The organism is Lentzea sp. NPDC036955 (genome assembly GCF_055608005.1).
Window position 1 is genome coordinate 197,332 of record NZ_JBVJRC010000004.1, and the last position, 114,509, is coordinate 311,840.

The window sequence follows — 114,509 nt, forward strand, 5'->3', positions numbered from 1 at the left end:
AGGGCTTCCGCCTTGCACTCCCGTAAATGGGCCACCGAAGGCGAGCCTGGTGAGTCCTGGCGAAGGAACCGCGAAGGCGAGTCCGACCGGGTTCTCGGCGAAGGGCTGAGGGCGGTGCGCGGCTGAGGGTCCGGCGCGAACAACGCGGCGAGTCCGACGGAAGCCAAGGGCAAGTCCGGCCGGGAATCTGGCGACGCCCAACGCGGGTCTGGCCGGGAAATCCGGTCTGGGCTCGGCCTGGGGGTCCGGCGAGGCCGAAGGCCAGCCGGGCCGGGGGTCCGGGGAGGCCGAAGGCCAGCCGGGCCGGGGGTCCGGGGGCGGAGCCGCCCGGCTGGGGTCTGGGGGCTCGGCCCCCAGAAAACACTCGGAACGTAAAAGGCTCGCGCTCTTTGCGAGCACGAGCCGGTGATACGTGGAGACGAGGGGAATCGAACCCCTAACCCCCGCCTTGCAAAGGCGGTGCTCTGCCAATTGAGCTACGTCCCCGAGACCTTGGGGGCGACGCGGCAGGCCGCCCGCGAGATCGAAGCTCAGTCGGTGGGGGCAGTCGCCTCGCGCCACAGGTCCGCGTCGGCCTTGGCGGAACGGCTGCGCTTCACGAAGAACAGGACCGCACCGGCGACCACGACGAGCGCGATGAGCTTCTTAGCCACTCTGAACCCCTCCAACAAGACTGTGATGGCCCCGACGTACCGCACAGCCTACAGGCTTCGCAGATGTCCAGCCGGGGCTCTGGAACTCGAAATCCAGACAGAAACGATGATGATTCGAGAGAAGTTCGAATCGAGTGGGCCTAGGAGGACTTGAACCTCCGACCTCTTCATTATCAGTGAAGCGCTCTAACCGCCTGAGCTATAGGCCCTCGATCAACTGTCACCCTCTCGGGGCGACGAGGAAGACCTTACAGGATCGTCCTCGCCGCTCCCAAATCGGGGGTCACTCTCGCTCGGAGAGCGTCAACTCCAAGCCACCAGCCAGATCCGCGGACACGTTGTAGACGAACGCGCCGACGGTCGCGAGGGCGGTGAACAGCACGATGTTGACCGCGCCGATGATCGCCGAGACGCCGAAGACGCGACCGGCGCTGATCAGCGGTTCCCCCGGCTCGTTGGCCTGGAGGAGGTCGTTCGCGGTGCTGTTGATCTTGTCCCAGACGCCCATGCCGTGCAGCACGCCGTAGAGCACGCCGACGGCCACGAGCCAGACGAAGAACAGCGCAACGCCGAGCACCAGGGCCAGCTTGAGCACCGACCACGGGTCGACGCGCTTGATCTGGAGCGAGGCGCGGCGCGGGCCGCGGCCGGGACGGCGGGCCGACGGGGTGGACGCGGCGGGGCGTGCGCCGCCCGTGCCGAGGTTCACCGACGTGCGGCTGCTGCCCAGGCCGACCGGGACGGCCGAGCCCCCGACCACGGGCTTCTGCACCTTCACGGTGTCCGGGTCGGTGTCGGGGAACGCCGGGGCGGGCTCCGACGCCGACGGCACGGGCGGTGCGGTCGGGGCCACGTAGGCGTCCTGCTGGGTGCCCTCCGTGTCGTTCGTCACGCGCTGCCAGGGCGGCGGCGTGGTGACGGCCGGCTCCTCCGCCGGTGCGGCGGGTTCGGCGGCCGGCGCCGCCACCGCGGCCGTCTTCTCCTCGGCCGGAACGGCCTTGGCCGTGTCGGCGGAGACCGGCTTCGTCTTGTCCTGGGCCGAGGTGTCCTGCCCGTTCCCACCCGAGGAACCGGAGGCCGCGGGCGCGGTCTTCCCGGCGTCGTCGGCCGACTTCGCCGCGGATTGCGGCGTCGGCTTGGTGATCACCGCGGTCTTGTCCGCGTCCCGGCCTTCGCGGTTCTCGGGTGGAGTCACGAGCTTGTCCTTGGCCTCTCGCTGATGCCCGACTACTCAGCCGAGTCGGTCGGGGTTTCTGCCTGGTCGGCGGCAGAGCCCTCCGCGGCAGACGTCTCACCGTTAACGACGTCGCTGGGCTCATCCGCGTTGCGTGCGACCGCGATCAAAGTGGTGCTTTCGCCGAGGTTCATCAGCCGCACGCCCTTCGTCTGCCGGCCTGCCTTGCGCACCTGCTCGGCGCGGGTCCGGATGACCCCGCCGCTCGAGGTGATGGCGTAGAGCTCGTCGTCGACGTCGACGATGAGCGCTCCGACCAGCCTGCCACGTCGGCGGTCGTGCTGAATGGTCAGCACACCCTTGCCGCCCCGACCCTGGACCGGGTAGTCCTCGATCGGAGTTCGCTTCGAGTACCCACCGTCCGTCGCGACCAAAACGAAGAGACCCTCCTGGACGACGCCGACGGAAAGCAGCTCGTCGTCGGCGTTGAACCGCATGCCCTGCACGCCCGAGGTGGCGCGGCCCATGGGGCGCAGCACGTCGTCGGTCGCGTGGAAGCGGATCGACTGGCCGTCCGCGGACACCATGAGCAGGTCGTCATCAGCCGAGCACAGCACGGCTCCGACCAACTCGTCGTCCTCGCGCAGGTTGATGCCGATTAGTCCACCCGATCGGTTGGAATCGAAGTCGGACAACTTGGACTTCTTGACCAAACCCTTGCGCGTCGCGAGCACGAGGTACGGCGACACGTCGTAGTTCTTGATCTGGATGACCTGCGCGATCTCCTCCTCCGGCTGGAACGCGAGGAGGTTCGCGACGTGCTGGCCGCGGGCGTTGCGGTTGGCCTCGGGCAGCTCGTACGCCTTCGCGCGGTACACCCGGCCCTTGTTCGTGAAGAACAGGATCCAGTCGTGGGTGGAGCACACGAAGAAGTGGGCGACGATGTCGTCCTGCTTGAGCTGCGCGCCCTGCACGCCCTTGCCGCCGCGCTTCTGCGCCCGGTAGAGGTCGGTCTTGGTGCGCTTCGCGTAGCCGGTGCGGGTGATCGTGACGACCACGTCCTCGACCGCGATCAGGTCCTCCATGGACACGTCGCCGTCGAACGGGATGATCTTCGTGCGGCGGTCGTCGCCGAACTTGTCCACGATCGCGATGAGCTCGTCGCGGACGATCTTGCGCTGCCGCTCGGGCTTCTCGAGGATGTCGGCGAGGTCCGCGATCTCCAGCTCGATCTCGGCCAGCTGGTCGATGATCTTCTGGCGTTCGAGGGCGGCCAGGCGGCGGAGCTGCATCTCCAGGATCGCGTTGGCCTGGATCTCGTCGACCTCGAGGAGGTCCATCAGGCCCGTGCGCGCGATGTCCGGGGTCTCGGACCGGCGGATCAACGCGATGACGGCGTCGAGCTGGTCGAGCGCCTTCACCAGTCCGCGCAGGATGTGGGCGCGCTCTTCGGCCTTGCGCAGGCGGAACCTGGTCCGCCGCTGGATGACCTCGATCTGGTGCTTCACGTAGTGGCGGATCATCTGGTCGATCCGCAGCGTGCGCGGCACGCCGTCGACCAGCGCCAGCATGTTGACACCGAACGAGTACTGCAGCTGGGTGTGCTTGTAGAGGTTGTTCAGCACGACCTTGGCCACCGCGTCGCGCTTGAGCGTGATCACGATGCGCATGCCGATGCGGCGGTTCGACTCGTCGGCGATGTTCGCGATGCCGGTGAGCTTGCCGTCGCGCACCAGGGCGGCGATGTTCTCGACCAGGTTGTCCGGGTTGACCTGGTACGGCAGCTCGGTGACGACCAGGATCGTGCGGCCCTTGGCGTCCTCGTCCATCTCGACGACGGCGCGCATGCGGACCGAGCCGCGGCCGGTGCGGTAGGCGTCCTCGATGCCGGAGGTGCCGAGGATCTGGCCGTACGTCGGGAAGTCCGGGCCCTTGATCCGGGCGATCATCGCTTCGAGGGTCTCCTCGTCGGAGGCCTCGTGGTTGTCGAGCGCCCACACGACGCCCTCCGCGACCTCGCGGAGGTTGTGCGGCGGGATGTTGGTCGCCATGCCGACCGCGATGCCGGAGCTGCCGTTGATCAGCAGGTTCGGGATGCGCGACGGCAGGACCGTCGGCTCCTGGATGCGGCCGTCGTAGTTGTCGCGGAAGTCGACGGTCTCTTCCTCGATGTCGGCCAGCATGTGCATGGCCAACGGGGAGAGCCGGCACTCCGTGTACCGCATGGCGGCGGCGGGGTCGTTGCCCGGCGAGCCGAAGTTGCCCTGGCCCTGGATCAGCGGGTAGCGCAGCGCCCACGGCTGCGCGAGGCGCACCAGCGCGTCGTAGATCGCCGAGTCGCCGTGCGGGTGGTAGTTGCCCATCACGTCGCCGACGACGCGGGCGCACTTGTTGAAGCCGCGGTCGGGACGGAAGCCGGAGTCGAACATCGAGTACAGAACGCGGACGTGCACGGGCTTCAACCCGTCACGCACGTCCGGCAGCGCACGACCCACGATGACGGACATCGCGTAGTTGATGTACGAGTTCTGCATCTCCTGCTGGATCTCGACCGGCTCGATGCGGTCGTGGTCCGGCGGCAGAGTCGTCTCGGTCACTGTTCTCTTTCCTTCTCGCCAGAAACGCCAGGACGCCTAGGTGCGCAAGCCGGACTCAGATGTCCAGGAACTTGATGCTCTTGGCGTTGCGGGTGATGAACGAACGGCGTGCCTCGACGTCCTCGCCCATGAGCACGCTGAACAGCTCGTCGGCGGTGGCCGCGTCGTCCATGGTGACCTGCCGCAGGATCCGGTTCGCCGGGTCCATCGTGGTCTCCCACAGCTCCTCGGCGTTCATCTCGCCGAGACCCTTGTACCGCTGGATGTTGTCGTCCTTGCCCAGGCGCTTGCCGCCCTCGAGGCCCGCCTTGATCACGGCGTCGCGCTCGCGGTCGGAGTAGACGTACTCCGGCTCCGCGCGCTGCCACTTGATCTTGTAGAGCGGCGGCTGCGCGAGGTAGACGTGGTTGTGCTCGATGAGCGGCTGCATGAAGCGGAACAGCAGCGTGAGCAGCAGCGTGCGGATGTGCTGGCCGTCGACGTCGGCGTCGGCCATCAGCACGATCTTGTGGTAGCGCAGCTTCGACAGGTCGAACTCGTCGTGGATGCCGGTGCCCAGTGCCGTGATCAGCGACTGGACCTCGGTGTTCTTGAGGACGCGGTCGATGCGGGCCTTCTCGACGTTGATGATCTTGCCGCGGATCGGCAGGATCGCCTGGTACATCGAGTCGCGCCCCTCCTTGGCCGAGCCGCCTGCCGAGTCGCCCTCGACGATGTAGAGCTCGCAGCGCTCCGGCTCGGTCGAGCGGCAGTCCTTGAGCTTGCCGGGCAGGCCGCCGATGTCGAGCGCGCCCTTGCGGCGGACCAGCTCGCGGGCCTTGCGGGCGGCGATGCGGGCCTGCGCCGACGACACCGACTTGGTGACGATCGCCCTGGCCTCGTTGGGGTGGCGCTCGAACCAGTCGGCCAGGTGCTCGTTCGTCGACTTCTGCACGAACGACTTGGCCTCGCTGTTGCCCAGCTTGGTCTTCGTCTGGCCCTCGAACTGGGGCTCCTTCAACTTCACCGAGATGATCGCGGCGAGACCCTCGCGGATGTCGTCGCCGGTGAGGTTGGTGTCCTTCTCCTTGAGCAGCTTCTTCTCGCGCGCGTACTCGTTGACGACGCGCGTCAGCGCGGCGCGGAAGCCCTCCTCGTGCGTGCCGCCCTCGTGCGTGTTGATCGTGTTCGCGAAGGTGTAGACCGAGGCCGTGTAGCCGGTGTTCCACTGCATCGCGACCTCGACCTGCAGGTCCTCGCCCTGCGCCTCGAAGCCGATCACCTTCTGGTGCACGGCCTCGCGCGTGTGGTTGATGTGGCGGACGAAGTCCTCCAGACCACCCGGGTAGTGGTAGACGCGTTCCTTCACCGCGGCCTGGTGGCCCTCGGCGTCGGCCTCCTCGTCCTCCTCCGAGACCCGCTCGTCGCGCAGCACGATGGTGATCCCCTTGTTGAGGAACGCCATCTCCTGCAGCCGGCGTGCGATCGTCTCGACGTTGTACTCGGTGGTCTCGAAGATGTTCGGGTCCGCCCAGAACGTGACGGTCGTGCCCGTCTCGTCGGTCGGCTCGCCCTGGCGCAGGTCGTGCGCGGGCTTCGAGTTCTCGTAGCGCTGGCTCCAGACGTAGCCCTGGCGCTTGATCTCGACCTCGACGGCCGTGGACAGCGCGTTCACCACGGAGATGCCGACGCCGTGCAGACCGCCGGACACCGCGTAGGAGTCGCTGTCGAACTTGCCGCCCGCGTGCAGCACGGTGAGCACGACCTCGACGGTCGGCTTGCCCTCGACCGGGTGCACGTCGACGGGGATGCCGCGGCCGTCGTCGATGACCCGGACGCCGCCGTTGGCGAGCAGGGTGACGTCGACCGTCGTCGCGAAGCCGGCCATCGCCTCGTCGACCGAGTTGTCCACAACCTCTTGGACGAGGTGGTGCAGACCGCGCTCACCGGTCGAGCCGATGTACATGCCCGGCCTCTTGCGCACTGCCTCAAGACCCTCGAGGACGGTGATCGAGGACGCGTCGTACTCATTCTTCTTAGCTGACACGGGCCTGGAGTCTCCTCGCTGATGCGGGCGGGGCCCGCACTGTGTTCCCCGACTTCCCGGGTTGTGGTGACGCTCTCCCCTGATTCTACCGGGGCACACCGACAGAACGGGGTCAAGGACACCTTTGATTCGGTCACAGACGCCCTCAAGCGCGCGTGGATGGGTGCGGACGGCCGAAAAGGGGGTTCAAATCCCCAGGTGAACGCTCATTGAGCCACAGAACGGCCGCTGAGCCCTTGACAGCGGCTCACCCGTAGGTGTCACGCGGACCGCGGCCGGGAACGTGCCTGGGCCCGTGACGCCAGTTGGGTGCGTCGGGGCCTTTGATCCTGAGCCGGGTCACGACACCGTTGCCGACCCCGGCCGCGATCCTCTTCAGCAGGTCGCGCTGGAGCAGGCGCAGCTGGGTGGCCCACGCCGTGGACGACGCCTGGACCGTCAGCTCACCATCACTGAGAGTGATCGGTTGCGCGTGCTCGGCGAGCTCCTCCCCCACCAGCTTCGCCCACCGCCCGAACACCTGGCCGCCCTGCAGCTGCTCGACCCAGCCGCGGTCCGCGGCGATCCGCGACGCGATGCGGCCGATCGCCTGGGGGTCGCGGTCGTCCGGTCCCGGCCCCGACCAGCGCCGACGGCTGCGGTTGACCGGTCGGCCCTTCGCCTTGCTGCCGGGCGTGCGGCCGCGGGCCTTCGCACTGGCCTTCGCGGCCTCCAGCGCCGCCCGCGCGAGGTCCGAACCTCGCAGCTGCTCACCCTCAGGTGTGAATGAACCTGTGGACAAGTCCCGATTTGTGACGGAGTTATCCACACCATCCACAGACTTGTCCCCAGATGTGTGGGCGGACACACCCGATCGAGCTACATCTTGGGGGTCCGTACCCCCGGAGTCAGGCCTTCGCTCAGACACGCCGCACCTCCCCGCCGTGCACCTCGAACCGGGCGCCGCTGAGCTCGTCCGGCACGTCCTCCGCCACCGCGGCGGTGATCAGCACCTGCTCCGCGGCGGCAGCGACCTTCGCGAGCTGCCGGCGCCGGCCGCGGTCGAGCTCCGCGAACACATCGTCCAGCACGAGCACCGGTTCGATGCCGTCGACACGCATGAGCTCGTACCCGCCGAGCCGCAGCGCGAGCGCGAACGACCACGACTCTCCGTGACTGGCGTAGCCCTTCGCGGGGAGCTCGCCCAGCGTCAGCTCGAGGTCGTCGCGGTGCGGGCCGACCAGGCACACCCCCCGTTCGATCTCCTGCCTGCGCACCCGGTCCAGCTCGGCGAGCAGCAGGTCCTCGATGCTCTCCCGGTCCTCCGGCAGGTCGCCGACGCTCGACCGGTAGGAGATGAGCGCCGGTCGCGACTCCGGCGCCACCTCCGCGTAGGCCGTGGTCACGTGGTCCGCCATGTCGCGGACCAGCTTCAACCGCGCGGCCAGCAGCTCGGCGCCGTGCTTGGCCAGGTGCCCGTCCCAGACGTCGAGCGTCGACAGGTCGGCCGACCTGCTGTGCTTCACCGTCTTCAACAACGCGCTGCGCTGCTTCAGCACCCGGTCGTAGTCGCTGCGCACGCCCGCGAACCTCGGCGAGCGCAGCACCAGCACCTCGTCGAGGAACCGCCGCCGGTCCCCCGGATCGCCGCGCACGAGGGAGAGGTCCTCCGGCGCGAACAGCACGGTCCGCAGAATGCCGAGCACGTCACGCGGACGCGGGACCGGCCCGCGGTTGATCCTGGCCCGGTTCGCCTTGCCCGCCGTGATCTCGATCTCGACGAGCAGCTCGCGGTCGTCGTTGACCACGGCCGTCCGCACGACGGCGCGCTGGGCGCCGTGCCGGATCAGGGGTGCGTCCGTGGCGACGCGGTGCGAGCCCAGCGTCGCCACGTACCCGAGCGCCTCGACCAGGTTCGTCTTGCCCTGGCCGTTGCGCCCGACGAGCACCGACACACCGGGCTCGAAGGCCAGGTCGGCCCGCTCCCACGAGCGGAAGTCGCTGACCTGGAGGTGTCTGACGTGCACCCGTTAGCCCTGGGTGCTGCCCGAACCGGACGACGGACCGGCGAGGTGCACCGAGTGACCGCCGAACTGGTTGCGCAGAGCGGCGACGGCGCGCATGGCCGGCGAGTCCTCCTGGCGGGAGGTGAACCGGGCGAAGAGCGCGGCGGAGATCACCGGCAGCGGCACCGCGTTGTTGATTCCCTCCTCGACGGTCCACCGGCCCTCGCCGGAGTCCTCGACGTACCCGCGCAGGTCGTCGAGCTCCGGGTCGGACTCGAGCGCGCGCACCAGCAGGTCGAGCAGCCACGAGCGCACGACCGTGCCGCGCTGCCACGCCGTGATGACGCCGGGCACGTTGTCGACGACATCGGTCTTGTCGAGCAGCTCGAAGCCCTCGGCGTACGCCTGCATCAGGCCGTACTCGATGCCGTTGTGCACCATCTTCGAGTAGTGGCCGGCACCGACCTTGCCCGCGTGCGCGAAGCCCTCCTCGCGCGGACCCTCGGGGCGGAGCGCGTCGAAGATCGGCTGCGCCTGCTCGACGTGCTCGGCGGCACCGCCGACCATGAGCGCGTAGCCGTTCTCCAGGCCCCACACGCCGCCGGACACACCGCAGTCGAGGTAGCCGATGCCCTTCTCCGCGAGCAGTTCGGCGTGGACCTGGTCGTCGGTGAACTTCGAGTTGCCGCCGTCGATGACCAGGTCACCCGGCTCCAGCAGCTCCTTGAGCTCCTTGACCGTGTTCCTGGTGATCTCGCCGGCCGGCACCATCACCCACACCGTGCGCGGTGCTTCGAGCTTGGACACCATGTCCGCCAGCGACTCCGAGTCGCTGACCTCCGGGTTGCGGTCGTAGCCGATCACCTCGTGACCGGCACGGCGCACCCGCTCGCGCATGTTGAAACCCATCTTGCCGAGGCCGACGAGTCCGAGCTGCACGGTGTTCTCCCCTAACGTTTCTGGTACCCGGTAAGGGTTTTCTCAGCCGGGAAGGCGGACGGGCATCAGCAGGTACAGGTAGCCCGGCGCCACGTTCCCATCCTCGTCCACCGGCTTCAGCAACGCCGGTCGGCTGGGTGTGGTGAAGGACAAGTGGACCTTCTGCGTGCGGACGGCACCGAGGCCGTCGAGCAGGTAGCCCGGGTTGAACGCGATCGTGACCGGCTCGCCGGTGTACTCGACCGGCAGCTCCTCCTCGGCCGACCCCTCGTCGTCGCCACCGGCGGACAGGCGCAGGCCGCCGTCCACGAACTCGAGGCGGACCTGGGTGCCGCGCTCGGCGACCAGCGACACGCGCTTGATCGCCTGCTGCAGGGCGTCGATGTCGATGATCGCCGCGGCCGAGTGCTCGGAGGGCAGCAGCTGGCGGTACTTCGGGAAGTCGGCGTCGAGCAGGCGGGTCGTCGTGCGCTTGCCGGAACCGGACAGGCCGAGCAGCCCGTCGTTGGCCGCGAGCGACATCTCGACCTTGCTGCCGCCGGAGCCGAGCGTCTTGGCAGCGTCGCCGAGGGTGCGGGCGGGGACCAGGACGGCGACCTCGCCGAGGGACGCGTCGGGCTCCCACGGGAACTCGCGCATCGCCAGGCGGAACCGGTCGGTCGCCACGAGGGTCAGCTTGCCCTCACCGATCTCGACCCGGACGCCGGTGAGCATCGGGAGCGTGTCGTCCTTGCCGGCCGCGACGGCGACCTGGCTGACCGCCTCGCCGAAGACCTCGCCGGGGAGCTCACCGATCAGCTGCGGCATGGACGGCAGCGCGGGGTAGTCCTCGACCGGCATCGTCGGGAGGCTGAACCGGGCACTGCCACAGCTGATCGTCATGCGAGCACCGTCGACCGCGATCTCGACGGGGTGGTTCGGGAGCGCCTTGGTGATGTCGGCGAGCAGACGGCCGGAGACGAGGGCGCGGCCACCGTCGGCGATCGTGGCGGGGACACCGACCTGGGCGGAGACCTCGTAGTCGAACCCGGAGACGGTCAGCGAGTCTTCCGATTCCGCGTCGAGCAGCACGCCGCCCAGCACGGGAACGGGCGGACGGGACGGGAGGCTGCGTGCGACCCAGGCGACGGCGTCGGCCAGGCCGTCGCGCTCGACGCGGATCTTCATGAGGCGTCCTTTCCTCGACAGTCGACAAGCCCGACCACGACAACGTGCCAGTGGGGGTGGGGGAGCCTCGTCCCGGCCTGAGTGTCCTCGATGGCCGAGGGCGGAGCACCACGGTAGAGCGTCCTGGCCCTCCGCGTCACTTCGGGGTTCGGGCACCGATCCCCGGGAGCCGTCCACGCTGTTTTGCTTTTGAAGAACTTCTCTTGAAGAGATCAACAGCAGTAACAGTAGGGGCTGTGGATTGTGTGGACATCCCTTGAACGCCCAGGTCAAGACACCTCACCCCATGTGGACTACAGGGGGATGGCACCCGGGGACAAACCGGCGCACCCGGGGACAGCCAGTTGTACACAGGTCTCGATCCACAGATCGTCCACAGTTGTCCCCGGGTGCGTCCCCGGGTGCGGGGCAGTTGTACCCGGGTGTTCAACAGGCTTTCGTGGCCGGATCGTGGCCCGGGTCTCACACTTTTCCAGTTGTCCCCACCCCTTCGAGTGCGCGGGCAGACGATGTTGCCCGCTCCGCACCCGGTTGGACCTCCTCCACGCCTCCTCCACCTGGGCCCGGCCGCCCCTCTCCACCCGGGTCGCGCGGCGCTCCCCCGTCCCCTCCCTGGGTGTGCGGGGACCTCGCGGCCGCTCCCGCCTGGGTGAGAGCTCACCGCGTGGCGCGGACGCGGCGCGAAGAAGAAGGGGTCCCTCCGCGGTGGAGGAACCCCTTGGCGTCTTACCCGGGTGGGATCAGGGAGCGTGGCGGGCGCGCTGCTTGATCCGGGAGGTGAGCTCCTGGACCTGGTCGTAGATGCGCCGGCGCTCTGCCATCTCCTTGCGGATCTTCTTGTCCGCGTGCATGACGGTCGTGTGGTCGCGGCCGCCGAACGTCTGACCGATCTTGGGCAGCGACAGGTCGGTCAGCTCGCGGCACAGGTACATGGAGATCTGCCGTGCCTGCGCGAGCGCCTTCGTCTTGCCGGGACCGCACAGGTCGTCGATCGAGACGCCGAAGAACTCGGCGGTGACCGCCATGATCGTCGGGGCGGTGATCTCCGGCGCGTGCGAGTCCGGGATGAGGTCGCGCAGCACGATCTCGGCGAGCTGGATGTCGACCGGCTGGCGGTTGAGCGACGCGAACGCCGTGACGCGGATGAGCGCGCCCTCCAGCTCGCGGATGTTCCGCTCCACGCGGGAGGCGATGAACTCCAGCACGTCGGCCGGGGCCGCGAGCCGGTCCTGGGCCGCCTTCTTGCGCAGGATCGCGATCCGGGTCTCCAGCTCGGGCGGCTGGATGTCCGTGATCAGGCCCCACTCGAACCGCGTGCGCAGGCGGTCCTCCAGCGTCTCCAGCCGCTTGGGCGGCCGGTCGCTCGACACCACGATCTGCTTGTTCGTGTTGTGGAGCGTGTTGAACGTGTGGAAGAACTCCTCCTGCGTGCCTTCCTTGCCCTCCAGGAACTGGATGTCGTCCACGAGGAGGACGTCGATGTCCCGGTAGCGGCGCTGGAAGGCGACCTTGCGGTCGTCGCGCAGCGAGTTGATGAAGTCGTTGGTGAACTCCTCGGTCGACACGTACCGCACGCGCATGCCGGGGAACAGGCGCTGGGCGTAGTGCCCGACGGCGTGCAGCAGGTGCGTCTTGCCGAGGCCGCTCTCACCCCAGATGAAGAGCGGGTTGTAGGCGCGGGCCGGTGCTTCGGCCACCGCGACCGCGGCGGCGTGGGCGAACCGGTTCGAGGCGCCGATGACGAACGTGTCGAAGTTGTACTTCTCGTTCAGCCGGGTCTGCGACGGCGACGGGTTCGCGGGCCGGGTGTACGGCATGTTCCCGTTGGGCGGTGCGGCCGTGGCCGAGCTCGCGGAGTTGAACGTCGGCCAGATCTCGGTGACGGCGGCGAGCGCGTCGCCGGCTTCGTCGACCTCGTCCGAGTCGCTGCCCTCCGCGGGCTCCGCACCCTCGTCCACGGGGCCGGGCGTGTCGCCGGTGACGACGACCGGAGGGACCGGCGCGACCGGAACGGGCTGCACCACCTGCGCCGCTTGGACGGCGTGGACCGAGATCGGCGCGGTCGGCGGGCTGACCGGTTCCGGGGAGTCGACCTTCACCGCCAGCGAGACGGAACGGCCGAGCCTGCGGGACAGCGCGTCGGTGATCGGGTCGCGCAGCGCGCGTTCGATCGCCTCTTTCGCGAAGTCGCTCGGTGCGGCGAGCAGGGCGGTCCCGTCCAGCAGACCGATCGGACGGGTGACCCTCATCCACGCGCGCTGCTGAGGGGACAGGTGGCTCGCGGCCAGCTCCTGCACCACCTCGGCCCACACGTGACCAAGGTCGACCTGCTGGTTCGACACCCCGCGCTCCCCTCCCCTCCACCGGAGTCCGTGACTCCACATGTGGACACGGAGAATAGAGGTATCCACAGAGTTATCCACAACTGTGCACTAAAAGGTGCGTTGTGTAGCCGGTGCTGGCGGCTCCCACACCGGCCCGGCACGCGCGAGGGAAGAACGGTAACAAGGGTGCGGGCGCCCGACAAGACGTGGCTTGGCCCACCCCGATTTGGTCGCGGCACCCGGGGGTGCGTACCCTCAGATGAGTCTCCCGCTTGCGACGGGCGCCTTTCGCGCGCCTACGTCTACTGCCGTCGGGGACGACCACAGAGGCTTTGTCAGCAGTGAAGCACCGGGAGAACCGACCGTGAGCAAGGGTAAGCGCACCTTCCAGCCCAACAACCGCCGCCGCGCGAAGACGCACGGCTTCCGGCTGCGCATGCGGACCCGCGCCGGCCGCGCCATTCTGGCCGCGCGCCGCAGCAAGGGCCGTGCCACGCTGTCTGCCTGACAGCTGGTAAGCGCAGCGTCGTCGTGCTTCCAGCGGCCGCCCGGCTCACCCGCAGCCAGGACTTCGGCCTGGTGGTTCGCCGAGGCCGCCGCGCTGGACGGCCCCGGTTGGTCGTCCACGCCTTGACGCCAGACGTGCCCACCTTGGATTCGTCCAAGGTGGGCTTCGTCGTGAGCAAGGCCGTCGGCAACTCCGTCGTTCGCCACCGCGTCTACCGCCGCCTGCGGCACGTGGTGCGCGAACACCTCTCCGGCATGCCCGCCGGAACTCTCGTCGTGGTGCGTGCGTTGCCTTCTGCAGCGGTGGCGTCGAGCGCCGACCTGGCCGCCGACTTCTCCTCCGCTCTGCGGAAGGTGCTGCGATGACCACGTTGCCCGCGAAGGTCGCGCTGTTGCCGGTGCACTTCTACCGGCGTTTCATCTCGCCCCTGCTGCCGCCCACGTGCCGCTTCTACCCGAGCTGCAGTGCGTACGCGGTGGAGGCGTTGACCGTCCACGGGGCGTTCCGCGGAACCTGGCTGACCATCCGCCGGTTGCTGCGCTGCGGACCCTGGCACCCTGGAGGCCTGGACCCGGTACCGCCGAGGCGGCAGGTCCCCGATGTATCCACCGAGGAGTAGCTCGTGCTCAACTTCATCTACTACCCGGTGTCCTTCATCTTGTGGTGTTGGCACTGGGTGTTCGGCAAGGTGTTCGGTGAGTCGAGCGGCTTCGCCTGGGCGCTGTCCGTCATCTTCCTGGTCTTCACCCTGCGCGCCATCCTGTTCAAGCCGTTCGTCGGCCAGGTGCGCTCCATGCGGCGGATGCAGGAGTTCGCCCCGGAGATGCAGAAGATCAAGAAGAAGTACCCGAACGACCGCCAGCGCCAGGCGCAGGAGATGCAGAAGCTGCAGTCCGAGCACGGCGTGAACCCGCTCGGCGGCTGCCTGCCGATGCTGGTGCAGATCCCGGTGTTCATCGGTCTGTTCCACGTGCTGCGGTCGTTCAAGCCCGGCTGGGGCGAGGTCTACTTCTTCGACAAGCAGGGCGTCGACTCGTTCGTCAACGCCAAGCTCTTCGGCACCAACCTGTCGACGTTCATCACGATGCCGGCCGACCAGCTCGCGCAGTTCGGCACCGAGCGCCTGAACGTCATCCTCGTGTCCGTGCCGCTGATGATCGTGGCGTCCATCGCGACCCACTTCACGGCCCGCCACTCGGTCGCCCGCCAGAACCAGGCCGCGCTGGACAACCCGCAGACGGCCATCATGAACAAGCTGACCCTGTACTTGTTCCCGATCGGCGTCCTGGTCGGTGGCTTCTTCTTCCCCGTCGCGATCCTGCTGTACTGGCTCTCCAACAACGCGTGGACGCTCGGCCAGCAGTACGTCGTCTACCGCCGCATCGACGCGGAGGAAGAGGAGAAGAAGGCCACCGCGGTGACCACCCGCCAGGCCCTCGCTCCCAAGCCGGGCGTGAAGCCGGTCAACCCGAAGAAGCCCGCACCCGGCGTCAAGCCGGCCAACGGTGCGAAGCGCATGCCGACCGCGGGCCCCGGCGGCTCGCCGGCCGCGCAGAAGCCGGACTCCCCGGCCGACGTGAACGGCAACTCCAACACCGAGATTCCCGGCCTGACCCCAGGCCGATCCACCAGCAAGAAGCCGGGCAGCAAGAAGCGCCGCTGATTTCGGGCGTTCGCCCCGGAGAGGAGACATCGTGTCGGAGACCTTGCAGGCGACCGACGTGGAGGCGTCGTCGTCGGACGAGGCCGAGCCGCAGTCGGAGACGCAGTCAGAGTCGGAGTCGCAGTCGCCGGGCAAGACCGAGGACCTGCTCGTCCAGGAAGGCGACATCGCGGGTGACTACCTCGAGCGCCTGCTGGACCTGCTGGACTACGACGGTGACATCGACCTGGACGTGGAGGGCGGCCGCGCGGTCGTCAGCATCGACGGCGGCGAGGACCTCTCGAAGCTCGTCGGCCCCCGCGGCAACGTGCTCGAGTCGCTCCAGGAGCTCACCCGCCTCGCCGTCCAGCAGGAGACGGGCGTCCGCTCCCGCCTGATGCTGGACATCGCCCAGTGGCGCGCCGGCCGCCGCGCCGAGCTCGCCGAACTCGGCCGCACCACCGCGGAGAAGGTCGCCGCATCCGGCGAGCGCGCCCGCCTGCACCCCATGACCCCGTTCGAGCGCAAGGTCGTGCACGACGCCGTGGCCGCGGTCGCGGGCGTGCACAGCGAGAGCGAGGGCGAGGAGCCGCAGCGCCGGGTCATCGTCTTCCCGAAGCCGTGATGCTCTGAAGGTTCGGCCCTACGGCCCCTGGTTCCGGTTGGAGCCAGGGGCCGTTCGCTGTCTCCGGGGAGGGAGCCGCGGGGAGGGGACCCTCCTCGCGGACGCTGCGCTCCCCCGCTGTCTTCCCCGCTGTGCTCTTTGGCGCTTGGCGACCGCCGCGCCCGAAGATTCCGCCGCGGCCAGTCACTGCAGCGACCAGCCACCGCAGCGATCGCCGTTCCACGTGAAACTTCCTAACCCGCGCCGCCCGCCACGTCTCCTGCCAGTTCGACTACTCCCCCGTGTCCGGCATCGAGAGCCCGCCTGCCTCTGAGATCAGCCGCCACGCTTCCGTCGGCTCCACGCCGTCCGGTCCTCGATCGGGATGCCGCCGGGTGGGTGCGCCATGGTCGAGATGGTGCCCGGACCGCCCCAGGAGACGGTGTGGATGGGTGGTCTCACGATTTGCCTCAAGTTTCACGTGAAACGGTGCTCAGGATTTGGCGGAGCACACGGTGCATCCGTCATGATGGTGCCCTGGCATTCGCCAGCTTTTCCACCGGCCGCCGGAACGCCGCCGCCGCGTGGTTTCACGTGAAACGTCGGACGGAGAACATGGCCGGGGAGTTGCCCGACAACGCGAAGCTCGTCTTCGGTGAGCACGTCGAGCGTGCCGCCGAGTTCGTCAGGCTCCTGGAGGAGCACGGCGTCGAGCGGGGGCTCATCGGGCCCCGTGAGGTCGACAAGATTTGGGATCGGCACGTGCTCAACTCGGCGGTCATCGAGCAGGTGATCCAGCCGAACGAGCGGGTTGTCGACGTGGGCTCCGGTGCCGGGCTGCCGGGCGTGCCGCTGGCGATTGCTCGACCCGATCTCCGGGTCACGCTCCTGGAGCCGATGGCGCGGCGGATCGCGTGGCTCGAAGAGGTCGTCGAGAAGCTCGGCCTGAGCAACGTGGCGGTGGTCCGCGGGCGGGCCGAGGAGGGTCCGGTCAAGGACCGCCTCAAGAACTGTGACGTGGTGACCGCGCGGGCTGTTGCTCCGCTCGACAAGCTCGCGCGGTGGTGCCTCCCCCTGCTCAAGGGTGGCGGGCGGATGGTGGCGCTCAAGGGCGAGCGCGCGCAGGAGGAGTTGGACCGCGACGGAACAGCTGTGCGGCGTCTTGGGGGCGTCAACGGACATGTCGTCGTCGTGGGAGCGGACGTACTTGAGGTGCCGACGACGGTGCTCATCGTCGAGCGCCAGACGCGAAGGGATCGGTGAGCGTGTACCCGGAGTTCCAAACTGCCGACGTTTCACGTGAAACTGGATCCCAGCCGAAGCCGAAGCCGACCAAAAACGGAGATGACAGCGCCGTGGTGTGGACCCCGATTGCAGAAGAGGCGGCTCGTGCGGCAAACGTGCTGCACCCTGACGAGTCCCTGCTCCCCCGCCCGAGGCACCGGCGGGTCATCACCGTCGCCAACCAGAAGGGTGGCGTCGGCAAGACGACGAGCACGGTGAACCTCGCCGCCGCACTCGCCATCCACGGGCTCAAGACGCTCGTGATCGACCTCGACCCGCAGGGCAACGCGAGCACGGCGCTCTCGGTCGAGCACCGGTCCGGCACGCCGTCTGTCTACGAGGTGCTCATCGGTGAGATCTCCATCGCCGAGGCGGCTCAGGTCAGCCCGACGTCCCCGAACCTCTACTGCGTGCCCGCGACGATCGACCTCGCCGGCGCCGAGATCGAGCTCGTGTCCATGGTGTCCCGCGAGTCGCGCCTCAAGGAGGCGCTGAGCCCGGAGGCACTGGACGAGCTCCAGCCCGACTACGTCTTCATCGACTGCCCGCCGAGCCTCGGCCTGCTGACCGTCAACGCGATGGTGGCCGCCCAGGAGGCGCTCATCCCGATCCAGTGCGAGTACTACGCGCTGGAAGGGCTGAGCCAGCTGCTGCGCAACATCGAGCTCGTGCAGCACCACCTGAACCCGGACCTCGGCATCTCCACGATCCTGCTGACGATGTACGACGGCCGCACCAAGCTCGCCGACCAGGTGACGAGCGAGGTGCGCAGCCACTTCGGCGACACGGTCCTGCGGACGGTGATCCCGCGGAGCGTGAAGGTCAGCGAGGCGCCGGGCTTCGGGCAGACGGTGCTGACGTACGACCCCGGCTCGCGCGGGTCGATGAGCTACCTCGACGCCGCCAAGGAGATCGCGCAGCGCGGGGCCAAGGGAGAGGGCGCATGACGGAACAGCGCAAGGGGGGACTCGGGCGCGGCCTGGCCGCGTTGATCCCGCAGGGTCCGCCACCCGGCGCGCCCAGCGCCATCAAGCCCGTGCTGACGGGCAACGGTGCCAAGGCCCAGCAACAGCACCAGCAGTCCCCCGTCGGCGAAGTGGCGGGCGCTGTCTACCGGGAGATCGCGGTCACCGCGATCAGGACGAACCCGAAGCAGCCGCGCCAGGTGTTCGACCCGGACGCGATCAACGAGCTGTCGTTCTCCATCAAGGAGTTCGGGCTCATGCAGCCGATCGTCGTGCGCGAGCTCGGCGGTGACACCTACGAGCTCGTCATGGGCGAGCGCCGGTGGCGGGCCACCCAGCAGGCCGGGCTCAAGACCATCCCGGCGATCGTGCGGCAGACCGCCGACGACGTGATGCTGCGCGACGCGCTGTTGGAGAACATCCACCGCGTCCAGCTGAACCCGCTCGAAGAGGCGGCGGCCTACCAGCAGCTGCTGGAGGAGTTCGGCGTCACGCACGAGGAGCTCGCCGACCGCATCGGCCGCAGCCGCCCCGTCGTCACGAACACCATCCGCCTCCTCAAGCTCCCCCTCCCCGTTCAGCGCCGGGTCGCGGCGGGCGTGCTCAGCGCCGGCCACGCCCGCGCACTGCTCGGTCTCGACGACGCCGGCGCGCAGGAGGAGCTCGCCGCCCGGATCGTCGCGGAGGGCATGTCGGTCCGCGCGACCGAGGAAGCGGTGACGATCGCCAAGAACGAGAAGCCGGCGAAGGCGAAGCAGGCCCCGCGCAAGCAGTTGCACGCGCCGGGTCTGCAGGAGCTCGCCGAGCGCCTCTCGGACAGCTTCGACACCCGCGTGAAGGTCGAACTGGGGCAGCGGAAGGGCCGGATCGTCGTCGAGTTCGGGTCAGTTGACGATCTTGAGCGGATCGTCGGCCTGATGAACTCGAATCCGACAATTCGGACTTCGGAGTAGGCCCATAGGATCACCCACGGGCCTTGTGTCACGGTGACGATGACGCCCCACATCCGAAAGGATACGGGGCGTCACCTGTTTTCCGTTGTCGACAGAGGGCCTCAGCGAGCGACGGCGCGCTCCACCAACCCCGCGTAGATCTCCCCCAGCGACTGCCCCGCCGCCTCGACGGCCATCGGCAGGAGCGAGGTCTCGGTCAGTCCGGGCGACACGTTCACTTCAAGGAAGTAAACGGTCCCGTCCTCCGCCACCACCGCGTCGGTCCGCGACACGTCCCGCAGCCCGAGCAACCGGTGGGCCGCGACCGCGAGCTCGCCGACCGCCTTCGCCGCCGCCGGGTCCAGCCGGGCCGGCGCGTGGAAGTCGGTCAGCCCGGCGGTGTAGCGGGCGGTGTAGTCGTACACGCCGGTCTCCGGCACGATCTCGACGGCGGGCAGTGCCGTGGGCCCGTCCGGACCGTCGACCACCGAGACCGCCACCTCGACGCCGGCGATGAACTGCTCGGCCAGGACGGTGTCGCCGTAGGCGAGGCAGCCGACCATCGCCGGCGGCAGCTCCGCGGCGTCCCGCACCACCTGGGCGCCCAGCGCCGAGCCGCCCTGGTCCGGCTTGAGCATCAACGGCAGCCCCAGCGTCGACACCATCGCGTCGAGCACCGGCTTGGCACCCAGCTCCCGGAACGTCGCGTGCGGCAGGACCACCCACTCCGGCGTCGCCAGGCCCGCACGGGCCAGCTCAGCCTTCGCAGTCGGCTTGTCCCACGCCCGGCGGCACGCACGCGAGTCCGTGCCGACGTAGGGCACGCCGAGCATCTCCAGGATCGCCTGCACCGAGCCGTTCTCGCCCTCACCGCCGTGCAGGGCGACGACGACGGCGTCCGGGCGGTGCTCGCGCAGCCGCGTCACCAACGAGGCGTCGGCGTCCCACTCCTCCACGGTGACGCCCACCGAGCGCAGCGCGGCGGAGAGCCGGCGGCCCGAGCGGAGCGAGACCTCGCGTTCGTGGGAGAGCCCACCGGACAGCACAGCGACCATGCGGTCAGCCACAGCACAACTCCAAGGATCAGGCGGTGTCGGGCGACGGGGTCTGCGGACCGGACAGCTGCCGGCCCGTCGTCGCCCCGAAGGTCGCGGCCAGCTGCATCTCGTCCTCGATGACGTTCGCCAGGCGGCGGACGCCCTCCCGGATGCGCTCCGGCGTCGGGTAGCAGTACGAGATGCGCAGCTGGCGGGAGCCGAAGCCGTCCGCGTAGAAACCGGTGCCGGACGCGTACGCCACGCGGGCGGTCACGGCACGCGGCAGCATCGCCTTCGTGTCGATGCCCTCCGGCACGGTCACCCAGACGTAGAAGCCGCCATCCGGGATGTTCCACGTGGAACCTTGCGGCATGTGCTGCTCAAGCGCCGAGATCGCCGCGTCCCGCCGTTCGCGGTAGGCCTCGCGGTAGGTCTTGATCTGACCCTTCCAGTCCTGCGTCGACAGGTACCGGGACACGATCATCTGGTTCAGCGTCGGCGGGCACAGGGTGGCCGACTCGGCCGCCAGCACCAGCTTCTCCCGCACCGCGTGCGGGGCCAGCACCCAGCCGACCCGCAGACCGGCGGCGAACGTCTTCGAGAACGACCCGAGGTACACGACGTTGTCCGGGTCCATCGACCGCAGCGCCGGGTACGTCTGCCCGTCGAACCCGAGCAGGCCGTACGGGTTGTCCTCCACGACCAGCACGCCGTAGCTGCGGCAGATCTCCAGGATCTCAGCCCGCCGCGACACCGCCAGCGTCACGCCGGCCGGGTTGTGGAAGTTCGGGATCGTGTAAAGGAACTTCACCCGCTGCCCGGCGCGCTTGCAGGCTTCCAGCGCCTCTCGCAGCAGCGAGGGCACGAGCCCATCGGCGTCCATCGCCACGTGCACGACCTGCGCCTGATAGGCCGTGAACGACCCGAGAGCCCCCACGTACGACGGACCCTCCGCGATCACCACGTCACCGGGGTCGCAGAAGATCCGGGTGACCATGTCCAGGCCCATCTGCGAGCCGACCGTCACCACCACGTCGTCCGGGTGGCCGTTGATGCCCTCCATGGCCATCACGTCGCAGATCTGCTCGCGCAGCAGTGGAACACCGTGCGCCGAGCCGTACTGCAACGCCACGAGACCTTCGGTGGCGACGAGCTGGCCGATCTCCGCGGACAGCGAGTCCAGCGGCAACGCGGCCAGGTGCGGCATGCCGCCCGCCAGCGAGACCACCTCGGGACGTGACGCGACTGCGAAAAGTGCCCGGATCTCCGATGCCGTCATCCCTGCCGTGCGCGCTGCGTAGCGGCGGAGGTGGGGGTCAAGGCTTCTGGGGCCCTGCTTGGCGGGCTGTCCGGGCATCGTCATGAGGGACTCCTGAATGGGAATTGTCCCGAGCGAGTGTAACCGTCGTCCCGTTCAGGGCACGCGCCTTCCCGGTTCCGTCACATTCGCCTACGCTCGTGTGGGTTCACTGTGTGTGTTAACGGGTGGAGGTCGGGGTGTCCCGTCGCGTCGTGGGCGTCACGCTGGACAACCTGGAGCATCTCTCCAAGCACAGCAGAACGTGCGTCTTCTGGGAACTGGCCCCTCACCTGCGCGAACAGGCCGAGGAGTACGGGGACACGGAGTTCGAGAAGGAAGCCTGGGTCTCCAGCGTCCTGCTCGAGTGGGGCTCGTGCGGCCGTCTCATCTACTGCGACGGCATTCCGGCCGGTTCGGCGTTCTACGCACCGCCCGCTGCCGTGCCGCGCAGTGCTGCCTTCCCCACCTCGCCGGTCAGCCCGGACGCGGTCCTGCTGACGTCGCTCGACGTGCTCCCCGAGTTCCGCGGCGGAGGACTCGGCCGCGTGCTCGTGCAGGCCGTGGCGAAGGACCTGACCCGGCGCGGCGTGAAGGCGGTCGAGGCGTTCGGCGACATGCGGCCGGACGACGAGGCGAGCAGTTGCGTCACGCCTGCCGACTTCCTCACGAGCGTCGGCTTCAAGACCGTGCGGCCGCACCCGCGCTGGCCCCGGTTGCGTCTGGAGCTGCGCAGCGCCATCACCTGGAAGGAAGACGTCGAGGCCGCCCTCGAACGCCTCCTCAACAGCGTCACCGTCTCGACCGCGGAACCCAGCTTCCGCCCGGCCTGAGACGTCACGCGGGGGCCCCGCGTTCCCTCCAGGGGAACGCGGGGCCCCCGCGTGACATGTGAAACGGCTAGCTCTTCGACATCTCGTAGCGCAGCAGGTCGTTGAACGTGAACGTGCCCGTCGGCTGGTCGTCCTTGCCGAGCAGGTAGAGGCGCTTCACGGCCACGAGGATGCCCTCGGCGACGATGTCGCGGAAGCCGGGCGTGGCCAGCCGGGCGCGGTCCTCGGCGTTCGTCAGGTAGCCCACCTCGACGCGGACGGCCGTGCAGCGGGTGAGCCGCAGCAGGTCCCACGTCTTCGGGTGCGAACCGCAGTTCACCATCGACGTGCGGGCGGTGACCTCGCGCTGGATGAACCCGGCGAGCGCCTCCCCCACCGTCGACGACGTGCCGTTGCCGGTGCCGTAGTGGAACGTCGACACGCCCTGCGCGTTCGGCGACGAGTTGCCGTCCGCGTGCAGCGACAGGATCAGGTCGGCGCCGGCCTCGTTCGCGAAGCGCGCGCGCTCGGCCTCGTCCGGGCAGTTGGCGGGCCCGCGGGTGAGCAGCGCCTCCATGCCGGTCGCCGCCATCTTGCCCTCGAGGCGACGGGCCAGGTCCAGCATCAGGTCCGACTCGGACACGCCGTCCACGACCACACCGCGGTCCTGGCCGCCGTGACCGGGGTCGATGACGATCCGCTTGCCCGACAGCCGCGAACCGGCCGTGCGGACCTGCTCCTGCTCGCGCAGCAGCACCGGACGCCCGCCGCGGACCTTCGGCTGGAGCTGGCGCAACGCGCGCACCGTGTCCGGACCGCACATGCCGTCCACGATCAGGCCGTAGTCGCGCTGGAAGTTCCTCAGCGCCTGCTCGGTCTGCTGACCGAACACGCCGTTCGCCCGGCCGGCGTCGTAGCCGAGCTCGAGCAGGCGTTCCTGCAACATCAGCACGTCGTCACCGGTCGTCGGCTGCGACATCAGGAACGCGAGCGGCCGGTCCCCCAACCGGAAGGTCGCGTCCCGCAGCGAGCGGTAGGTGGCCGGGCCGACGATGCCATCGATGATCAGCCCCCGCTGCTGCTGGAACGCGCGCACGGCGTGCTCGACCTGCTGGTCGAACTCCGGCGGCGCCTGTGGGTCGGCCGGCGGAAGCAGTCCGAGCCTGGTCAGGGTCGACCGGATCTCGGCAACATCACTTCCGACGTCCCCGCGGCGGAGCAGCTGCATGCACCCTCGCTCGACTAGGGCGCCGATCGCTGTCGGCGCGGTAGGTGGGAAGCCCTCATTGTGCCCTGCTGCTCTTAGTGATCGATGCAGGGCTACTCACAGTCGTACTTGGATCACCTTCGAGAGAGCCGCGAAGCAACGTGGCCCGCCCGTCCTATCGATAGACGGGCGGGCCACGTTGCACGTTGCACGCGAGTGGCTGACTGCGTGATCAGCCAACCACGTCGGTCGTCAGCCGATCACGTCGGCCAGGTCGTTCAGCAGCGCCGCCTTGGGCTTCGCGCCGACGATCTGCTTCACCGGACGGCCGCCCTGGAACAGGATCAGCGTCGGCACGGACATGATCTGGTAGTCGCGGGCGATCGAAGGGTTGGCGTCGATGTCGACCTTGGCGATGGTGAGCTTCTCGCCGTGCTCGGCGGCGATCTCCTCCAGCACCGGCGCAACCATCTTGCACGGGCCGCACCAGGTCGCCCAGAAGTCGACCAGCACGGGCTTCTCGCTGGTCAGCACGTCGTCCGCGAACGACTTGTCGGTCACCGTGACGGTGGCGCCTGCCATGGTTCTCTCCCTAGTTCCGAAGTCAGAAGGTCCGTGCAGAGGAACTTCAGCTGCTCTTGCCGTAGCCGCCGCCGACCGCCTCCGCGGCGATCTCGGCGTGCTCTTCGCCGTGCTCGGCCAGCCACCGCTCCGCGTCGATCGCGGCGCTGCAGCCGGAGCCGGCGGCGGTGATCGCCTGGCGGTACTCGTGGTCGACGAGGTCGCCGGCCGCGAACACGCCGTCCAGGTTCGTGTAGGAGGTCTTGCCCTTGGTCAGGACGTAGCCCTCCTCGTCCAGGTCGACCTGGCCCTTGACCAGCGCCGAGCGCGGGTCGTGGCCGATCGCCAGGAAGAAGCCGGTCACCGGCAGCTCGGACTCGGCGCCGGTCTGCGTGTCCCTGACCTTGATGGACGACACGGTGCCGTCACCCAGCACGTCGGTGACCTGGGTGTTCAGCTGCCACTTGATCTTCTCGTTGGCGCGGGCGCGCTCCAGCATGACCTTGGAGGCGCGGAACTCCTCGCGGCGGTGGATGACCGTCACCGACTTGGCGAAGCGGGTGAGGAAGGTGGCCTCCTCCATCGCCGTGTCACCGCCGCCGACGACCGCGATGTCGTGGTCGCGGAAGAAGAACCCGTCGCAGGTCGCACAGGCCGACACACCGCGGCCGAGCAGCTCCTGTTCGCCGGGGATGTTCAGGTAGCGGGCCGCGGCGCCCATCGCGAGGATGACGGCCTTGGCCTCGTAGGTGACGCCGTTCGCGACGACCTTCTTGACCTCGCCGGTCAGCTCGACCGACTCGACGTCCTCGGCCCGCAGCTCGGCGCCGAAGCGGGTCGCCTGCTCGCGCATCTGCTCCATGAGCTCGGGGCCCATGATGCCGTCGCGGAAGCCGGGGTAGTTTTCGACCTCGGTCGTCGTCATGAGGGCGCCGCCGTACTGCGAGCCCTCGAATACCAGGGGCTCGAGCTGCGCGCGTGCGGCGTAGACCGCCGCGGTGTAGCCCGCAGGCCCCGATCCGATGATGATCACGTTGCGCACGCTCACGGTCCCGGCAACTCCTCGATCTCGTCGTCTGACTGGCTCAACGGATCGTAGGTGCAGCTAATTCCGTGATCTGAGCGACCACCTCCGTGATCGATCCCGTCGCTACCTCTGGCCGATGGTGGTGTTCGCCAGAACGCCCTCCGGCTTGTCCGGTCCGCAGGTGTCGGGGTCCAGCACGACCAGCCGGTACTGGCCCAGCCCTGCGGGCAGGACGGCCATCACCGCGTTCCTGCCGTCGAGCGTGATCGGGCTGATCCCCAGCGGCTTCGCCGAGCTGGCGATGCCACCGCCCTGCAGGCAGCCGGCCAGACGGTCCTGGGTCTCCAGCGGGCCGTAGTTCTGCGCCTTGAGCACGTCACCGACCGCGGCGCCCAGCTCGGACTCCTTCACGGCCAGCGGCGGTTCGGCCGCGGGGTTCGTGGTCGTCGTCGGCTTGGTCTGCTGCGCGGCGGGCGGGTTGTTCGCCTGGTCACCGCCGGGCGACATCGCGAAGACGATGCCGAACGCGGCAGCGGCCGCGACCAGCACCCCGCCGCCCAGGCCCATCCTGCGGTTGCGCCTCTTGCGGGCCTCGTCGAGCGACACGACGGGTGCGACCGGCCTGGCCTCCGCGGCGAGCGCCGCGTCGATCCGCGCCGCCACGTGGTCGGGCATCGGGATCGGGGGCAACGCCTCCAGGTCCGCCAGCGTCGCGTCCAGCGCGTCGAGGATCTCGCGGGCCTCCTGGTCCGCCTCGACGCGCGGGCGCAGCTGTGCGGCGACCTCAGGGGGCAGCACGCCCGCGTGCAGGTCCGCGATGAGGTCAACCGACCACGGCGGACCCATCGGCACGCGCTCCATGCCGGTCATCGGCCCTCCCACTGACGTTGCTCTTGCACATTCACACCGTCAGCTGGGACGTTCGCATCTGCGACTCGGTTCCTGAGGTGCCCGAGAACTTTGGCGAGCTTGGCGCGACCTCGCGCACACCGGCTCTTCACCGTGCCCTCCGCGATGCCGAGCAGCTTCGCCGTCTCCGCGACGGAGTAGCCCTCGACGTCGACCAGCACGATGGGGGCGCGCTGCTCCTCCGGCAGCTCCATCAGCGCTTTCTGCACGATCAGGCTGGTCTCGCGGTCGCTCATCGCGTCACGGGGTGCGACGGGCTCGCCGGGACCGGCCTCGGGCAGCGGCACCGTGGGTCTTGTTTGTCGCCGTCTCATCCGGTCGAGGCACGCGTTCACCACGATCCGGTGCAGCCAGGTGGTGACCTGTGACTCCGCGCGGAACGACGACGCCGCCCGGAAGGCCGAGATGAACGCCTCCTGGAGCGCGTCCGCGGCCTCCTCCGGGTCGCGCAGCGTGCGCAGCGCCACCGCCCACATCCGGTCGCGGTGCCGTTTCACCAACTCCGAGAACGCGTAGGGGTCACCTGCGGCGTGGGCCGAGATGAGGTCGGCGTCCGAGCTGGCTGCGGCGGTCACGGCCCGAGGATAGCGAGGCTGGTCACAGCCGATCTGCCCGGGATCACCGCTGATCGCACGCGGGGACCCTTCGTGCGCCAGGAGAGTACGAAAGCTCCCCGCGTGCACTCACTGAGCGCGGGTGTAGAGGATCTCGCGGATCTCCGACTGGTTCTTGCCGGCGCCGGGGCTGGAGAGCTGAGTGATCCAGATCAGCACGTGCGCGGCAGGTTCGTGCTCGGCCAGCTGGATCTGGGTCTGCCCGTTGGACAGGTCGCCCTCGCCGATGATCTTCGTTTCCTCCAGCGGCGCGTCCTGCGACGACGCCACCCGGATCTGCACGTGGGTCTTCTCGCTCGGCGAGGTGATCGTGATCGACGCCAGCCGCACCGGCTCCGCGAACGACCCCATCAGCCCGATGCCCGGCTTCAGCGCGGGGAACTGCTGGAAGTAGTTGTCCGTCCGCCAGAACGTGCTCGCGTTGTTGTCGACCGCGCGGCTCGCCTGGTTCGCGCTGTCCGGCTGGTTCGTCACGTCGTAGACGCCGATCCGGCCCGGCTGCACCGGTCCCGCGGGTTTCGGCGCCTCGGCGGTCTGGCCGTTCGTGCCCGGCTGGTTGACCACCACCGTCGGGCCGCCGCCCTTGGTCGGCTCGTCGCTGAAGAACCCGACGATCTGCATGCTCAGCCACACGATGACGGCGACCGTCGCGGCCGCGAGCACACCGACGCTGATCCACAGCTTCTTCTTCTGCTGCTTGTCCTGCACCGGGCGCTGGGTCGTCCACACGACCTCGTCGTCCTTCGACGAGGAGGTCGTGCCCACGGCCGGGATCAGCGAGGTCTCGGCCTCCTCCGCCGCGATCTGGTCGAGCACCTGGAGGATCGCCGCGGACGTGCGGATGCCGCCCACCGACGTGTCCTCCAGCGAGCGCACCGCGACCGAGGACAGCTCGTGGGGCAGGTACGGGTGCAGCGCGTTGGGGGCGATCACGGTGCCGTCGGGACCGGTCGGGGCGAGCGGCACGTCGGCCGGCCCGCCCGGCAGCGCCCACCGGCCCGTGAGCAGCAGGTACAGGATCGCGCCGAGGCCCTTGACGTCGTCACGCGCGATGGCGTCCGGTCGCGGGCCGGGGAACGCGAGGCGCAGGCGGCCGTCCGAGGTGACCCGGATGCGCTGCGGGTGGTCGGCGCCCAGCACGAGACCGGCGTGGTGCGCGCCCTCGATGGCGGCGCCCAGCGGTTCCAGCAGCCTGGTCGCGGCGCCCGCGGGCAGCGGGCCCTCCGCGATCAGGTCCATGAGGTCGGTGCCCTGGGTCCACTCGGCCACGACCATGCCGAGGATGCCCTCGTCCGGCCGGATGCCGGTGCCCGGCGTCAGCACGTCGATCACCCGCGACACACCGGGGTGCGTGAACGACGCGGCGTGCATCGCGCGTTCGACCGTCCGGCGGGCACGGGCGGCGGCCTCGTTGTCCGCGAGGTCGCCGAGCAGGATGGTCAGCGCCACGTCCCGGTTGAGCTGACCGTCGCGGCCACGCCACAGCTCCGCGTTGGATCTGGCGTCGGAGCCGGATTGCGCGAGCAGCCGGTACCGGCCGTTGCCGATGACACCGCCGGGGACCAGGGCGGCGTGGACTCCGCTACTCACGGGCACCAGGCTACGGGAAGACGCTCACGGACTGGAGTCATCGGCGCCGCACCAAACGGTTGATCTTGTCGATCGCCGGCTTCATCTCCGGCACCCGGAACGCGGCCAGCAGACCGAACGCGAGCGGCAGGCCGATCACCGTCACCAGGATGGTCTCGACCCATCCGGCGGCAACCGGGTGGATCGACCCGAACGCGCCCAGGACCAGCGCGTTCATGCCCTTGGCCACCGCGAAGGCGATGGCCGATGCGACCACGGTCAGGCAGATCGTCCAGATCGTGAACCCGGTGCGCAGCCGGCCCAGCCGGACCCGCAACCACACCTGACCGGCCACGGCGCCGAAGACGAAGCTGAGCGACATGGCGAGCGACACACCGACGGCGAGCTGCTCCGGCTCGGACACGGCGAGGAAGAAGTAGAGCAACCCGATCCGGACCGCCACGATCAACGCTTGGAGCAACGTCGGCGTGCGCGCGTCCTTCATCGCGTAGAAGACGCGCAGCTGCAGCAACGTCACCGCGTAGGGCACGAGTCCGAACGCCGACAGCGCCAGCGCCAGGCCGATCATCGTGCCGCCGTCGACGCCCGACCTGCCGTGGCCGAACGCGGCGAGGCCGATCGCGACACCGGAGACCGTCATCAGCACGCTGAACGGCATCAGCAGGATCGCCGACATGCGGTTGCCGAACAGCAGGTCCCGCACGATCTGCTCGTTGTCGCCGTGCGCGGCCGCCCGGCTCATCCTCGGCATCAACGCCGTGAGCAGCGAAACGCCGAGCACGCCGTACGGCACCTGCGCGATCAGCCACTGGTAGTTGTAGGCACCCAGCGCACCGTCGCTGTGCGTCGCCACCTTGGTCAGCACGGTCATGCTGGCGAGACCGAGGCCGACGTAGAGCATCACCCAGAACGCCAGGTTGCCGAACTCGGACAGCCGGGCGTCCCAGCCGAACCGCCACTTGAACCGGAAGCCGGTCCTGCGCAGCGCCGGCACCAGCACCAGGGCCTGCACCGCGACGCCGAGGGCGGTGCCCAGGCCGAGCACGAGCAGGTGGACGTCGGTCATGCGCACCGGGTTGAGCGAGAGCTCGCCGGGCAGCATCCAGTAGACGCCCAGCACCCCGATCACGACGACGTTGTTCAGCACCGGCGCCCAGGTGGGCAGGCCGAACACGTGGCGGGCGTTCAGCACCGCGCTGAGCAGCGCGGTCAGCCCGTAGAAGATGATCCCCGGCAGCACCAGGTAGGCGAACGCGGTGACCAGCGCCGGGTTCGCGGTGGGCGAGTCGGCGATGAAGAGCTTGGTCAGCAACGGCGCGCACGCCACCGCGACCACCGTGCCGACGGCGAGGACCGCCATGCCCATGCTGATCAACCACTGGGCGTACGACTCACCGCCGTCGCCGTCCTCCTTCTCGGCCCTGACCAGCAGCGGGATCGCCACGCTGGTCAGGATGCCGCCCAGGAGCAGCTCGTTGATCATGGTCGGCAGCGTGGAGGCCGCCTGGTACGAGTCGTTGAGGGTGGTGACGCCGAGCGCCGACACCAGCAGGACCTTCGACAGCAGGCCGGTGATGCGGCTGACGATCGTGGCGATCGCCATGGAGCCGCTGGCCCTGGCTACCGAGGGTGCCTGCTTCTGCTGCCCTGGCTCGGTGGTCGTGGCTGACTCGCTCACGCGCTCGACTTCTCCGGTGTCACGTTCTCGATGGACGGTGCGTCGTCGCCGTTCTCGCCGTTGCGAGCCCGGACCCGCCTGATGATCCGCCGTCCCGAGAGCAGGACGAGCGCGATCGCGGCCACCACGGTGACGATCACCGTGGTGGTGCCGTAGGCGGACGACGACACCTCCAGCTTGACAGTGTCACCCAGAGCGACGCCGTCGGGAGTGGTCAGCCGGACGTTGACCGGGAACCGGCCGGAGCGCAGCACCTCGACCGGCACCCGCACGACCCGCTCGCCGCGGGCGGGCAGCACCTGGTCAGCGAGCTCCTTGGCGCGGATGCCGGGCGTCTCGGCGAGCACGATCCGCACGGTCACGCGGACGTCGAGCTTGTTCGTGATGGTGACGGGGATGGGGCTGTCACCGGAGCCGAGCAGGATCGAGCTGTTCGGCGGCGTGACGCTCACGAGGCCGGACAGCCGGTTGATCTCGCTGTCGCTGATGTACGCCGCGGTGCGCGCGCCGTTCTCGTCACCGCGCCACGCGCTCGACATCGCCCGCAGCTGGCCCAGGCGCAGCGGGCCGGCCAGGTCGGCGGGAGCGGCGTGCTCGCGGTCCTCCTGCTGCATCGACTTCACCAGACCGGCGAGCGCGAGGTTCTGGCTCGCGACCGAGTCGGCGATCGAGGCGGAGATCTCCCGCGCGCCGGCCTCCGCCGGGTAGGTGAGCTTGGCGCCGGACGCCTCCGGCTTGGCCCTGACCAGCTCCTCCAAGCCGACCTGGGTCGCGTAGCCGGCCGTGACCAGGCGCTGGGCCGCCGACAGGAGCTCGTTCATCTCCGACAGCGGCGCGTTCCACCGGCGCGGCGGCGTGACCAGCACGGTGCGGCCGTCGCCCTGCCACCCGGCCCGGAACGCGAGCGCGGCCAGTGCGTTCTGCACGGACACCGGCTGGCTCTCCACCGGCGTCGTGACCCCGGACAGCGTGCGCGGGCGGGACTCGCCGCCCTGCAGCGCGTCGGACACCATCGAGTCGATCCGCACCGCGGTGACCGGGCGGTCCACGGAGAGCAGCCGGACGGGCGCGGTGCCGGGCGCGTCGGCGACGGCGGACGGCGCGAGCAGCACGGACTTCATGCCGTTGTAGTCGAGGTCCTCGTCAGAGGGGTGGTCCTGCCCGGAGCCCAGCTCGTCGAACGTCGCCTGGTCGAGCAGGCCGTCCTCGGGCCACACCAGCTCGGGCAGCGGCTGGACGGCGAGGATTCGCCTGACCTCGTTCACGCCGCCGCTGAGCGCGAGCGTGCGCATGTCGCCGAGCTTGGCCTTGGTGAGCGCCACGAGGTCGGCGTCGGCGTCCGGCATGGCCACGACGCACCGGCCGGCGACCGCGCGCTTGAGCCGGTCGAGCCACAGCTGGGCCTCCGCCCGGCCCCTGCCCTCGGCGCCACCGCGAATCCGGTAGCCGGTCGTCATCGCCTCGACGGTGCGCAGCAGGTCGGGGTCGACGGCCAGGCACAGCGAGGTGCTCATCGACGACACGGCCTGCTCGTAGGCCTGCAGCAGGCCGTACAGCCGGCCGTTGACCGACAGCGACAGCGCCAGCTCGTCGTCGACCAGCTCGGAGTCGCCCTCGCCGCCCAACCGGGCCAGCCTGGGCTTGTCCGCGATCGGCCACAGCATGGTCAGCTTCGCGGGGTCCCCCGCCTTGGTCTTCGTGCCGCCGCCGGGCACGCCGAGCACCGGCAGCAGCGTCGACAACGCGGCCAGCCGCGCCGTGCCGCCGTAGTCCGGCTTGCCGTTGATGTTGGCGAGGACCGGGTAGATGCCCGGCTCCTCGATGCCGAGCGAGGTGGGCGCGGAACCGCGCAACGGCACCTCGAGCGTGAAGTCGCGCTGCTGGCCCGGCTGGAGCTCGTCGGCGACCTCGGTGAACCTGGGCTGGACGAACTCGGCGGCCGCCGGCTCGCGCAACGCCTTGCGCAGGTCGTCCTCGGTGCCGAGCGGCTCACCGCGCTCCAGGCGCAGCACGATGTCGGACACCTTGCGGTCGCCGACGTTGACGACCCGGCCGCTGATCGTGATCTTGTCCGGCGAGTCGCCGGTGACGAACCGCGGGGTCAGCTGCGCGATGTCCATGCGCACGAACTGCGGCGGCTGCTGCTGGCCCGGCTGCGAGGACAGCGGCCTGGTCGCCCACACCTGGGTGGCGGGCGCCGGCGCGAACGGCAGCGCGTTGACCTGCTCGGGTTCGTCCTGCTGCTCGACCGCGAGCACCGGGGGTGTCGCTGTCAGCAGGAAGGCGCCGACGGCAGCTGTGCAGAGGAGCTTCCTGACGCTCACGCCGACTCGGCCCCTTCACGGGGGCGGCCGGAGAGCAGTTCGGCGGCTCGGCGGACCAGTCGGCGCTCGTCGGCATGCGCGAGTCGCTCGTCCAGTTCGCCGAGTGGCACCCACGCCACCTCGGTGACCTCCACGTCTTCGTCGGAAAGCTCTCCCCCCGTCGCTTCGAGGAGGAAGTGGTGAACGGTCTTGTGCACCCTGCGGTCGTCAGCGACGAACCAGTAGTCGATCGACCCCAGCGGGCGCAGGACCCTGCTATGAATACCGGTCTCCTCGGCGACCTCGCGCACCGCGGTCTGTTCCGCGGTCTCGCCCGCCTCGATGTGACCCTTCGGCAAAGACCACAGCAACCGGCCGCGCCGGTCAAGTCTGCCGATCACCGCCGCCCGCTGCTCGCCGTCGAGCACCAGGCCGCCCGCCGACGTCTCGTCGACGGTCTTGAGCCGCCGGCCCCGGCGCCGCTTCCGGCGCCCCGGCGTGGCACCTCCGGATCGAGCGGCTGACGGGGGCATACGGCCGATCGTACTTACGATCGTTGAGTACGCTGGTTTCTCGTGTCTCGACCGCTCCAGCAGAATGCGGTGGTGGAAGAGCCCACCATCACACCAGTCGTCGCCGAGCTCGCCGAGCGGTTCGCGACCGCCGGCAAGCGCCTCTACCTCGTCGGCGGCAGTGTGCGCGACGCCGTCCTGGGGCGCCGGACGAACGACTTCGACTTCACCACGGACGCGCGCCCCGCCGAGATCCAGAAGATCCTCACCGGCTGGTCCGACGCCCAGTGGGACACCGGGATCGCGTTCGGCACGGTCGGCGCGTCCAAGCAGGGCGAGATCATCGAGATCACGACCTTCCGCGCGGACGTCTACGACGGCGTCACCCGCAACCCCGAGGTCACGTTCGGCGACTCCGTCGACGGCGACCTGGTCCGCCGCGACTTCACGGTCAACGCCATGGCGTTCGACGTGGCCGCCCGTCAGTTCGTCGACCCGACCGGTGGCCTGGCCGCCGCACGCGAGGGGGTGCTGGACACGCCGGCGACCCCGCAGGAGTCGTTCGGCGACGACCCGCTGCGGATGCTGCGCGCGGCGCGGTTCGTCTCCCAGCTGGGCTTCACCGCGGCGCCGCGGGTGGTGGAGGCGATGCGGTCGATGGCAGGCCAGCTCGCCCGCATCACGCCGGAGCGCGTGCAGGTGGAGCTCTCGAAGCTCCTGTGCGGGGCGCACCCCCGCCGCGGCATCGAGCTCATGGTCGAGACCGGCCTGGCGGACATCGTCCTGCCGGAGCTCACGGCCATGAAGCTGGAAATCGACGAACACCATCAGCACAAGGACGTCTTCGACCACTCGCTGGTTGTGCTGGAACAGGCGATCGATCTCGAAGATGTCGATCAGTCACCTGACCTGGTGCTGCGCATCGCGGCGCTGCTGCACGACATCGGCAAGCCGGCCACGCGGAAGTTCGAGTCCGGCGGCGGCGTCTCGTTCCACCACCACGAGGTCGTGGGCGCGAAGATGGTCCGCAAGCGCTTGCGGGCGTTGCGGTACTCGAAGGAGATCACCGAGGACGTCGCGAAGCTCGTCTACCTGCACCTGCGGTTCCACGGCTACGGCAACGGCGAGTGGACCGACTCGGCCGTGCGCCGGTACGTGACGGACGCCGGCGACCTGCTGACGCGGTTGCACAAGCTCGTCCGCGCCGACTGCACGACGCGCAACAAGCGCAAGGCGAACCAGCTGCAGCGGACGTACGACTCCCTCGAAGAACGCATCGCGCGCATTGCGGCCGAGGAGGACCTTGCGCGCGTGCGGCCGGACCTCGACGGCAACGAGATCATGAAGCTGCTCGGCCTGCCGCCGGGGCCGCAGGTCGGTGCCGCGTGGAAGTTCCTCAAGGAGCTGCGCCTGGACCGGGGGCCGCTGGACCGCGACGAGGCCGAGGCCGCGTTGCTCGACTGGGCCCGCGACCAGGGTCTTACGCCACCAAACGGGTGACCCATCGTGAGCGCATGAAATCCCCGCGTTAGCGAACTGACAGCGCGCCACGGCACCATGGGTACTGCTCATGGGGGTGATGCAGATGTTCACTTGGGGACTTTCCGCTGGTCCGGTCGTGCACGACCTGGACGAGCTGACCGACGACCAGCGGGCCGTGCTGCGCTGTCTCGCACGCGGTCACGCCGACCACGAGATCGCGCGCGTGCTCGGTCTCGGGCACCAGCGGGTGGCCGACGAGGTCGCCGACATCCTGCGGCGGCTCGACCTACCCGATCGGGTGGCTGCTGTCGTCTTCGCGCACGAGAGCGGCATGCTGCGCCTGCCGTTTCCGCGCTAGCAGGAGCAGGTAGGCGCCCAGACCGGCCAGGTAGAGACCGGCGGCGGTGACGATGAGAGCGGGCGAGCGCCCGTCCAGGGGGATCACCGTCGCCGTGAGGGACACCGCGGTGACCTGCATGACGTTGAACAGGGTGTCGTAGAGGGCGAACACCCTGCCGCGCACCTCGTCGCCGACGTCGTGCTGCACCGCGGTGTCCACGCACAGCTTGACGACCTGACCGGCGAAGATGAGGAAGAAGCTGGCCGCGAGGATCGACGGCAGCGTCATCGGCAACCCGAGCGCGAGCTGGGCCACCGCGGTCAGCACGAGCGTGCCGCAGATCGTGCGCTTGATGCCGAACCGGCTGACGATCCGGTCGGTGAGGACGCCGGCGAGCAGGATGCCCGCGCCACCGGCGATGGCGACCTCGCCGAGCCCGCCGATGCCGGCCTTGAGGATGCCGACGTCCTCCAGGGCGTAGCGCATCAGCAGCAGCGTGATGATGAGGTTCACGCCGAACGCGGCCCGGTGCGCCAGCAGCGCCGCGAGGCTGGCCGTGACGCTCGGCGTGCGCAGGGTGGCCTTCGCGCCGTCCAGCAGACCGCGGGCGACGGCCTTGACCGCGTTGTGCGGCTCGTCGACCTCGTCGGGCCCGAGGGCGCCCGCCTTGAACCGGCTGGCGATGAACGCGCTGAGCAGCATGCCGGCCGCGGCGATGCTGGTGGTCCACCCCGACCCGCCGTCACCGGCGCCGAGCACCGCGCGGAACGCGATCGCACTGGCCGCGCCGACCACCGACATGACCGCACCCGCGGTCGCGGCCAGCGCGTTCGCCTCGACCAGGTGGTCCGCCGGCACGACGTGCGGCAGCGCCGCGCTGAGCCCCGACCCGACGAACCGGCCGATGCCCATGACGATGAGCGCGAAGACGTACAGCGGTAGCCCGGACAGCCCCATGCCGACCGCGACGGCCGTGAACAGCACGAACGCGGCGCGCAGGAGGTTCGCGACGAGGACGACCCGCCTGCGGTCCCACCGGTCCAGCAGGGCACCGGCGAACGGTCCGATGAACGAGTACGGCAGCAGGAGCACGGCGAACCCGGCGGCGATCTCGGCCGGGTGGGCCTGCCGCTCCGGGTTGAACAGCACAGCTCCGGCGAGGCCCGCCTGGAAGAGCCCGTCACCCCACTGCGAGGCGAGCCGGGTGGCCAGGAGCCTGCGGTACGCCGGGATGCCGAGGAACCGGCGCGAGCCCCAGTGGTGCTTCCGCTCCGCAGCCGTTGTCACGCCTGCACTCTATGCTCGCCTGCCCGGAAACCACGAAAGCCGGACCTCACGGTCCGGCTCCCCTGGATCGGATGCCAGGTCGCCTCACGGCGCGGTGCACTACGCGGCTCCAGCCGTACGGTATTCCGCGAAGGCGGTTGTCTGTTGAGCCCGGGGGACACAAAGACATCCGACAGTTAAGTCTAACGGGGCGCGGCCCTGAGTTGTTCCGGCGATCACGGATGATTTCATGGTGACGTGCGTCCCGATGCCGAGGTCGAAGCTGGCTCCCTGTTGGTTGCCGCCCCGAGCCTGACCGACCCGAACTTCACGCGCACGGTCGTCTACATCATCGACCAGCGCCCAGAGGGAACCCTCGGCGTCGTGCTGAACCGCCCCTCCGAGGTGGCCGTCCTCGACGTCCTGCCGCCGTGGGGCCCGCACGTCACCCGCCCGCAGTGCATCCACATCGGCGGTCCGGTCGAGCAGAAGACGGCGCTGTGCCTGGCGGCGCTGAAGGCCGGTACCGACCCCGAGGAGGTCGAGGGCCTGGTCGGCGTGCAGGGCCCGGTGGCGCTGGTCGACCTCGACGCCGACCCGGAGAGCCTGCTGCCGCTGGTCCGCGGCCTGCGGGTGTTCGCGGGGTACTCGGGCTGGGGCGAGGGCCAGCTGGCCGGCGAGATCGAGCGCGGCGACTGGATGGTCGTCACTGGCCTGGCCGACGACGTGCTGGCCGGGGCGAACGTCGACCTGTGGGGCCGGGTGCTGCGCCGGCAGGGCATGCCGCTCGCGCTCCTGTCGACCTACCCGACCGACGTCCGCCTCAACTGATTCACGTGAAACGTCCGAGCCGCGAACGGCTCGGGTGGCTCAGAGACCGGCGAGCGGCGAGCAGCCGCCACCACCGCAGGCGCAGCCGCCGCAGCCCTTGGGCTTGACCGGCTCCGGCAGCGCCTCGGCCGCGCGGTGCCCCAGCACGCCACCGGCGACGGCGATGCCGAGCGCGCCGACCAGGCCGATGACCCCGGCCGTGACGGCCAGGTCGGGCAGCGCGAACGAGACGGCGCCCGACACGACGGCCACGAGGCCGGCCGCGACGTTCGGCACCCCGGCGACGCGGTTGGCCAGCGCGAACGTCTCCTCGTCCCGCAGCGCCGCCGCCGTGCGCACCCCGACGAAGCGGTTGCGCCGCAGCTTGCCCTGCAGACCGAGCAGACCGACGGCGCCGAGAGCGACGCCGAGCACACCCAGGACGACCGACAGCACGATGTTCACCCCATGAGGGTAGGTGCTGCGCCGCGTTCACCGGAAAGTCACCCCGGCCCGATGTGCCGCACGACACCGCCCGGTTCGGGTCGCTTGCGGTGCGCTGATACCGTTGACGGCATGAGCACGGCCCGCCTGCTCCTTATCTAGCCGCGACGACCTGATCGCAAGACGGTCGGCGCGGCAGCCCTCCATGCCCATCTGGGCTGGGGGGTTTCGTCATGTCAGGGGCAGGATCGATGGTGAGAGGGACGTTGAGATGAGCACGGACGCGGCGGAGATCCCCGCCTACCGCTACACCGCGGAGCTGGCGAACCGGATCGAGGAGCGGTGGCAGCGGTACTGGGAGGAACACGGCACCTACCACGCGCCGAACCCCGTGGGCGCGCTCAAGGGTGACGTCCCGGACGACAAGCTGTTCGTGCAGGACATGTTCCCGTACCCGAGCGGTTCCGGCCTGCACGTCGGCCACCCGCTGGGCTTCATCGGCACGGACGTGTTCGCGCGCTACCACCGCATGAACGGCCGGAACGTGCTGCACACGATGGGCTTCGACGCCTTCGGGCTGCCGGCCGAGCAGTACGCGGTGAAGACCGGGCAGCACCCGCGCAAGACCACCGAAGACAACATGAACACCTACCTGCGGCAGATCCGCAGGCTGGGGCTGGGCCACGACGAGCGCCGCCGCATCGCGACGATCGACCCGGGTTACTACAAGTGGACCCAGTGGATCTTCCTGCAGATCTTCAACTCCTGGTACGACGCCGACGCGGGCAAGGCCCGTCCGATCACCGAGCTGGTCGCCCGGTTCGAGTCCGGCGAGCGTCCCACTCCGGACGGTCGCACGTGGTCTGAGCTGTCTTTTGCCGACCAGCAAAGGATCTTGGGCGATTTCCGGCTGGCGTACTTGTCGGAGGCGCCCGTCAACTGGTGCCCGGGACTGGGTACTGTGCTGGCGAACGAAGAGGTCACCGCGGACGGTCGCAGTGAGCGTGGCAACTTCCCGGTGTTCAGGAAAAACCTGCGCCAGTGGATGATGCGCATCACCGCGTACTCGGACCGGCTGATCGACGACCTGGACCGGCTGGAGTGGCCGGACAAGGTCAAGGCCATGCAGCGCAACTGGATTGGGCGCTCGCACGGTGCCCGAGTCCGATTTGCGGTGGGAAGCGAGAGCATTGAGGTCTTCACGACCCGTCCGGACACGTTGTTCGGCGCGACCTACGTGGTCCTGGCACCGGAACACGAGCTGGTGGACCAGATTGCGGCGCCCGATCGCGTGGCAGACATCGCCGCGTACCGGCGCGCGGCGTCCCTGAAGTCCGAGCTGGACCGCCAGGAGAACAAGGAGAAGACCGGCGTCTTCACCGGGGCGTACGCCACGAACCCGGTGAACGGCGCGGAGCTCCCCGTCTACGTCGCCGACTACGTGCTGATGGGCTACGGCACCGGCGCGATCATGGCCGTGCCCGGTCAGGACCAGCGCGACTGGGACTTCGCGAAGAAGTTCGACCTGCCGATCATCCGCACGGTCCAGCCGTCCGAGGGCTTCGAGGGCGAGGCGTTCACCGGCGAGGGTCCCGCGATCAACTCCGGGTTCCTGGACGGGATGCTGGTCGACGAGGCCAAGAAGACGATCATCGGCTGGCTGGAGGAGCACGGCCACGGCCGCGGCACCGTCCAGTTCAAGCTGCGCGACTGGCTGTTCAGCCGCCAGCGCTACTGGGGCGAGCCGTTCCCGGTGGTCTACGACGAGGACGGCACCGCGATCCCGCTGCCCGAGTCGATGCTGCCGATCGAGCTGCCCGACGTCGACGACTACTCCCCCCGCACGTTCGACCCGGAGGACGCGGACACCGTCCCGTCGCCGCCGCTGTCGCGCGCCGGTGAGTGGACGACGGTCGAGCTGGACCTGGGCGACGGGCTGAAGACCTACCGCCGCGACACGAACACCATGCCGAACTGGGCGGGTTCGTGCTGGTACCAGCTGCGCTACGTCGACCCGGTCGAGACCGAGCGGTTCGTCAACCCGGAGAACGAGCGGTACTGGCTGGGCCCGCGCACCGCCGAGCACGGCGCGAACGACCCCGGCGGCGTCGACCTGTACATCGGCGGTGTCGAGCACGCGGTGCTGCACCTGCTGTACTCGCGCTTCTGGCAGAAGGTCCTGTTCGACCTGGGGCACCTGTCGAGCGACGAGCCGTACCGCCGCCTGTTCAACCAGGGCTACATCCAGGCGTACGCGTGGACCGACGCCCGCGGCACGTACGTGCCCGCGACCCAGGTGGTCGAGGACGGCGGGAAGTTCTTCTACAACGGCGAAGAGGTCTTCCGCGAGTACGGGAAGATGGGCAAGAGCCTGAACAACGTCGTCACGCCGGACGAGATGTGCGAGACGTACGGCGCCGACACGTTCCGGTTCTACGAGATGTCCATGGGTCCGATGGACGTCTCCCGCCCGTGGGCGACCAAGGACGTCGTCGGTGCGCAGCGGTTCCTGCAGCGCCTGTGGCGCAACCTGGTCGACGAGACCGACGGCTCGCTGCGCGTCACCGACGAGGAGCCGTCCGCCGAGGCGCTGCGGCTGCTGCACAAGACGATCGCCGGCGTGCACGACGACTACGCGAACCTGCGCTACAACACGGCGGGCGCGAAGCTGATCGAGCTGAACAACTTCGTCACCAAGCACTACTCGGCGGGCACCCCGCGCGCCCTGGCGGAGCCGATGGTGCTGATGCTGGCACCGCAGGCGCCGCACGTGGCTGAGGAGCTGTGGACGAAGCTGGGCCACGAGGGCTCGCTGGCCCACGGCCCGTTCCCGAAGGCCGACGAGCAGTACCTGGTCGAGGACACGGTCGAGTACCCGATCCAGGTCAACGGCAAGGTCCGCTCGCGGGTCGTCGTGTCCGCCTCCGCCGCGCAGGACGAGATCAAGGCGGCGGCGCTGGCCGAGGAGAAGATCGCCGAGCTGGTCGCCGGTGGCGAGCCGCGCAAGGTGATCGTCGTCCCCGGTCGCCTGGTGAACGTCGTCCTGTAGGACGTCAGTCGACGAGGAGGCCGTTGCTCACTGGGCAGCGGCCTCCTCCTCGTCGAACCCGATGTCCGTGAGCAGCTGGTCGATCATGCTGTCGAACATCGGCTCCGGGTTGCTCACCGCGAACGGGAAGCGCCCGAACACCTCCAGCGCCACGTGCCCGTACAGCCGCACCCACGACTGCACCACGTAGTAGATCTTGCCCAGGCTGAGAACGTCGTCGCCGACGGTCACGCCGTGCTGCCCCACCACGTCGATCAGGACCTGCTGGAACCGCGCCAGGTCCTCGTGCAGCGCCTTCGGCACCGGGTCGTCCACGTGCTTGGCGCCCAGGTTGGACGCGATCAGCCCACCGGCGAGCTGCAGGAACACCGAACCGAACTGGTCGGCGCCGAGCGGGTCGCGGGGTGAGGCGAAGACCAGCGCGAACTCCTGCGGGTGGGCCAGCGCCCAGCGGCGGAAGCTGTGGCACACCGCCCGCACCTGGCAGTCCACCTGGTCGGACGTCTCCGCGGCCAGGTCGGCGTGCAGCGCGGCGCCCATGTCCTGGCAGATGTCGTCGCAGAGCTGGCGCAGCAGCGCGTCGTGCGAGTCGTAGTAGCGGTAGAGCGCCGGTGCGGTGATGCCCAGTTCGCGTGCGATCGCACGCAGGGTCACTGCGTCACGGCCGCGTTCCACCAAAAGGGCGCGGGCCGCCTGCCGAATCTCACGCTCTGTTTCTGCGCGAAGGCGGTCTCGGCGAGTGGCCTGGGTCATATGTCACTCCATCGGGTTGTAGACCCCGTGCACGGCCCCGTACGGTTTCAGTGAACGGTGTTTACAAGGTTCGGGTGTTCACGGTACTACCCAGGAGGCCGTCGTCCATGTTCGCGAAATGGGGCTCGCTCGCACACAGACGGCGTTGGGTGGTGCTGGTCGCGACCGTACTGCTCGCCGTCCTCGGCGGCGTGTGGGGACTGGGCGTGTTCGACAAGCTCAGCCAGGGTGGGTACGAGGCCCCGAGCAGTGAGGCCGCGCGTGCGGACAAGGTCGCTGAAGAGGCGTTCGGGCGCAAGAACGGTGATGTGATCGTCATCTACCGGGGTGACTTCGCGAACCCGCTCGAACTGAAGAAGGTCGCCGACCACGTCGCCGGACTGCCCGAGGAGGACGTCCTGGGCGTCGTCGGGCCCGTGCCGGCGGACGACCAGCAGCAGGCCCTCGTCGTCATCACGCTGAGCAGCAGCGACTCGAACGAGCAGATCAAGCAGTTCGAGGACGTCCAGCCGCGGCTCGCGATCGACGGGTTCAGCCAGCAGGTCGGCGGTCTCGTGCCGACCCAGAAGGCCATCAACGACATGTCGCAGGCGGACCTCACGCGCGCAGAGATGTTCTCGTTGCCGCTGGTCCTGCTCCTGCTGGTGGTCATCTTCGGTGGCCTGGTCGCCGCGTCGCTGCCGGTCGTCGTAGGTGGTCTCTCGATCATGGGCGCGCTCGGCGTGCTGCACGTCGTCGCCATCTACACCGAGGTCAACTCGTTCGCGGTCAACGTCGCCTCACTGCTCGGCCTTGGCATGGCGATCGACTACGGCCTGTTCATGGTCGGCCGGTTCCGCGAGGAGCTCGCGCAGGGGCGCACGACCGAACAGGCCGTCGGCCGCACCGTCGCGAGCGCCGGCCGCACCGTGCTGTTCAGCGCGACGCTGCTGGTCATCGCCCTCGCCGGGTTGCTGATCTTCCCGCACGGCTTCCTGAAGTCACTCGCGTACGGCGGTGTCGCGGCGGTCGCGATCGCCGCGCTCGTCTCCCTCACGCTGCTGCCCGCGTTGCTGGGCGTGCTCGGTCACCGCGTCGACAAGCTCGCCATGCCGTGGCGCAAGAAGGAGCCCAGCGAACGCGGGTGGCGCACGCTCAGCGGCAAGGTCATGAAGCGGCCCGTGCTGGTCGCCGTGCCGATCATCGGTGTGCTCGTCGCGCTCGGCGCGCCGTTCCTCGGCGTGCAGTTCGGCCAGGTCACCGAGAAGGTGCTGCCCGAGGGCAACGCCGTCCGCGTGGCCACCGAGAACATCAACGAGAACTTCTCCGCGCTCTCCAGCACCGGCCTCAAGGTCGTCGTGAAGGGCGGGGACCAGGCCGCCGTCCAGCAGTACCTGGACCGGGTCAAGGACGTCTCCGGCATCGGTGACCTCCAGCCGCTCGGCCAGGGCAACGGCGTCACCGCCGTGTCCGCGGGGCTCGACCGGGACGCGCTGAGCGACGAGTCGAAGCAGGCGCTCAAGGACGTCCGCGCGCTGCCGGCCCCGCAGGGCGCCGAGGTGCTCGTCGGCGGCAACACCGCCATGGTCAGCGACTCGCTCGACGCCATCAAGGACGGGCTGCCGCTGATGGTCGCCCTGCTGGTCGGCGCGACGCTGGTGCTGATGTTCCTCGCGTTCGGCTCGGTCGTGCTGCCGCTCAAGGCCGTGGTCATGAGCGCCCTGTCGCTGTCCGCGACCTTCGGCGTGCTGGTCTGGGTGTTCCAGGAGGGCCACTTCGCCGACCTGCTCGGCGTGACGCCGGGGCCGCTCGAGTCCGGCATCGTCGTGCTGATGGCGGCGATCGTGTTCGGCCTGTCGACCGACTACGAGGTCTTCCTGCTGTCCAGGATGGTCGAGGCGCGCAGCAACGGCGCCACCACCGAGGAGGCGGTCACGACCGGTCTCGCCAAGACCGGCCGGGTGATCACCTCAGCCGCTCTGCTGCTGATCGTCGTCACCGGCGCGTTCGCGTTCTCGCAGGTCGCGATGATGCGGTTCGTCGGCGTCGGCATGATCCTCGCGCTGGCACTCGACGCCACCGTGGTCCGCATGCTGCTCGTGCCCGCCGTGCTGAAGCTGCTCGGCAACGCCGCGTGGTGGGCGCCCGGTCCCCTCAAGCGGATCCAGGAGCGCCTCGCGCTTCACGACGAGCCGGCGGACGACTTCGACGAGGAGGTCAAGGTCCCGGCCGCGGTCGGCTGACCAGGAGCGAAAGCGATCAGGGCCGCGTCGAACTGGCGCGGCCCTGTCGTTTCCACGAACGCGGTGGTGCGCATGGGGTAGGTCGCGAGCACCGCGTTCGAGCTGTCCAGCACGGTCGTCGTCGCCCCGGTCGCGAGGAAGACCCTCCGGTCACCTGGCGCGATGGCGACACCGGGCGCGTTGATCGGCAGGCGTTCCCGCACGGTCATGGTCGCCGCGTCGACCACCGCGACCGAGCCCTCCTTCGGCAGCGCGACGTAGACCGTCGCACCGTCCGGGGTCACCGCGACGCCGCCCGCCCCGGTGCCGATGCCCGCCGAGCCGACGACCCGGTTCGTGGCCGTGTCGATCACCGTCAGCGTGCCCGGCGTCCTCTCCCCCAGCCGCATGCCGCTCACGTAGAGCCGCGTCCCGTCCGGTGACACCGCCAGGTGCTGCGGCAGGCCGCCGACGAAGACGGTCGAGGTCTGGAACGCGACGGCGGTGTCGACCAGGCTGATCGTGCCGTCCTGGGCGTTCGCCACGTAGAGGACCTTGTTGTTCGGGTGGACCGCGAGGCCCTGCGGCTGCCCGCCGACCTTGATCGCGGCCACCAGCCGGAACTCCCGCGGGTCCACCACGGCCACACTGCCGCTCGCGCTCACGTACAGGCGCTGGCCGTCCGGGCGCATCGCCGCCTGGGAGAGCTGGACCTGGGTGAAGAGCCGGTCGCGCACCGCACCGGTGTGCGGGTCGACCTGGGTGATCGCGCCGGACCAGCCGTTGACCACGTAGACGCGCTCGCCGTCCGGTGACACCGCCACGCCCGTCGCGCGGCCCGCCGTGTCGGCCTCGGCCAGAACGGCACCGCTGCCGGTGTCGACGACCTGGACGAGACCGGTTCTGCCGACCACGTACGCGCGTGGCGCCGACGTGCCGGACGAGGTTGGAACGAGGTCGTGCTGCTGCTCGACACCCATCGCCGCGATGACCGCTGAGAGTGCCAGAACCGCGGCCACGAGGCGTGGCTTTGCCATAGCCCGAATCGGACCACTTCGGGGTTATTCGATCTACCTGCGTCACTCCGTCGAGGGGAATCTACGCCTGGTCGTAGTACGAACGCCGCCCGCGACGGCGGCGCGGGCGGCGTTCGTCCCGATCAGCAGGAGCGCGGAGCCACCGGAGTGGGCTCGTGCGGCTCGGGGGTCTTCCGCGACGCCACCAGTTTGGCGTAGCGGGCGCCCGCGGTGAGCAGCACCAGACCGGCACCGAGGAACGCCAGCACCCGCGCGAACCCGTCCAGCGCCGAGAGGTCGAACAGCAGCAGCTTCGCCACCGCCGCCGCGACCAGCACCAGGCCGCAAATCCGCAGCGCCGTCACGTTGATGCCCTTGACCAGCAGGAACAGTGCGGCGACGGTCCAGGACACGGTGACGATCGAGTGCCCGAACAGGAACCCCGTCTCGTTCGGCGACACCAGCAGCGCGCCGCAGATCACCAGGCCCGCCGCGCCGTAGAGCACCACCAGCCCGGACGCGATCCACGGCAGCGGGTTCTCCGCCGGCTCGCGCAGGACCCGCATCTTCCTGGCCGCCCACGGAACGGCCACCGCGAACGCGGCCAGCACCAGCGCCGTTACCATGCCCGCGGCGTAGTCACCGACGCCGGCCGGGCGGTAGCGCGGCTCGTCGAGCAGCCACGGCAGCGGCACCGCCTGCGTGATCGCCAGCAGGAACCCGAGCGCCCCGAACGCGATCGACCCGACCAGCGCGCTCTTCTTGCCCAGGCGGGCGGCGAGGAACGCCAGCAGGATCGCCTCGGCCAGCACGACCGCCGCGCGCACGTTGCCGTCGAGCGCGACCACCGTCGTCTGGAACAGCGCCAGCATGCCGGTCGCACCGGCCGCCGTCGCGAACGCCCGCGGCAGGTCCGGCACCATCCAGATCGCCAGCAGCACCGCGGCCACCGCTCCGACCAGCACCGACCCGGCGGTGCGGTCCAGCAGCGTGGTGGCGAACATCGACGGCAGCGCAGACCCGGCGACCAGTGCGATCGCGACGACGTCCGCCGGTCGCTTCCAGACGGTGATCAGAGCGACCGCGATGCCCACCGCGGTCGTGGCCGCCGCGACGCCGACGACCGTCCACTCGTAGTCCGCGGGGATCGCGCTCGCGGTGGCCAGCATCGACGCGATGATCGGCGGGAAGCCGCCGGCGATCGCGAGACCCGGCCAGTTGCGCTTGATCTGGACCGGCGTGCTGGCCATCTTCAGCACCAGCAGGAAGCCGACCAGCAGCACGGAGAAGCCCTCGGTGATGATCGGCGAACAGACGGCGCACGCTGCGACGACGCACACCGCGAGCGTTTGCGAGTCCCACCGCAGCGCCAGCACGACACCGGCGACGGCGACCACCAGGCCGACGACCAGGCCCGCGAACGGCGGCAGGTACCCGTACAGGCTGGTGGCGGCGATGACGTCGAGGTAGAGGCCCGCGAAGCCGGTCGCCGCGAGCGCGAACGCCCCGGTGCGGCCGGTCGGGTTGCGGTGCAGCCACATGCCGATGCCGATCATCGCGGAGCTGAGCACCGCGCCGCCGATCACGCGCGGCACCGGGCCGAGCCAGCCGCGCTGGATCGCGAGGACCATCAGCATGACCAGGCCGAGCACGGTGATCGCGCCACCGACCCAGGCCAGCAGCTTCGAGCCCGCGCCGTCCTTGCTGAGCTTCTGGAACAGCGTCTCGCGCGGCGGCACCGGCGCCTGCTGCCACTGCGCCTGCCCCTGCTGCGGGAAGGCACGCGGGGGCCCCGCGTGCCCCGCAGGGGAACGCGGGACTCCCGCGTGACCCTGCGGCCACTGGGTGGGGGGCGGGGGGAACTGCGGCTGTGCGGTCTGTGACCAGGGGTTGGGCGAGGGCGGGGGTGCGGCCGGTGCGGGCGCCTGGGGTGGAACGGGGGTGGCTGGCTCGGCGGGCGGCGCGACGGCCTCCGCGACCGGTGCTTCCGCGGCCCGCGCCGGTGCCTCGGCCTCCGCCACGGCGACGGCCGAGTGCTGCTCGCGCATCTCCGCGCTGATCGTGGTCAGCCGCTGCCCGATCGCGGCGAGCTCCAACGCGAGGCGCTGCTCGTACCCGAGGCGATCCTGTCCGTTCATACGACAAGGGTGAGGCAGCACACGCCCGGTGACATCCGTACACCTACTCACCCGGCTTGACTGGACAGGTGTGTAATCGATTAACTACGCCCTCGTGACGACCATGAAGGACGTCGCGCAGCACGCAGGCGTCTCCACGGCCACCGTGTCGCGCGTGCTCAACGGCCACGCCGCGCCGACGCCCGAGACCCGTGAGCGGGTGCTCGCCGCGATCGAGGAGCTCGGCTACCGGCCCAACGCCCTGGCGCGATCCCTCAGGACCACCAGCACCCAGACCCTCGGTCTGGTCATCAGCGACCTGCTGAACCCGTTCTTCGCCGAGATCGCGCGAGCGGTCGAGGACGAAGCCCGGTCACACGGCTACTGCGTCGTGATCGGGAACGCCGACGAGAGCGCCGAGCAGGAGGCCACCTACGTGCGCACCCTGCTCGACCGCCGGGTGGACGGCCTCCTGCTGTGCCCCGCGACCGATGACCCCGCCCTGGTTCGCGAAGTGAGCGCAGGCGGCGTTCCGCTCGTCCTGCTCGACCGGACGGTCAGGGGCGCGACCTGCCCCGTCGTCCGCGCCGACGGCAGCGAGGCATTGACCGCGCTCGCCCGGCGGCTCGTCGGCGCCGGCCACTCCCGCATCGGTGTGATAGCGGGACCACCGGACACCTCCACCGGGAGAGAGCGCAGCACCGTGTTCACCGGTGCACTGGGCGGCCTCGCGCAGGTCGTGCACGGCGACTTCCGGCAGGAGAGCGGCAGCCAGGCCGCCGCCAGGCTCCTCGACGACGGCGCCACCGCTCTGGTCGCGATGGACAACCTGATGGGCCTGGGCGCGCTGGCCCAGATCAGGTCGCGCGGCCTGCGGATTCCGCACGACATCGCGCTCGCGGTGTTCGACGACCAGCCGTGGTTCCCGCTGCTCGACCCGCCGATCTCCGTCATCGCGCAACCGACGGTGGAGATGGGCAGGGCCGCCGCGCGCAGCCTGCTCGCCCTGATCAACGGGCAGCAGCCAGACGACGTCCGCCTCACCGCGAAGCTCGTGCTGCGCGGCTCGCTCGGGGAGGCCGAGCTGTGAAAACCCTCATCACCGCCCGCGGGATCACCAAGCACTTCGGCGCCACCAGGGCGCTGGACGGCGTCGACCTCGACATCAACGCGGGCGAGGTGCACGTCCTGCTCGGCGAGAACGGCGCGGGCAAGTCCACGCTGGTCAAGGTGCTCGCGGGCATCCACGGTCACGACGCGGGCACCATCGAGGGCCGCGCCAGCCTCGCCGTGATCCACCAGGAGCTGGCGCTCGTCCCCGAGCTGAGCGTCGCGGAGAACCTGTTCCTCAACCGGTTGCCGCGCAGGTTCGGGTTCGTCGACCGGGCCGGGATGCGCCGCCGGGCGCCCGAGCTGCTGAACCGCGTGGGCCTCGACGTCGACCCGAACGCCAAGGTCCGCGACCTCGGCATCGCCCAGCAGCAGATGATCGAGATCGCCCGCGCGCTCGACAAGGACGCGGGCGTGCTGATCCTCGACGAGCCGACCGCGGTGCTCACCGACACCGAGACCGACCGGTTGCTGCAGATCATGGACCAGCTGCGGCGCAACGGCGTCGGCCTCGTCTTCATCACGCACCACCTGGACGAGATCCAGCGCATCGCCGACCGCATCACGGTCCTGCGCGACGGCCGGTCCGTCGGCGTACTGGGCCCGCGGGCCACCACGCGGCACATGATCGAGCTGATGGTCGGCCGCCCGATCGACGAGCAGTACCCGCGCGCGGCCGGTCGCCCCGGTCAGCCGTTGCTGCGGATCTCCGGCCTGACCAAGCGCGGTGTCTTCGCCGACGTCGACATCGAGGTGCGCGCGGGCGAGGTCGTCGGCGTCGCCGGACTGGTCGGCGCCGGTCGCACGGAGGTCGCGCGCGCGGCGTTCGGCGTGGACGACTACGACAGCGGCACGGTCGCGGTCGACGGGAAGCCGTTGCCGCGCCACGACGTGCAGGCCGCGATCAAGGCCGGTCTCGGCCTCGTGCCGGAGGACCGCAAGGGCCAGGGCCTGGTCCTCACCGCCACCGTCGGCTCGAACCTCGAACTCGTCACGCTGACCGACCGCGACCGGTCGAGGCTGCACGACATCGCGGGCAAGCTGCGCATCAAGGGCCGCGTCGACCAGCCCGTGAAGGAGCTGTCGGGCGGCAACCAGCAGAAGGTCGTCATCGGCAAGTGGCTGCTGGCCGACCCGAAGGTGCTCATCCTCGACGAGCCCACGCGCGGTGTCGACGTGGGCGCGAAGGTCGAGATCTACGAGCTCATCAACCGGATGACCGCCGCCGGACGGGCCGTGCTGCTCGTGTCCAGCGACCTGCCCGAGGTGATCGGGATGAGCGACCGCGTCGTCGTGATGGCCCACGGCCGGGTGGCCGGTGAGCTGCCGAAGGGCGCGACCCAAGACCAGGTGATGGCACTCGCCGTGCAGGAGATCCCAGCGTGAGCACGATCAGCATTCGCAAGTACGCAAGTGAGAACGGGGCCCTCGCCGGGCTCCTCGTGCTCGCCGTGGTCATCGCGGTCATGCAGCCGGCGTTCCTCAACGCGCAGAACCTGCTCAACGTCGGCGTGCAGGCCGCGGTCATCGCGATCATGGCGTTCGGCATGACGTTCGTGGTGGTCGCGGGCGGCATCGACCTGTCGGTGGGCAGCATCGCCGCGCTGGCCGCGATGGTCGGCGCGCTGACCGCGGGCCCGCTCGGCCTGGTCGTCGGCGCACTGTGCGGTCTCGTCAACGGCGCGCTGGTCAGCTACGGCAAGCTGCCGCCGTTCATCGCGACGCTCGCGATGCTCAGCGTGGCCCGCGGTCTCACGCTGGTGTTCTCCGAGGGCCAGCCGCACGAGACCGACGAGCTGGTGACGTTCCTCGGCTCGAACCTCACACCGTCGCTGCCGTTGCCGCTGCTGCTGATGCTGCTGTTCTTCGGCGTCACCGGTCTCGTCCTGACGCGCACCAACCTCGGCCGCCGCATGTACGCGATCGGTGGCAACGAGGAGGCCGCGAAGCTCAGCGGCATCGACGTGCGCCGCACCAAGCTCTGGATCTACGCGTTGTCCGGCCTGTTCGCCGCCGCCGCGGGTCTCGTGCTCGCGGGACGGCTCGGGTCCGCCGGTCCGCAGGCCGCGGCCGGCTACGAGCTCGACGCCATCGCCGCTGTCGTCATCGGTGGTGCGTCGCTGTCCGGTGGCGTTGGCCGCGCCACCGGGACGTTGGTCGGCGCCCTCGTGCTCGCCGTCCTGCGCAACGGCCTCAACCTGCTCCAGGTCCCGCCGTTCTGGCAGCAGGTCGTCATCGGCGCGGTGATCGCACTCGCCGCGTTGCTCGACTCCCTTCGCCGTCGCTGAGACAACCCGCAACAGGTAAGGAAGACACCAATGAAGGTGACCCGACGGATCGCGCTGACCCTGGGTGCCGCCGCGCTGCTGGCGTCCGGGTGCAGTGGGACCGGTGCGTCCGGAGGCCAGATCACCATCGGCCTCGCCGTGTCCACCCTGAACAACCCGTTCTTCGTGGAGCTGCAGCAGGGCGCGCAGGCGATGGCGGACAAGCTCGGCGCCAAGCTGACCGTGGTCGACGCGCAGAACGACGCGACGAACCAGGTCAACCAGGTGCAGACGCTGGTCACGCAGGGCGTCAAGGCGATCATCCTGAACCCGGTCGACTCCAAGCAGTCCGCCCCCGCGGCGAAGGCCGCCGAGCAGGCGAACATCCCGCTGATCTCGGTCGACCGCGCCGTCGAGGGCAAGGTCGCGGCCGAGGTCGCGTCGAACAACGTGCAGGGCGGCAGCCTCGCGGCCATCGAGCTCGGCCGCGCGGCGTCCGGCGAGGTCGCGCACCTCAGGGGCATCTCCGGCGCGTCCGCGTCGCGTGACCGCGGTCAGGGCTTCGAGCAGGGCCTGAACAGCGGCAACATCAAGGTCGTCGCCACCGCCGTGGCCGACTTCGACCGCGCCAAGGGCCTCAACGAGACCACGAACCTGGTGCAGGGCAACCCGAACATCAAGGGCATCTTCGCCGAGAACGACGAGATGGCGCTCGGCGCGATCAAGGCGCTCGGCGCCCGTGCCGGCAAGGACGTCATGGTCGTCGGCTTCGACGGCACGCCCGACGGCTTGAAGGCGATCCAGGACGGCACGCTCTACGCGACCGTCGCCCAGCAGCCGAAGGTCCTCGGCGAGAAGGCCGTCGAGCAGGCCGTCCACGCCGCGAAGGGCGAGGCCGTCCAGCAGGTCGTGGACGTCGAGGTGAAGGTCATCACCAAGCAGAACGTGGCAGAGTTCCTCAAGTGACGAACACCCTGCTGGTCCTCGGGTCCGCCAACGCCGACCTCGTCGTCGAGGTCGGCCGGCGGCCCGCCGGCGGTGAGACCGTGCTCGGCGGCGACACCGTCGTGCTGCCCGGCGGCAAGGGCGCGAACACCGCCGTCGCCGCCGCTCGCGTCGGTGCGCCGGTCGCGCTCGTCGGTGCGCTGGGCGGCGACGGGTACGGGTCGCTGCTGCGCGACTCGCTGGAGTCGTCCGGTGTGGACACCGCGCTGGTGAAGACGTCCGAGCGGCCCACCGGGATCGCGTACATCACCGTGACGCCGGACGGCGAGAACTCGATCGTGGTCTCGCCCGGCGCGAACCTGGACGTGTCGAAGTCCGAGGTGGACGCGCTGTCGTTCGACGGCGTGCGCGTGCTGGCGTGTTCGCTGGAGGTCCCGCTGGAGACCGTGAGCCACGCGATCGAGGCCGCCGCGGCCGCCGGTGTGCGGACGGTGCTGAACCTGTCGCCGGTCGCGCCGCTGCCCGCCGCCACGCTGGAACGGCTGAGCGTGCTGGTCGTCAACGAGCACGAGGCCGCCGAGCTCGCGCCGACGTGGCAGGGCCTGCTGGAGCTCGGTCCCGAGGCGGCGATCGTGACGCTCGGGTCGCGTGGCGTCGCCGTGGTCGCCGAGGGTGGAACGGTCGAGGTGCCCGCTGTCGAGGTGGCCGAGGTCGTGGACACGACCGGTGCCGGTGACGCGTTCGCCGGTGCGTTGTCGGCCCGGCTCGCCGCGGGCGACACCCTGCCGGACGCCGCGCGCTACGCCGTGAAGGTGGCCGCCCTGTCCGTCACGAAGGCCGGCGCGCAGCCGTCCTACCCGACCGCGGCCGAGGTCAGCGCCCTGCCGGAGTGACCTCTTGCGTTAAGACCACATGACGAGCGTCGCGGCGTTCCGCGCCCCGCGGCTGGATTGGTCACACTGAGCTGTCCTCAGAATCCAGCTGAAGGGTATGGTCTAGACCATGTCGAGCGCGCGGCTGAGCGGTGTCGGTGTGAGCAGCGGCCGGGCTTCCGGTCCCGTGGTGCGGGTCGCGGAGGCCCTGCCGGAACCCCCGACGGGACCGCGACCCGCGGACACCAAGGACGAGGCCTCCCGCATCCGCCCGGCCACCGAGGTCGTCGCGCAGCGCCTGATGGAGCGCGCGAAGACGGTCGAGGGCGACGCCCGCGCCGTGCTGGAGACGACCGCCGCCATGGCCGGCGACCCCTCCCTGATCAAGGCCGCGGAGAAGCTCGTCGTCGACGAGTCGCTGCCCGCTGCCCGCGCGGTGCACCAGGCCGCGCAGAAGTTCGTGACCGCGTTGCAGGCCGCCGGCGGCTACATGGCCGAACGCGCCCGCGACGTGCAGGACGTCCGCGACCGCGTGGTGGCCGAGTTGCTCGGCCTGCCCGCGCCCGGCGTTCCCGACCTGGCCTCGCCGTCCGTGCTGGTGGCCCGCGACCTCGCGCCCGCCGACACCGCGGGCCTCGACCCGTCGAAGGTCCTCGCGCTGGTCACCGAGGAGGGCGGCCCCACCTCGCACACCGCGATCCTCGCCCGTTCCCTGGGCATCCCCGCCGTCGTCGCGTGCCGCGGCGTGCTGGCGCTGGACGTCCCCGCGCTCGACGTCGACGGCGACACCGGCGTGGTGCGCGAGTCCGACGGCAAGGTCCGCGCCGCCGGCACCGGCCAGAAGGCCGTGTGGAACGGCGTCGGCGTGCTGAAGGACGGCCACCGCGTGAAGGTCCTCGGCAACGTCGGCTCCCCCGCCGACGCCGCGGCCGCCGCTGCCGCCGGAGCCGAGGGCGTGGGGCTCTTCCGCACCGAGTTCTGCTTCCTCGACGCCGCGGAGGAACCGTCCGTTGCCGATCAGACCGCTGCTTACGAGGCTGTTCTGGCGCCGTTCCAGGGCAAGCCGGTCGTCGTGCGCACCCTGGACGCGGGTGCCGACAAGCCGCTGGCGTTTCTGAGCCCCGACCCCGAGCCGAACCCGGCCCTCGGCGTCCGCGGCCTGCGCGTGGCGTTCGACCGCCCCGAGGTCCTGGACCGCCAGCTGGAGGCGATCGCGGCCGCAGCGAAGTCCACCGGCGCCGACGTCTCCGTGATGGCACCGATGGTCGCCACCGCCGCCGAGGCAGCCTGGTTCGTCGAACGCGCCCGCGCCGCCGGGATCGCCCGTGCCGGCGTGATGGTCGAGGTCCCGTCCGCCGCGCTCTCGGCCCGCGAGATCCTGCAGGTCGTCGACTTCATCTCCATCGGCACCAACGACCTGGCGCAGTACGTCTTCGCCGCCGACCGCCAGCTCGGCGGCGTCGCCGCGCTGAACGACCCCTGGCAGCCCGCGCTCCTGCGCCTGATCGCCCTGGTCGGCGAGGCCGCCACCGCCGCCGACAAGCCCGTCGGAGTGTGCGGCGAGGCGGCGGCCGACCCGCTGCTGGCGTGCGTGCTGGTCGGCATGGGCGTGACGTCGCTGTCGATGAACCACACCGCACTGGCCGACGTCGGCGCCCGCCTCGCCACCTCCAGCCTCGACATCTGCCAGCTCGCGGCCCGCGGCGCACTGGCCGCCCACGACCCGGCCTCGGCCAAGCTCGCCGCCCGCGCCCCGCACTAGCCCACCGCGGTCACGCGGATCTCCACGCGCATCTTCGGGTGACCGAGGGCGGTGACCCCGCTCTCGGTCCAGATCGGCGCGCGCTCGCCCATCCGCGCGCGGAACTGCTCGACCATGACCCGGTTGTGGTCGTCGAACGTGTCGTCGCCCAGCACGTGGTACGAGTTCACGTGCACCACGTCCGCCCAGCTCGCACCGGCGGTCTGGAGCGTCCGCTCGACGTTCTCGAAGGCCTGCACGATCTCCGCTTCGAGGCTCTCCGGAAACTCGAACCCGTCGTCCCAGCCACCCTGCCCCGAGGTCTCGACCCGGTCGCCGATCCGCACGGCCTGGCTGTAGTGCATGTTCTCGCGCTGCGTCTCGCCGTACCCCGGCGTCGCGAAGAACTCCGGCATGTCCCGCTCCTTTCACTTCACGCTTGAAGTCAACCGTACACGACTTCAAGCGTGAAGTAAGCTGCCGCGCATGGAGTGGCTGAACGCCGACGAGAAGGACGCCTGGACCGGCTTGATCTCCCTGGTCCTGCTGCTCCCCGGCCGCCTGGAGGCCCCGCTGCAGTCCGAGGCCGGCCTGTCCCTCTTCGACTACCTGGTCCTCAGCCACGTCTCCGAGGCCCCGGCCCGCACCATCCGCATGAGCGAGCTCGCCCACCTCGCGAACGGCTCCCTCTCTCGCCTGTCCAACGTCGTCAAGCGCTTCGAACAGCGCGGCTGGGTCACCCGCGCCCCCGACCCCGACGACGGCCGCTACACCCTCGCCACCCTCACCGACACCGGCTACGACGTGGTCGCCGCCGCGGCCCCGGTGCACCTGCGCAGCGTGCGCGAACACGTGCTGGACCCGCTGACGGCGGCGGACCGGGAGGCGTTGACGCGGATCGCGGCGAAGCTGCGGGTGACGATCCCCCCGCCCTAGCGACCACCGGCTCTCTCCGCCGGAGGCGCGGGCACGGCGGAGCTGGGCGCGGGAACGTCGGCGGCACGGCTCGGCCCGCGCAAAGCGGAAGGGCAGAAGGCCGCGCGCAAGGGCGACACCGACGGTGCCTGGCAGCGCATGGGAATGCGACAGCTCAACCGCCGCAACCGCTGCACCTCGCTGGAACGGGTGCTGTTCGCGGTCACCGACGGAGCTGGGAACACGGCGGTCGTCTCGGTCGTGTGGGTGGGTCTCGCGTCCACCGGCGACGCCCGCGCGTTCGAGTCCGTCATGGCCCGGCGCTCGCCGAGGTCGCCGCCCACCTGCCGCCGGTCTAGCGGCCTGCGGCCCGTTGCAGTTCCCGGAGCACCGTCTGCACCAGCGGGTGCTCCTCACTCCCCCGCCGGACCGCCGCCACCACCCGCCGCAACGGCGCCACGCCCGCCACCGGCACACCGGCGATGGCGTTCCGCGGCGCCAGCGCCACCCCGGCACCCGCCGCCACCAGTGCCTCGATGGCGCGGAAGTCGTCGGACGTGTGGCGGATCCGCGGTGCGAAACCGACCTGGGCGCAGGCCATCTCCACGACGTCGCGCAGCGGGTTGCCGGGCAGGGTCACGACCCAGTCCTCGTCGGCCAGCGCCGCCAGGTCGACCGGGCCGGTCAGCGGGTGGCCCGGCGGCAGCACCACGTCGAACGGCTCGGTGTAGAGCGGGAAGCACGTGAAGCGTTCGGTGGTGCGGTGTTCCTCGGTGATGGCCACGTCGATCTCGCCGTCCAGCAGCAGCCGCACGCTCTCGTGGCCCTCGGCGTCGCGCACCGACAGGTCGATGGACCGCTCCCGCAGCGCCGCCAGTGCCGGGGCCACCACCTGCGTGATGGCCGAGGCGAACGACGCCACCGCCAGCCGACCGGCAGAGCCCGAGGCGAGGGCGTCCAAAGTGGCCTGTGCGCGTTCGAGCTCCGCCGCGACGACGTGGGCGTGCGCGACGAGCAGCTCACCGGCCGGGGTCAGCGACACCCGGCGGCCGTAGCGGCGCAGCAGCGGGTGGCCGGCCTCCGACTCCAGGGCCGCCAGCTGCTGTGACACCGCCGACGGCGTGAGGTGCAGTGCGGCGGCAGCGGCGGTCACGGTGCCGTGGTCGGCCAGCGCGCGCAGGACTCGGAGGCGTCGCGGATCGATCACCGCTCAATGATGGGGGATTCCACTCCGCCGTTCACGGGCACGTCCCGCGGCAGGATCGGGTCGATCGACGTGCTGTCCAGCAGGAGGTACTTCTCCTCCGCGATCGGCATGCCCGCGGGGAGGCCGAGCTGCGCCGTGGTGAGCACGTCCCGGCGTTCGACCGGCAGCCCGGTCTCCGGGTTGACCACCAGGCGGGTCTCGACGTCGGAGAACTGGAAGGTCGGCGGCGCGGCGATCGCCACGGCGACGCCCCTGCGGTCGGCGCCCACGGGGACGTCGGTCAGGAAGCGCACCCCGTCGAGGGACTTGAGCAGCTCGAACACCGCCCGCCGCTGGGCGTCGCTCACGTTCGCGGTCATCAGGTCCATCGCGAGCGTCGCGGTCCGGTACGCGTCCTCGGTGCCGACCAGGGACTCCAGCACCTTCCGCAGCTCCACCGGGTCCGTGGGCAGCGAGCTGAACGAGTCGAGCCGCACGGGGCTGTGCAACGACATCTGGAACCCGGACACGGCGGCCTTCTGCACGGCGGGCTTCATCGGTCCGATGCGCACGGAACGGGACCCGCCGATCTGGGGTGCGGTGGCCGGCTTGCCCGCCGCGGTCCACCGCTCCTCGTCCTCGCTCGAGTAGGGCGACACCTCGCCGTCCTTCTGCACGACCGCGACCTCGGTGTCGGCGTTGAGCCACCGGTCCGTCTTCGACTCGAACTCCACGAGGTACGGGTTGGTCGGTTCGCCGACGCGCATCAACGACCAGTGCTGCGTCAGGACGTGCCACCACCGCGGCGGCTCGGCCGGCCGCGCGGGGTCGACGGGCCGCGGCAGCAGCACGACCACCAGCGCGATCACCCCGGCCACGACCAGCGGTGGGGCGAACCGGAGCACGAACTGCCGCTTGGCCGGCCTGTCCCGCGGCAGCGCGGTGATGCGGGCCAGGTCGCGTTCCGCCCGCGCGGGGTCGACCTCCGGCGTCGGCGGCTTGGCCCTGGCCAGGCTCTTCATGAGGTCTTCCATGACTCCCTCGCACGGTCGGAGTTCGGTGCCGAGAGAGCGGCCTGCAACCGCCGTCGGGCTCGGTGCAGGCGCACGAAGAACGTCGCCGTGGTGCACCCGAGCACCTGCGCGGCCTCCGCGGCGCCCAGGCCGTGCCACGCGATGAGCGTGAGCACCTCCTGGTCGGCGTCGGACAGGCCCGCGAGCGCCGCCCGCAGCTCGACCACCGCGAAGGCGTCGTCACCCGGCAGGTCGGCCAGCTCGTAGTGCGTCGTCTGCCGGCGCGCCTCCCTGACCAGGTTGCGGGCGATCCCGATCAGCCACGGCAGCGCGTTCGCCGGCATCCGGTCGAACCTGCGCCAGGCGATCGTGAAGGTCTCGCTGGTGATGTCCTCGGCGAGCCGCGACCCGGCGTGGCTCGCCACGTAGGCGAGCACCCGCGGGTAGCACTCGCGGTAGACGGCGGAGAAGTCCTCCACGATCGCCCCTCCCTCTTCACGAGGTAGTGCGCAGACCGTGCCAATTCTTACTGCGAAGTGACCCGGATCACATCTTCGCGCGAGCGGCGACGAACGCGTCGACGGCGCGGTTCACGTCCTCCGTCGAGTGCGCGGCCGACATCTGCGTGCGGATGCGGGCCTTGCCGTGCGGCACCACCGGGTAGGAGAAGCCGATCACGTAGATGCCCTGCTCCAGCAGCAGGTCGGCCAGGCGGCCGGCCTCCGCGGCGTCGCCGATCATCACCGGGATGATCGGGTGCTCGCCGGGCAGCAGGTCGAAGCCCTCCTCGGTCATCCGGCGGCGGAACAGCTCGGTGTTCGAACGCAGCTGGGTGAGCAGTTCCGAGGACGACGACAACATGTCCAGCGCGGCGATCGCGGCGGCCGTGATCGACGGCGCGAGCGAGTTCGAGAACAGGTACGGCCGCGACCGCTGGCGCAGCAGCTCGACGATCTCCGCGCGACCGGACGTGTACCCGCCGGACGCACCGCCCAGCGCCTTGCCCAGCGTGCCGGTCACGACGTCGACCCGGTCCTGCACGCCGAACAGCTCCGGCGTGCCGCGACCGGTCGGCCCGGTGAAGCCCACCGCGTGCGAGTCGTCGACCATGACCAGCGCGTTGTACCGCTCGGCCAGGTCGCAGATCTCGTCCAGCGGCGCGAGGTAACCGTCCATCGAGAACACGCCGTCGGTCGCGATGAGGCGGTAGCGCGCGTCGGAGGCGTCCTTGAGCTGGCGCTCCAGGTCGTCCATGTCGCGGTTCTTGTAGCGGAACCGGCGGGCCTTCGACAGCCGCACCCCGTCGATGATCGACGCGTGGTTCAGCTCGTCGGAGATGATCGCGTCCTCGGCGCCCAGCAGCGTCTCGAACAGGCCGCCATTCGCGTCGAAGCACGAGCTGTACAGGATCGTGTCCTCGGTGCCGAGGAACGACGAGAGCTTCGCCTCCAGCTCCTTGTGCGGCTCCTGGGTGCCGCAGATGAACCGCACGGAGGCCATGCCGAAGCCCCACTCGTCCAAAGCGGACTTCGCGGCCTCGATGAGCCGCGGGTGGTCGGCGAGTCCCAGGTAGTTGTTGGCGCAGAAGTTCAGCACCTCGTCACCGGAACCGACGCGGACGGCGGCGTTCTGCGGGGTCGCGATCACTCGCTCGGCCTTGTAGAGCCCGGCCTCCCGGATCTCCCCGATCGTCTTGACCAGGTCGTTCTTCAGCTCGCCGTACATCAGGCTCCCGTCCAGTCGAGGATGACCTTGCCGCACTTGCCCTCGCGCGCCGTGGCGAACGCCTCGGCGTGCTGCGTGTGGTCGTACCGGTGCGTGATCACCGGTGCGAGGTCGAGTCCGCGCTGCAGCAGCACGGTCATCGAGTACCAGGTCTCGAACATCTCGCGGCCGTAGATCCCCTTGACGTGCAGCATCTTCAGCACGACGCTGCTCCAGTCGACGGGGAACTCCTCCGCAGGGAGCCCCAGCATCGCGATGCGGCCGCCGTGGGCCATGTTCGCGATCATGTCGCGCAGCGCGACCGGCTTGCCCGACATCTCCATGCCGACGTCGAAGCCCTCGGCCATGCCGAGCTCGGCCTGCGCGTCGGCGATCGACTTCTCGGCCACGTTCACCGCGAGGTCGACGCCGACCTTGCGGGCCAGGTCCAGGCGGTGCTCGGAGATGTCGGTGATCACGACGTTGCGCGCGCCCGCGTGCTTGGCGACGGCGGCGGCCATGATCCCGATCGGACCGGCGCCGGTGATGATCACGTCCTCGCCGATCACCGGGAACGACAGCGCGGTGTGCACGGCGTTGCCGAACGGGTCGAAGATCGCGGCCACGTCCAGGTCGACCTGCGTGCGGTGCACCCACGCGTTCTGCTCGGGCAGCACCACGTACTGCGCGAACGCGCCGTCGGAGTGCACGCCCAGGCCACGCGTGTTGGCGCACAGGTGCCGGCGGCCCGCCTTGCAGTTGCGGCACGTGCCGCACACCAGGTGGCCCTCGCCGCTGACCAGGTCACCGACCTTCACACCGGTCACCGAGCCGCCGACCTCGACGACCTCCCCGACGAACTCGTGCCCGAGGACCAGCGGCGCCTTGATGTTGGCCGCGGCCCAGTCGTCCCACGAGTCGATGTGCAGATCGGTGCCGCAGATGCCGGTGCGCAGGACCCTGACCAGCACGTCCGTCGGACCCGGCGTGGGGTCGGGGACGTCGGTCAGTTCGAGTCCAGGCCCAGCGGCGACCTTGACGAGAGCCTTCATGCGGGAAGTCTCACCCTTTGCTGCTTGTGCAGTCCATCAGGACTTTCTGAAGTTCTTGTGCAGCTCAGCTTCATTGGCGATGTTGCGCACCATGCCGCCGAACACGATGCCGTGGAAGGGGTAGACGGCCCACCAGTAGAGGTGTCCGACCAGCCCCTTGGGCACGAACACGGCACGTTGGCGGTAAGTGGACCCGTGTCCCTCGTTGCCCGCCACTCGAAGCTCCAGCCAGGCCTTCCCCGGCACCTTCATCTCGGCGCGCAGCCGCAGCAGCCGGCCGCGCTCGATCTCCTCGACGCGCCAGAAGTCGAGCGCCTCCCCGACGTGCAGGCGGTGCGGGTCCCGCCGCCCGCGCCGCAGTCCCACCCCGCCGGCCAGCCGGTCCAGCCAGCCGCGCACGGCCCACGCCAGCGGGAACGAGTACCAGCCGCGTTCACCGCCGATGCCCTCCACGACCTCCCACAACCGCTCGGGCGTGGCGTTGGTCCTGGTCTCGCGCTCGTCGGTGTAGACAGAGCCGCCGGACCAGTCGGGGTCGGTCGGCAGCGGCTCGCTCGGCGCACCCGGTGTGGACGCGCCCGACCAGCGGGTCTCCACGTCGGCGTCGCGGATCTTGCTCAGCGCGAGCTCGACGGCCTTGTCGTAGCCGATGTTCTCGCCGGGCAGCACCGCGCGGATGTCGTTCTCCCGGCACACCACCTCGTGCACCAGCGACTCGATCAACGGCTTCGCGATCGACTTCGGCACCGGCGTCACGACGTTGACCCAGTGCGAGGACAGACCGGGCGTCAGCAACGGCACGGGCAGCACGCGCCGCTTCGGCAGCCCGGCGACCTCCGCGTACCGCATCATCATCTGCAGGTACGTCAGCACGTCCGGCCCGCCGACGTCGAACGTCCGGTTCTGGTCCTCCAGAGTCGTCGCCTCGACCAGGTACCGCAGCACGTCCCGCACCGCGATCGGCTGGATCCGGTTGTGCACCCACCTCGGCGTGACCATGACCGGCAGCCGTTCAGTGAGGTAGCGCAGCATCTCGAACGACGCCGAGCCCGACCCGATGATCATCGCGGCCTGCAGCACCACGGCCTGCACCGGCGAGCGCAGGAAGACCTCGCCGACCTCCTTGCGCGAGGCGAGGTGCGGCGACAGCTCCGTGCCCTCCGGGTGCAGCCCGCCCAGGTAGACGATGCGCCGGACGCCCGCGCGCTCCGCGGCCGCCGCCGTGTTCTCCGCGGCCTCGCGGTCGGCGTTCGCGAAGTCCTTCGAGTGCAGCGAGTGCACGAGGTAGTGCACGACCTCGACGTCGCGCATGGCCTCGTCGAGGTCGCCGAGCACGTCACCGCGCACGACCTCGACATCAGCGGCCCACGGGACGTCGCGCAGCTTCTCGGGCGAACGCACGAGGCAGCGGACCTCGTGCCCTTCTGCCAGGAGCCGGGGCACGAGCCGTCCGCCGAGGTACCCGGTCGCACCGGTCACGAGACAACGCATGCCTCGATCCTGCGGGGTACCGGGTGTTCGCGCAGATTCAGCGCTTGGAGCGCTTGATCACCACGGTCCCGCCGCGCACCGCGCCCCTGAGCCGGAAGCGCGGGCTGCCCGCGGTGCTGCGGACCTTGTCCTTCACCTCGCCCGCGGTGACCTCGACGGCGTCGGCGTCGACCGCGGCCCCGGCGGGCAGCAGCAGCTTCACCGTGCCGAGCGACACGTCCAGGTCGACGGTGACGACCGGCGGCACCTCGGCTGCGGTGAAGTCGAGGTTCGTGGTGCCGAGGGTGTTGCGGATGACGAGCTCGTTCGGCACGACCCAGTGGCCCTTGCGGGTCGTGGTGCTCATCGTGCTCTTCAGCTCGGTGCGCTCACGGGCCACCTCGGTGTTGACCATGCCCGGCAGGTCGACCAGCACCACGTTCAGGTCGGCCCTGGTCACGGCCGCCAGCGCGGTGTCGGTGCGGGTGGTGAACTCGTCGAGCGTGATCATGCCGCGGCCGACTGCCTTGTTCAGCAGGCCGACGACGTGCTCGCGCTCGGCGTCGGACACGCGCAAAGCTCTGGGGTCTGTCATCTCTCTGCCTCCGGTTCGCTGTCGAGACCGTGCTCGATGGCATAACGCGCCAGCTCCACCCGGTTGTGCAGTTGGAGTTTCCGCAAAGTCGACTGGACGTGGTTCTCGACCGTGCGGTGGGAGATCACCAGGCGGTTGGCGATCTGGCGCGCGGTCAGCCCCTTGGCCACCAGCCGCAGCACCTCGGTCTCCCGTTCGGTCAGCTGCGGCTTCTCCTCCGCGTCGTCGGGCGCGGCGGCCATCCGCCGGTACTCGCCCAGCACCAGGCCCGCGAGACCGGCGGTGAACACGGCGTCGCCGGCCGCGGTCCGGCTCACGGCCTCGACCAGCTCCTCCGCGGACGCGGACTTCACCAGGTAGCCCGACGCGCCCGCCTTCACCGCCTGCAGCACGTCGTCGTGCTCGCCGCTCGCGGACAGCACCAGCACCCGCGTCTCCGGCAGCTCACCGGTGATCATGAGGGTGGCGTCGACACCGGACAGCTCACCCAGGTTGAGGTCCATCAGCACGACGTTGGGCCGCACGGTCTTCGCGATGCGCACGGCGGAGGCCGCGTCACCCGCGGTCGCCACGACCGAGAAGCCGCGCTCCTGCAGATCGCGTGCCACGCCCTCGCGCCACATCGGGTGGTCGTCGACCACCATCACCGAGACCGTCACCGCACCGCCTTCTTCCTGAACACGCGAACCTCCCACTCCGTGCCCTCCCCCGGCCCGGTCTGGAGCTCCAGGGTGCCGCCCAGCGACGCCACCCGGCCCCTGATCGACTTCGCGATGCCCATCCGGCCCTCCGCCTCCGCGGAGGCGATCCGGCCCTCCGGGATCCCTGGTCCATCGTCCCTGACGCTCAGCACCACCTCGTCCCCGAGGTCTTCCAGCAGCACCCACGCCCTGGCGTCACCGCCGGCGTGCTTGTCCACGTTGGACAGCGCCTCGCGGACCAGCGACGTGAGCTCGCCCGCGGCCGCCGCGTCGAACATGACCTGCGTCGCCGGCGTGGAGACCTGGATCCGCGGCGTGGCGAGGAGCTGCAACCCCGGGCGGAGGTCGACGTCGCCGTCCACTGTGGAGTCGGTGGGGGCGGCGGCCACGAGGTTGCGCAGCGCCACCTCCTGCTCGCCGGCCAGCCGCGCCAGCTCCGCCGCCTCACCGCCGACCTCCGCTCCGCGCTTGCGGACGCGCGCCAGCACCTGCAGCACGCTGTCGTGGATCGACCGGGCCAGCCGCTCGCGTTCGGCCGTCGCCGCCTCCGTGCGCAACGCCTGCGCCAGCCGCACCGCCGAACGCCGCGCCGTGGCCGAGGCCATGCCGACGACCATGCCGGCCCCCGCGAGCAGCACGACGTCGCGCAGCAGGTCGAGGCTCGGCACGCGCTTGGTCAGGTAGGTGAACAGGCCGACGGTCAGACCACCGGCGAACCCCGCCGCCGACCCGCCCAGCGCGCCCATGGCCACGACGGGCACGCACGCCCAGATCGTGGTGATGAGCGGGACGTTCTCGGTGAGCAGCTGGTGGCTCGACATGATCAACGGCGACAGCGACATGAGCCCGCAGGTCAGCACGAGGTCGACCAGCACGACCGGCCAGCGCCGGCCCCACGTCGTGCTGTAGGCGCGGCTGGTGAACACCGACCACAGCGCCATCGCCCCGAGCGCGCTCCACGCGAGCCACGGCCGGATGTAATCGGAATGGTTCGCGATGACGTTCGCCGCCGCGAAGAGGAATGTGACTATGCGTAGAGCAACAGCCCCGCGCCACAGGGGCGTGGCCGGGTCGTCGATCACCTTCGTCACACGTTCGGCAGGCTGCTCGGGCACGCTGTGCTCCTTTCGCACCCCATCCTGCCGCGTGAACGTGCGCTGGCTAACCCCCAGGTGGCCGTCTTCTGCCGAACGGAGGAATGTGCGACGCTTCCCGGGTTCGGGGCAGCGCTCCCGTTGGACGGGGAGGGCAAGTACACGTGCGCGACTGGCCGGTGTGGACACTGCGACGGCCTGCCCTCGGCTACTGGTTGTTGATCGACGGATCAGCTTTTGCGGTCGTGACGCACGTGATCGTCTCTTCCGGACAGCCGTCGCCCTCCGAGATCGCCCGGTTCGCCGCGATCGCGGGCACGGCCGGCGCGGTGGTCATCCTCAGCTCCATCTACAGCCACCGCATGGGCGAGACGGAGCGCAACCCGTGGGCAGCGCACCTCTCCTACCTGACCGCGGGCATCCTCGCCCTGCCGCCGAACCTGCTGGTGCTGCTGCTCTTCGGCCCCGCGCTGCACTGCCTGCTCACCCAGCGCCCGGAGAGCCACCGCTGGGTCTTCACGCTGAGCGCGACCGCGTTGTCCGTCTTCGCCACCCGCTACCTGCTCGGCTGGACCAACCCCCACGCGGGCCTGCCGATGATGGTCTTCGCCGCGACCGTCCTGCTCGTCCTGCGCGCCGCCCTGATCGCAGTGGGCCTGAAGCTCCGCCGCCCGTCCGACACCTTCGAGGAGAACGTCGGCGAACCCATCGACGCGGTCCTCGGCATCGTCGCCGTCTCCATCGGCGGCCTGATGGGCTGCGTCGCCGAGGCGAACGCCATCCACGCCCTCATCGCCGGCCCGCCCCTGGCCCTGCTGGAACGAGCCGCGCAACTCCCCCAATGGCGCCGCTCCGCCCAACGCGACGCGAAGACCGGCCTCGCCAACGCCGTCCACTGGGACAGCCGCGCCCGCTACGAGCTCACCAAGGGCGCCACCCGCACCCGCCCCATGGCCGTGATGCTCCTCGACCTCGACCACTTCAAGCGCGTCAACGACGAGGTCGGCCACCTCGCCGGCGACGCCGCACTGGCCGCGATCTCCCTGCTGCTGCGCGGCACCGTCCGCCGCGGCGACCTGGTCGGCCGCTTCGGCGGCGAGGAGTTCGTGGTCCTGCTGCCGGAAGCCACCCCCGACGAGGCCGAGTCCGTCGCCGAACGCGTGCGCAAGGCCGTGGCCGCCCTGCGCGTGCCGACCATGGGCACCGACGGCAAACCGCACGAGCTGCGCGGCCTGACCGTCAGCATCGGCGTGTCGACGACGAGCCGCTTCGGCTACGAGCTGCCGGACCTGCTGGTGGCGGCCGACGCGGCTCTGCTGGCCGCGAAGGCGTACGGCCGCAACCTGGTCTCGATGGCCTGACCGCGGCCTACAGCTCCCTCTGCCGCTCACTCCGGTCGTCCCGCGGTGCGGTCTCCTGCGGTTCCAGCACGTCCACCTTCTCCGGCTTCTGCTCCGAGTCCGCGTCCGAGAGCAGCGACCGGATGCCGGAGTTCAGCACCGCCAGCAACGGCACCGAGAGCAGCGCACCGGCGATGCCGCCCGCCACCAACCCGACGGCGATCGCGATCACGACCGCCAGCGGGTGCAGCTTCACCGCGCGGCCGAGCAGGATCGGTTGCAGCACGTGGGACTCCAGCTGCATCACGCCGATCAGCACGGCCAGCACGATGAGCGCCGCGATCGGGCCGTTGGTCACCAGCGCGATCAACACCGCCACCGCGCCCGTGAACACCGCACCGATGATCGGGATGAACGCGCCGAGGAACACCAGCGCCGACAGCGGCACGACCAGGGGCACCCCGATGATCGCCAGGCCGATGCCGACACCCACGGCGTCCACGACCGCGACCGCCGCCGTCGCGCGCACGTAGGAGACGAGAGAGGCGAAGCCGCGGCGGCCGGCGACGTCGACGCGGGGGCGGACGTCGCGCGGGAACGCGCGGGTCACGAACTTCCAGATGCCGTCGCCGTCGTGCAGGAAGAAGATCAGCGTGAACAGCGCCAGGAGCAGGCCCGTCAGCGCCTCGCCCAGGGTGGCCGCCGTGGTGAGCGCGCCGGACGTGATCTCGGTCTGGTTGTCCTTGATCGTCTTCACGAGGTCGTTGAGGTAGCCCTGCAACTGCGCGTCGGACAGGTGCGCCGGGCCGTCCTTCAGCCACTGCTGGATGGTGTCGAGCGAGGCCGACACCTGCGTCTGCAGCTCGGGCAGGCCGCGGGAGAACTCGCTGATCACGAACGTCAGCACGCCGCCGAGCACGCCGATGCCGATGATCATCATCACCGTCGTCGCGACGCCGCGCGGGACCCGCCACTCGACCAGCTTCGCCACGCCGGGCGAGAGCAGGGCGGCCAGCAGCAGCGCCACTGCGACGGGGATCACGATGGAGGCGAGGTAGCCCAGGACGTACGCGACCACGTACAACGCGGCCACCACAACGACGAAGCGCCAGCTCAGGGCAGCGCTGACCCTCAGCAGCCTGGGGACGCGGCTGCTGATCTCCGACTCCGGTGCGCTCACGTGCCTCACGTTAACTGTTCGGACCCTGGCGAAGGCGGAACCCGGAAGGGATGATCCGCTTTGTCGGGGGAGGACGAAGTGATCAAGCCGGAAGACTTGACCGAGGTCGAACGCCAGGTCGCCGGGGCCTACGCGGGTGGCACCGAGATCGACCTGACCGGGCAGAGCGTGCGCGGCGAGGTGCTCACCGGGTTGCTGACCGGCATGTACCGGGTGCCGCGCAAGGGATTACCCGCTCTGCGACTTCAAAACGCCCGTGTGACCGGGAAGTTCGAGCTGGAAGGCACTCGCGTCACGCGGGTCATCGACCTGACGCACTGCACCTTCCAGGAACCGCTGGACCTCCGCATGGCCCGGCTGATCGGCCTGCGGCTGCGCGGCACCCGCGTTCCCGGCATCCAGGGCCGCAACCTCCGGGTGTTCAGCGACCTCGTCCTCGAGGCCGGGTTCACCTGCACCGGCACCGTGGACCTCACCGACGCCGCCGTCGACGGGACGCTGCGGCTGGCCGGTGCCGTCCTGCGCAGCACCACCGACCACGCGCTGCTCGGCGCGCGGCTGCGGGTGAGCGGGTCCGTCCAGGCCATCGCGTTGCGGGCCAACGGGGAGGTGCGGCTGCGCGGTGCGGCGATCGGCGGCAGCGTCCACCTCGGCGGCGCGCGGCTGGTCAACAGCGGCAGGGACGCGCTGGAGGCGTCCGGGATCGTGGTGACGGGCAACGTCTTCTGCAACGCGGAGGGCGGCCGGTTCAGCGCGGACGGCCGGGTGCTGTTCGACGGCGCCCGCGTCGGCGGCAACCTCGAGTTCACCGGCGCCCGGCTGAACTCCGCCCACCGGGTCGACCACCAGGTGCTCGTCCTGCCGCACGGACTGGCCGACGAGGCCGCGACGCTCGTGGGCGACCGCATCCGGGTCGAGGGCAACGTCGAGCTCGACGACGGCTTCACCAGCACCGGCACCGTGCGGCTGCCGAACGCGAGCATCGGCGGGTACCTGCGGCTGTCCGGCGCGGTGATCGGACCGCGCGAGCTCGCGGAGGAGCTCGCGGGCGACATCACCAACCGCATCCCGGTCGCCCTGCACGCCGACGGCATGCAGGTGCGCGGCGACGTCGAGGCCCGCAGCGCGGCCAACGGCTCCGGCCTGCGCTCGCCCGCACTGCAGACCTACGGCCAGGTCCGGCTGTCCAACGCGCACATCCAGGGCAGCGCCAGCATGTCCGGCGTCTCGCTGCACGGCCCCGGCATCGACGTCCTGTTCGCCGACCGGCTGGAGATCGGCGGCACGCTCTTCCTGCGCGAGCTCAGGGCGAAGGGCTCGATCCGGCTGCAGAACGCGAACATCGGCTCCACGCTCGACCTCTCCGGAGCCTCGCTGACGTTGCCGCGGCTGCGACCGAACGGCACGCAGAAGCCGTCGCTCGACGCCCGTGCCATCACGATCGGCAAGGACCTGCTGTGCAGCCGCGGGTTCACCGCCGTCGGCGGCGTGCGGATCCGGCTGGGCGAGGTCGGCAAGATGGCCACGTTCAGCGACTCGCACCTCGGCTCCACCGCGGCCGACATCGCGCTCAACGCCTACGGGCTCACCGTCCACCAGTTCCGCCTGCACATCCCCGAGGGGCAGCAGCCCAAGGGCAAGATCGTGCTGAGCCGGCTGAAGGCCGTGTCGGTCACCGACGGCCCCGGGCTGTGGGACGCGGAGGGAGGGGTCGCCGTCGACGACTTCACCTTCGACGGCATCACCGCCGACCCCGACGTGTCGGTGGACACCCGGTTGCAGTGGCTGCGCAAGGTGCAGCCCGACTTCGCGCCCGGACCGTACGAGCAGCTGGCCGCCGTGTACCAGCAGGGCGGCGAGGAGGAGCTCGCGCAGAAGGTCCAGCTGGAGAAGCAACGCCGCCGCTACTCCGAGCTGGGCAGGGCCGGCCGGGTCTGGGGCGCGGTGCAGCGGTGGACCGTCGGGTACGGCTACCGGCCGTGGCTCGCGATCTGCTGGCTGGGCGTGTTCTGGCTGGGCGGTGCGCTGTGGTTCACCTGGCACCCGCTGGTCAAGCTCAACAAGGACGAGGACCCGGTGTGGAACGCCGCTCTCCTCGCGCTCGACCTGCTGATCCCGATCATCGACTTCGGCCACGACGGCAAGTGGCAGTTCACCGGTGCGTCGCAATGGGTCTCGGCGCTGCTCATCGCCGTGGGCTGGGTGCTCGCCTCCACCGCGGCGGCCGGTGCGGCACGCGTGTTGAAGCGGGTGTGATCGTCACACGATGTAGTTAATCGGACGCTCTGGGCGTGCGTTCGGGGCGCCGCGGCTGGCAGAGTCGCGGCGTCGGCTTGATCGTGTTGGTCGTCGGCGAACTTCCCCGAGTGCCCCCGAAAGTAGCGAGGTTCCCGCGTTGTCCTCTGCCGGTCTGCGAGCGAAGACGGGAGCGAACGGCATCCGCCGGTTCGCCACCCGAGCGCTGCTCGCCGTCGGTGGAGCGGTCGCGGGCACGGCCGTCGCCTGGGTGCTCTCGACGACCGCGGCACACGCGGCCGACGACGCGGAGCAGTTCGACGTGGTGACCAAGATCGCCACCGTGGACGAGAAGCTGCCGGTCGTCGTCCCCGCCACCGAGGCCGTCCACAAGATCGACGAAGCGTTGCGCGCCGAGCACGAGAAGGCACGCGATGCCCTGCCGCAGGTGCAGGTCCAGCAGGCGGTCGAACAGATCACCGAGCGGGTCCTGCCCCGAGTCACCACGGTCGTCACGCCCACCACTCCCGCGGTCGCGCGGGCAGAGGACGTGACGTACGTGGCGACGCCGGCGGACGCCCCCGAGACCGGACAGTCGCCGGTCGCGAAGGTGATTTCGCAGCTCACCGGCCCCTCCGGTGCTACCTGGACGAAGCTGCTCGAGACGCGCCACCTCGTGGTGCCCTCGGCGCAGCACCCGTCCCTGCCCGCAGACCCGTCCCCCGAACTGCCTGTCCCGGCCCCCGCGCCGGTGCACTGCACGTGCAGTTCCGACGGCTCGGGTGCTGCTGGCGGCAGCAACAAGGCTGCCTTCGCTGCTCCTGGCTCCGTTCACGACACCGCTGTGGCGAGCGCTCTCGCGCCGTCCACCGCCGAGGTGTCCGTGAAGCCGGGCAAGCAGCCTGGTACCACCCCCGACTGATTTCAGCGCGCGGTCCGCGGCAGCCCACTCCCCGGCTGTCCGGAAGTCGACCGTCGCGCTTTTTTTCATGCGCTCCTTCCGGTCGGCACCGCGTGCTCTCCCCCGGTGATGACGCGATCCCCACGCGTCCGGCCCACCCCCCGTAACCCCCCTGACAACAGGGGCTTTGGAAGGAGATCGAATGCAGACCTGGGCAAAGCGCGGAATCCAGTCCGCGTTTGTCACTGGTGGTTTGCTGATGCTCGGTACGGGCATCGCTTCTGCCCAGGAGAACGTCAACCCGGATGCAGCTCCTCCGGTCGTCGACGCGGGTGCCTCCGTTCCGGTCAAGATCGACCAGAACAACCTGGCCACGCCGGCCAGGGACCTGAACGTTCCGAAGGTCGACCGCACGGTCAGCACGGACCGCGTCACCAGCGCGGTGCCGTCGAGGGCGGACGCCCCGGTCGCCAACCCGCTGTTCCGCTCGATGAGCGGACGCCTGCAGGACACCGCCACGCAGAACGCCCGCGGCAACAGGCTCCAGGCGTACGCCGACGTGCCGGTCACCGTCTGCGGCAACCAGGTCTCGGCTCTGGCCGACGGTGCGACGAGCGCCGACTGCGAGCAGAGCGTGAGCCGCAAGGGCGGTGTCACGACGACGGGTGAGCGCCAGGCGCTCGCCGGCAACGTCGTGGGCGTCAACCACGTCCTGCCCGCGCAGGTCACCGGCAACTCGATCGGCGCGGGCGGCAACGCCGCCAACGACACCACCGCGCGCCAGACCGGTACGACCGGCGGCAACATCACCACCAACGGTGACAAGGGCTCCATCTCCGGCAACATCCTCGCCGAGCAGGGCGCGACCCCGCTCCAGGTGACCGGCAACGCCGTGGGCGCCGGCGGCATCGCCGAGTCCCGCTCCACCGCGGACACCGTCGCCGAGTCGAACGGCATGATGCGGACGAGCGGCAAGGAAAGCACGCTGTCCGGCAACGCGGGCCAGGTCCCGCTGGCCCCGCTGTTCGAGGTGAACGGCAACTCGGCCGCCGGAGCGGGCAACGCCGACACCCACTCGACGCAGTCCGGCACCGCTCACGCCGGCGACCGCGTCTGGACCGACGGCGACCCGGCCACCCTGGCGGGCAACGTCGCGAAGACGCCGCTCGCCGGCCCGGTCACGATCAGCGACAACGCGGGTGGCGTGGGCGGCAACTCCTACGCGACCAGCGAGACGGTCAACCAGTCCTTCGCCGGTGGCAACACCAACACCGCGGGCAACGGCTCCTCGGCCTCGGGCAACATCGCCGACACCCCGATCTCGCTGCCCGTCTCGGCCGGTGGCAACGCCGCGTCGCTCGTCGGCAACAGCGGTGCCGACCACACCAACACCGCCGAGTCGGCCGCGGGTGGCAACAACTGGACCAAGGGCCACGACTCGGTCCTGTCCGGCAACGTCGCGAACGTCCCGCCGGCCACGGCCGTGGACGTGTGCGGCAACGGCGCCTCCGGTGCCGGCCAGTCCGTCGGCACCTGCGTCAACGACGTGGACTCCGGCACCGGCGGCTACCAGGGCACGACCGGTGACGACTCGGTCCTCTCCGGCAACGTGGCGCAGACCCCGCTCGCCGCGCCCGCCGAGCTGTACGGCGCCGCCGCGACCGTCGGTGGCCAGGCCACCGGTTCCGCGGACGAGGTCAAGGACATCCGCTCCACCGGTGAGCCGAACACCGTGGACGACCGCGGCACCGTCTCGTCCAACATCATCACCGCGCCGACCGCCGTGGCCGCGCAGGTCTTCGGCGACACGGCCGGCCTGGTCGGCAACACCACGTCGACCAGCGCGAACGACACCAGGGTCCGCGCGGGCGACGACCCCAAGGCGAGCGGCCAGAAGTCCTCGGTCTCCGGCAACATCATCCAGGCCCCGACCTCGACGCCGGCTCAGGTCTTCGGCGACGGCGTCACCCTCGTCGGCAACAACGAGGCGCACGCCGACAACGCGACCGACATGCAGGCCGGTGGCGACGCCAAGACCGACGGCCAGCAGAGCTCCATCGGCGGCAACGCCATCTCGGCGCCGGTCGCGTCCGCCACCCAGGTCATGGGCTGGTCGGTCGGCGGCGGCAGCAACGTCAACTCCACCGCCACCAACGACCTCAAGTCGGCGGCGGGCGGCGACGTCCGCAGCACCGGTGAGCGCGGCTCGCTGGCGGGCAACCTGCTCGGCGCGCAGGCCACCCCGTTCGTGCCGGTGCCCGGCAACACGATCTCGGCCGCGGGCATCGCCACCTCGGACAGCGACACCGACACCCAGGTCCAGGCCGGCGAGGACTCGCAGACCTCGGGCAAGGACGGCTCGGTCTCCGGCAACCTGCTCCACGTGCCGGCCAACGCGGCCGTGCAGCCCTACGCGGACGCCATCGCGGCCGCGGGCTCGGCCTCGACCTGGACCGAGAAGGACTCGGAGACGCAGGCCGGCGGTCAGACCGACACCCTGGGCGAAGGCCCGCTGGCCGGCCGCGAGATGACCGTTCCCGCGGAGGCCGCAGCCAGCGTCCGCCGCATCCCCGTCGAGCTGGTCGGCCAGGCCTTCACCGGCGGCACCAGCGACGACACGCAGCTCACCGGTGAGGACACCGACACGCTGCGGGCCACCGAGCTCAAGGGCATCGAGCTCCCCCAGGGCGTCGACATGCTCATGGGCGCCACCGAGGTCCCCTCGTACAGCGGCGTCCCGTCGTTCAAGGGCCTGCCCGTGAACACGCTGCCCTCGCTCGGCGGCCTCGGCGGCATCACCGGTCTGGCCGGCCAGCTGCCGATCGGCCAGCTCCCCGTGGGTCAGCTGCCGATCGGTCAGCTGCCCGTGGGCCAGCTCCCGGTGGGCCAGCTGCCCGTCCGCGAGCTCCCCGCGGGTCAGCTCCCGGTCGGCAAGCTCCCCGTCGGCAAGCTGCCCGTCGGTCAGCTGCCGGTGACCAAGCTCCCGGTCGGCAAGCTGCCCGTGGGTCAGCTGCCGGTGACCAAGCTCGCCAAGCAGCGCGCGGAGCTGCCGGTGGGCCAGAACGCCGCGAACGTGGCCCCGAACATCCAGGGCCTGCCGCTCGCGCAGGTGCTGGAGGCCGCGAAGAAGGTGCTCCCCGGCACCGCGACCCAGCGCTCGGTGCCGTCGCTGCCGGTGACCGCTCCGGCCATGCCGGCGCTGCCCGTCCCGCTGCCGATCCCGACCGAGCGTTCGGTGCCCGTCCTGCCCACCACCCGTCCGACCAACGTCTCGGGTCTGAACCTGAACCCGACCGCCGCTCTGGTTCCGGCGCGTGAGCGCTCCATGCCGGGGCTGCCCGTGACCGCTCCGGCGATCGCGCACCTCAAGCCGGGCAACGTGTTCGACCGCGTTGCGGGCACGCTGTAAGGGTCGTACGACCCCGTAAGATCACCCCGGGTTCGCCCGGATTGCTCCACACCCTCCTCCGGTGAAAAGCCGAGCCCCGGTGACACGACGGTGTCACCGGGGCTCGGTGCTGTTCGGGGTCAGTGCTGCTCGGCGGTCGCGATGACCTCCTCGACGGGCGTGTCCCCGTCGCTCGTCACCCAGTGGACGCGGGCGCCTTCGCCCACGAGCTGCCGCACCAGCGACGCGATCGGCGAGCCGTCGCCGAAGTCGTGGTCGGCGAGCACGGCCAGGGTGTCGTCGCGGTACCGGGCCACCGTGAAGTCCGGGCGCAGCCCCGCGCGCAGGGTCCGCGCCGCCTCCAGCAGCGAGGTCGGTGCGGTGACGAGGACGAGCGTCACGAGGGTGCCGCGGGTGCGGGCGCGGACGAGCGACTGCTCCAGGCGGTCCAGCAGCAGCGCGTAGCCGGGCAGGCCCGTGAACGGGTCGTGCAGCACAAGCCGTGTCCAGTCCACGAACCGGCCGCTGACCAGCGAAGTCACCCGTGTGTCACGGGTGCGGGGACGGCTTTCTCCGCCGCGCGGCTGGTCTGCTCCCAGGCCGCCCAGGTGTCCATGCGGTGCCGGGAGAGGTCGAACGCCAGGTCGTAGACCATGCTGCCGAGCAGCAGCCGCAACGGCGGGTCGTCGCTGTCGACGAGGGTCATCACCGCCTCGGCGGCCAGGCGCGGTTCGCTGTCGATCGAGCCTTCTGCCCACTGCTCCTCCAGCTCCGCGCGCAGCTCGTCGTAGGCGGGGTCCGGGGTGGTGGCCCTGCTGCTGGTGTAGAGGTCGGTCCAGTACCCGCCCGGCTGGACGATGGTGACCTTGACGCCGAACCGCGCGGCCTCGGCGGCGAGTGCTTCGCTCATGCCTTCGAGCGCGAACTTGCTGGCGCTGTACAGGCCGGTGCTCGGGAAACCGCTGAGCGCGCCGATGCTGGAGACCTGCAGGACGTGACCGCTGCCCTGCCGGCGCAGGTGCGGCAGCACGGCCTGGCTCACCCAGAGCGCGCCGAAGAAGTTGACGTCCAGCTGGGCGCGGGCCTCCTCCTCGGTGAACTCCTCGACCATCCCGGCGAACAGCGCGCCGGCGTTGTTGACGACGACGTCGAGCCGGCCGAAGTGCGCGACCGCCCGGTCGACGACGGCGAAGACCGCGGACCGGTCCGTGACGTCCAGGTCCAGCGCGAGCAGCCGGTCCGGGTGCCGGGTGGCGAGGTCGGCCAGCGGTGCGATGTCCCTGGCCGCGCCGACGACCCGGTCACCGGCGGCGAGAGCGGCCTCGGTGAACGCGCGGCCGAGACCGCGGCTTGCGCCCGTGACGAACCAGACGCGAGTGGGGGCTTCCATGCGGTCTCCTTCGCAGTGACGAGACGAACCGTTCCGTCTCGTTGACGGGAGGAGCATGCACTGCGTCAGATCGGCTTGTCAAGACGGACCGTCTCGTCTCATTCTGCGCTAGGGTGACCGCCATGCCCACGAAGGTCGCCCCGGACCCCAGCCGCCGCAGCGAGACCGCACGCCGGGCCATCCTCGGCGCCGCCATCGACCTCGTCGGCGAGGTGGGCTACGCCAAGCTCAGCATCGAGGGCATCGCCCAGGCGGCGGGCGTCGGCAAGCAGACCATCTACCGGTGGTGGTCCTCGAAGGGCGCGCTGCTCTTCGACGCCTTCCTCGCACTGGCCGGCGAGGGCGAGGCCGCGGCGCTGCCCGACACCGGTGACCTGGCGGCGGACCTCAAGCTGGTCCTGCGGGCCACCGTCGACGAGCTGAACGACCCGCGCTTCGACCAGGCCATGCGCGCCATGCACACCGAGATCGTCCACGACCCGGCCCTCGCCGCCGACTACGCGCGCCGGCTCGACGGCCCGATGCGCGAGCTGAAGAAGGCCCGGCTGCGCGCCGCCCAGACCGCGGGCCAGCTCGCCGGCGACATCGACCTCGACGTCGCCGTGGACCTGGTGTTCGGCCCGGTCCTCAACCGCTGGCTGCACCGCAACGGCCCGCTGACCAGCGAGTACGCCGACCAGGTGGTGGACACGGCGCTACGCGGGCTGCACCCGCGCGACCGGTAGCGCCGTACCGCCGGTGGTCATCGCCGCGGCGGAACGGACTTGCTGAGCATCGTGCCGCGCGGGGTGAAGCCGCGCGACGAGTAGAACGACACGGCCGGAGCGTTCGTCGCGAAGATGACGGCGTGCAGCGCGGTGACCCCGTGAGCCGCGGCGACCTGCTCCGCGGCGGCCACCAGTGCGGTGCCGATGCCCTGCCCGCGGTGGGTGTCGAGCACGACCGTGTGGATGTCGGCGCCGGTCCGCGGCACCAGGATCTGGTGGTCGGGCGGCGGCGGGAGCAGCACGACCTCCGCCATGCCGACCACCGCGCCACCGACCTCGGCGACCGTGATCAGCGACGACCCCAGCGTCAGCGCGAAGTGGCGGCGCACCGCCCCGGCGTCCGGCACGCGGAAGTCGTCCGGTGCCAGGGCGACGTGCCGGGCGGCGTTCGCCAGGCGCAACGCGACGAGCGCCGGGATGTCGGCGGGTGCTGCCGGGCGGACCACCGGCGGGTGTGCGGGTTCTCGATACACGTGACCCACCGGTCGTTCAGCGGGTCGTCACTGCTGGGCGAGGTCGGAGAAGCGGCTGTAGTGCAGCTGGTGCGCGACGGTGATCGTGGCGGTGGGACCGGCGCGGTGCTTCGCGATGATCAGGTCGGCCTCGCCGGCGCGGGGGTCGTCGCGCTCCCAGGCGTCCGGGCGGTTGATCAGGATGACCATGTCGGCGTCCTGCTCCAGGGAGCCGGACTCACGCAGGTCGGAGAGCATCGGGCGCTTGTCGGTGCGTTGTTCCGGACCGCGGTTCAGCTGGGAGATCGCGATGACCGGGACCTCGAGCTCCTTGGCGATCAGCTTCAACGACCGGGAGAACTCCGAGACCTCCTGCTGGCGGGACTCGGAGCGCTTGCCGGAGCTCATCAGCTGGAGGTAGTCGACGACGACGAGCTTGAGGTCGTGGCGCTGCTTCAGCCGGCGGGCCTTGGCGCGGATCTCCATCATCGTCAGGTTCGGGCTGTCGTCGACGAACAGCGGCGCCTCGCTGATCTCGCTCATCCGGCGGGCGAGACGGGTCCAGTCGTCGTCGCTCATCTTGCCACCGCGCATGTCACCGAGGCGGATGCGCGCCTCCGCGGAGAGCATGCGCATCACGATCTCGGTCTTGCTCATCTCCAGGCTGAAGATGGCGCTGGTCAGGCCGTGCTTCACCGAGCACGACCTGGCGAAGTCGAGACCCAGCGTCGAGTTGTGGGTCGGGATCATCGTCTCGCCGGCCAGGTACAGGTGGTCGTGGTTGTCGACCTCCACGCACCGCACCGGCACGGACGCGACCGGGCGCACCGCCACGATCTCCACCTGCGCGTGCTCACCGAGACCGGCGATCAGCTCGTCCACGTCCCGGCGCAGCCGCGCGAACCGGCCGTCGACGTGCAGAGCGGCCAGCAGCTCGGAGCGCTGGGCTCGCGACGCCCGCAGGTACGCGGCCGGGATGTGCGGCTCGTCGGCGACGCCCAGCTCCTTGGCCGTGCGCAGCTCCTCGTCGGTCAGCTCCAGCTCGCCCAGGCCGGACAGGAACTTCCCCAGCGCGGAGGGCGCGAGCGGCAGCTCGGCGGCGGGCAGCTCCCAGGCGGCCGACATGCGGATGAACACGCGGCACTCGCCGACGCGGTGGAACAGCTGCTGCGTCGTGCGGATCGCCCAGAACCCACCGGTCTCGCTGCACGACTCGGTCAGCCACTGGTGCTCGGCGTCGGCGACGATCACCGTGCCGTCGGAGAACGCCACCTCGAAGCACGGGCGGCCGGTCATCACCCCGGTCGCGGCGACCACGCGGGTCGGCCGGCCGTCGGCGCCGATCAGGAAGTCGCCGGCGCCCACGGCGCCCATCGTCGTCCAGCCGGACGGCGTGGGCAGCGGGGTGTCCAGGGCGAGCGCCTTGCCGACACCCGGCCGGGCCGCGACGATGATCATCTGGCCGGGGTGCAGGCCGTTCGTCAGCTCGTCGAGGTCAGCGAAGCCGGTCGGGATGCCCAGCGACTGGCCACCGCGCGAGGCGATGGCGTCGATCTCGTCCATCGTCGGCTGGAGCAGGTCCTCCAGCACCGAGTAGTCCTCGGTCGTGCGGCGGTCGGTGACCTCGTAGATCGCCGACTGCGCGCGGTCGACCACCTCGTCGACGTCCGCGCCCTCCGCGCCGTTGTACCCCAGCTGCACGATGCGCGTGCCCGCCTCGACCAGCCTGCGCAGCACCGCCTTCTCGGCCACGATCTCGGCGTAGTACCCGGCGTTGGCCGCCGTCGGCACCGTCGCGATCAACGTGTGCAGGTACGGCGCGCCACCGACGCGCAGCAGCTCGCCGCGCCGTTCGAGCTCGGCGGAGATCGTGATCGGGTCGGCCGGCTCACCGCGGCCGTAGAGGTCGAGGATGCAGTCGTAGATGGCCTGGTGGGCGGGGCGGTAGAAGTCGTTGGGCGCGAGCGCCTCGATCACGTCCGCGATGGCGTCCTTGGACAGCAACATGCCGCCCAGCACCGACTGCTCAGCGGCGAGGTCCTGCGGCGGCTGACGTTCGAAACTGGGCTCCGCCATACCCCGGTCGTCGACCAACGCCACTGCTGAATCACCCCTGCGAAGACGTCGAGAGCCGGTGCCTGCCACCTAGTTGTACCGCGCGGCACCGACAATTCCGGGCGGCCACACTGTGCGATGGTCCTGCCCGCGCTGCGACGCTAGAGGGCCCCGTCCGGAGCAAGCAAACCAGCGTGTGGATCGCCCTGTGGACAACTGGGGGACAACTTGTGGATGGTTGCCCACAGGAACCGAGACGCTGGGGACAACCTGTTGACAACCGGTGGAGTGACAGAAATAACCCCAGCTCAAGGGCTGTGTACAACTTGTGGAAAAAGTTGTGCGCCACAGCCCCGGCGTGTCGCGAGAAACACCTTCTTCGGCGTGTCGCCAGGTGGCCGGCCCCTGCGTTTATCCACAGGACGTGGACAGAACTCCGCTGGTCCGAACGAGCGAAAGCGCCACCCACCCGGAGCATTCCGGATGAGCGGCGCTTCTGCAAACGAGCACGTGTGGACCATCCCTTACAGGATGTCCCCGAGCTTCGTCGAGCGGTCTTACTCGGCCGCGGTGACGATGAGCGGCAGCGCGACGGTGACCTCCGGGTGGAGGCGAACCGTCACCGAGTGCTTGCCGGTGGTCTTGATGTGACCCGGCAGCTCGATGGCGCGCTTGTCCAGGGTGAGGCCACCCGCGGACTTCTTGACCGCCGCCGCCACGTCGGCGGTGGTGATCGAGCCGAACAGCTTGTTGGAGCCGGCCGCAGCCTTCGCGGTCAGCGTCACGCCGTCGAGGCCCTCGAGCTTGGCCTTGATCTCCTTGGCGTGGTCCAGGTCGCGCACGCGGCGGTTGTCCTGCGCACGGGTGATGACCTGGATCTGCTTCTGCGCACCGCGGGTCGCGACGATCGCGAGACCGCGCGGGAGCAGGTAGTTGCGGCCGTAGCCGTCCTTGACCTCGACGACGTCGCCGGGAGCGCCAAGGCCGGAAACGTCAGCGGTGAGGATGAGCTTCATCGCAGGAGTTCCCTTCTCTTAGCGGGCGGTCGAGGTGTAGGGCAGCAGCGCCATCTCACGGGCGTTCTTCACGGCAACAGCGACGTCGCGCTGGTGCTGCGAGCAGTTGCCGGTGACGCGGCGGGCACGGATCTTGCCGCGGTCGGAGATGAACTTCCGAAGCAGCGTCGTGTCCTTGTAGTCGATCAGGTTCGCGCTCTTGTCCTTGCAGAAGGCGCAAACCTTCTTCTTGGGCTTGCGCACAGGCGGCTTGGCCATGTGTCTCTAACTCCTGGAATACGCAGTGATCAGGTTCTGGATGACCGGTGCAGCGGTCTAGAAGGGGGGCTCGTCGGCGAAACCACCCGAGCCGGCCGGCGGGGCGGAACCCCACGGGTCGTCCGCGGGTGCGCCACCGCCGCCACGAGACTGCTGACCGCCGCCGCCGCCGAAGCCGCCGCCACCGCCGCCGTCTCCACGGCTGACCTTGTTGACCTTCGCGGTCGCGTAGCGCAGCGAGGGGCCGATCTCGTCGACCTCCAGCTCCACGACAGTGCGCTTCTCGCCTTCCTTCGTCTCGAAGGAACGCTGGCGCAACCGTCCGGAGACGAGCACGCGTGAACCGCGGGTGAGCGACTCGGCCACGTTCTCGGCGACCTGCCGCCACACGTTGCACCGCAGGAACAGCGCTTCGCCGTCCTTCCACTCGCCGGACTGGCGGTCGAAGGTGCGGGGCGTGGAGGCGACCGTGAAGGACGCCACCGCGGCACCGCTCTGGGTGAAGCGGAGTTCCGGGTCGGCGGTCAGGTTCCCGACCACCGTGATCGTCGTCTCGCCAGCCATGTCTTGGGAGCTCCCCTAATCGAGGTTCGTCAGGCCCTGGCAGCGGCCTTGGCCGCCGACTTGGCCGACTTGGCGTCCGCCTTCGCCGCGGCCTTGGCGGCCAACTTGGCGGCCTTGGCGGGCTCGCGGCGCAGGACCTTCGTCCGGAGCACCGTCTCCTGCAGACCGAGCTGGCGGTCCAGTTCCTTCACCGCGTCCGGCGTCGAGGTCAGGTCGAGCACCGCGTAGATGCCCTCGCTGCTCTTGTTGATCTCGAAGCTCAACCGGCGCTTGCCCCACACCTCGACCTTCTCAACGTTGCCGCCCGTGGTGCGGATGACGTTGAGGAACGTGTCGAGAGACGGCGCAACCGTGCGCTCGTCGAGACTGGGGTCGAGGATGACCATCACTTCGTAATGACGCATGAGGACCACTCACCTCCTGTGGACTCGCGGCCACGGGCTTTCCGTGGCAGGAGGGTCGTCGCGTCAGCAACTGAAGAAGGTTAACAGAGCGCGTCCAACGACTACGCAGGGGTGCGGCGCAGCACCCAGGTCCGCACCAGCGCGCCCGTCACGCAGGCCAGCAGCAGCACCGCGACCAGCACGGGGAGGCCGACGCCGCCGGGGCCGGACGTCCTGGGCAGCGCGGTGGCGCGGCCCGCGGTCTGCACCGCCTCGTCCAGGCCGTTGCCGCTGGACGCGCGCGGCACCTGCGAGCCGTACCGCACACCGGGCGACGGCGAGTAGAGACCGGGCATCGCGAACGGCAGCGAGCCGTAGCTGAACAGCGGCACGCGGCCGAAGTTCGTGCCGAGCGAGTACAGGGAGAAGTCGCGGTTGATCGGCGTGCCGGCCGGGGAGCCGGGCAGGACACCGGGGCTGGTGCCCGGCTGGGTCCCGGGGTTCGTGCCCGGCTGGGGCTGGGGCTGCTGAGCCGGCGGTTTCTGCTGGCCGGGCAGCTGCGGCGCGGCGTTCTGGGACGCGTCGGCGATCGCCTTGCTGCCGTCCTGGATCGGCGCGCTGACCTGGTTGACGCCGGTCACGACCACCTTGCAGCCGGCGGACAGCGTCTGGCGCACGGTCTGGTCGAGGGTCACGAGGATCGGGCCGAGCAGCGGGATCTTGCGCACCTCGACCATCACCGCGTTCGCGATGGTCGCGCCGCTGATGGTCGTCGTGCCGACCTGGACGACGCCGATCGGCATGGGCTTGGCCTGCGCGAAGCCGTCCTGGAACGGCTTGACCAGCGGCGGGCCGAGCACCGGCACGGCGCGGACGAGGTCGGTCACCGGCTGCACCACCGCGGCCGGGCTCAGCGAGACGGGCTGACCGGGCACGCCCTGCACCGAGGTCGCGCAGCTGCCCACGACGATGGGTTCCGCCGCCGTCGCCGGGACCAGGCCCACCGAAGCGGAGGCCAGCGCCAGCAGCGTCGCGGTCGTGACGCTCAGCAGTCGCATGTGCACCCCTGTCTCACCTCGTTACCTACTCTCAAGTAACGACCGTAGGTCCTGGTGGTGACGCGAGCCACCCCCGGTTTTCGCAATTACTCCTATCGGCGGCGGCTGCGATGGCGTCAGGCGTGCCGACTACCCTCGTGGTCATGCGCATCGGGGCACATGTCCGCGACGACGACCCGGTCGGCGCCGCGGCCGAACGCGGTGCCGAGGTCGTCCAGTTCTTCCTGTCCGACCCGCAGGGGTGGAAGAAGCCGAAGCCTCATCCGCACGCGGAGGCGTTGCTCGCCTCCGACCTCGAGGTGTTCGTCCACGCCCCGTACCTGATCAACGTCGCGTCGCTGAACAACAAGATCCGGATTCCCAGCCGCAAGAACGTGGTCCAGCACGCGGAGGCCGCCGCCGCCGTGGGTGCGAAGGGCCTGGTCGTGCACGGCGGGCACGTCACCAAGGGCGAGGACCCGGCAGAGGGCTTCGCGAACTGGCGCAAGTTCTTCGAGCGGCAGGTCGCGGAGGGCGGGTTCGCCGTGCCGGTGCTGATCGAGAACACCGCCGGCGGCGACGGTGCGATGGCGCGCACGTTCGACTCGCTGAAGCTGCTCTGGGACGCGGTAGGCGAGTTCGGCGCGGGCTTCTGCCTGGACACCTGCCACGCGTTCGCCGCGGGTGAGGACCTCGTCGGCATCGTCGAACGGGTGAAAGCGATCACCGGGCGGATCGACCTGGTGCACCTCAACAGCTCGCGCGACGAGTTCGGCTCGTCCCGCGATCGGCACGACAACATCGGGACTGGCACGATCGACGCAGATCAACTGGTGGCCGTGGTCGCCAGTGCCGGATGCCCGGTCGTGGTGGAGACGCCGGACGAGGGCCAAGCCGACGACATCGCGTTCCTGCGCGACCGCGCCGGCCGGTGAACAGCGTGCACGAGGTGGTGAGCGTGACGCCCGACCGAGGTGATGCCGCGGGCTCCGCGCACCGCTTCGGCAGGGCGGCACTGGCCGTGCTCGTGCTGCTCTGCGGCCTCACGCTGCTGCTGGGCTTCGCCAACAAGGACCGCTGCACCGGTCCCGCGTTCGACCAGTGGGGCCGCACGCAGCCCGACTACGACGAGCGCAACAAGGAAGAGGTCTGCTACTCCGACATCCAGCACCTCTGGATCGGGCGCGACATCGACCGGCACGTCTTCCCCTACGTCGACGGCGCGATCAACGAGCAGGGCATCCTCATCGGCGGCTCCGTCGAGTACCCGGTGCTCAGCGGCCTGCTGATCTGGGCGGGCGCGATCTTCGCGCACAACGACGCGGAGTACCTGCTCTACTCGTCGCTGCTGATGGCGCCGTTCGGCCTGCTCACCGGCTACCTGCTGGGCAAGCTCGCGCGCTGGCGCGCCCTGCTGTGGGCGATCGGGCCGCCGCTCGTGCTGTACGCGTTCCACAACTGGGACCTGCCGGTCGTGCTGTGCTCGGTGGCCGCGGTCTACGTGGTGCACCGCTGGAACCGGCCGCTGGTCGAACGCGCCACGGTGGCGTCCGTGCTGCTCGGGCTCGGGTTCGCGTTCAAGGTCTACCCGGCGATCTTCGTGCTGCCGCTGATGCTGTTCGTCGCGACCGGCGGCCTGCGCGGCCAGGAGCTGCCGGAACGCGTCCTGCGCGCGGGCAAGAAGGTCGACGTCGCCGGCGCGGTCAGGGTCGCGCTGGCCTCGATCGGCACGGTCGTGCTGGTCAACCTGCCGTTCGCCATCGCCGGCTACGACGGCTGGCTCGCGTCGTTCGAGTTCCAGGGCCAGCGCCGGGTCGACATCACCACGAACTCGATCTGGTACTGGGGCCTGCGGCCGTTCATCGGCGACGACGCGATGCAGTCGCTGGTCGGCGTCATCTCGCCGATCCTGATGCTCGTCTCGTTCGGCGTCGCCGCCGGGTACGGCTGGCTGCGGTTCCGGCGCGAGGGCAGCTACCCGTGGATCGCGGTGTCGGCCGCGATGATGTGCGGGTTCATGCTGCTGCACAAGGTCCACTCGCCGCAGTACACGCTGTGGCTGGTGCCGTTCCTGGTGCTCATGCGGGTGCCGCTGGTCTGGTCGTTCGCCTACTTCGTCGTCGACCTGGCGATGGGGATCGGGATCTTCCGCTGGTTCTGGGCGATCGAGTTCGGGCAGCCGGCCGGGATCTACGACAGCTTCTCCGCGCAGGCCGTGATGATCGGCGTGTGGGGCCGGGCCGCGCTGCTGGTGGCGTTGTTCATCGTGTTCCTCAGGGCGAGGGACGTGACCGAGGACGAACAGCCCGACGACCGGAAGTTCCTCCGCGGAGCCGTAGCCGCGGAACGCTGATCAGCCGCACACTGCACCCGTGAGGGTGATCATCGTGCTGGCGTTGCTGCTGGTCTGCGGTGCCTCCGGCGCGCACGACCGGGGCACGCCGGTGCGCTGGCTGCCGGTGTGGCAGGCGGTGCCCACCCTCTCGGCGGCCACACCGGACCAGGTCGTGCGCACGACCGTCGACCTCACCGCGGGCGGAACGGCGGTCCGGGTGCGGCTGTCGAACCTCATGGGCATCAAGCCGGTCCGGGTCGACCGGGTCGCCGTCACCGCGAACGGCGAGACGCGCGAGCTCACGTTCCGCGGCGCGCGCGGCGTGCTGATGAGGGCCCGTTCCGAGGTCTACAGCGATCCCGTGCAACTGGCCGTCACACGAACGCTGGAGATCACCACCTACGCACCGGCGGGTACACCGTGCCAAGCGCGCGCACTGCGCACGATCACCTCCGCACGCGACCACGTCTGCCTCGTGTCGGCCGTCGAGGTCGCCGGGTTCACCGCACCGGGAGCCGTGGTGATGTTCGGCGACTCGATCACCGAGGGGAACTCCACCGGCACGTGGCCGTCCATGGTGCGCACCGACTACGCCGTCCTGAACGCGGGCATCAGCGGCAACGGCCTGCTGACCGGGGACGCCCCGATGATCACCCGCCTCCAACGGGACGTCCTGTTCAGCGCGGAGGTGCGCAAGGTCGTGCTGCTCGCGGGCATCAACGACATCCAGAACGGCATCAGCGCGGACAACGTCATCGCCGGCATCCGCACCGTCCAACTGCGGTGCCGCAACGAGGGCGTGCCCGTCGTCGTCGGCACGATCACGCCGTGGCGCGGCTGGGTCAACTGGACGGAGGAACGCGAGCAGCAGCGCCTGAGGACCAATGCGTGGATTCGCGCCAACGTCCCCGACGTGATCGACTTCGACGCCGCGCTGCGCGACCCCGCCGACCCGCTCAGACTGCGTCCGGAGTTCGACTCCGGTGATCACCTGCATCCGAACGCGTCCGCATTCGGTGCGATGGCTCGCCTCGTGCGGGTGTGACGAGCTGCCGGTCCGGCGCGTCCTCCAGCACGCCCGCCAACGGGTCGTCGCCCGCCATCCGCACCCGGTCGCGCTCCGGGTGGTAGATCTCCCGCAGGACCAGCACGCACAACCCGATGACCGCGGCGTCGCGCAGCAGCACGGCACCGAGGAACCAGTCGATCGGCAGCCCCTTGTTTTCCGTGCCCAGGTAGAAGTACATCCGCGGCACCCACACGAGCGCGTCGACCGTCATCCACGCCAGCAGCAGCTTCCACCGCGGCAGCGCGAGCACCGCCAGCGGCACCAGCCACAGCGAGTACTGCGGGCTCCACACCTTGTTCGTCAGCAGGAACGCCGCCACGACCAGGAACGACAGCTGCGCGAGCCGCGGCCGCGTCGGCGCCGACAGGGTCACGTACGCGATCCCGGCGCAGCAGACGATGAACAGCACCATGCTGACCGTGTTCAGCACGGTCGGCGCCTGCCCCTGCGTGAGGCCGGGGTCGAAGCCCTGCCACCCGGTCCACTGCACCAGCACGTTGTAGAGCGTGTCCGGGTCGGCGTTGCGCTCGGTGTTGAGCCGGAAGAACTCCTTCCAGCCCGTGTGCGACGCCGGGTTCAACGCGATCGGCGCGTTCACGAGCGCCCACGCCCCGATGGCCGCCGCGGTGGCGGCGAAACCGGCCTTGAGCCGTTGCGAACGCCAGCACAGCAGCAGGATCGGCCCCAGCAGGAACAACGGGTACAGCTTCGCCGCACCGCCGAGCCCGAGCAGCACACCGGCCAGCACGGGCTTCTTCCGCGCCCACGCCAGCAACCCGGCCGTGGCGAACGCGGTCGCGATCGTGTCGAAGTTCGTGAACGCGTGCACGACGACCAGCGGTGACACCGCCACGATCGCCGCGTCCCACATCCGCCGCCGCGCGATCCGCGCCACCGAGAACACCGTGATCAGCCACGCCACCGCCAGCCAGAACGCCGTGACGTTGAAGTACACGATCACCGTCATCGGCAGCCCCGGCACCAGCACCGCGAGCCCCTGCGCCACCCGCGCGTTCAGCCACTGGAAGAGCCCCGTGACCACCGGGTACTCCATGTAGCGGACGTGCTCGGTCGGCTTGCCCTCGTCGTCCTTCCACGAGGTGATGTACGGGAACGACCCGCGCTGGTCCAGTCGCTCCGCCGTGTAGAGCGGCACGGTGTCGGAGTAGCAGAGCGCCGTGAACTGCTTGCTCCCCCGCCAGTCCAGCTGCACCTGCCCCTTCTCGTCCACGTACTGCTGGATGCACGGCGACTTCTGCAGGTACCCGAGCAGCAGCGTCAGCACCGCGAGCAGCAGCACCACCCGCAGCGCCGACCAGAACCAGTGCCGCCCGACCTGCGCGTGCCGGCCCAGCGGACCGCCGAACGGTCTGCTCAGGGTGCGGGCGAGCGACTCGGTCCAGGTGGGCGCGACCCGCTGCTGCGGGGTGAGCGAGTCGGTGTCCTCTGCGGGGAGCTCGACCTGGTTGGGCTCAACAGGGCTGGGCACGGGCGGGATGTTACGGCCAAGACCGTTTCGCCGTGGTCAACATCCGGGCCGGGGCACACCGCGCCCTTCACGGCGAAGGGGCCCGACGGCGGTGCGTCGGGCCCCTTCGCTTCCTGTCGGACAGCGGAACTGCTACGTGTCACCAGGGTCTCGGCCACCTGTGGGGTTGCCGGGTCCTGGCTTCGTGGTCGTCGGCTTGGTGCCCGACGGCGGGCACGGCAGGATGCCGCAGTTGCCGTTGTCCGGGTCGGTCGTCTTGGTCGGCGGCGTCCGCGTCGGCTCGGTGGTGGTCGTGTTCGTCTGCGTGCTCGGAGCGGTGTTCGACACCGGCGGCTTGGACGGCGGCGGCGGGTTGAAGTTGCCGAGCGGCCTGGGCTTCGCGAACGACTCCTTCTGGTAGCCGTCCAGCGCGGCGTCCATGAACTTCTTCCAGATCAGACCGGGCAGGCCCGAGCCGAAGACCGGCTTGCCCGACCGGTCCCTGATCGGCTGGTCGCCCTTGTCCTTGCCGACCCACACGGAGGTGGACAGCTGCGGCGTGTAGCCGACCATCCAGGCCTTCGAGTTCTGGTCCTTGCTCTCGGGGAGCTCGTGCGTACCGGTCTTGCCGGCGCAGGGGCGGCTCGCCGCGCACGCGATCTTGCCGGTCGGGATCTCCTTCAACGTCTCGGTGACGTTGTCGGCGATGTCGCGGCTCTTCTCCTCGACCGGGTCGAACGCCGGCGTGCTCTTGTCCACGTGCTGGTAGAGCAGGTCGCCGTTCGGCGCCTCGATCTTCGTCACGAAGAACGGCGGGCGGTACATGCCGCGGGCGGCGAAGGTCGCGTACGCCGAGGCCATGTCGAACGGACGGACGCGGGCGTTGTCCGCGCCGATGGAGATACCGGTGTTGGGCGGACCGCCGCCTTCGCCGACGAGCGTCTGGAACGGCTTGCCGTCGTACGGCACCGTCTCCGGGATGCCGGCCGCGTGGGCCGCGTCCGCGACCGCCTTGGGGCCGGTGTCGTTCGCCACCATGTCGTAGAACACGGTGTTGAGCGACTCCTTCATGGCCTGCTTGATCGGGCACTGCGGGCCGCAGGTGCTGCTGGAGGCGTTGCGGATCTCGACGCCGGCGATCTTGCGCGGCGAGGTGCCGTCGTAGGTGTCGCCGATGCCCTTGCCGATCTTCAGGGCCGCCACGAGGTCGAACGGCTTGAACGACGAGCCGGCCTCCTGGATCGTGCCCTTCGCGTAGTCGATGCCCTTCAGGCCGTCCTTGCCCGGGTAGTACGCCCGGACCGCGCCCGTGGTCGGGTCGATCGCGCTGAGCGAGGTGCGCAGGTCGGGGTCCTCACCGTTCATCACGGCGTTGACCGCTTCGACCGCGGCGTTCTGCATCTTCGGGTCGACCGTCGTGTGGACGGTGACGCCGACCTTCTGCGCGCGCTCCATGGTCAGGCCGACCATGTCGCTGTCGATCTCGTTCTGGACCTGCTGGCTCACGCGGGCGAGCGGGCCCTCGAGGCTCTGCGGCTGGGTCTCCTCGAACGGCAGCGGGACCGGGACCTTCTGGGCGTCGTAGTAGGCTTGGTCGATCCAGCCCTTCTGGAGCATCTGCCCCATCACGAACTCCCAGCGCCCCTGCGCGTGGTCCTTGTCCTCGGAGTACGACGGCAGCTGGATCATGCCCGCGATGTAGGCGGCCTCGGAAGGAGTGAGGTCCTTCATCTCCTTCTTGTAGTAGACCTGGGCGGCGGCCTTCATGCCGTTCGCGCCACGACCGAAGTACACCGTGTTGAGGTACGCGGTCAGGATCGTGTTGTGATCCGACTCGTTGCTCATCTTGTAGGCCTTGACGAGCTCGGTGAACTTCCGGGTCAGCGTCGCTTCTTCTTTGCCCGTGGCCTTCTTGATGTACTGCTGGGTCAGGCCGGAACCACCCGAGCTGCCGCCGGTCGCCTGGATCCACACGGCGCGGACGATGGCCTTCGCGTCGAAGCCGGGATTCTCGTAGAAGTTCGCGTCCTCCGCGGCGAGCACCGCGTGCTTGACGTTGTCCGGGATCTCCTCGTAGGTCAGCATCGTGCGGTTCTGACCGGGCGAGGTGATCTTGCCCATCTCCGAGCCGTCGGAGTACTTCAGTGTGATCGTCTTGTCCTGGTCGGCCGCGATCTCGTCCGGGCGCGGCCAGTTCACGAGCGGGTACGCCACGGCGACGGCGATCACCGGACCGAGGATCATCAGTCCGAGCGCGACGAAGGCACCGATCCGGACGCGCTTCCAGATCTTCTTCTTGCGCAGGCGGCGCTCCTCCTCCTCGGTGAGCTCCGGCTCGTCGTCGTCGTAGTACTCGTCGTCGTCGACCGGTGCGCCGGCGAGCAGGAACTCGTCGTCGGGCTCGCGGTGGGTCAGCAGGTCGGGTTCGCGCTGCGCCGGCGGCCGGTTGACCGGGGGTAGCTGCGTGGTCCGCTCCTCACCGGGCTTGCGCGGGGGAACGCCGGGGCGGCCGGGACCACCCTGCGGGCCGGCGGGACCACCGGGGCCGCCAGGGCCACCGGGGCGGCGGGCGCCGGGAGGCGGTGGGACCGGCATGCCACCGGGCGGCGTGGGCGGGCGACCGCCGGGACCGCCGGGACCCTGACCACCGGGACCACCGGGACCTTGACCACCGGGGCTGCCGGGACCAGGTGCACCGGGACCGCCCTGCGGACGGCCGGGACCACCCTGGGGCCCGCCAGGGGCGCCCTGGGGTCCGCCTGGTCCGTTCGGGCGGCGTGGGGGCTGCTGCTGTGGGAAACCACCGGGCGGCGTGCCACCCTGGGGAGGGCGTGCGAAACCGCCGGGCGGAGTGCCCGGTCGCGGCTGATTCGGGGCATCGCGCCTGCCGCCGTCCGGGTCGTCCCCGGTCGGCCACTGCGGCTCGCCGCCGCGCTGCCTGTCATCATGCTGGTCGTTCACGTGAAAAGGCCTCCCAGACCGGCGTGCATCAGCACACGGTTCGGTGGTCGTACTTCGTTCGCAGCAGGCTCACCGGTGGTTCACTCCGCCGCAGTCCTCCTGCGTGGCTTTTCCAGCCCACGCTTCCCCAGGACGTATGACTGCACCAGGTGGTTCCAACTGCATGTGCGACAGACTTCCACCACGTACACGGTGAACTCGTCGAAGAGGGTTGCCATGCGCGCGAGTTCTTCAGCTGTGCGGGCCGAGCCGGTCGCGTGCTTCAGCTCGTCACCGTAGACCCACGACACGTGGGTCAGCGGTTCCTTGCGGCACACCGGGCACGGCACGTCCGTCTGCGTGCCGTGGAACTTCGCAGCTCGGAGCAGGTAGGGGCTCGCGTCGCAGACCTCCATGGTGCCCGTCCGGCCGGAGTAGACCTCGGCCAGCAGCGCACGCCGCTGCAGCGAGTAGTCCACGACCTGCCGTTGGGTCAACACGTGACCAGAGTACGTGCCGAGTCCTTTCCGATGATGGGCCGTTCAGGGCAGCAGGGTCCGAGGCGGTATCACGGTGTGCCACATCCCACAACGAAGAGGGGTCCGCGATGTATCGCGTCGATATAATCACCTCACCTATCGGTGCAGGTGCGAGGAGGTGACTCGTGTTCGAGTTCGCGCTGCTCGGCCTGCTGCACGAGGCGCCCATGCACGGCTACGAGCTGCGCAAGCGCTTGCACGACCTGCTCGGAGCGTTTCGCGCGTTCTCCTACGGATCGCTGTACCCAACACTGCGGCGACTCCAGCGTGCGGGCCTGATCGTGGAGGAAGGGCCGGAGGAGTCGGCCCTTGCTTGGGGACGTCGGGCACGCAAGGTCTACAAGCTCACTCCGGAAGGCAAGGAGAGGTTCGCCGACATGCTCGTCAACGCGGGTCCGCAGACCTGGGACGACGACTCGTTCGGCGTGCACCTGGCGTTCTTCTCGCGGACGCCGGCCGACGTCAGGATCCGGATCCTGGAAGGCCGGCGGCGGTGTGTCGAGGAACGCAGGGAGGGGCTGCGGGAGCGGCTCACGCGCACGGGTGAGCAGATCGACCGCTACACCCGTGAGCTGCACCGGCTGGGCCTGGAGGGCACGGAGCGCGAGGTGCGGTGGCTCAACGAGCTCATCGCGCACGAACAGTCCGAGCAGGACGAGTAGTACTCACCGTTGATCAAGGAGGACTGGGCAATGGGCGGAAATCGCCGCACCGTTCGCGTGGCCATCGTCGGGGTTGGCAACTGCGCGGCGTCGCTGGTGCAGGGCGTCCACTACTACCGGGACGCCGACCCGAGCACCCGCGTGCCCGGCCTGATGCACGTGCAGTTCGGCGACTACCACGTGCGCGACGTCGAGTTCGTCGCCGCGTTCGACGTCGACGCGAAGAAGGTCGGTGTCGACCTGGCCGAGGCGATCGTGGCCAGCCAGAACAACACGATCAAGATCGCGGACGTGCCGCCGCTGGGCGTGGTCGTGCAGCGCGGGCACACGTTCGACGGTCTCGGCCGCTTCTACCGCGAGACGATCGAGGAGTCCGACTCCGAGCCGGTCGACGTGGTCGCGGCGCTGCGCGAGGCCGAGGTCGACGTGCTGGTCTCGTACCTGCCCGTGGGCTCGGAGGAGGCCGACCGCTTCTACGCCCAGTGCGCGATCGACGCGGGTGTGGCGTTCGTCAACGCCCTGCCGGTGTTCATCGCCTCGGACCCGGAGTGGGCCGAGAAGTTCCGCGCGGCCGGCGTGCCGATCGTGGGTGACGACATCAAGTCGCAGGTCGGCGCCACCATCACGCACCGCGTGCTGGCCAAGCTCTTCGAGGACCGCGGCGTCCAGCTCGACCGCACCATGCAGCTGAACGTGGGCGGCAACATGGACTTCCTCAACATGAAGGAGCTGGAGCGCCTGGAGTCCAAGAAGGTCTCCAAGACCCAGTCCGTCACCTCGCAGCTGTCCCGCGACATCGGCAAGGACAACGTCCACATCGGCCCGTCCGACTACGTGGCGTGGCTCGACGACCGCAAGTGGGCGTACGTGCGCCTCGAAGGCCGCGCGTTCGGCGACGTGCCGCTGAACCTGGAGTACAAGCTGGAGGTCTGGGACTCCCCGAACTCCGCGGGCATCATCATCGACGCCGTGCGCGCCGCGAAGATCGCCCTGGACCGCGGTGTCGGCGGCCCGATCCTCTCGGCGTCGTCGTACTTCATGAAGTCCCCGCCCGTGCAGTACTCGGACTCCGAGGCCCACGCGGCCGTCGAGGCCTTCATCCGCGGCGAGTGATGTCCGGTCGTCTGCAAGTACCACCAACACGGGTGTTGGTGGTACTTGCAGACGCCGTTCAGCGCTTCGAGAGGCGCAGCCTCTGCCAGGTGCCGTCCGCGGTCCAGCCGCCGTCCACCGGCAACGCCACCCCGTTGACGTACTTCGAGCCGTCACCCGCGAGGAACCGCACGGCCTGCGCGATGTCGTCCGGCGCCGCGAACCGCCCCATCGGCACGTGGTCCGTGATGTCGTCGTCCACGTAGTACCCACCGGCCTGCGACTCGACGTCCATCTCCGTCTTGACCCAGCCGGGGCACACCGCGTTGACCCTGATCCCCCGCCCGCCCCACTCGACGGCGAGCGTGCGCGTCAACCCGATCAACCCGTGCTTCGTCGTGTTGTACGCCGCCCGGTCCGCCACCCCCCGCAACCCGGCGACGGACGCGATGTTGACGACACTGCCGCTGCGCTGCGCGAGCATCACCTTGCCCAGCGCCTGCGTGAGCAGGAACGGTCCGGTCAGGTTGACCGCCATGATCTGCTGCCACTGCTCCAGCGTGGTGTCCTCGAACGGCACGATGCCGGCGATCCCCGCGTTGTTGACCAGCACGTCCACCCGCCCGTAGGTGCTCGTGACGTGCTCGGTGAGGCGCTGCACGTCCTGGGCGTCGGCGACGTTGCCGACGATCCCGCCCTCGCTCTCCCGCAGGTCGAACCCGACGACGGTGAACCCGTCCGCGCGCAGCACCTCGGCGATGCTCCGGCCCATGCCTTGCGCCGTGCCGGTCACCACAGCCACTCGTTGCGTCATGCGGGCCACGCTAGGCACCGCGCGGGCGCGGCGGGAGATGTGCGCACTGTGGTCTGGTGCTCAGCACCAGTCTTCGCGGCCGGTTACGCGAGCGCGTCCGGCAGGTCGGAGATCGACTCCAGCACCGTCACCTGGGCCAGCACGTCCTCCGCGGGCGGGAAGTGCGGGTTCGGCACGGCCAGCACGGTCATCCCGGCCGCCAGCGCGGCCTTCAACCCGTTCGTCGAGTCCTCCACGGCATAGCAACGAGCCGGGTCGACGCCCAACCGCGAAGCCGCCAGCAGGTACACGTCCGGCGACGGCTTCCCGGCGGCGCAGGACTCCGACGACACCGCCACGGGCACCGGCAACCCGGTCACGTCCAGGAACACCCTGATCAGCACGGCCGGCGCGGACGAGGCGATCGCCACCGGGAAACGGGACGCCACCGAGCGGACCGCGTCCACGGCGCCGGGGATCACCGGCAGGTGCGCCGCGTAGGCCTTCTCCATCTCCGCGATCACCCCGGCGGAGGCCTCGTCCGCCGACAGCCGGACGCCCAGCGCCACCAGGTACGCGCCCCACTCGGGTGTCGACATGCCCTGCATCGCCCTGGTCGCCTCGGCGGTCCACGTGCCGCCGTGCGCCGCCGCGAATGCCCGGCGCACCTCGTCCCACACCTGCTCGGAGTCGATCAGCACGCCGTCGAGGTCGAAGATCACCGCTTCCACGACGAGAACCGTACTGTGACACGTTGTACTTCGCTATGCTAAGTAAATCTGTTAGGGTAGCTAAGTGAATTTCAAGGCTCAGCCCAAACAGGTGTGGATCACTGCTTTCGCAGCCGTGATCGCCTTCATGGGGATCGGGCTCGTGGACCCGATCCTGTTGTCCATCGCAGAGGGTCTGCACGCAACACCGTCGCAGGTCACCCTCCTCTTCTCCTCCTACCTCGGCGTGCAGGTCGTGGCGATGCTCTTCACGGGCGCGGCGACGGCGCGGTTCGGGGCCAAGCGCACGCTCGTCGGCGGGCTCGCGCTGATCGTGGTCGCCACGCTGGCGTGTTCGGCGGCGGGGAGCATCGGTCAGCTCGTCGGTCTCCGCGCGGTCTGGGGGCTCGGCAACGCGTTCTTCATCGCGACCGCGCTCAGCGTCATCGTCGGTGCGGCCAGCGGCGGGCAGAAGGGGGCGATCCTGCTCTACGAGGCCGCGCTCGGGCTCGGTCTGAGCGTCGGGCCGCTGCTCGGGGCGTTGCTCGGCAGCTTCTCGTGGCGCGGGCCGTTCCTCGGCACCGCCGTCCTCATGGCCGTCGCACTGGTCCTTTGTGCAACGTTCCTGGCTCGGGACGCGCACCACGAACGCCAGAAGATCGGCGTGCTCGACCCGCTCAAGGCGCTGCGGCACCCCGTTCTGCTGCGCACCTCCATCGGCGCGGCGCTCTACACGGCCGCGTTCTTCACGGTCCTGGCGTGGTCGCCGTTCGTGCTGCAGTGGGGTGCCGTCGAGATCGGGCTCATCTTCTTCGGCTGGGGCGTGTGCGTCGCCGTCTCCAGCGTCTTCCTCGCGCCGCGGCTCGCGGACCGCTTCGGTGAGAAGAGCGCGGTCATCGGGTCGGTGCTCGCGTTCGCCGCGCTGATGCTGCTGATGGCGGTGCCGAGCAAGCCGCTGCTGGTGGTCGCCGTGATCGTCAGCGGTGTCGTCAGCGGGCTGCTGAACACGCTGTTCACCGGCGCCGCGATGAGCGTCAGCGACGCGCCGCGGCCGGTGGCGAGCGCCGGGTACAACTTCCTGCGCTGGCTCGGTGGCGCGCTGGCGGCGACGTTCGTCAGCCACCTCGCGCAGCCGTTCGTCGTCGCGGCGGTGCTGTGCGCAGGCGCGGCGGTGCTGCTGGCGTTCAACCGCACGGACACGCACGAGGTACCGACGGAAGTCGTGATTGCCGGTGAGCAGCTAGTCGGTTAACGAAGGGTGAACTACGGTCGGTCGCGGTTCCCGAACCGACCGTAGGAGGCCCCCACCATGATCCCTCTGCCGCTCGTCAACCACCGGATCGGCAGAGCAGCGGTGACATGCGAGTACCGCTGCGGGGACGCGTGCTTCCACGACGTCCCGAACACCTCCGGCAACCCCTACTTCGGCGACCTCGTCAGCCGCCGCACCGCCCTCAGGGCCGGTGCCGTGGTCGCCGCCGCCGCGACGGTCGCACTGCCCGCGACCGCTGCCGCCGCCGCTGACGACGTTGTCACCACCGCCGCCCAGCCCGAGGCGCAGGGACACCGCCCGCCCAGGGGCCTCGACTTCACGCCGGTCGAGGTCAACACCAAGGACGAGGTCGTCGTCCCGGAGGGGTACGAGCAGGCGGTCGTGATCCGCTGGGGCGACCCGCTGTTCCCCGGCGTCCCCGACTTCGACTTCGACGACCAGACGGCCGCCAAGCAGGAGAAGCAGTTCGGCTTCAACTGCGACTTCGCCGCGATCCTGCCGCTGGACCCGCTGGAGCTGAGCGGGATCATGGTCACGAACCACGAGTACACCAGCGAGCCGTTCATGTTCCGCGGCTACGACCCGAACAACCCCACCGAGGAGCAGGTCAAGATCGCCTGGGCCGCGCACGGCCTGTCGGTGTTCATGATCAAGCGGTCGTACTTCTCCGGCCACTACCGGCCGCGGTTCAGCAGGTACAACCGCCGCATCACCCTCAACACGCCGTTCGAGGTGCGCGGCCCGGTCGCCGGCAGCGACCTGTTGAAGACCTCCGCCGACCCCACCGGCAGGAAGGTCCTCGGCACGATCAACAACTGCTCCGGAGGCGTCACGCCGTGGGGCACGATCCTGTCCGGCGAGGAGAACTTCAACCAGTACTTCGCCAACGCCGCCACCCGCAACGACCCGCGGCTGAGCCGCTACGGCGTCACCGGCACGGCGACCACGCGCAAGTGGGAGCGCTTCGACAAGCGCTGGGACCTCGCGCAGGAACCCAACGAGGTCAACAGGTTCGGCTGGGTCATCGAGCTCGACCCGCACGACCCGGACTCGACGCCGGTCAAGCACACGCACCTCGGCCGCTTCAAGCACGAGACCGCGAACATCCGCGTCGCCGAGGACGGCCGCGTGGTCGCGTACTCCGGTGACGACGAGCGGTTCGAGTACATCTACAAGTTCGTCTCCACCGGGAAGATGAAGCCCGGCAAGAGCAAGGCCGCGCGCCGGCACAACATGACGCTGCTCGACGACGGCACGCTCTACGTCGCGCGGTTCACCGGCGACAGCCCGGTCTCGGAGATCGACGGCACCGGCAAGCTGCCCAGCGACGGCAGGTTCGACGGCACCGGCGAGTGGATTCCGCTGGCCGCGGGCACCAGGTCGTTCGTGCCGGGCATGACCGCCGAGGAGGTGTACGTCTTCACGCGCATCGCGGCGGACAAGGTCGGCGCGACGAAGATGGACCGCCCCGAGGACATCGAGTGCCACCCGCGCACCGGCACCGTCTACTGCGCGCTCAGCAACAACGTCGAACGCGGCGTCACCCCCGGCAGGGAGGGCGCGACCGAGCCGAACCCGCGCGTGAACAACCGGCACGGGCAGGTGCTGGAGCTGACCGAGCGCAAGGGCGACGCGCTCGCGCTGACGTTCGACTGGGACCTGTTCCTGGTCTGCGGCTTCCCCGAGGACCCGAACACGTACTTCGGCGGGTACGACAAGTCCCAGGTCAGCCCGATCTCCAGTCCGGACAACGTGGCGTTCGACCGCTTCGGCAACCTGTGGATCTCCACGGACGCCGACGGCAAGCTCAACGGGCTGAACGACGGCCTCTACGGCGTGCCGCTGGAGGGTCCGGAACGCGGTCACCTCAAGCTGTTCCTCACGGTCCCGCGCGGCGCCGAGACGTGCGGCCCGGTGATCGGCGAGCGGGTCATCACCGTGTGCGTGCAGCACCCCGGTGAGGTGGACGGCGCGAGCGCCGACAAGCCCGTCTCGAACTGGCCGGACCGCGGTACGAGCCGGCCGCGCCCGTCGGTCGTCGCGGTGTGGCGCAAGGGCCGTCGTCAGCTCGGTGAGATCGGCTGATCACCCTGCGTGCCGTGGTCTTTCGGGAGTAGTACGAGTTCGCCTGCCGTTCACCTGCTGGACGGCGGGCGATCTCGTTGGGCTCTTAGGTTCGGCCAGTTCCCACACTGACCGATCTCGGAGGCCTGCGTGTCCTCACCCACCGATCGGGGCCGCCGCCTGCTGCCCCTGCTCCCGACGAACCACCCGCTCGGGCGTCAGGCCGTCACCTGCGAGTTCCGCTGCGGCAACGCGTGTGCGCACGAGGCGCCCAACTCGTCGCGCAACGCCTACTTCGGCGACGTCGTCAAGGAGGTCGTGAGCCGCCGCGGCATGCTGAAGGCGGGTGCGGTCGTCGCCGCCGCCGGTGCCGGCGCGCTGGCGTTCTCCGGTGCGGCTGCCGCTGCCCCGGCGCACACCGGCGCCGAGGCCCTCGGCCGCGGCCACGGCGGTGGCAAGGACCCCGGCGGTCTCAACTTCGAGCCGGTGGCGCCCAACACCCTCGACCAGCTCAGCGTTCCGCGGGGGTTCCAGCAGGACGTCGTCATCCGCTGGGGTGACGCGGTGCTGGACGACGCGCCGAAGTTCGACTTCGACAACCAGACGCCGGAGGCGCAGGCCAAGCAGTTCGGCTTCAACAACGACTTCTGCGGCCTCGTCCCGGTGCCGGGCGACCCCAACAGCTGGCTCATGGTGAGCAACCACGAGTACACGACCGAGTCGTTCATGTTCAAGGACTGGTCGTCCACGACGATCACCGAGAAGCACGCCAAGATCGCGTGGGCCGCGCACGGCCTGTCGGTCGTGATGGTCGACCGCGACCCGCGCACCGGCCGGCTCTTCGTCTGCCCGGACGACAAGAAGAAGTACAACCGCCGCATCACCCTCACCACGCCGTTCGAGGTGAAGGGCCCGGCCGCCGGCTCGAAGCACCTGAGGACCTCCGCCGACCCGACCGGCCGCAGGGTGCTGGGCACGCAGAACAACTGCGCCGGTGGCGTCACGCCGTGGGGCACGATCCTGTCCGGCGAGGAGAACTTCAACCAGTACTTCGCCAACGGCGGCACCGTGACCGACCCGGACACGAAGGCCAAGTTCGCCCGCTACGGCATCAGCGGCGGCGCGACCCTGCGCCAGTGGGAGCGCTTCGACAAGCGCTTCGACCTGGCCCAGGAACCCAACGAGGCCAACCGCTTCGGCTGGATCGTCGAGATCGACCCGCTGGACAAGAACTCGACGCCGGTCAAGCACACCGCGCTCGGCCGCTTCAAGCACGAGGGCGCGAACGTCATCGTCGCCAAGGACGGCCGCGTGGTCGCGTACATGGGCGACGACGAGCGCTTCGACTACATGTACAAGTTCGTCTCCGACGAGAAGATGCAGAAGGGCCAGTCGAAGCGCGCCCGCGAGCACAACAAGCAGTTGCTGGACAAGGGAACGCTGTACGTCGCGCGCTTCTCCGGCGACAGCCCGGCCGCCGAGATCGACGGCACCGGCAAGCTCCCCGCAGACGGCGAGTTCGACGGCACCGGCGAGTGGATCCCGCTGGCGCACAACGACAGGTCGTTCGTGCCCGGCTTCACCGCCGAGGAGGTCTACGTCTTCACGCGCCTGGCCGCCGACAAGGTGGGCGCCACGAAGATGGACCGCCCGGAGGACGTCGAGCCCTCGACGCACAACCGCCGGATCTACGCCGCGCTCACCAACAACACCGACCGCGGCAAGGCCGGCAAGGAGGGCCCGACCGAGATCAACCCGCGCAACGGCAACAAGCACGGCCACGTGCTGGAGATCGAGGAGCGCCGCAGCGACAACACGGCGACCACGTTCTCGTGGAAGCTGCTGCTGGTCTGCGGTGACCCCAACGACCCCGGCACGTACTTCGGCGGGTTCGACAAGTCCCAGGTCAGCGCGATCTCCTGCCCGGACAACGTCGCGTTTGACACGCACGGCAACCTGTGGATCTCCACGGACGGCAACGCGCTGGGCTCCAACGACGGCCTGTTCGCGGTGCCGGTCGAGGGCAAGCGCCGCGGTCAGGTGAAGCAGTTCCTCACCGTGCCGCGGGGTGCGGAGACGTGCGGCCCGGTCATCACCGAGGACTTCGTCCTGGTGTCGGTGCAGCACCCCGGTGAGATCGACGGGGCGTCGGCGAACAACCCGCTGTCGCACTGGCCGGACGGCGGCACGTCCCAGCCGCGTCCGTCCGTCGCGGTGGTGTGGCGCAAGGACCGTCGCAAGATCTGCGACTGACCCGAGGCCGACCGGTGCGGCCACCCGTCCCGTGACGGGTGGCCGTGCCACCGGTTGAGACGGTACTGAACCGGCCCGGAAACCGGCCCGTAGCCCACGGTGTGATGAAACGTGCTGGCTTGGTCCTGGTCTCGTCGACCCTCCTGGGCATCCTCGCGGGAGGCGTGGGCTCCACCGCCGCGCCGACCCCGGACCTCCTCGGTGACTCCGCCGTGCGGACCGCACCCGCGGTCCAGGTCCCGCCCGGTCACCGGCTCGCCGCCAAGTTCTACGCCAAGGGCGTGCAGACCTACAGCTGCACGGCAGGTGCGTGGAAGGGCCTGGAACCCGCCGCCACCCTGGCCGACCGGCTCGGCCGGGCCGTGGGCCTGCACAGCCGCGGCCCGATCTGGGTGTCCACCGTGGACGGCAGCGCGGTCGAGGCCGCCCCGGTCGACGGTGCCCGCAACGAGGTGCAGGGCGCTGTTCCCGAACTGTTGCTGCAGGCCAAGTCCACCAGGGGCACCGGCGTGTTCTCCGGCGTCAGCTACGTGCAGCGGCTCGCCACCAAGGGCGGCGTCGCACCCGCGGGCGGCTGCACCGAGGGCGCCCAGACGTCCGTGCACTACGAGGCGCTCTACACCTTCTCCGTGCCCGCCCGCTGAACCAGCGCCACCACCGCTGCGCTGACCATCGTGATGCCGACGACCCACAGGCCGGTCTTCTGCGTCCCGGTGAGGTCGCGCAGCCACCCGGTGACGTAGGGCGCGGCGAACCCGCTCACGTTGCCCAGCGAGTTGATCAACGCGATCCCGCCGGCCGCCGCCGTGCCGCCCAGGAAGCTCGTGGGCAGCGCCCAGAACGTGGGCAGGGCGGCGCAGACGCCGATGGCGCACACCGAGACCGCCACCATCGCCGCGATGGGGTGCTCCAGGTGCAGCGCCACGGGGATCGCCGCGCCACCGAGCAGCATCGGCGCGGCGACGTGCCACTTCCGCTCCCCGGTGCGGTCGCCGTGCCTGGCCCACAGGACCATGGCGACCGCGCCGAGGACGTACGGGATGGCGTTGATCAGCCCGCGTTCGACGACGCCCGCACCCGGCGCGAGGCCCTTGATGATCGTCGGCAGGAAGAACCCCAGCGTGTACAGGCCGTACACGATGCCGAAGTACACGAAGCTCAACGCCAGGATTCGCGGGTGCGTGAGCGCCTTGCGCAGCGGCCAGTGCTCCTCCGCGGGCTGCTCGACGGCCTCCTCCGGCTTGTCCGGCAGCCAGAACCAGGTGACGAACGCCAGCGCGATGGCGGGCAGCCCCTCGACCAGGAACATCGTGCGCCAGTCCGTCCACTGGATCAGCAGCCCGCTGAGCGTGGCGCCCAGCGCCGTCGAGATCGGCACCGCGACCATGAACATCGCGACGACCTTCGCCCGGTCCTTCTGCGGGTACCAGTACGTCAGGTACAGGATGATCCCGGGGAAGAACCCGGCCTCCGCCACACCCAGCAGGAACCGCAGCACGATCAGCACGGTCCCGTTGGGCACGAACGCCATCGCACTCGCCAGCACACCCCAGCTGATCATGATCCGCGCGATCCACCTGCGGGCGCCGAACCGGTGCAGCGCCAGGTTGCTGGGCACCTCCAGCAGCAGGTAGCCGAGGAAGAACACGCCGGAGGCGAACCCGAACACCGTCGCGGTGAGCTGGAGCTCCTCCGACATGCCGTTCGGTCCGGCGAAGCCGATGTTGACCCGGTCCAGGTAGTTGATGAAGTAGAGCAGGCACAGGTACGGCAGGATCAGCTTCTTCGGCACTACAGTTCCCCCATGACTGATCGTCCGGTCGCCCTCGTCACCGGGGCCTCCAGCGGAATCGGCTCGGCCATCGCCAGAAGTCTGGCCCCGACCCACGACCTGTTGCTAGGCGGACGCGACGAAACGTCCCTCTCGCTGCTCGCCGCCGAGCTCCCAGGAGCGCAGGCCTGGCCGTTCGACCTGACGAACACCGCCTCCGCCGACCTCGGCGCGCTCCCCCGCCTGGACGTGCTGGTCCACAGCGCCGGCGTGGCGGTCCTCGGCCCGCTCGCCGAGGCCACGGAGGACGACTGGCGCAAGACCTTCGAGGTCAACGTCTTCGCCGTCGCCGCGCTGACGCAGCTGCTGCTGCCCCGGCTCCGCGAAGCCTCCGGCCAGGTCGTGCTGATCAACTCCGGCGCCGGTCTGCGCGTCAACCCGGGCTGGGGCGTCTACGCGGCCTCGAAGTTCGCACTCCGCGCCTACGCCGACGCCCTGCGCGCCGACGAGCCCGCACTGCGCGTGACCTCGATCTTCCCCGGCCGCACGGACACGCCGATGCAGCAGGACGTGCGGCGCCAGGAGGGCGGCGACTACGACGCCACCCAGTACCTGGACGCGGCCTCGGTGGGGCGGGCGGTGGCGTCGGCCGTGCTGGCCACGCCGGACGCCCACATCACCGAGCTCGTCCTCCGTCCACAGCCCCGCTGAAGTTGTCCACAGGATTGTCAACAGCCTGTGGCTAGTGGCTGACGCTCCGGAGTCGCTGCGCGACCGCCGTCACGCCGGCCTGCGCCTCCTGCCGGTCCACCCGCGTCGACTCCCCACCGGCGACGACGTGGTCGCCCGCCACCCACACGTCCGTGACCCGGCGCGAGCCCGCCGCCCAGACCAGGTTCGCCAGCAGCTGGTCGTCCGGCGCGTCCAGACCGGTCGCGAACGCGGGGTCGTCGGCGTCGACGTGCACGACGTCGGCCCAGCGACCGGTCTCCAGCGCGCCGATGTCGTCGCGGCTCAACGCGTCGGCGCCGCCGCGGGTGGCCATCAGCAGCGCCTGGGCGGCGCCGAGTGCGGTGGCGTCCATGGCCGAGGCGCGGGCGAAGAGGGCGGCGAGGCGGGCCGCGGCGAGGAGGTCGAGGTCGTCGCTCGACGCGGGGCCGTCGGTGCCGAGGCCGACGTGCACGCCGGCGGTCAGCAGGTCGCGGACCCGTGCGATGCCCGAGGCGAGCTTCGCGTTCGAGGCGGGGCAGTGGGCCACGCCGACGCCGAACGACGCGTACAGGGCGATGTCGTCGTCGGACAGGTGGACCGAGTGCGCGGACAGCACGCGGCCGCCGAGCACGTCCGAGGCCTTCAGCAGTGCCGGCACCGAGCCGAACTCCGCGCGGGCGGCCTCGTCCTCGAACGGCGACTCGGCCACGTGCACCATGAACAGCGCGCCGCGGGCCCGTGCCTCCTGCGCGATGGCCGTCAGCTGCGGGGCCGACAGCGTGTAGGCGGAGTGCGGCCCGTAGGCCAGCTCGACCCGCTCACCGGGGCCGAAGCGCAGGCCGTCGGCGTCGATCCAGGCGGAGATCTCGCCGGTCAGCGCCTTCCAGTCCATGCCGGGCACGTCGAGGATCGCCCCGCCGAACACCACCCGCGAGCCGGCCGCCAGCACCGACGACACCAGCTCGGGACCGTGGAAGTACATCTCGGCCGAGGTCGTCACGCCGTGCCGCAGCATCTCCACGGCGCCCAGCAGCATGCCGGTGCCGATGTCCGCCGGCGTCATCCGCGCCTCGTTCGGCCACATCTGCTCCTGCAGCCAGCGCAGCAGCGGCAGGTCGGAGCCCAGACCGCGCAGCACCGTCATCGGGCTGTGCGCGTGGGTGTTCACCAGACCGGGCATCAGGATGCCGGACAACGAACGGACCTCGCCGTCGAAGGCGGGCGCGTCCGAGAGCGGGCCCACGTGGGTGATGCGGCCGTCGACCACGTCCACGACCGCGTCGCGCAGGACGGAGCAGGACGGGTCGCAGGGCAGGACCACGGGGGCGTGCAGACGCAGTGACATGCGGAGGATCCTGCCATTGTGATGCCGATCACAAACATGCATAGGTGGGCGAAGTGGGGGAATCCCGTCCCTGTCGGGCGCGGGCCGACCCCCAGGGTCCGCCCCGACCAAAAACTTCACCCCATCCAAGGGGCCCGTCGCGTCGCGCGACGGGCCTTTTGTGCATCCCGCGCAACCGCGGGTGCGGCCCCGGCGTCACTTGATCATGTCGAAGAAGCCGTGCACGTCCCGTGGAGACCTCCGGCGCGCACAGAAGCCCGCCACCCCCAAGCCGCCCACCCGGCGCTGAGTTGGCATGATCACCTCGCACGGGTACGGGCGTGATCATGCGGAGGCATCAGTGGCCGACATCGACCCACAGAACGACGACCAGCTCACCGATGTCGAGATGACGCAGGAGTTCGACGTCATCCGCGACGACAGCTGAGCTAGCTGATCGGCAGCTCGGCGCGGACCGTCCACCCCGTCGGTTCGCGTCGGCCTGCGGAGAACGTCCCGCCGAGCAGCTCCACCCGCTCGCGCATCCCCACGATCCCGTAACCGCCCGACCCCCCGACGGGAACGCCGGAGGCGACGCCGTCGTCCGCCACGCCCAGCCGCAGCACACCGTCGCCGGAGGACAGTTCCACGTCCACTGAGGACACAGCGGCGGCGTGCTTCCTGGTGTTGGTCAACGACTCCTGCACCAACCGCAGCACGGACCGCGCGAGCTCCTGCGGTACCGAGTCTCGCAGGTCGAACGACAGCCGCACCGGCAGCTCCGACTCCTCCGCCAGCGCGCGCACGTCGTCCTCCAGCGACGAGGACGCGGCCGGTCCGGTGGACGTCCCGTCCCGCATCGTCCCGACCAGGCGCCGCATCGCCGTCAACGCCTCCGCGCCGGACGCGGCGATGGACGGCAGCACGTCGACCTCGCGGTTCACCTGCCCGGCCTGGGCGTGCACCACGATCGCCGTCACGTAGTGCGCCACCACGTCGTGCAGCTCGCGCGCCAACGCCATCCGCTCGGCGTTCTGGGCGGCGGCGACGGAGGCCGCCAGCTGGGACGCGCGTTCGTTGTCGCGGGCGCGGAAGTACAGGCCGGTGCCGACCGCGAGGACGAGCATGATGGTGGCGCCGAACAGGTACGACGTCGGGTCCGGCCGCCACTCGCGGTACTCGGTGGCCGACACGACCGGCCACCCCAGCACCTCTGCCGTGATGACCGCCGCGATGACCAGCAGCGTGCCCGCGACCGCACGCCAGGAGGAGCCTTCCCGCACGAGGATCGCGATGGTCGCCATCGCGGCACCGGTGACCGAGATGTTCACGCCGCTGACGAAGAAGTGCGGCTCGAACGCCACACCGAGGAACCGCAGGTACAGGGCGGTGCAGACGACCGCGAAGGCCAGCGCCAGCGCCGCGTCGAACGGCCGGCGCGGCGCGAGCACCGCGATCGCGCAGACGACCAGCACGCCGGGGACCTGCCACCAGCCGAGGTCGGTGGTGATCGAGCCGGTCTCGGCGATGACGATGCCGGTGAGCGAGAGCGCCAGCGGCCACTGGCGTTTGGCGAGCAACCGCCAGTTCAGATCCGTGCTCTCCACCCGGTACACGGTAAAGCCGGAGGTCTGATCCCGCGTCCGACCGGGGTCTGGGACGCCATCAGCCAGAAGGCTGAGTGGGCGACCTGCGGAAATACCCTCACGGCGGATGCCGGATCACGCCCCGGTCACGGACTCTGGAGGAGCTGAAGTCGGGGAACGGAGGACGTCGTGTTGTCAGTCGTGTTCACCTGGGCCGCCGCTGTGGTCGGTCTGCTGGTCCTTGCCCTCATGGCCCTGTCGGGCGTGCTGATCGACTCCAAGCACTAGGTGCGCGACCAGCGTGTGGTGGGGAAGTCAGACGCTGGTCAGGGAGTTCTGCTGGCGCAGCAGCTCGGCCAGCCTGCTGGTCGGCTGCGGACGCGTCTCGTCCACCGCGGCGGTGAAGCGCGCCGGAGCACCGGTCCGTGCGCGCGCCGCGGCGGCCGGGTCCAGCCGGAAGGCCGGACGGGCCGCGGACGGGCGCTGGCGCGAGCGCAGCCAGGCGAGCCGGTGCAGCGCCTCCGCGTGGTGGTCCGTGATCGTGACGGCCGCCTGGTCGAACGAGTGCAGCACTGCCGCGTTCAGGTGAACGGTCGCGAAGTCCCGCCACAGCGTGCGTTCGGACGAGGTGTCGAGGCCCATCGCCTCCGCCACCACGCGCGCCACCCCGTAGGCGCCTTCCTCCGCCAGTGACCGGGTGCCGATCTCCGCGCCGACGAACCACGAGTTGAACGGCGCCGCCGGGTAGTGCACGCCGCCGATCGACAGCCGCATGTTCGAGATCACCGGCACCGCGTGCCAGCGCAGCCCCATCTCGCCGAACCACGGCAGCGTCGGGTGCTCCAGCGGCACCTCGTGCACGACCTCGGGCGGCAACGTGAACAGCCGCGGCCCCTCGTGCTGCGTCTCCACCACCAGCGGCAGCACGTCGAACCGCGACCTGCGGGCCGGCGGCCGCCACCCCATGCCCTGCGCGGTCTCGGTGAACTGGGCGTAGCGCCGGTCGCCGGTGCCGTCGGCGTACCCGGCGTACCGGATCAGCTGCTCGTTCCAGATCACCGGCCCCGGCGAGCCGGGCGCGTCCGGCGCGAAGACGGTCACCAGCGGCCGGATCTCACCGCCGTTCGTCGCCAGCCGCAGGTGTTCCACGCACTCGCCCGCCACCGCGGCGGCGTTGCGGTATCCGCGCAGGTCGCGGACCTTGAGCCGCCGCCACGGCACCCCGGAGGTGCACCAGCCGGAGTCGCGCAACGCGATCCGCGCGCCGTAGGCGAGCTCGTGGGTGGTGTGGCGGTAGGTTCCGGTCTCGGCGATCTCGGCGCGCACCTGAGCGATGCGGGCGGACAACGAGCCTGCGTCGGAGTGCGCCGCGTGGAACATGCGGACGAACTCCTCCGCGACGGGGAGGACGTCGGGGGTCACGGAGCGAGAACCTAATTCCGCGACGGCCTCACGCGTCACTGCCACTCGGGGCACATCGGGTGATCAACACCTGCCACCTGATCGGGTGACAGCAGGACCCGCAGTGGTGAACGCCGCAGCTTGAGACCTCGATCAGGTGAGGTCGTTCCGCTTGAACATCAGGTCGTGCGACACGCGCCCCTCGTTCACGGCCCGCTGCTCGAACTTCGTGACCGGCCGCCAGTCCGGCCGCGGCGCCCAGCCGTCGTACATGTTCGTCAGCAGCCGCTCGCCGGAGCACACCGCGAGCATCTGCTCCGCGTAGTTCTCCCAGTCGGTGGCGAGGTGCAGCACGCCACCCGGCTCCAGCCGCGAGGCCAGCAGCGCCACGAACTCGGGCTGCACCAAGCGGCGCTTGTGGTGCTTCTTCTTCGGCCACGGGTCCGGGAAGAAGATCCGCACGCCGTGCAACGACGCGGGTGCCACGTGGTCGGTCAGCAGGTCGACGGCGTCACCGCGCAGCACGCGCAGGTTGTCGAGCCCGCCCAGGTGCTCGGCGCGCAGCAGCAGCTGAGCCAGACCGGGCTTGTAGACCTCGACGGCGACGTAGTTCAGCTCGGGCGCGGCGGCCACGAGCTGGGAGGTGGTCTCGCCCATGCCGGAACCGATCTCCAGCAGGACGGGTGCGGGACGACCGAACCACGACGTGAAGTCGAGCGGCCCCTCGGGCAGCGTCTTCACGTCGTGGCCGAGCTTCTCCCAATGGGTGTCCCAGGCACGCTCCTGCCCCACGGTCATGCGCTCGCCGCGCTGCACGAAGCTGACGATGGAACGGTGGTGCTCAGGCCTGGTCACGACCGGACAGCCTAGGCGATGAGCTCGATGTCCTCGATTTGCGCACGCAGGTCGGCGACGGTGAAGTCGATCGGCTGGGCCTGGCCGGGACCCCGGTGCGCCGGCACCAGGTGGATCCAGCCGCGGTGGGAGTCGGTGAACTGGACGGTGGTGGGTGTCGCCGGACCGTAGACACCGGTTTCGGAGGGGACGTACTCCCAGTAACCGACCTCGCCGAAGTCGGCCCACGGCACGTACACCCAGCCGGGGCGGGACGACAGGAGCTCGGTGACGGCGTCCTCGACGGCGTGACCCTCGGCGCGGGACCGGAGTCTGCCCCGGTCGAGCGCGCGCAGCCACCAGGGTGCAGGTGCGTCCTCGACGTCTCGAACGGACCGGTACATCGCGAGGACCTGGTTTTCGTCGCCCTTGTTCACCCACGACTTGCGTGCGTCTGCAGGGGACAGAGCGAGATCAAGAGAGTTGGGCGCCTCGAGCGCACTAGCCCATTCGAGGCCGAGCATTGCTTCGACACGAACCACTGGCCACCTCCGGCCTCGGGATAACCCCATTGAACGCCAACTCAAACGTGAGAGATGTCCGAATAGTGGTGTTTCACGGGTTGTTAACACCACTATTACGCTGAGTGTGACCCCGGGCACGTTGCGCCGCGCAGCGGAAACACGATGTACCCGACGTGCCACTGCTCCCCGCTCTCGCCGTCGTGCTGCCGTTGCTGCTCGCCGCGCAGACGATCGAGGAGCAGGAGTGGCACCTCGACGCGCTCGACGTCTACAGCGCGCAGGCCCAGACCCGCGGCGACGGCGTGATCGTCGGCGTGATCGACTCCGGTGTCGACGCGAGGCACCCGGACCTGGTCGGACGCGTCCTGCCGGGCACCGGTTTCGGCAGCTCCAAGGGCACCGACGGCACCACCGACACCGACGGGCACGGCACCGCCATGGCCGCGATCATCGCGGGGACCGGTCGCAACGGCGGTGCCCTCGGCATCGCGCCCGGCGCGAAGGTCCTCCCCGTCGCGAGCGCGGAGAAGACGCAGTTCGCGCTCGACGTCGTGGCCGAGAGCATCCGGTGGGCCACCGACCACGGCGCCAAGGTGATCAACCTGTCGCTGGGCTTCACCGGCTCGACGACGCCGGGCCTCGTCCGTGCCGTGAACTACGCGGTGGAGAAGGACGTCGTCCTCGTCGCCGCGACCGGCAACGAGGGCAAGGCGGTCTCGGCGCCCGCGAACATCGGCGGCGTGATCGCGGTCGCGGGCACGAACCGCACCGGTCAGCCGTGGAAGTCCTCCAACGTCGGTGCGGGCACCGTGCTCGCCGCACCCGCCGAGGGCATCGTCACCGCCGCGCCGGAGAGCGTGTACTCCAGCGGCTACGCCGAGATGGACGGCACGAGCGCGGCGTCGGCGATCGTGGCCGGTGCCGCGGCGCTGGTGCGGGCCAAGCACCCGGACATGGCGGCCAAGGACGTCGTCAACGCGCTGATCAGGACCGCGAAGGACGTCGACGTGCCCGGCCGCGACGACCGGACCGGTTTCGGCCTGGTCGACCCGGCCGCCGCCGTCGCGGCCCAGCTGCCCCCGGTGGAGCGCAACCCGCTGCTGCCGCCGCCCGCGCCGTCGACCGACCCGGCGCCGGCCGCGGTGGCGCAGGAACGGGTCGCGCAGCAGGTCGTCGTGAAGGACCGGCTGCCGTTCGTCGCCGGCACCGCCGGCGGCGTCGCGCTGCTCACGGCGTTGCTGATCGCGCTGCCCACCGCCCGGTCGCGCCGCCGCCCGCAGCCGGAACGGGTCAGTGCGCCTGGTACTCCACCGACTCCTTGGTGAGCTGCATGAACGCGTCCTCCAGCGACCCGCGCTGAGGGCTGAGCTCGTGCAGCACGACCTGGTGCTCCGCGGCGAGCTCACCGATCTGCTGCGCCGGGATGCCCTGCACCACCAGCGCTCCGCTCGCCGGGTCGTCGGTGACCGTCGCGTGCGCCGCGAGGACCTCGCGCAGCTTCGCGGCGTGCGGCGACCGCACCCGGACGGTGTCCTGGGTCGCGTCGGCGATGAACTGCTCGGTGGTGGTCTGCGCGATCAGCCGGCCGCGGCCGATCACGATGAGGTCCTGCGCGGTCTGCGCCATCTCCGAGAGCAGGTGGCTCGACACGAACACCGTGCGGCCCTCGTCCGCGAGCCGGTGCATGAACTGCCGGATCCACAGGATGCCCTCGGGGTCCAGGCCGTTGACCGGCTCGTCGAACAGCAGCACCTCGGGGTCGCCGAGCAGCGCGCCCGCGATGCCGAGCCGCTGCGACATGCCGAGCGAGAAGCCGCCCGCGTTCTTGTGCGCGACCTCGGTGAGGCCGACGACCTCCAGCACCTCGCCGACCCGGCTGACCGGGATCTTGTTGGAGACCGCGAGCCACTTCAGGTGCGAGCGGGCGGACCGGTTGGGGTGCACCCACTTCGCGTCGAGCAGCGCGCCGACCTTGCGCAGCGGCTGCTTGAGCTGGGCGTAGTGCTTGCCGTCGATCGTGACGTCGCCCCCGGTGGGGGTGTCGAGGCCGAGGATCATCCGCATCGTCGTGGACTTGCCCGCGCCGTTCGGTCCGAGGAAACCGGTCACGCGGCCCGGTCGGACGGTGAACGACAGGTCGTCGACGGCCTTGGTGCTGCCGTAGTGCTTGCGCAACCGCACTGCCTCGATCATGGCCTCTCCTGTTCGCTGGAAGAACTGACCGGGACGCAGGTCGCCCCCGACGGATGACCTGCGTCCCGCTCCCCCTTTACCTGGAACCGGTCACGCGTCCCGGCGCTTCGCGACGATCAGCGCGACCACCAGCAACGCGACCGCGATGCCGGCGAAGTAGGCCAGCGATCCCCACTGGCTGAGCTTGAAGTCGATGCCCGCCCCGCCCTGCTCCGGGCTCTCCGCGCCCATGGAGAGGAAGTGGGTGGCGTTCGTGAACGGCAGCCAGGCCTGGATCTTGGTGCCGACCTTGGGGATGAACCCGATCAGGCCTTCCGCGGCCATCTGCCAGACGAGCAGGATCGAGACCGCACCGGCGGTCTGGCGGACCATGATGCCCACGGCGATCGCGATGACCGCGCCGATGGCGTAGACGAGGCCGACCCCGGCGACGTGCCGCCACTCCGCGGCCGTGTTGATCGCCAGGTCGGAGCCCGACGACAGCAGCTTCGCGATGCCCACCGAGCCGAAGGCGATGACCTCGCCGAGCACACCGGCGATGAACGCGACCACGACGGTCTTCGCGACGAGCGCCGACGTGCGGTTCGGCACCGCGAGGAAGGTCGAGCGGATGGTGCCGAAGCGGTACTCGGTGGTGACCGCGATCGCCGCCATCACCAGCACCACCGCGATGGCGAGCTGGGCGCTGCCGATCTGGGTCAGACCGAGCGACACCTGGCCCTCGCTGGCCGCGGCGATGATCGCGGTGAGGCCCACGCCCAGCACGATGGCGAGTGCGCTGCACCAGTACGGCGAGCGGGTCGAGAAGAGCTTGATCCGTTCGACTGCCAACAGGGTCATCAGACTCACTTCCCGATCTCTGCGTGGTACTCGACAGCATCGCCGGTCAACTGCATGAACGCCTCTTCGAGCGAACCGCGCTGCGGGCTCAGCTCGTGCAGCACCACACCGTTCGCCGCCGCGATGTCACCGATCTGGTCACTGGTGGCACCCGATACGGACAACGCCCCGTCGGCGCCGTCACGAACCGTGAAGCCCTTGTCCACGAGCAGCGGGCCGAGCTTCGACAGCTGCGGGCTGCGCACGAGCACGGAGTTGCCGGTCGAGCGGTCGATGAACTCCTGCGTGGTGCTCTGCGTGATCAGCTTCCCCCGGCCGATCACGACGAGCTCGCTGGCCGTCAGGGCCATCTCCGACAGCAGGTGGCTCGACACGAGGACCGTGCGGCCCTCGGCGGCCAGGTTCTGCATGAACGTGCGGATCCAGAGGATGCCCTCGGGGTCCAGGCCGTTCACCGGCTCGTCGAACAGCAGCACCCCCGGGTCACCGAGCAGTGCCCCGGCGATCCCCAGCCGCTGCGACATGCCGAGCGAGAACCCACCGGCCTTCTTGCCCGCCACCTGCGTCAGGCCCACGGCGTCGAGCACCGCGTCCACGCGCCCGTCCGGCAGCCCGTTGGACTTCGCGAGCCAGCGCAGGTGAGCCCGCGCACTCCGGTTGGGGTGCACCCACTTCGCGTCGAGCAGCGCCCCGACCGTCCGCAGTGGACGGTTCAGCTCCGCGTAGGGCTTGCCGTCGATCAGCACGCGGCCTGCCGTCGGACGGTCGAGCCCCAGGATCATGCGCATCGTGGTCGACTTGCCGGCACCGTTCGGACCGAGGAAGCCGGTCACCCGTCCAGGGTGGACGGTGAACGACAGGTCGTCGACCGCGACCGTCCTGCCGTATCTCTTGGTGAGGCCGATTGCCTCGATCATGGTGTCGTCCCCTCTTCGTGATGGGACAACTCTCCTGCGGCGAGGGGTGCCACCACATCGCCCTGCGGTCTGCGCGTGCGTCAACTTCCGTCGTCCGGTGGCGCTACCTCGGTCGTAGTTGAATGAGCCACATGGGATACACGGATGCTCCCGAAGGCTGGTGGCGTGAGTTCGTGCTGGCCACGCCGGCCCGCACCGGCAAGCTCGCGGTCACCCGCAAGGACGGCTCACCGCACATCGCGCCGGTGTGGGTCGACCTCGACGGCCCCGACCTCGTCTTCCTGACCGCGCGCGACACGGTCAAGGGCAAGTCGATCCTGCGCGACGGCCGGGTGGCCCTGTGCTTCGACGACGAGACGCCGCCGTTCAACTTCGTCACCATCACCGGCCGGGCCGTGACCGACGAGGACCCCGAGCAGCTGAGGTACTGGGCAGGCCGGACCGCCGCCCGCTACATGGGCGACGACCAGGCCGACGCCTACGCCGAGCGCAACGGCGTGCCCGGCGAGATGGTCGTCCGCGTGAAGGTGGACAAGGTCGTGGCCAAGACGAACGTGGCAACCTGACCCCCTTGCTCGCAGATGCCGTGGAAGCTAGGCCGGGAAGAAGCGGGTCAGCGCCTGTGCGGCACCGTCTTCCAGGACGGTGCCGGTCACCTCGTCGGCCGCCGCCTGCACGACCGCCGGTGCCTGGCCCATCGCGATCCCGCGTGCCGCCCACCGCAGCATCTCGACGTCGTTGGAGCCGTCCCCGATCGCCAGCGTGTCCGCGGCGTCGACCCCCAGCGACTTCCGCAGGTCCTCCAGCGCCCAGCCCTTCGTGACGCCCGGTGGCACCGCGGTCAGCCACGCCTCGGTGTGGTCGACGCTCCACGAGACGCCGGGCAGCTCCAGCTCCCGCACGGCGAACGCCAGCTCGGCCGGGGTGTGGTCGAGCCAGCGCATCACCAGTCGCGGGGTCGGTGTGGCCGCGAGCTCCTCGAAGGTCGCCTGCGTCGTCTCGCCCCACAGGTCGTGCGGCAGGAAGCTGCCGAGCGAGAGGTTGCCGACGCCGGTCTGCTCGACCGCGAACACCGAACCGGGCAGCAGCGCCTGCAACGTCCTGATCGTCGGGCCCGGTTCGAACGTCGTGCGCCGGGTGATCTCCGCCGTCGCCGGGTCCCACCACACCGCGCCGTTCGAGCACAGCGCGAGGGAGACCGGCAGCTGCGGGGCGACCGGGGTGGTGCCGATGAGGCTGCGGCCGGTGCACAGGACCACGTGCGTGCCGTGGCCCGCCGCACGGGTGACGGCGGCTTTCACGGCGGGTGAGACGTCGTTCGAGCCGACTCCGGTGAGGGTTCCGTCGATGTCCAGCGCAACCAGGTGCGGTCTCCAGTTCACGTGGAGCCACCCTAGGCGAAGGTTAGTGAACTGTGGTTCACTAACGCGGTGGCACGGCCTCGCACCATCTCCGACGAACGCGTCCTCACCGCGGTCGCGACCGTGATCGACCGGCGCGGCCCGGAGTTCACGGTGGCGGACGTCGCCGCCGAGGCGGGGGTGTCGGTCGGTGCGGTGGCGAAGCGGTTCGGCTCGAAGAGCGGCCTGCTGCAGGCGCTGACCAGGGCCGGCACGGAGGACGTCGTCCGCAGGACGCGGGAGGCGGGCGGTGTCCGGGCGGCGCTGCTGACCTGGTTCGACCGGCTGGCCGACCCGGTCGTGGCGACGAACAACCTGGCACAGCTGGGGGTCGACCTGATCGACCCGGAGCTGCGGGCGTTGCTGGCCGGGCACTACGCGGCGATGGAGGCCGAGCTGGAGGTCCTGTGCGCGGCCGAGGGGCTGCCACCGAACGCGGCGCGCGTGCTGGCCGCGCTGGTGTACGGGATCGCCATGGACTGGTCGATCCGGCCGCGCGGAGAGCTGATGGCACGCATGGAGGAAGACGTCGACCTGGTGTTGGAAGGGATGCGCTGAATGGCGACCTGGGCGGAGTTCGCGGCCGAGGAGCCCGAGCTGGCCGCGTTCGTGGAGGGCCGGTTCGCCGCTGACCGGCACGCGTTGATCGCCACCCTGCGCAGGGACGGCGCACCGCGGCTCAGCGGTGTGGAACCGGACTTCGCGCGCGGCGAACTGTGGACGGGCATGATGCTCGACTCGCTGAAGTCGCGCGACCTGCGGCGTGACCCGCGATTTTCGCTGCACTGCACCACCACTGCCGCCTCGATGGCGGAGGCCGGTGACGCGAAGATCAGCGGCACCGCGGAGTTCTGGACGGACAAGGAGGACTACCTGAAAGACCTGTACGACCGCACCGGCTGGATGCCGGACGCCCTGGACCTGTTCCGGATGAACGTCACCGAGGTCGTGTCGATCACTGTCGAGGGCGACGAGATGGTCGTCGTGTCCTGGCACGAGGGAAGGGGAGCCCGTCGTGTCGCGAAGAAGCCCTGACCTGAGCGGGAAGGTCGCCGTCGTCACCGGCGCCACGCGCGGTGCCGGCCGGGCGATCGCGGTCGAGCTGGGCGCCGCAGGGGCCACGGTGTTCGTCGCCGGCCGGACCACGCGCACGCGGCAGTCGGAGGTCGGGCGGTCGGAGACCATCGAGGACACCGCGGAACTGGTCGACGCCGCCGGGGGCAGGGGGATCGCGGTCCGGTGCGACCTGACCGACCCGTCCGACGTGGCCGCGCTGGCGGCGCGCATCGACCGGCTCGACGTGTTCGTCGACAACGCCTGGGGCGGCGAGAACCTGGTCGAGTGGGGCAAGTTCTGGGAGCACGACCTCGACCGGCAGCTGCGCATGTGGCGCAACGGCGTCGAGTCGCACCTGGTCGCGATCCACCGGCTGGTGCCGCTGGTGCTCAAGTCCGATGACGGGCTCGTCGTCGAGGTGACCGACGGCGAGGACGGCGACGCCTACTTCGTGAACCTGCCGTACGACGCGGTGAAGAGCTCGGTGCGGCGGTTCGGCGAGGTGCTGGCGAAGGACCTGGAGGACCACCCGAACATGACGGCGCTCTCGGCCACGCCGGGGTTCCTGCGGTCCGAGCAGATGCTGGAGGGCTTCGGCGTCACCGAGGCGAACTGGCGCGACGCGGTCAAGGACGTGCCGGACTACGCGTTGTCCGAGACACCGCACTACCTCGGCCGCGGTCTCGCGCACCTCGCCGCGGACCCGGACCGGCGCCGGTTCGCCGGGCGGTGCCTGTCGTCGTGGAAGTTGATGCGCGAGTACGGGTTCACCGACCTCGACGGCTCGCAGCCCGACTGGGGCCGCTGGTACGACGAGGTGGCGAAGCCGCGGAGGGCCGGTCAGACCGTGGAGGCGGACCCGGAGGACTACCGCTAGGCGTCACCGGGGCGGACGAGACCGGTCTCGTAGGCCAGCACCACGGCCTGCACCCGGTCTCGCAGCTCCAGCTTCGCGAGGATTCGGCCGACGTGCGTCTTCACCGTCGCCTCCGACAGGAAGAGCTTGCGCGCGATCTCGGTGTTCGACAGGCCCTTGGCGATCAGCACGAGCACCTCGCGCTCGCGTTCAGTCAGCACGTCCAGCACGGTCGCGTCGCGCAGCTCACCGCCGCCGTCGCCGAGGAACCGGCCGAGCAGCCGCTTCGTCACCGACGGCGAGACCACCGCGTCACCGGAGGCCACGGCCCGCAGCGCGGAGACCAGGTCGCCGGGCGGGGTGTCCTTCAGCAGGAACCCGCTGGCGCCGTTGCGCAACGCCGACAGCGCGTACTCGTCCATGTCGAACGTCGTCATGACCAGCACCTTGGCCGTGTCGGCCTCGGTGATGCGCTTGGTCGCCTCGACCCCGTCGAGCACGGGCATGCGGACGTCCATCAGCACGACGTCGGGCCGCAGCTTGTCGGCCATCTGCACGGCGTCCAGGCCGTCGGCGGCCTCGCCGACGACGTCGATGTCCTCCTGCGCCCCCAGCACCATGCGGAAGCCCATGCGCATGAGTTCCTGGTCGTCGACCAGCAGCACCCGAATCACGTGATCACCCTATGCGGCGAGCGGGAAGACCGCGCGGACGCGCCAGCCACCACCGGGGTTGGGGCCCGCCTCGAACTCACCGCCCAGCACCGCCGCCCTTTCCCTCATGCCGATGAGACCGTTGCCGCCGGACACCTTGACCACGTCGTGCGGTGTGCCGAAGCCGTCGTCGACGACCTCGAGGTGCAGCTGCTCCGGCGTGCGGGCCAGCCGGACGGTCGCCGTCGAACCGGTGCCCGCGTGCTTGATGGTGTTGGTCAGTGCTTCCTGCACGATCCGGTAGGTGCTCAGGCCGACACCGGCGGGCAGGTCGTCGACGTCGCCGGTGATCTCCAGGCGGACCGGGACCCCGGCCGCGCGGGCGTTCTCGGCGAGCTCGACCACGCCGCGCGCGTCGGGCTGCGGCTCCCACTGAGTCTCGGAGTCCTCGCTGCGCAGCACGCCCAGCAGCCGCCGCATCTCGGTGAGCGCGAGCCGGCCGGTCTCGGCGATCGTGCGCACGGCGTTCTCGGCGACCTCCGGCTGCTTGCGGATCGTGTACGCGGCGCCGTCGGCGTGGACGATCATGACGCTGACCGCGTGGGCGACCACGTCGTGCAGCTCGCGGGCGATGCGGGAGCGCTCCTCGCCGACCGCGAGCCGCGCCTGCTGGTCGCGCTCGGTCTCCAGCAGCTTGAGGCGTTGCTCCAGCTCGTTCTGGTAGGCGCGGCGGGCCCCGATGAACTCGCCCATCGCCCAGCTGAAGCCGAAGATCACGAAGATCATGAACACGAACAGGACGGCCTCTGGCTGGCCGACCTGGAAGACCGCCCAGAGCAGCGTGCCCGCGATCAGCCAGGCCAGGTAGATCAACCCGGCCTTGCGGCCCATGTACGCGACGAGCGTGTACAGCGCGATGGCCATTGCGAAGTCGGCCATCCGCACCGGCAGCCCGGTCTCCCACCCGCCGTGCGTGAACAGCTGCAGGAACCCGCCCGCGAGGATCAGGTAGCTGGAGCCGACCGGGTGGTAGCGCCGGAACGGCAGCGGCCCGAGCAGCAGCAGCGTGACGGCGAGGAACGCGGACACGGACAGGCCGCGGTCGACGCCCGCGACACCCGCTGCCAGGTCGAACAACGCCAAGATCCCGGCGATCAGGGAGTCCCCGAACGCCGGGTGTGCCTTCATCCACAGGCTGAACCGCCGCACCGGACAAGGTTAGGTGCGAGTCGAACTTCCGCGCGTCGCGCCACGGGCTGACACCGGGTACTACCTCGGAGTGAGTTCCTGTGTCGAGGGGTTGATGCACCGCAGGCGTGCTCACGACAGGACGAAGGCAGGGCACCGTGGTAGCTGCCCTGCCTTCATCTGCACTGGACGCCGTCCGCGCGCACTACTTCGCGGAGTAAGGCGACTCGATCTTCGGTGCGGGTCGCGGGTCGCTCACATGTGCGTGGCGCTCCTCGTAGATGCGGTGCTCCTCCGCCATCTGGTCGGCGAGCTGCTGCTGCACCTGGCGATCCCTGATCCTGGCCAGGATCGCCATCGTGACGCCGTGGGCCAGTGCCAGGAGCAGCAGCACGATCCCCAGCTTCACGACCACGTTCTTCACCGCGTCACCGGTCTCGATGCCAATCGTCGAGACCAACGCGAGCAGGCCGAGCACGACGAGGTGGAACAGGACGGCCGTCAGCTTCATCATGCCGCCGGCCTGGTCGTCGTCGTACGCCGCGCGCTTCAGGTATTCCTTGCCACTGCGGTAGATCAGCTGGCCGTCTACGACGACCAG

Annotated in this window: 104 protein-coding genes, 2 tRNA genes and 1 pseudogene (1 of these 107 running past the window's edge); 42 read left to right on the forward strand and 65 right to left on the reverse strand. The window is 70.2% G+C overall.

Annotated features, from left to right (window positions below; all coding sequences use genetic code 11):
• Positions 1-413: 413 nt before the first annotated feature.
• From ACZ7CF_RS14365 to dnaA, 11 genes and pseudogenes are all read right to left on the reverse strand, one after another.
• A tRNA-Ala gene (locus tag ACZ7CF_RS14365) sits at positions 414-486 on the reverse strand.
• Between the two features lie 47 nt (positions 487-533).
• A pseudogene (locus ACZ7CF_RS14370) lies at positions 534-653 on the reverse strand (DLW-39 family protein); the annotation flags it as partial.
• A gap of 135 nt (positions 654-788) precedes the next feature.
• Positions 789-862 (reverse strand) — tRNA-Ile (locus ACZ7CF_RS14375).
• 74 nt (positions 863-936) lie between these two features.
• The gene (locus ACZ7CF_RS14380; RefSeq protein ID WP_360397112.1) at positions 937-1,620 is read right to left on the reverse strand and encodes a DUF3566 domain-containing protein; all 684 of its coding nucleotides are present in this window, start codon (positions 1,618-1,620) and stop codon (positions 937-939) included.
• Between the two features lie 260 nt (positions 1,621-1,880).
• A complete protein-coding gene (gene gyrA / locus ACZ7CF_RS14385; protein ID WP_470369754.1) occupies positions 1,881-4,424 on the reverse strand; it encodes a DNA gyrase subunit A in 2,544 nt (847 codons plus the stop codon).
• 55 nt (positions 4,425-4,479) lie between these two features.
• Complete coding sequence (gene gyrB, locus ACZ7CF_RS14390; protein ID WP_360397084.1) at positions 4,480-6,450, reverse strand: DNA topoisomerase (ATP-hydrolyzing) subunit B; 1,971 nt, start codon at positions 6,448-6,450, stop codon at positions 4,480-4,482.
• Between the two features lie 247 nt (positions 6,451-6,697).
• A complete protein-coding gene (locus ACZ7CF_RS14395) occupies positions 6,698-7,231 on the reverse strand; it encodes a DciA family protein (protein WP_360397085.1) in 534 nt (177 codons plus the stop codon).
• A gap of 118 nt (positions 7,232-7,349) precedes the next feature.
• The gene (gene recF, locus ACZ7CF_RS14400) at positions 7,350-8,456 is read right to left on the reverse strand and encodes a DNA replication/repair protein RecF (RefSeq protein WP_360397086.1); all 1,107 of its coding nucleotides are present in this window, start codon (positions 8,454-8,456) and stop codon (positions 7,350-7,352) included.
• Between the two features lie 3 nt (positions 8,457-8,459).
• Complete coding sequence (gene gnd / locus ACZ7CF_RS14405; protein ID WP_360397087.1) at positions 8,460-9,374, reverse strand: phosphogluconate dehydrogenase (NAD(+)-dependent, decarboxylating); 915 nt, start codon at positions 9,372-9,374, stop codon at positions 8,460-8,462.
• A 42-nt stretch (positions 9,375-9,416) separates the two neighbouring features.
• Positions 9,417-10,541 (reverse strand): DNA polymerase III subunit beta, encoded by a 1,125-nt coding sequence (gene dnaN / locus ACZ7CF_RS14410; RefSeq protein WP_360397088.1) that lies wholly within the window; start codon positions 10,539-10,541, stop codon positions 9,417-9,419.
• A gap of 740 nt (positions 10,542-11,281) precedes the next feature.
• Positions 11,282-12,883, reverse strand: coding sequence for a chromosomal replication initiator protein DnaA (gene dnaA, locus ACZ7CF_RS14415; protein WP_470369755.1), 1,602 nt, complete (start codon positions 12,881-12,883; stop codon positions 11,282-11,284).
• Positions 12,884-13,229: 346 nt separating this feature from the next.
• Here dnaA and rpmH point away from each other — a divergent pair, with 346 nt between their 5' ends.
• From rpmH to ACZ7CF_RS14455, 8 genes are all read left to right on the forward strand, one after another.
• Positions 13,230-13,373, forward strand: a complete 144-nt coding sequence (rpmH, locus tag ACZ7CF_RS14420) for a 50S ribosomal protein L34 (RefSeq protein WP_030465619.1) — start codon at positions 13,230-13,232, stop codon at positions 13,371-13,373.
• Positions 13,374-13,396: 23 nt separating this feature from the next.
• The gene (gene rnpA, locus ACZ7CF_RS14425) at positions 13,397-13,738 is read left to right on the forward strand and encodes a ribonuclease P protein component (RefSeq protein ID WP_360397090.1); all 342 of its coding nucleotides are present in this window, start codon (positions 13,397-13,399) and stop codon (positions 13,736-13,738) included.
• Positions 13,735-13,992 carry a membrane protein insertion efficiency factor YidD gene (yidD, locus tag ACZ7CF_RS14430; RefSeq protein ID WP_360397091.1) on the forward strand — a complete coding sequence of 86 codons (258 nt, stop codon included), beginning with the start codon at positions 13,735-13,737 and terminating at the stop codon, positions 13,990-13,992. The genes rnpA and yidD overlap by 4 nt, the downstream gene beginning before the upstream one ends.
• Positions 13,993-13,995: 3 nt before the next feature.
• Positions 13,996-15,036, forward strand: coding sequence for a membrane protein insertase YidC (gene yidC, locus ACZ7CF_RS14435; RefSeq protein WP_360397092.1), 1,041 nt, complete (start codon positions 13,996-13,998; stop codon positions 15,034-15,036).
• 31 nt (positions 15,037-15,067) lie between these two features.
• A complete protein-coding gene (locus ACZ7CF_RS14440; RefSeq protein WP_360397093.1) occupies positions 15,068-15,640 on the forward strand; it encodes a Jag family protein in 573 nt (190 codons plus the stop codon).
• A 594-nt stretch (positions 15,641-16,234) separates the two neighbouring features.
• Entirely contained in the window at positions 16,235-16,882 is a 648-nt protein-coding gene (rsmG, locus tag ACZ7CF_RS14445) for a 16S rRNA (guanine(527)-N(7))-methyltransferase RsmG (protein WP_470369990.1), read from the forward strand.
• A gap of 92 nt (positions 16,883-16,974) precedes the next feature.
• Positions 16,975-17,850, forward strand: coding sequence for a ParA family protein (locus tag ACZ7CF_RS14450; protein WP_360397094.1), 876 nt, complete (start codon positions 16,975-16,977; stop codon positions 17,848-17,850).
• Positions 17,847-18,821, forward strand: a complete 975-nt coding sequence (locus ACZ7CF_RS14455; RefSeq protein WP_360397095.1) for a ParB/RepB/Spo0J family partition protein — start codon at positions 17,847-17,849, stop codon at positions 18,819-18,821. The genes ACZ7CF_RS14450 and ACZ7CF_RS14455 overlap by 4 nt, the downstream gene beginning before the upstream one ends.
• A 101-nt stretch (positions 18,822-18,922) precedes the next feature.
• Here the strand turns inward: ACZ7CF_RS14455 and ACZ7CF_RS14460 are convergent, their stop codons facing one another.
• On the reverse strand, positions 18,923-19,867 hold the full coding sequence (locus ACZ7CF_RS14460) for a D-alanine--D-alanine ligase family protein (protein WP_360397096.1): 945 nt from the start codon (positions 19,865-19,867) through the stop codon (positions 18,923-18,925).
• A gap of 16 nt (positions 19,868-19,883) precedes the next feature.
• Positions 19,884-21,200, reverse strand: coding sequence for an aminotransferase-like domain-containing protein (locus tag ACZ7CF_RS14465; protein ID WP_360397097.1), 1,317 nt, complete (start codon positions 21,198-21,200; stop codon positions 19,884-19,886).
• 134 nt (positions 21,201-21,334) lie between these two features.
• On the opposite strand from ACZ7CF_RS14465, the gene ACZ7CF_RS14470 reads away from it, so the two are divergent.
• Complete coding sequence (locus ACZ7CF_RS14470; RefSeq protein ID WP_458429837.1) at positions 21,335-21,967, forward strand: GNAT family N-acetyltransferase; 633 nt, start codon at positions 21,335-21,337, stop codon at positions 21,965-21,967.
• 67 nt (positions 21,968-22,034) lie between these two features.
• On the opposite strand, the gene ACZ7CF_RS14475 is transcribed toward ACZ7CF_RS14470, so the two are convergent.
• The 9 genes from ACZ7CF_RS14475 to ACZ7CF_RS14515 form a co-directional block, all read right to left on the reverse strand.
• Complete coding sequence (locus tag ACZ7CF_RS14475; protein ID WP_360393757.1) at positions 22,035-23,174, reverse strand: N-acetylmuramoyl-L-alanine amidase; 1,140 nt, start codon at positions 23,172-23,174, stop codon at positions 22,035-22,037.
• 231 nt (positions 23,175-23,405) lie between these two features.
• Positions 23,406-23,735, reverse strand: coding sequence for a thioredoxin (gene trxA, locus ACZ7CF_RS14480; RefSeq protein ID WP_053732153.1), 330 nt, complete (start codon positions 23,733-23,735; stop codon positions 23,406-23,408).
• 46 nt (positions 23,736-23,781) lie between these two features.
• Positions 23,782-24,762, reverse strand: coding sequence for a thioredoxin-disulfide reductase (gene trxB / locus ACZ7CF_RS14485; RefSeq protein ID WP_360393760.1), 981 nt, complete (start codon positions 24,760-24,762; stop codon positions 23,782-23,784).
• Positions 24,763-24,864: 102 nt separating this feature from the next.
• Positions 24,865-25,611, reverse strand: coding sequence for a hypothetical protein (locus ACZ7CF_RS14490; protein WP_360393763.1), 747 nt, complete (start codon positions 25,609-25,611; stop codon positions 24,865-24,867).
• Positions 25,608-26,225 carry an RNA polymerase sigma factor SigM gene (gene sigM / locus ACZ7CF_RS14495; protein WP_360393766.1) on the reverse strand — a complete coding sequence of 206 codons (618 nt, stop codon included), beginning with the start codon at positions 26,223-26,225 and terminating at the stop codon, positions 25,608-25,610. The genes ACZ7CF_RS14490 and sigM overlap by 4 nt, the downstream gene beginning before the upstream one ends.
• A gap of 108 nt (positions 26,226-26,333) precedes the next feature.
• On the reverse strand, positions 26,334-27,854 hold the full coding sequence (locus ACZ7CF_RS14500) for a protein kinase family protein (protein ID WP_360393769.1): 1,521 nt from the start codon (positions 27,852-27,854) through the stop codon (positions 26,334-26,336).
• A 37-nt stretch (positions 27,855-27,891) separates the two neighbouring features.
• Entirely contained in the window at positions 27,892-29,532 is a 1,641-nt protein-coding gene (gene murJ, locus ACZ7CF_RS14505) for a murein biosynthesis integral membrane protein MurJ (RefSeq protein WP_470369756.1), read from the reverse strand.
• Positions 29,529-31,856, reverse strand: a complete 2,328-nt coding sequence (locus ACZ7CF_RS14510; protein WP_470369757.1) for a DUF6049 family protein — start codon at positions 31,854-31,856, stop codon at positions 29,529-29,531. Before ACZ7CF_RS14510 ends, murJ begins: the two co-directional genes overlap by 4 nt.
• Positions 31,853-32,368 carry an NUDIX hydrolase gene (locus ACZ7CF_RS14515; RefSeq protein ID WP_360393777.1) on the reverse strand — a complete coding sequence of 172 codons (516 nt, stop codon included), beginning with the start codon at positions 32,366-32,368 and terminating at the stop codon, positions 31,853-31,855. Before ACZ7CF_RS14515 ends, ACZ7CF_RS14510 begins: the two co-directional genes overlap by 4 nt.
• Positions 32,369-32,410: 42 nt before the next feature.
• On the opposite strand from ACZ7CF_RS14515, the gene ACZ7CF_RS14520 reads away from it, so the two are divergent.
• A complete protein-coding gene (locus tag ACZ7CF_RS14520; RefSeq protein ID WP_360393780.1) occupies positions 32,411-33,847 on the forward strand; it encodes a CCA tRNA nucleotidyltransferase in 1,437 nt (478 codons plus the stop codon).
• Positions 33,848-33,932: 85 nt separating this feature from the next.
• Positions 33,933-34,187: a LuxR C-terminal-related transcriptional regulator gene (locus ACZ7CF_RS14525; RefSeq protein WP_360393783.1), complete on the forward strand. Its 255-nt coding sequence runs from the start codon at positions 33,933-33,935 to the stop codon at positions 34,185-34,187.
• Here ACZ7CF_RS14525 and ACZ7CF_RS14530 read toward each other — a convergent pair.
• Positions 34,116-35,456, reverse strand: coding sequence for an MFS transporter (locus tag ACZ7CF_RS14530; protein WP_458429839.1), 1,341 nt, complete (start codon positions 35,454-35,456; stop codon positions 34,116-34,118). The two genes, ACZ7CF_RS14525 and ACZ7CF_RS14530, sit on opposite strands and share 72 nt — an antisense overlap.
• Before the next feature lie 237 nt (positions 35,457-35,693).
• On the opposite strand from ACZ7CF_RS14530, the gene ACZ7CF_RS14535 reads away from it, so the two are divergent.
• Positions 35,694-36,266, forward strand: a complete 573-nt coding sequence (locus tag ACZ7CF_RS14535; protein WP_360393789.1) for a YqgE/AlgH family protein — start codon at positions 35,694-35,696, stop codon at positions 36,264-36,266.
• 39 nt (positions 36,267-36,305) lie between these two features.
• Here ACZ7CF_RS14535 and ACZ7CF_RS14540 read toward each other — a convergent pair whose 3' ends face one another.
• Positions 36,306-36,710 carry an SdpI family protein gene (locus tag ACZ7CF_RS14540; RefSeq protein ID WP_360393792.1) on the reverse strand — a complete coding sequence of 135 codons (405 nt, stop codon included), beginning with the start codon at positions 36,708-36,710 and terminating at the stop codon, positions 36,306-36,308.
• Between the two features lie 250 nt (positions 36,711-36,960).
• Between ACZ7CF_RS14540 and leuS the strand changes: the two genes are divergently transcribed.
• Entirely contained in the window at positions 36,961-39,738 is a 2,778-nt protein-coding gene (gene leuS / locus ACZ7CF_RS14545; protein WP_360393795.1) for a leucine--tRNA ligase, read from the forward strand.
• A gap of 27 nt (positions 39,739-39,765) precedes the next feature.
• Here leuS and ACZ7CF_RS14550 read toward each other — a convergent pair whose 3' ends face one another.
• Positions 39,766-40,491: a TetR/AcrR family transcriptional regulator gene (locus ACZ7CF_RS14550; protein WP_360393798.1), complete on the reverse strand. Its 726-nt coding sequence runs from the start codon at positions 40,489-40,491 to the stop codon at positions 39,766-39,768.
• Between the two features lie 152 nt (positions 40,492-40,643).
• Between ACZ7CF_RS14550 and ACZ7CF_RS14555 the strand changes: the two genes are divergently transcribed.
• Complete coding sequence (locus ACZ7CF_RS14555) at positions 40,644-42,713, forward strand: MMPL family transporter (protein ID WP_360393801.1); 2,070 nt, start codon at positions 40,644-40,646, stop codon at positions 42,711-42,713.
• Here ACZ7CF_RS14555 and ACZ7CF_RS14560 read toward each other — a convergent pair.
• Both ACZ7CF_RS14560 and ACZ7CF_RS14565 read right to left on the reverse strand, forming a co-directional pair.
• Positions 42,653-43,729: a beta-propeller fold lactonase family protein gene (locus tag ACZ7CF_RS14560; protein WP_470369758.1), complete on the reverse strand. Its 1,077-nt coding sequence runs from the start codon at positions 43,727-43,729 to the stop codon at positions 42,653-42,655. The two genes, ACZ7CF_RS14555 and ACZ7CF_RS14560, sit on opposite strands and share 61 nt — an antisense overlap.
• Before the next feature lie 122 nt (positions 43,730-43,851).
• Complete coding sequence (locus ACZ7CF_RS14565) at positions 43,852-45,846, reverse strand: DUF2339 domain-containing protein (RefSeq protein WP_470369759.1); 1,995 nt, start codon at positions 45,844-45,846, stop codon at positions 43,852-43,854.
• A 103-nt stretch (positions 45,847-45,949) separates the two neighbouring features.
• On the opposite strand from ACZ7CF_RS14565, the gene ACZ7CF_RS14570 reads away from it, so the two are divergent.
• The 6 genes from ACZ7CF_RS14570 (at position 45,950) to ptsP (ending at position 52,781) form a co-directional block, all read left to right on the forward strand.
• Positions 45,950-46,915, forward strand: coding sequence for a LacI family DNA-binding transcriptional regulator (locus ACZ7CF_RS14570; RefSeq protein WP_360394804.1), 966 nt, complete (start codon positions 45,950-45,952; stop codon positions 46,913-46,915).
• Positions 46,912-48,321: a sugar ABC transporter ATP-binding protein gene (locus tag ACZ7CF_RS14575; RefSeq protein WP_470369760.1), complete on the forward strand. Its 1,410-nt coding sequence runs from the start codon at positions 46,912-46,914 to the stop codon at positions 48,319-48,321. Before ACZ7CF_RS14570 ends, ACZ7CF_RS14575 begins: the two co-directional genes overlap by 4 nt.
• On the forward strand, positions 48,318-49,223 hold the full coding sequence (locus tag ACZ7CF_RS14580) for an ABC transporter permease (RefSeq protein ID WP_360393811.1): 906 nt from the start codon (positions 48,318-48,320) through the stop codon (positions 49,221-49,223). Before ACZ7CF_RS14575 ends, ACZ7CF_RS14580 begins: the two co-directional genes overlap by 4 nt.
• A 30-nt stretch (positions 49,224-49,253) precedes the next feature.
• Complete coding sequence (locus tag ACZ7CF_RS14585; protein WP_360393814.1) at positions 49,254-50,168, forward strand: substrate-binding domain-containing protein; 915 nt, start codon at positions 49,254-49,256, stop codon at positions 50,166-50,168.
• Complete coding sequence (locus ACZ7CF_RS14590) at positions 50,165-51,040, forward strand: ribokinase (RefSeq protein ID WP_360393816.1); 876 nt, start codon at positions 50,165-50,167, stop codon at positions 51,038-51,040. The genes ACZ7CF_RS14585 and ACZ7CF_RS14590 overlap by 4 nt, the downstream gene beginning before the upstream one ends.
• Before the next feature lie 109 nt (positions 51,041-51,149).
• Complete coding sequence (ptsP, locus tag ACZ7CF_RS14595) at positions 51,150-52,781, forward strand: phosphoenolpyruvate--protein phosphotransferase (protein ID WP_360393819.1); 1,632 nt, start codon at positions 51,150-51,152, stop codon at positions 52,779-52,781.
• On the opposite strand, the gene ACZ7CF_RS14600 is transcribed toward ptsP, so the two are convergent.
• Positions 52,778-53,176, reverse strand: coding sequence for a Rid family hydrolase (locus tag ACZ7CF_RS14600; RefSeq protein ID WP_360393822.1), 399 nt, complete (start codon positions 53,174-53,176; stop codon positions 52,778-52,780). The two genes, ptsP and ACZ7CF_RS14600, sit on opposite strands and share 4 nt — an antisense overlap.
• 70 nt (positions 53,177-53,246) lie before the next feature.
• Here ACZ7CF_RS14600 and ACZ7CF_RS14605 point away from each other — a divergent pair, with 70 nt between their 5' ends.
• The gene (locus ACZ7CF_RS14605) at positions 53,247-53,696 is read left to right on the forward strand and encodes a MarR family winged helix-turn-helix transcriptional regulator (RefSeq protein WP_360393825.1); all 450 of its coding nucleotides are present in this window, start codon (positions 53,247-53,249) and stop codon (positions 53,694-53,696) included.
• A gap of 334 nt (positions 53,697-54,030) precedes the next feature.
• On the opposite strand, the gene ACZ7CF_RS14610 is transcribed toward ACZ7CF_RS14605, so the two are convergent.
• The 9 genes from ACZ7CF_RS14610 to macS all read right to left on the reverse strand — a co-directional run bounded on the left by ACZ7CF_RS14610 (position 54,031) and on the right by macS (position 62,511).
• Positions 54,031-54,882, reverse strand: a complete 852-nt coding sequence (locus ACZ7CF_RS14610) for a LysR family transcriptional regulator (RefSeq protein ID WP_470369761.1) — start codon at positions 54,880-54,882, stop codon at positions 54,031-54,033.
• The gene (locus ACZ7CF_RS14615) at positions 54,879-55,895 is read right to left on the reverse strand and encodes a hypothetical protein (RefSeq protein ID WP_470369762.1); all 1,017 of its coding nucleotides are present in this window, start codon (positions 55,893-55,895) and stop codon (positions 54,879-54,881) included. Before ACZ7CF_RS14615 ends, ACZ7CF_RS14610 begins: the two co-directional genes overlap by 4 nt.
• The gene (locus tag ACZ7CF_RS14620) at positions 55,880-56,353 is read right to left on the reverse strand and encodes an RNA polymerase sigma factor (RefSeq protein ID WP_470369763.1); all 474 of its coding nucleotides are present in this window, start codon (positions 56,351-56,353) and stop codon (positions 55,880-55,882) included. Before ACZ7CF_RS14620 ends, ACZ7CF_RS14615 begins: the two co-directional genes overlap by 16 nt.
• Before the next feature lie 67 nt (positions 56,354-56,420).
• Positions 56,421-57,599 (reverse strand): glycine C-acetyltransferase, encoded by a 1,179-nt coding sequence (locus tag ACZ7CF_RS14625; RefSeq protein WP_360393839.1) that lies wholly within the window; start codon positions 57,597-57,599, stop codon positions 56,421-56,423.
• Positions 57,599-58,630, reverse strand: coding sequence for an L-threonine 3-dehydrogenase (gene tdh / locus ACZ7CF_RS14630; RefSeq protein ID WP_470369764.1), 1,032 nt, complete (start codon positions 58,628-58,630; stop codon positions 57,599-57,601). The genes ACZ7CF_RS14625 and tdh overlap by 1 nt, the downstream gene beginning before the upstream one ends.
• Before the next feature lie 36 nt (positions 58,631-58,666).
• The gene (locus ACZ7CF_RS14635) at positions 58,667-60,121 is read right to left on the reverse strand and encodes an SDR family oxidoreductase (RefSeq protein ID WP_470369765.1); all 1,455 of its coding nucleotides are present in this window, start codon (positions 60,119-60,121) and stop codon (positions 58,667-58,669) included.
• A 37-nt stretch (positions 60,122-60,158) separates the two neighbouring features.
• Positions 60,159-60,695 carry a DUF1707 SHOCT-like domain-containing protein gene (locus ACZ7CF_RS14640; RefSeq protein ID WP_360393847.1) on the reverse strand — a complete coding sequence of 179 codons (537 nt, stop codon included), beginning with the start codon at positions 60,693-60,695 and terminating at the stop codon, positions 60,159-60,161.
• Positions 60,692-61,339 carry a response regulator transcription factor gene (locus ACZ7CF_RS14645; protein ID WP_360394807.1) on the reverse strand — a complete coding sequence of 216 codons (648 nt, stop codon included), beginning with the start codon at positions 61,337-61,339 and terminating at the stop codon, positions 60,692-60,694. Before ACZ7CF_RS14645 ends, ACZ7CF_RS14640 begins: the two co-directional genes overlap by 4 nt.
• Positions 61,340-61,350: 11 nt before the next feature.
• Positions 61,351-62,511, reverse strand: a complete 1,161-nt coding sequence (gene macS / locus ACZ7CF_RS14650) for a MacS family sensor histidine kinase (protein ID WP_360393850.1) — start codon at positions 62,509-62,511, stop codon at positions 61,351-61,353.
• A gap of 224 nt (positions 62,512-62,735) precedes the next feature.
• Between macS and ACZ7CF_RS14655 the strand changes: the two genes are divergently transcribed.
• Complete coding sequence (locus tag ACZ7CF_RS14655) at positions 62,736-63,851, forward strand: GGDEF domain-containing protein (protein ID WP_470369766.1); 1,116 nt, start codon at positions 62,736-62,738, stop codon at positions 63,849-63,851.
• A 7-nt stretch (positions 63,852-63,858) separates the two neighbouring features.
• Here ACZ7CF_RS14655 and ACZ7CF_RS14660 read toward each other — a convergent pair whose 3' ends face one another.
• Positions 63,859-65,010 carry an AI-2E family transporter gene (locus ACZ7CF_RS14660; RefSeq protein ID WP_360393856.1) on the reverse strand — a complete coding sequence of 384 codons (1,152 nt, stop codon included), beginning with the start codon at positions 65,008-65,010 and terminating at the stop codon, positions 63,859-63,861.
• Positions 65,011-65,088: 78 nt separating this feature from the next.
• Here ACZ7CF_RS14660 and ACZ7CF_RS14665 point away from each other — a divergent pair, with 78 nt between their 5' ends.
• The 3 genes from ACZ7CF_RS14665 to ACZ7CF_RS14675 all read left to right on the forward strand — a co-directional run bounded on the left by ACZ7CF_RS14665 (position 65,089) and on the right by ACZ7CF_RS14675 (position 71,555).
• Complete coding sequence (locus tag ACZ7CF_RS14665) at positions 65,089-67,266, forward strand: translocation/assembly module TamB domain-containing protein (RefSeq protein WP_360393859.1); 2,178 nt, start codon at positions 65,089-65,091, stop codon at positions 67,264-67,266.
• A 139-nt stretch (positions 67,267-67,405) separates the two neighbouring features.
• On the forward strand, positions 67,406-68,167 hold the full coding sequence (locus ACZ7CF_RS14670; RefSeq protein WP_360393862.1) for a hypothetical protein: 762 nt from the start codon (positions 67,406-67,408) through the stop codon (positions 68,165-68,167).
• A 238-nt stretch (positions 68,168-68,405) separates the two neighbouring features.
• Positions 68,406-71,555, forward strand: a complete 3,150-nt coding sequence (locus ACZ7CF_RS14675; protein ID WP_470369767.1) for a beta strand repeat-containing protein — start codon at positions 68,406-68,408, stop codon at positions 71,553-71,555.
• 119 nt (positions 71,556-71,674) lie between these two features.
• Here ACZ7CF_RS14675 and ACZ7CF_RS14680 read toward each other — a convergent pair whose 3' ends face one another.
• A complete protein-coding gene (locus tag ACZ7CF_RS14680; RefSeq protein WP_360393868.1) occupies positions 71,675-72,076 on the reverse strand; it encodes a nucleotidyl cyclase domain-containing protein in 402 nt (133 codons plus the stop codon).
• Positions 72,073-72,924, reverse strand: a complete 852-nt coding sequence (locus ACZ7CF_RS14685) for an SDR family oxidoreductase (RefSeq protein WP_360393871.1) — start codon at positions 72,922-72,924, stop codon at positions 72,073-72,075. The genes ACZ7CF_RS14680 and ACZ7CF_RS14685 overlap by 4 nt, the downstream gene beginning before the upstream one ends.
• Before the next feature lie 122 nt (positions 72,925-73,046).
• Between ACZ7CF_RS14685 and ACZ7CF_RS14690 the strand changes: the two genes are divergently transcribed.
• On the forward strand, positions 73,047-73,649 hold the full coding sequence (locus ACZ7CF_RS14690) for a TetR/AcrR family transcriptional regulator (RefSeq protein ID WP_458429862.1): 603 nt from the start codon (positions 73,047-73,049) through the stop codon (positions 73,647-73,649).
• A gap of 17 nt (positions 73,650-73,666) precedes the next feature.
• Here the strand turns inward: ACZ7CF_RS14690 and ACZ7CF_RS14695 are convergent, their stop codons facing one another.
• The 7 genes from ACZ7CF_RS14695 to ACZ7CF_RS14725 all read right to left on the reverse strand — a co-directional run bounded on the left by ACZ7CF_RS14695 (position 73,667) and on the right by ACZ7CF_RS14725 (position 79,477).
• Entirely contained in the window at positions 73,667-74,164 is a 498-nt protein-coding gene (locus tag ACZ7CF_RS14695) for a GNAT family N-acetyltransferase (RefSeq protein WP_360393877.1), read from the reverse strand.
• A gap of 27 nt (positions 74,165-74,191) precedes the next feature.
• Positions 74,192-76,219: a replicative DNA helicase gene (gene dnaB, locus ACZ7CF_RS14700; RefSeq protein ID WP_458429863.1), complete on the reverse strand. Its 2,028-nt coding sequence runs from the start codon at positions 76,217-76,219 to the stop codon at positions 74,192-74,194.
• A gap of 536 nt (positions 76,220-76,755) precedes the next feature.
• Positions 76,756-77,214 carry a 50S ribosomal protein L9 gene (rplI, locus tag ACZ7CF_RS14705; protein ID WP_360393883.1) on the reverse strand — a complete coding sequence of 153 codons (459 nt, stop codon included), beginning with the start codon at positions 77,212-77,214 and terminating at the stop codon, positions 76,756-76,758.
• An 18-nt stretch (positions 77,215-77,232) separates the two neighbouring features.
• Positions 77,233-77,472, reverse strand: a complete 240-nt coding sequence (gene rpsR, locus ACZ7CF_RS14710) for a 30S ribosomal protein S18 (RefSeq protein ID WP_030465683.1) — start codon at positions 77,470-77,472, stop codon at positions 77,233-77,235.
• A gap of 57 nt (positions 77,473-77,529) precedes the next feature.
• The gene (locus ACZ7CF_RS14715) at positions 77,530-78,036 is read right to left on the reverse strand and encodes a single-stranded DNA-binding protein (RefSeq protein ID WP_065915547.1); all 507 of its coding nucleotides are present in this window, start codon (positions 78,034-78,036) and stop codon (positions 77,530-77,532) included.
• Positions 78,037-78,065: 29 nt separating this feature from the next.
• Positions 78,066-78,440, reverse strand: coding sequence for a 30S ribosomal protein S6 (rpsF, locus tag ACZ7CF_RS14720; RefSeq protein WP_360393888.1), 375 nt, complete (start codon positions 78,438-78,440; stop codon positions 78,066-78,068).
• A 101-nt stretch (positions 78,441-78,541) separates the two neighbouring features.
• Positions 78,542-79,477, reverse strand: coding sequence for a hypothetical protein (locus ACZ7CF_RS14725; protein ID WP_470369768.1), 936 nt, complete (start codon positions 79,475-79,477; stop codon positions 78,542-78,544).
• Between the two features lie 143 nt (positions 79,478-79,620).
• Here ACZ7CF_RS14725 and ACZ7CF_RS14730 point away from each other — a divergent pair, with 143 nt between their 5' ends.
• Genes ACZ7CF_RS14730 through ACZ7CF_RS14740 form a run of 3 tightly spaced genes read left to right on the forward strand, consistent with a single transcriptional unit; the run spans position 79,621 to position 82,836 of the window.
• On the forward strand, positions 79,621-80,391 hold the full coding sequence (locus tag ACZ7CF_RS14730; RefSeq protein WP_360393894.1) for a deoxyribonuclease IV: 771 nt from the start codon (positions 79,621-79,623) through the stop codon (positions 80,389-80,391).
• 23 nt (positions 80,392-80,414) lie between these two features.
• Positions 80,415-81,809: a glycosyltransferase family 87 protein gene (locus tag ACZ7CF_RS14735; protein WP_360393897.1), complete on the forward strand. Its 1,395-nt coding sequence runs from the start codon at positions 80,415-80,417 to the stop codon at positions 81,807-81,809.
• A 19-nt stretch (positions 81,810-81,828) separates the two neighbouring features.
• The gene (locus ACZ7CF_RS14740) at positions 81,829-82,836 is read left to right on the forward strand and encodes a GDSL-type esterase/lipase family protein (protein ID WP_470369769.1); all 1,008 of its coding nucleotides are present in this window, start codon (positions 81,829-81,831) and stop codon (positions 82,834-82,836) included.
• On the opposite strand, the gene ACZ7CF_RS14745 is transcribed toward ACZ7CF_RS14740, so the two are convergent.
• The 3 genes from ACZ7CF_RS14745 to ACZ7CF_RS14755 all read right to left on the reverse strand — a co-directional run bounded on the left by ACZ7CF_RS14745 (position 82,748) and on the right by ACZ7CF_RS14755 (position 87,768).
• Complete coding sequence (locus ACZ7CF_RS14745; protein ID WP_360393903.1) at positions 82,748-84,349, reverse strand: glycosyltransferase family 87 protein; 1,602 nt, start codon at positions 84,347-84,349, stop codon at positions 82,748-82,750. The two genes, ACZ7CF_RS14740 and ACZ7CF_RS14745, sit on opposite strands and share 89 nt — an antisense overlap.
• 132 nt (positions 84,350-84,481) lie before the next feature.
• Positions 84,482-86,923, reverse strand: coding sequence for a transglycosylase domain-containing protein (locus tag ACZ7CF_RS14750; protein ID WP_470369770.1), 2,442 nt, complete (start codon positions 86,921-86,923; stop codon positions 84,482-84,484).
• A gap of 446 nt (positions 86,924-87,369) precedes the next feature.
• A complete protein-coding gene (locus tag ACZ7CF_RS14755) occupies positions 87,370-87,768 on the reverse strand; it encodes a DUF5318 domain-containing protein (protein WP_360393909.1) in 399 nt (132 codons plus the stop codon).
• 164 nt (positions 87,769-87,932) lie between these two features.
• Here ACZ7CF_RS14755 and ACZ7CF_RS14760 point away from each other — a divergent pair, with 164 nt between their 5' ends.
• Both ACZ7CF_RS14760 and ACZ7CF_RS14765 read left to right on the forward strand, forming a co-directional pair.
• On the forward strand, positions 87,933-88,469 hold the full coding sequence (locus ACZ7CF_RS14760; protein WP_360393912.1) for a PadR family transcriptional regulator: 537 nt from the start codon (positions 87,933-87,935) through the stop codon (positions 88,467-88,469).
• 30 nt (positions 88,470-88,499) lie between these two features.
• Positions 88,500-89,582, forward strand: coding sequence for an inositol-3-phosphate synthase (locus ACZ7CF_RS14765; protein ID WP_360393915.1), 1,083 nt, complete (start codon positions 88,500-88,502; stop codon positions 89,580-89,582).
• A gap of 58 nt (positions 89,583-89,640) precedes the next feature.
• On the opposite strand, the gene ACZ7CF_RS14770 is transcribed toward ACZ7CF_RS14765, so the two are convergent.
• Together ACZ7CF_RS14770 and ACZ7CF_RS14775 are read right to left on the reverse strand one after the other, a co-directional pair.
• Positions 89,641-90,375, reverse strand: coding sequence for an SDR family NAD(P)-dependent oxidoreductase (locus ACZ7CF_RS14770; protein WP_458429868.1), 735 nt, complete (start codon positions 90,373-90,375; stop codon positions 89,641-89,643).
• Positions 90,376-90,458: 83 nt separating this feature from the next.
• Positions 90,459-91,085, reverse strand: a complete 627-nt coding sequence (locus ACZ7CF_RS14775; protein ID WP_470369771.1) for an HAD family hydrolase — start codon at positions 91,083-91,085, stop codon at positions 90,459-90,461.
• 64 nt (positions 91,086-91,149) lie between these two features.
• Here ACZ7CF_RS14775 and ACZ7CF_RS14780 point away from each other — a divergent pair, with 64 nt between their 5' ends.
• The 4 genes from ACZ7CF_RS14780 to ACZ7CF_RS14795 all read left to right on the forward strand — a co-directional run bounded on the left by ACZ7CF_RS14780 (position 91,150) and on the right by ACZ7CF_RS14795 (position 97,298).
• On the forward strand, positions 91,150-92,316 hold the full coding sequence (locus ACZ7CF_RS14780) for an MFS transporter (protein ID WP_360393928.1): 1,167 nt from the start codon (positions 91,150-91,152) through the stop codon (positions 92,314-92,316).
• Positions 92,317-92,373: 57 nt separating this feature from the next.
• Positions 92,374-94,422: a PhoX family protein gene (locus ACZ7CF_RS14785; RefSeq protein ID WP_360393930.1), complete on the forward strand. Its 2,049-nt coding sequence runs from the start codon at positions 92,374-92,376 to the stop codon at positions 94,420-94,422.
• A 129-nt stretch (positions 94,423-94,551) separates the two neighbouring features.
• Entirely contained in the window at positions 94,552-96,654 is a 2,103-nt protein-coding gene (locus ACZ7CF_RS14790; protein ID WP_470369772.1) for a PhoX family protein, read from the forward strand.
• A gap of 104 nt (positions 96,655-96,758) precedes the next feature.
• Positions 96,759-97,298 carry a DUF3455 domain-containing protein gene (locus ACZ7CF_RS14795; RefSeq protein WP_360393936.1) on the forward strand — a complete coding sequence of 180 codons (540 nt, stop codon included), beginning with the start codon at positions 96,759-96,761 and terminating at the stop codon, positions 97,296-97,298.
• Here ACZ7CF_RS14795 and ACZ7CF_RS14800 read toward each other — a convergent pair.
• Positions 97,271-98,446 carry an MFS transporter gene (locus ACZ7CF_RS14800; RefSeq protein ID WP_470369773.1) on the reverse strand — a complete coding sequence of 392 codons (1,176 nt, stop codon included), beginning with the start codon at positions 98,444-98,446 and terminating at the stop codon, positions 97,271-97,273. The genes ACZ7CF_RS14795 and ACZ7CF_RS14800 overlap by 28 nt on opposite strands.
• A 12-nt stretch (positions 98,447-98,458) precedes the next feature.
• Between ACZ7CF_RS14800 and ACZ7CF_RS14805 the strand changes: the two genes are divergently transcribed.
• The gene (locus ACZ7CF_RS14805) at positions 98,459-99,136 is read left to right on the forward strand and encodes an SDR family oxidoreductase (RefSeq protein WP_458429873.1); all 678 of its coding nucleotides are present in this window, start codon (positions 98,459-98,461) and stop codon (positions 99,134-99,136) included.
• 31 nt (positions 99,137-99,167) lie between these two features.
• Here the strand turns inward: ACZ7CF_RS14805 and ACZ7CF_RS14810 are convergent, their stop codons facing one another.
• The gene (locus ACZ7CF_RS14810; RefSeq protein ID WP_458429874.1) at positions 99,168-100,481 is read right to left on the reverse strand and encodes an amidohydrolase family protein; all 1,314 of its coding nucleotides are present in this window, start codon (positions 100,479-100,481) and stop codon (positions 99,168-99,170) included.
• Positions 100,482-100,776: 295 nt separating this feature from the next.
• Here ACZ7CF_RS14810 and ACZ7CF_RS14815 point away from each other — a divergent pair, with 295 nt between their 5' ends.
• A complete protein-coding gene (locus ACZ7CF_RS14815; protein ID WP_360393946.1) occupies positions 100,777-100,908 on the forward strand; it encodes a hypothetical protein in 132 nt (43 codons plus the stop codon).
• Position 100,909: 1 nt separating this feature from the next.
• Here the strand turns inward: ACZ7CF_RS14815 and ACZ7CF_RS14820 are convergent, their stop codons facing one another.
• The 4 genes from ACZ7CF_RS14820 to ACZ7CF_RS14835 form a co-directional block, all read right to left on the reverse strand.
• Positions 100,910-102,067, reverse strand: a complete 1,158-nt coding sequence (locus ACZ7CF_RS14820) for a sensor histidine kinase (RefSeq protein WP_470369774.1) — start codon at positions 102,065-102,067, stop codon at positions 100,910-100,912.
• A 294-nt stretch (positions 102,068-102,361) separates the two neighbouring features.
• Entirely contained in the window at positions 102,362-103,468 is a 1,107-nt protein-coding gene (locus tag ACZ7CF_RS14825; RefSeq protein ID WP_470369775.1) for a nitric oxide synthase oxygenase, read from the reverse strand.
• Positions 103,469-103,600: 132 nt separating this feature from the next.
• A complete protein-coding gene (trmB, locus tag ACZ7CF_RS14830; RefSeq protein ID WP_458434279.1) occupies positions 103,601-104,245 on the reverse strand; it encodes a tRNA (guanosine(46)-N7)-methyltransferase TrmB in 645 nt (214 codons plus the stop codon).
• A 68-nt stretch (positions 104,246-104,313) separates the two neighbouring features.
• The gene (locus ACZ7CF_RS14835) at positions 104,314-104,718 is read right to left on the reverse strand and encodes a hypothetical protein (RefSeq protein WP_360393953.1); all 405 of its coding nucleotides are present in this window, start codon (positions 104,716-104,718) and stop codon (positions 104,314-104,316) included.
• A gap of 260 nt (positions 104,719-104,978) precedes the next feature.
• On the opposite strand from ACZ7CF_RS14835, the gene ACZ7CF_RS14840 reads away from it, so the two are divergent.
• Positions 104,979-106,130 (forward strand): S8 family serine peptidase, encoded by a 1,152-nt coding sequence (locus tag ACZ7CF_RS14840; protein WP_458429878.1) that lies wholly within the window; start codon positions 104,979-104,981, stop codon positions 106,128-106,130.
• Here the strand turns inward: ACZ7CF_RS14840 and ACZ7CF_RS14845 are convergent.
• From ACZ7CF_RS14845 to ACZ7CF_RS14855, 3 genes are all read right to left on the reverse strand, one after another.
• Positions 106,096-106,998: an ABC transporter ATP-binding protein gene (locus ACZ7CF_RS14845; protein ID WP_470369776.1), complete on the reverse strand. Its 903-nt coding sequence runs from the start codon at positions 106,996-106,998 to the stop codon at positions 106,096-106,098. The genes ACZ7CF_RS14840 and ACZ7CF_RS14845 overlap by 35 nt on opposite strands.
• A gap of 90 nt (positions 106,999-107,088) precedes the next feature.
• Positions 107,089-107,838, reverse strand: coding sequence for a hypothetical protein (locus ACZ7CF_RS14850; RefSeq protein WP_360393961.1), 750 nt, complete (start codon positions 107,836-107,838; stop codon positions 107,089-107,091).
• Between the two features lie 5 nt (positions 107,839-107,843).
• A complete protein-coding gene (locus tag ACZ7CF_RS14855; RefSeq protein ID WP_360393964.1) occupies positions 107,844-108,755 on the reverse strand; it encodes an ABC transporter ATP-binding protein in 912 nt (303 codons plus the stop codon).
• Between the two features lie 131 nt (positions 108,756-108,886).
• On the opposite strand from ACZ7CF_RS14855, the gene ACZ7CF_RS14860 reads away from it, so the two are divergent.
• The gene (locus tag ACZ7CF_RS14860) at positions 108,887-109,321 is read left to right on the forward strand and encodes a PPOX class F420-dependent oxidoreductase (protein WP_360393967.1); all 435 of its coding nucleotides are present in this window, start codon (positions 108,887-108,889) and stop codon (positions 109,319-109,321) included.
• Positions 109,322-109,348: 27 nt separating this feature from the next.
• Here ACZ7CF_RS14860 and ACZ7CF_RS14865 read toward each other — a convergent pair whose 3' ends face one another.
• Positions 109,349-110,137, reverse strand: coding sequence for an HAD family hydrolase (locus tag ACZ7CF_RS14865; protein ID WP_470369777.1), 789 nt, complete (start codon positions 110,135-110,137; stop codon positions 109,349-109,351).
• A gap of 48 nt (positions 110,138-110,185) precedes the next feature.
• On the opposite strand from ACZ7CF_RS14865, the gene ACZ7CF_RS14870 reads away from it, so the two are divergent.
• The 3 genes from ACZ7CF_RS14870 to ACZ7CF_RS14880 are packed head-to-tail and all read left to right on the forward strand — an operon-like array spanning position 110,186 to position 112,088.
• Entirely contained in the window at positions 110,186-110,713 is a 528-nt protein-coding gene (locus ACZ7CF_RS14870; protein WP_360393973.1) for a TetR/AcrR family transcriptional regulator, read from the forward strand.
• Positions 110,714-111,190, forward strand: coding sequence for a pyridoxamine 5'-phosphate oxidase family protein (locus ACZ7CF_RS14875; protein WP_360393975.1), 477 nt, complete (start codon positions 110,714-110,716; stop codon positions 111,188-111,190).
• Complete coding sequence (locus tag ACZ7CF_RS14880) at positions 111,171-112,088, forward strand: SDR family oxidoreductase (protein ID WP_470369778.1); 918 nt, start codon at positions 111,171-111,173, stop codon at positions 112,086-112,088. Before ACZ7CF_RS14875 ends, ACZ7CF_RS14880 begins: the two co-directional genes overlap by 20 nt.
• On the opposite strand, the gene ACZ7CF_RS14885 is transcribed toward ACZ7CF_RS14880, so the two are convergent.
• The 3 genes from ACZ7CF_RS14885 to ACZ7CF_RS14895 all read right to left on the reverse strand — a co-directional run.
• Entirely contained in the window at positions 112,085-112,741 is a 657-nt protein-coding gene (locus ACZ7CF_RS14885) for a response regulator transcription factor (protein ID WP_360393981.1), read from the reverse strand. The genes ACZ7CF_RS14880 and ACZ7CF_RS14885 overlap by 4 nt on opposite strands.
• 9 nt (positions 112,742-112,750) lie before the next feature.
• A complete protein-coding gene (locus ACZ7CF_RS14890) occupies positions 112,751-113,929 on the reverse strand; it encodes a sensor histidine kinase (RefSeq protein WP_360393984.1) in 1,179 nt (392 codons plus the stop codon).
• Positions 113,930-114,113: 184 nt separating this feature from the next.
• Positions 114,114-114,509: the 3' portion of a hypothetical protein gene (locus tag ACZ7CF_RS14895; protein WP_360393986.1), read on the reverse strand. It continues 42 nt past the right edge of the window; 396 of the gene's 438 nt are visible here — the last part of the coding sequence; its start codon lies beyond the right edge, outside the window — the gene reads right to left on this strand; it ends in the stop codon at positions 114,114-114,116.

Bases quoted from the DNA above. Each gene is read 5' to 3' on its own strand.
- ACZ7CF_RS14475 (WP_360393757.1), bottom strand. From the start codon at position 23,174: ATGCAGCTGCTCCGCCGCGGGGACGTCGGAAGTGATGTTGCCGAGATC.
- ACZ7CF_RS14565 (WP_470369759.1), bottom strand. From the start codon at position 45,846: ATGAACGGACAGGATCGCCTCGGGTACGAGCAGCGCCTCGCGTTGGAG.
- rsmG (WP_470369990.1), top strand. From the start codon at position 16,235: ATGGCCGGGGAGTTGCCCGACAACGCGAAGCTCGTCTTCGGTGAGCAC.
- dnaB (WP_458429863.1), bottom strand. From the start codon at position 76,219: ATGGCGGAGCCCAGTTTCGAACGTCAGCCGCCGCAGGACCTCGCCGCT.
- ACZ7CF_RS14730 (WP_360393894.1), top strand. From the start codon at position 79,621: ATGCGCATCGGGGCACATGTCCGCGACGACGACCCGGTCGGCGCCGCG.
- tdh (WP_470369764.1), bottom strand. From the start codon at position 58,630: ATGAAGGCTCTCGTCAAGGTCGCCGCTGGGCCTGGACTCGAACTGACC.
- ACZ7CF_RS14560 (WP_470369758.1), bottom strand. From the start codon at position 43,729: ATGGCAAAGCCACGCCTCGTGGCCGCGGTTCTGGCACTCTCAGCGGTC.
- ACZ7CF_RS14625 (WP_360393839.1), bottom strand. From the start codon at position 57,599: ATGTACGGCGAGCTGAAGAACGACCTGGTCAAGACGATCGGGGAGATC.
- ACZ7CF_RS14715 (WP_065915547.1), bottom strand. From the start codon at position 78,036: ATGGCTGGCGAGACGACGATCACGGTGGTCGGGAACCTGACCGCCGAC.
- ACZ7CF_RS14465 (WP_360397097.1), bottom strand. From the start codon at position 21,200: ATGACGATGCCCGGACAGCCCGCCAAGCAGGGCCCCAGAAGCCTTGAC.
- rplI (WP_360393883.1), bottom strand. From the start codon at position 77,214: ATGAAGCTCATCCTCACCGCTGACGTTTCCGGCCTTGGCGCTCCCGGC.
- trmB (WP_458434279.1), bottom strand. From the start codon at position 104,245: ATGACCGTGGGGCAGGAGCGTGCCTGGGACACCCATTGGGAGAAGCTC.
- ACZ7CF_RS14585 (WP_360393814.1), top strand. From the start codon at position 49,254: ATGAAGGTGACCCGACGGATCGCGCTGACCCTGGGTGCCGCCGCGCTG.
- ACZ7CF_RS14615 (WP_470369762.1), bottom strand. From the start codon at position 55,895: ATGGAAGACCTCATGAAGAGCCTGGCCAGGGCCAAGCCGCCGACGCCG.
- trxA (WP_053732153.1), bottom strand. From the start codon at position 23,735: ATGGCAGGCGCCACCGTCACGGTGACCGACAAGTCGTTCGCGGACGAC.
- dnaN (WP_360397088.1), bottom strand. From the start codon at position 10,541: ATGAAGATCCGCGTCGAGCGCGACGGCCTGGCCGACGCCGTCGCCTGG.
- ACZ7CF_RS14455 (WP_360397095.1), top strand. From the start codon at position 17,847: ATGACGGAACAGCGCAAGGGGGGACTCGGGCGCGGCCTGGCCGCGTTG.
- ACZ7CF_RS14805 (WP_458429873.1), top strand. From the start codon at position 98,459: ATGACTGATCGTCCGGTCGCCCTCGTCACCGGGGCCTCCAGCGGAATC.
- ACZ7CF_RS14875 (WP_360393975.1), top strand. From the start codon at position 110,714: ATGGCGACCTGGGCGGAGTTCGCGGCCGAGGAGCCCGAGCTGGCCGCG.
- ACZ7CF_RS14490 (WP_360393763.1), bottom strand. From the start codon at position 25,611: ATGACCGGCATGGAGCGCGTGCCGATGGGTCCGCCGTGGTCGGTTGAC.
- ACZ7CF_RS14685 (WP_360393871.1), bottom strand. From the start codon at position 72,924: ATGGAAGCCCCCACTCGCGTCTGGTTCGTCACGGGCGCAAGCCGCGGT.
- ACZ7CF_RS14725 (WP_470369768.1), bottom strand. From the start codon at position 79,477: ATGCGACTGCTGAGCGTCACGACCGCGACGCTGCTGGCGCTGGCCTCC.
- ACZ7CF_RS14765 (WP_360393915.1), top strand. From the start codon at position 88,500: ATGGGCGGAAATCGCCGCACCGTTCGCGTGGCCATCGTCGGGGTTGGC.
- ACZ7CF_RS14550 (WP_360393798.1), bottom strand. From the start codon at position 40,491: ATGACCCAGGCCACTCGCCGAGACCGCCTTCGCGCAGAAACAGAGCGT.
- ACZ7CF_RS14675 (WP_470369767.1), top strand. From the start codon at position 68,406: ATGCTCGGTACGGGCATCGCTTCTGCCCAGGAGAACGTCAACCCGGAT.
- ACZ7CF_RS14770 (WP_458429868.1), bottom strand. From the start codon at position 90,375: ATGACGCAACGAGTGGCTGTGGTGACCGGCACGGCGCAAGGCATGGGC.
- ACZ7CF_RS14785 (WP_360393930.1), top strand. From the start codon at position 92,374: ATGATCCCTCTGCCGCTCGTCAACCACCGGATCGGCAGAGCAGCGGTG.
- ACZ7CF_RS14750 (WP_470369770.1), bottom strand. From the start codon at position 86,923: ATGCCGGTCCCACCGCCTCCCGGCGCCCGCCGCCCCGGTGGCCCTGGC.
- ACZ7CF_RS14845 (WP_470369776.1), bottom strand. From the start codon at position 106,998: ATGATCGAGGCAGTGCGGTTGCGCAAGCACTACGGCAGCACCAAGGCC.
- yidD (WP_360397091.1), top strand. From the start codon at position 13,735: ATGACCACGTTGCCCGCGAAGGTCGCGCTGTTGCCGGTGCACTTCTAC.
- ACZ7CF_RS14860 (WP_360393967.1), top strand. From the start codon at position 108,887: ATGGGATACACGGATGCTCCCGAAGGCTGGTGGCGTGAGTTCGTGCTG.
- ACZ7CF_RS14795 (WP_360393936.1), top strand. From the start codon at position 96,759: ATGAAACGTGCTGGCTTGGTCCTGGTCTCGTCGACCCTCCTGGGCATC.
- ACZ7CF_RS14850 (WP_360393961.1), bottom strand. From the start codon at position 107,838: ATGACCCTGTTGGCAGTCGAACGGATCAAGCTCTTCTCGACCCGCTCG.
- rpsF (WP_360393888.1), bottom strand. From the start codon at position 78,440: ATGCGTCATTACGAAGTGATGGTCATCCTCGACCCCAGTCTCGACGAG.
- ACZ7CF_RS14690 (WP_458429862.1), top strand. From the start codon at position 73,047: ATGCCCACGAAGGTCGCCCCGGACCCCAGCCGCCGCAGCGAGACCGCA.
- ACZ7CF_RS14570 (WP_360394804.1), top strand. From the start codon at position 45,950: ATGAAGGACGTCGCGCAGCACGCAGGCGTCTCCACGGCCACCGTGTCG.
- ACZ7CF_RS14810 (WP_458429874.1), bottom strand. From the start codon at position 100,481: ATGTCACTGCGTCTGCACGCCCCCGTGGTCCTGCCCTGCGACCCGTCC.
- ACZ7CF_RS14605 (WP_360393825.1), top strand. From the start codon at position 53,247: ATGGAGTGGCTGAACGCCGACGAGAAGGACGCCTGGACCGGCTTGATC.
- ACZ7CF_RS14645 (WP_360394807.1), bottom strand. From the start codon at position 61,339: ATGGTGGTCGACGACCACCCGATGTGGCGCGAGGGCGTGGCACGCGAT.
- ptsP (WP_360393819.1), top strand. From the start codon at position 51,150: ATGTCGAGCGCGCGGCTGAGCGGTGTCGGTGTGAGCAGCGGCCGGGCT.
- ACZ7CF_RS14600 (WP_360393822.1), bottom strand. From the start codon at position 53,176: ATGCCGGAGTTCTTCGCGACGCCGGGGTACGGCGAGACGCAGCGCGAG.
- ACZ7CF_RS14525 (WP_360393783.1), top strand. From the start codon at position 33,933: ATGTTCACTTGGGGACTTTCCGCTGGTCCGGTCGTGCACGACCTGGAC.
- leuS (WP_360393795.1), top strand. From the start codon at position 36,961: ATGAGCACGGACGCGGCGGAGATCCCCGCCTACCGCTACACCGCGGAG.
- ACZ7CF_RS14815 (WP_360393946.1), top strand. From the start codon at position 100,777: ATGATCACCTCGCACGGGTACGGGCGTGATCATGCGGAGGCATCAGTG.
- ACZ7CF_RS14855 (WP_360393964.1), bottom strand. From the start codon at position 108,755: ATGATCGAGGCAATCGGCCTCACCAAGAGATACGGCAGGACGGTCGCG.
- rpsR (WP_030465683.1), bottom strand. From the start codon at position 77,472: ATGGCCAAGCCGCCTGTGCGCAAGCCCAAGAAGAAGGTTTGCGCCTTC.
- ACZ7CF_RS14640 (WP_360393847.1), bottom strand. From the start codon at position 60,695: ATGACAGACCCCAGAGCTTTGCGCGTGTCCGACGCCGAGCGCGAGCAC.
- ACZ7CF_RS14515 (WP_360393777.1), bottom strand. From the start codon at position 32,368: ATGCCCCCGTCAGCCGCTCGATCCGGAGGTGCCACGCCGGGGCGCCGG.
- ACZ7CF_RS14635 (WP_470369765.1), bottom strand. From the start codon at position 60,121: ATGCGTTGTCTCGTGACCGGTGCGACCGGGTACCTCGGCGGACGGCTC.